This window comes from Planctomycetota bacterium (genome assembly GCA_016872555.1).
GTDB lineage: Bacteria > Planctomycetota > Planctomycetia > Pirellulales > UBA1268 > F1-20-MAGs016.
Window position 1 is genome coordinate 1 of record VGZO01000015.1, and the last position, 85,460, is coordinate 85,460.

Here is an 85,460-nt window from a genome sequence, read left to right on the forward strand (position 1 = left end):
GGCGACCGCCGCAGGCGTGGGACACCTCGGCTGTCCCACCGCCTGCGCAAGCCTGCGGGGGCCATGGAAGGCCCCGCAGGCGCTGAAATCAGTACGTCTTGCCGAGCGCGGCCTGCGCCGCGGCGAGGCGGGCCACCGGCAGCCGGAACGGCGAGCAGCTCACGTAATCGAGCCCGACGTGGTGGCAGAAAACCACCGAGTGGGGATCGCCGCCGTGCTCGCCGCAGATCCCCAGCTTGATGTCCGGACGGGTCTTCTTCCCCTTCTCGACGGCGATCCGCATCAGCTGCCCGACGCCGGTGGCGTCGAGCGAGGCGAAGGGATTGGCCTTCACGATCCCCAGTTCGGTGTAGCGGGGAAGGAACGTCGCCGAGTCGTCGCGGCTCATGCCGAGGCAGGTCTGCGTCAGGTCGTTGGTGCCGAACGAGAAAAACTCGGCACTCTCGGCGATCTCGTCGGCCGTCAGCGCGCCGCGCGGGATCTCGATCATCGTGCCGACGAGGTACTTGATCTTCTGACCCGTCTCCTTCATCACTGCCGCCGCCACCTGATGGACGATCTCGACCTGGTGATCGAGCTCCTTCCGGAAGCCGACCAGCGGGATCATGATCTCCGGCTTCACCTTGATGCCGTCCTTCTGCACCTTGGCAGCCGCCTCGAACACGGCGCGGGCCTGCATCTCGGAGATCTCGGGGTAGCTGATCCCGAGGCGGCAGCCGCGGTGGCCGAGCATCGGGTTGAATTCGTGCAGGGCGTGGACGCGCTGGCGGACCGTCTCGACCGGGAGGCCGAGCTTGCGCGCCAGATCGGCCTGGGCCTTGTCGTCGTGGGGGACGAATTCGTGGAGCGGCGGATCGAGGAAGCGGATCGTCGCCGGCCGCCCCTCGAGGGCCCGGAAGATCCCCTCGAAGTCGTCGCGCTGGTAGGGGAGGAGCTTCGCCAGCGCCTCGCGGCGGGCCGGCTCGCCGTCGGCGAGGATCATCTCGCGCATCGCGTCGATCCGGTCCCCCTCGAAGAACATGTGCTCGGTCCGCGTCAGGCCGATCCCCTCGGCGCCGAAGGCGATCGCGTGGCGCACCTGCTCCGGCGTGTCGGCGTTGGTCCGCAGGCCGAGCTTCCGGTGCTTGTCGGCGAGCCTCATGATGAAGTCGTAGTACTGGAAGACGGCCGAGTCCTCCGGCTTCATCGTCCGCGTGATCAGCACCTGCTTGAGCTCGCTGTCGGCGGTCGCCAGCGCCCCGGCGAGCACCTCGCCGGTGCTGCCGTTGATCGAGATCGCGTCCCCCTCGCGGAGCGTCGTCGTTCCGCAGGTCAGCGTTCCCTTGCCGTAGTCGATGACCAGCGCCCCGGCGCCCGCCACGCAGACCTTCCCCATCTGCCGGGCGACGAGGGCCGCGTGGCTCGAGACGCCCCCGCGGCTGGTGAGGATCCCCTCGGCGGCGATCATCCCGCGCAGGTCCTCGGGGCTCGTCTCGACGCGCGCCAAGACCACCTTTTCCCCTTTGCCGGCGAGCTCCTCGGCGCGGACGGCGGAGAACACGAGCTTCCCGGTGGCCGCCCCCGGGCCGGCCGGCAGGCCGGTGGTGAGGACGCGGCCGGCCTTCTTCGCCGCCTCGTAGCCGTGCCGGTCGAAGATCGGCGCCAGGAGCTGTGACAGGGCATCGGGATCGGCCGACTGGATCGCGTGCTCCGGCGACATCAGCTTCTGCTTGACCATGTCGTGGGCGATCTTCACGTAGGCCAGCGCCGTCCGCTTCCCGTGCCGCGTCTGCAGCATGTAGAGCTTCTTCTTCTCGACGGTGAACTCGAAGTCCTGGACGTCGCCGAACTTCTTCTCGAGCCGCTCCCGGACCTGCTCGAGCTGCTTGTAGGTGCCGGCGAAGCCCGGGTCGTCGGCCATCGCGACCACCGGCTTGGGCGTGCGCACCCCGGCGACGACGTCCTCCCCCTGGGCGTTGACGAGGTATTCGCCGTAGAAGACGTCCTCGCCGGTCGCCGGGTCGCGCGTGAAGGCCACGCCGGTGGCGCAGTCGTCGCCCATGTTGCCGAAGACCATCGTCTGGACGTTGACCGCCGTGCCCCACTCGTCGGGGATCTTGTACTTGCGGCGGTAGAGGATCGCCCGCTCGTTCATCCAGCTGCCGAACACGGCGCCCACGGCACCCATCAGCTGCTCGAACGGGTCCTGCGGAAACGGCTTCTTCGTCCGCTCGTGGATCAGCTTGACGTAGCGGCGGATCAACTCCTGGAGAGCCTCGGCGGAGAGGTCGGTGTCTTCGTGGACGCCGCGCTCGTGCTTGAGTTGCTCCATCACCTCCTCGAACGGATCGTGCTCGTTCTCGTGGCGCTTCTGGACCCCCATCACCACGTCGCCGTACATCTGGATGAAGCGGCGGTAGGAGTCGTAGGCGAAGCGCGGGTTGCCGGTGGCCTTGGCGAGGCCCTCGACGGAGCGGTCGTTGAGGCCGAGGTTGAGGATCGTGTCCATCATCCCCGGCATGCTGTCGCGGGCGCCGGAGCGGACGCTCACCAGCAGCGGATGGACGGGATCGCCGAACTTTTTCCCGCACTCCTTCTCGAGCAGACGGACGTAGGAGTGGACCTCCTCCTCGAGCCCCTTGGGGAACTTCTTGTGGTTGTGGTAATAGTCGATGCAGACGGCGGTGGTGATCGTGAATCCCGGCGGCACCGGCAGCCCGATCTTGGTCATCTGCGCGAGGTTCGCCCCCTTGCCCCCCAGCAGCGGCTTCATCGTGCCGTCGCCGTCGCAGCGCTTCGCCCCGAAGTAGTAGATCATCCGTCCCGGCTTCGCCGCCCGGGCGGTCTTGGCAGCCTTGGGGGAAGGGGTCGCGGACTTCTTCGCGGCGGACTTCTTTCCGGAGGTGGCCATGGGGTGGAAGGGGCCTTTCGCAGGGGAAACAGTGCGGGATTTCGGGAAAAACCGCCCGGAATCTACGGTCGTGGCCACACCCAGTCAACGCGGCGGGCCACGGTGGGGGGCAGCGCCCCGCGGGGGCTACACTGCCCGCGGCGGCGTGGGACGGGGTGCGAGTCCTTCCGGCGAGGGAGCGGGCGGGTTGCCATGACCGACAGGTATCGCGGCACAGTCATCGCGCTGGTGCTCGCGCTGGGGGCGCGGGCCGTTGCGGCCGGTGCTCCCGACTACTCGGCCACCGTCCGGCCGATCCTCGCGCGGAGCTGCTTTCCCTGCCACGGCCCCGACGGGGAAGCGCGGCAGGCGGGCCTCCGCCTCGACGACGTCGGCGCGGCGCGGCGCGTGCTGGCCAGTGGCGCGGTCGCGATCGTTCCCGGCGACGCCGGCGCGAGCGCCTTGGTGACGAGGATCGAAGCCAGCGACCCCGACCTGATGATGCCGCCGCCGGCCGGACCGCATCCTTTGTCGGCCGCCGAGCGGCAGATGCTCCGCGCCTGGGTCGAGGCCGGCGCTCCGGCGGCGGAGCCGTGGGGACTGGTGGCCCCGGTCCGCCCGGGACTGCCGGCCGGGGGTCCGGGATGGATCGACCGGGCACTCGAGGCACGATTCACCGCGGCCGGCCTCGGCGCCGCGCCACCGGCCGATCCCGTCACGCTCGTGCGCCGCGTGCACCTCGATCTCACCGGCATCCCGCCGACGCCCGACGAGGTCACCGCGTACCTCGCCGACGGGCGCCCCGACCGCTGGGAGCGGCTCGTCGACCGTCTCCTCGCCAGTCCTCGGCACGCCGAACGGATGGCGACCTGGTGGCTCGACCAGGTCCGCTACGCCGACACCGTCGGCTACCACGGCGACCAGGACCAGCGCGCCGCGCCGTACCGCGACTGGGTCATCAAGGCGTTCCTCGACGATCTGCCCTTCGACCGGTTCACGATCCTCCAGCTGGCCGGCGATCTCACCGAGCCCGGCCCCGGCGAGCACCCCGACGATCGCGACCTCGCGAGCTGTTACAACCGCCTCCTGCAGACGAGTCACGAAGGGGGGGTCCAGGCGCGCGAGTACCGGGCGATCTACCAGGCCGACCGGGTGCGGAACCTGTCGGTGGTGTGGATGGCGGCGACGATCGGCTGCGCCCAGTGCCACGACCATAAGTTCGATCCGTTCACGGCCCACGACTTCCACGCCCTGGCGGCGTTCTTCGCCGACGTCGACGACGAGGCCCACTTCAAGGACGGCTCCAACGACCTGCCGACGCGGCGCCGTCCGGAGCGGCGCGTCGTGCCCCCCTTCGCGCGCGACGAGGCGGCGGCGATCGACGGGCGTCTCGCCATCCTCGACCGCCGGCTGCCGGCACTGGTGCTGCCGCCGTGGGCCGCGCCCGAGGTTGCCGAGGCCGACGAGACGGTGGCCCTGCGGATCGAGCGCGAGCGGCTCGCGGCCAGGCGCGCGGCGCTCGAAGAAGGGGTGATGGTCACCCGCGCCCTGGCCGAGCCGCGCGAGGTGCGGATCCTCCCCCGCGGCAACTGGCTCGACGACTCCGGGGCGCCGGTGGCCCCGGCCGTTCCCACGCGCCACGGCCGGTTGGATCCCGCCGGCCGCGCCGGCCGGCTCGAACTGGCGCGGTGGCTCGTGACTCCCGTCGCGGCCGGGGGGCAGGGGGAGATGACGGCGCGGGTGATCGCCAACCGCGTCTGGGCGATCTGTTTCGGCACCGGGCTGTGCCGCTCGCCCGGCGACTTCGGCGCCCAGGGGCAGCCCCCCGACCACCCCGAGATCCTCGACGGCGTGGCCCTCGAGCTGCTCGACGGCGGCTGGAGCCTGCGCCGGCTCCTCCGCACGATCCTCACCAGCCGTGCCTACCGGCGCTCGAGCGAGCCGTCGGCAGCGCAGCTCGCCGCCGATCCCGACAACCGGCTCCTCGCCCGCCAGGGGCGCTGGCGGCTGCCCGCCGAGCACGTCCGCGACACGCTCCTGGCGGTCAGTGGCCTCCTCGAGGAGCGCCTCGGCGGCGAAACCTCGCGCCCCTACCAGCCGGCCGGCCATTACCGCCTGCTCAACTTCCCGCAGCGCGAGTACCACGCCGACGGCGACTGGCGGCAATGGCGGCGGGGCGTGTACGTCCACTGGCAGCGGACGTTCCTCCACCCGCAGCTGGCCGCCTTCGACGCGCCGTCGCGCGAGGAGTGCACCGTCGCCCGGCCGCGCTCGAGCACGCCGCGCGCGGCGCTGGTGCTCCTCAACGACCCGAGCTTCGTCGAGGCCGCCCGGCGGCTGGCGGAGGAGGTGCTGCGCCACGCCGGGCCGACCGACCCGGAACGGATCGGATGGCTGTGGTGCCGCGTGCTGTCGCGGCCGCCGCTGCCGGCCGAGGTGGAGCTGCTCGCCGGCCTCGTCGCCCGGCGCCGTGAGGAATACCGGGCCGACGTGCCGGCCGCGGCGGCGCTGGTGGCCGTCGGTGAATCCCCGCGCGACGACGCGCTCCCGCCCGGCGAACACGCCGCCTGGACCGCCGCCGCCCGTGTGGTCCTCAACCTCCACGAAACGACGAGCCGCCAGTGACTCCCGAGCTCCTCGCGATCCACCGCCGCACCTTCCTCCGCGATCAGGGGCTCGCCCTCGGGGCGGCGGCGCTGGGGCTTCTCGGGGCGCGGCCGGCACCGGCGGCCCCGGGGCGCGACCCGCTGCCGGGGCTGCCGCACCACCCGCCCCGCGCCCGGGCGGTGATCTTCGTCTGCCTCGCCGGTGGTCCGAGCCACCTCGAGTCGTTCGACCACAAGCCCACGCTCGCCGCCCGCGACGGCGAACCGATGCCCGAGAGCATCACCGCCGGCCAACCGATCGCGCAGCTCCAGGGGCAGAAGCTCGTCTGCCTCGGGCCGCGCGCGGGTTTCCGGCGCTACGGCGCGTGCGGCGCCGAGATCAGCGACCATTTTCCGCGGCTCGGTGCCCAGGCCGACCGGCTGGCGATCGTGCGCTCGCTGGTCACCGAGCAGATCAACCACGATCCCGCCCACACCTTCATGAACTGCGGCACCGCGCTGTCCGGCCGGCCGAGCATGGGGGCGTGGGTGACCTACGGCCTGGGGAGCGCCGCCGACGACCTGCCCGGATTCGTCGTCCTCACCAGCCGGCTGGGGCGCAATCCCCAGCCGATCGCGGCGCGGCAGTGGCACTCGGGATTCCTCCCCGGCGCCTGCCAGGGGGTGGAGTTCGGCACGGCGGGCCCGCCGGTTCACTACGCGGCCAGCCCGCCGGGAGTCGGCACCGGTCACCAGGCCGACGTGGTCCGCACGGTGCAGGCGCTCGACCGGATCGCCGCCGGCACCGGAACCGACCCCGAGATCGCCACGCGGATCGCGCAGTACGAGCTCGCCTTCCGGATGCAGACCGCCGTGCCGGCCCTCGCCGACCTCGCCGACGAGTCGCCGGAGACGCTGGCCCTCTACGGCGCCGAGCCGGGACGGGCGACGATCGGCACCAACTGCCTGATGGCGCGCCGGTTGGTCGAGCGCGGGGTGCGGTTCGTGCAGCTCTACCATTCCGACTGGGACCACCACGACCGGATCGACGCCTACATGGCCGAGATCTGCCCCCCCACCGACCGCGCCGTCGCCGCGCTGGTGGCCGACCTCGCCCGCCGCGGCCTCCTCGACGAGACGCTCGTCGTCGTCGGCGGCGAGTTCGGCCGGACGCCGATGGCGCAGGCCAACAAGGGGCCGGTCGGGCGCGATCATCACGTGAAGGGGTTCAGCATGGTGCTGGCCGGCGGCGGGATCCGCGGTGGTGTGACCCACGGGGCGACCGACGACTTCGGCTACCGCGCGGTCACCGACGTCGTCCACGTCCGTGACCTGCACGCCACGATGCTGTGGCTGCTGGGCATCGACCATGCCCGGTTCTCCGTGCCCCACGAGGGGCTCGACACCCGGCTCACCGGAGTCGTGCCGGCGACCCCCGTCGTTTCCCTGTTCGGGTGACGGCCGGTCCAGGCTCCCGACCCCCGGGGGGACGGTCGCCGGCGGCGTTCACGGGCGACGGCTACACTCGCCACCACTCCGCCGCCGCAGCTGCCGATGGCCCCATGAGCCGCTCCGCGATCAGCTATGAACCGTCGCTCGACGGTCTCCGCGCCATCGCGGTGCTCGCCGTGCTCGTCTACCACCTTCTCCCGCGCTGGCTGCCGGGAGGGTTCACCGGCGTCGACATCTTTTTCGTGATCTCGGGCTACCTGATCACGAGGATCCTCCTCGAGCAATTCGACCAGGGCAGCTTCCGCCTCTGGAGTTTCTATTACCGGCGCGTCGCCCGGATCGTGCCGGCGCTGACGTTCGTCGGCTTCGCGACGCTCCTGGCCGCGCGCTTCGTCTACGACTCCAAGCACCGCGGTGCGGCCGGTCTGGCGTTCGTGACGAGCATCACGTCACTGATGAACGTCAAGCTCTGCCTGCAGGGAAACTATTTCGAGACCAGCCCGCTGTCGCAGCCGTTCCTCCACTGCTGGTCATTGTCGCTCGAAGAGCAGTTCTACCTCCTCTATCCGCTCGTCCTGCGCCAGGCGTAACGCCGCTCGGCCCGCACCGTGGGCGTCGTCCTCGCGGCGGCGTGCGGGGCGAGCCTCGTCGCCGGCATCGCCGCCACGCCGCGGCTGCCGACGCCGGCCTTCTACCTGCTGCCGTTCCGCGCCTGGGAACTGCTCGCCGGTGGACTGCTCGGAGCATGGGTGTGGCGCGGCATGCCGGGGGCCCGTCCCGGGTGGGCGCGGGGGCTGCGCTGGACGGGCACGGCGGGGCTGGCCGGCTCGATCACCGTGATCGACGAGTCGACGGGGTTCCCCGGCTGGGTCGCTCTCGTGCCGGTCGTGGCGACGGTCGCCCTGATCGCTGCGACGGCGCTCGACCGCGACGCCGGCACGTGGCACTGGCTCGGCCGGGGACCGATGGTCCTCGTCGGCAAGCTCTCCTACTCCCTCTACCTGACCCACTGGCCGGTCTGCTCGCTCGTCGACTACGCCGGGTTTGCCGCGAACGAGTGGTCGCGCCTGCCGGTGAAGATCGTCCTCATCGTGATCGCCACGCTGGTCCTCCACGCGGTCGTCGAAGCCCCGGCCCGATCCCGGCTGCTCGACGCGCGGACCACGCGCAGCGAGGCGACGATGCTCGTGCTGTCGCTGCTGATCGCCATCGGCGTCGGGCTCACGCTCCGCACGCGCCACGCCCCACCGGGAGCATCGCTCGCCGCCGTCGCCTCCGGCGGCCTGGTGCTCAACCGCAGCGGCACGCGCGGGACCGTCGCGCTGGTCGGCGACAGCCTGGCCAACCAGTACCTGGGCACGCTCGAGCGCGTCTGCACCAGGCTCGGTTGCCGGCTGGTCGTCCTCAGTGTCTCGGGCCGGCAGCCGATCCCCAACCGCAGTGATCCGTCACCGGAGCTGTGGGAACGGTCGCTCGCGGCCCTCCACGAGCTGCGGCCGGAAGCGATCGTGTTTTCCTGCTTCTGGGGGCTGCGGGGCCGGATGGAGCGCGAGCCGGTGGCGAGCGCCATCGCCACGATGGGCACGCTGGCGCCGGCGCTGGTGGTCACGACCGACACGCCGTTCGCCCCCGGCACGGCGACGCGCGAGGCGATCTGTGCCGGGAGCCGGCCTCCGTATCGCGAGGAGCCTCCGGCCCGGCAGCGGCGCGAGCGCGTCGACGGCTGGGTGATGGCCGAGCGGTCGACCACCGTCGAGGTGATCGACGTCGGCAGCATGGTCGTCGGCCCGGACGGCGTGCTGCGTGTGGTCGACGACGCAGGGCGCTACATCTACGACGACCGCGGTCACTTCAACGAGCACGGTGCCGCGCTGTTCGAAGGCGAGTTCGAGGCGGCGCTGCGCCGGGCGCTCGGGCGGAGCGGCGAGTGATCGGCCGGTCGCACGCGCTTCAGCGCACCGCGGAGCGGCCTCGATCCCCACGACGCGCCGCGAATCCGACCAACCCCGCCCCGACGGCGACGGCCAGCGCCGCGGCGGCGACGACGGCCGGCGGAAGGCGCGTCGCTCCCCCCGTGGCGATCTCCGCCAGCTGTTCGCCACCCGGGCCACCGGCCATGGCGACGAGCACCAGCGGCACGGCATTGTGGACGGCGTGGAGGACGATCGACGGCAGGATGCTGCCGGTCAGCACCCGCAGCGCGCCGGTCGCCAATCCCAGGGCGAAGGTCGCCGGCATCCGTTCGGGGAGGAGATGGGCCAGCGCGAACACCGCCGCCTGCGCCGCCACCGCCGCCACCGCCCGGCCACGCGACGGGGACACGCCGGCGAACGCGGCGAGCACCCAGCCGCGGTACAGCGTTTCCTCGGCGACGGCGGGGAGCAGCACCATCAGCACCGCGGAAAGCCACCAGGGCGTGTTCCCGAGAAGGTCGAGCAGCCGGCGCGTGAGGTCGCGGACGGCGGGCGAGCCGTCGCCGCCGCCGAGAGCCAAAAGCAGCGCCGCCGACAGGAAGAACAACCCGGCGCCGATCAGCCCCGCGCCCACGAGCGTGACGGCGCCGCGCGGCCCGCGTGCGGGGGAGGAGAGCCCGAGGGTGGTGCGCGTGTCGACCCGTTGCCAGGCGAGCATCGCCACCAACGGCAGGATCACCGCGATCCCCTGGTGCAGCGGGATCGAGAGGCGCAGATCACCCGGCGCGAGCCCCTGGAGATACCACACCAGCGCCAGCCCCGCGACCACCGGAATCGCTCCCTGGGCCACGCTCGGGACCTTCCGCCGGGCCGGCCGCGCCAGTCCGTGCGGTGCCGCGTCGGGACCGCGGAAGAGGATGTCTTCGTCGGCCAGCAGCAGGGCCGTGCCCTGGAGGAGCAGCGCCGTCAGCGCACCCGCCGACGCCAGCGACAGCGCCACCAGCACCGGCACCGGCAGCCCCGGCCCCGGCCCCTCCGGACCGACCAGTGCCAACCGCGAGACGACGATCTGCCCGGCAAACGGCACCGCCGCCAGCCAGGCCTTGCCGCGCAGCCCCGGCAGCAGCGCCGTCCCGGCCAGGGCACTGACCAGGAGGATCACCGGCGTGAGCGTGTTCTGTGCCTCCTTGCCGCTCTTCGAGGCGGTCGTCACCGCCAGGCAGGTCGCCGCGGCGATCGCCGCCAGGCCGACGAAGGCGACGAGGGTCGCCAGGCTGCCGGCCGACGGGTGGGCGATCTCCATGCTCATCCCCGCCGGCAGCATCCGCACCGCCGCGGCACCGGTCGCCGCGATCGAGAGGACGTTGGCCGCCAACGTCGCCAGCGTGATCGCGAACACGGCGAGGAACTTGCCGAGGACGATCTGGAGCGTGCTGCAGGGTGCCATCAGCAACGTCTCGATCGTGCCGCGCTCCTTCTCGCCGGCGATCGCGTCGATCGCCGGATAGAACGCCCCGGTGAGCGTCAGCACCGCCAGCAGCACGAGCACCGATCCGACCAGCGTCGGGCCGATGCTCGGGGCGACGGGGGCGGCCGCCGGCCCGTCGGGGAACGTCACACGGAGCGGTTCGAGGAACGCGCGCGGCAAGCCGGCGCCCCGGGCGCGGCGCGCGAGCGTGTCGGCCGCGACGTTGGCGACCAGCGCCTCCCAGAGCCGGGCGGCTCCGGGTTCGGCGTCGCGCGAGGTCGACAGCCGGGCGGTCACGGTGGCCGTGCCGTCGCCGTCGAGGGCGGCGAGCGTTCCCGCCGGGGCGTCGACGGCCACGTCGGCCGCGCCGCTGGCCAAGGCGCGATTGGCGACCGGATCGGGGAGCGGTTCGATCTCGAAGCCCGCCGGCCAGTCGGCCGCCGCCGGGCCGCCGCGCGGGGGCGACGCTGCCACGGCGCGGAGTCGCTCGGCGAAGGGCAGGGCCTCGGCGCCGGTGACGGCGACGGCGAGGGTCGCGGTCGCCGCCTGCGATTCGATGTCGGCAACCACTGTCCGCAGGCCGAGGGCGCTGGCCAGCGCGACGATCGGGTAGGTGACCATCGGCAACAACAGCGTCACGAACAGCGTCCGGCGGTCGCGGACGAACTCCACCAGGTCGCGGCGCGCGATCGCCAGGGCGGCGGTGAAGCGCCCCGGGGGGGCGGGCGGGGCGGCGGCCGGCGGGATCGGGTCGGTCATCGCGCCTCCGCGCCGGAGACGGCGGCGAAGAACGCCTGTTCGAGGTCGCCCCCCGGGCCGACGAGCTCGTCGCGGGTGCCCGCCGCCACCACCCGGCCGCCGTGGATCACCACGAACCGGTCGCAGCGCCGTTCGATCTCGTGGAGCCGGTGGGTGGAGACGAGGATCGCGTGACCGGCGTCGCGCAGTCCGGTGAGGATGTCGAGCAGGTCGCGGGCCCCGATCACGTCGAGGGCGCTGGTCGGTTCGTCGAGGACCAGGGCCGGCGGGTCGTGGACCAGCGCCCGGCCGACCGAGACACGCTGCCGCTGCCCCGACGACAGCCGGCCGGCCGGCCGATCGGCGCAGGAGCCGAGCCCGAGGGCGGCGACGAGCCGGTCGACCCGGTCGGCCAGCGCCGCACCATCGAGCCCGTGGAGACGGCCGAACGAGCCGAAGATCTCGCGCGGCGAGAGCCGATCCGGGACGCCGGTGGTGGCGGAGACGTAGCCCAGTCGACGGCGCACGGCGACCGGGTCGGCGCTGGCATCGCAGCCGGCGACGGAGGCCGTGCCCGCCGTCGGCGTCAGGAGCGTCGCCAGCACGCGGAGGGTCGTCGTCTTGCCGGCCCCGTTGGCCCCCAGCAGGCCGACCATCTCGCCGGGCTCGACGGCGAACGAGACGCCGTCGACGGCGCGGACGACGCTGCCGTCGCCGGAGCGGTAGTGCTTCACCAGGTCGCGGACCACGATCACGCTACCCCTCCTCGCTCGGCGGAAACTGCCGGCGCTCAAGGATAACGATCGCCACGGTGAGGAGGACGACGGCGAGGACGACCACCGCGCCGCACTGGACCCACGCCGGCTGCGGATCGACGATCAGCTTCAGCTGGGCGGGGATCTTCTTCTGCCAGTCCAACCCCTGGACCAGCAGGCTGCGCAGCCGGAGGCTGACGGTCGCCTGGTTGACGATCGCGGGGAGGAACCCGGCGAGGTACTCGACGACCACCGCCACGCCGACGCTGGCGACCAGCGCCCGGCTGGGCATCACCACCGCCGGCAGCGCGAACAGCGCCCCGCGCCCGACGCTCGAGACCACGACCAACCCGGTGAACACCAGGATCAGCCCGAGCGGCTCGCTCATCCCGCCGACGATGACCGCCACCACCAGCGCCAGCACGCCGATCGTCGAGGTCCACACGACCGAGGCGACAAACGTGCCCAGGACCAGCGCCCGGCGGCCACCGGGACGGGTGGCGACGTGGACCCAGGTGCCGCGCTCCAGCTCGTCGGCGACCGCCGGGCACATCGTCACCAGCAACCCCAGCATGCAGACCGCTTCCGGCACCAACGCATAGAGCAGCACCGCCCAGACGTCGCGGTCGGGATCGACGCGCACCGCGCGGCGGACCGCGAGGACCACCAGCGCCGGAAAGGCCACGCCCAGCGCCGCCAGCGCCAGACGGGGCGCCGTCCGCAGCCGCGCCAGCTGGAAGCCGGCGACGGCGAGCGTGGCATCGAGCGTGTCGCGCCAGCCGTTCATGACGAGGCAGTACCCCGGTGGAGTTGCACGAGGCGCGAGAACAGGCCCTCGAGCGACCTGTCGGCGGGGACGAGCGATGCCACCGCGATCCCGTCGGCGGTGGCGGCGGCGACCGCCGCGCTGACGATGTCGGGGGCCCGCGTGGAGATCGTGATCGCCCCCGAGTCTTCGAGCCGCAGCCCGGAGCAGGCGTCGAGGCCGACGAGCCGCGCGGCGAGTCGCCGGGGGTCGTCGCAATGCACGACCAGCTCGATCGGCAGCGAATCGACCAGCGCCGCGATCTCGGCGACCGATCCGCTGGCCACCATCCTCCCGCCGAGGATCACCGCCAGGCCGGCATGGAGGGCCTCGATCTCGTGGAGCAGGTGGCTGGCCACCAGCAGCGACCGCTCCAGTGCCCAGTCACGGACCAGCGCGACCAGATCGTGGCGGGCGACGGGATCGAGGCCGACGAACGGCTCGTCGAGGACGAGCAGATCGGGCTCGTGGGCGATCGCGCCGGCGAGCTTGGCGCGCTGCCGCATCCCCTTGGAGAGCGTCCCCAGCGGCCGTCCGGCCGCCTCGCGGAGCCCGACCCGCGCCAGTGTCCGCTCCGCGCGGATCGCGGCGTCGGCAACCGAGAACCCGGAGAGCCGGAGAAGGTACCGGACCCACTCCAGTGGCGTCGCCCGGCGCTCGGTGATGTCGGAGGCGGGGCAGTAGCCGATGCGGCGGAGGACCCGGTCGTTGTTGAACGGCGCTTCGCCGAACACCTCGACCCGGCCCATCGACGGCCGGAGTTGGCCGGTCACCAGGCCGATGAACGTGGTTTTCCCCGCGCCGTTGGGCCCGAGGAGGCCGTGGGCCCCCTGGCCGAGGTCGACGGTCACGTCGTTGACGCCGATCACCGTCCCGTAGAGCTTGGTGACGTGGTTGAAGTGGAGCATCGGTCGGGACCGCGGGTGGCTGGGCTTCCGGCGCCGGGCCGGCGATCGCAGTGGGGGTCTGTCAGACGCGCGCCGGAGCCCCGACCCTGTTGACGAGCACCGCGCCGGCGACGAGGGACAGCACCGACAGCGACAGGACCGGGGGAATGATCACGTCCGGCCGGCGTTCGATCCCGAACACCGCCGCCTGGACCACGCCCAGGGCATGGTACGGGGACAGCCACGCCCAGCGGTCGGGCCGGGCGTCGATCCCGCCGGCACGCCGCAACCACTGCAACGGCTCGGGCGGTGGCCGCCGGCGCGGCGGTGCGCGGCCCGGGAAAGACCGCTGTTCCAGGTCGTCGTCGAGGGGCATGGCCGTGGAGTACGCGGACGCTTCCACCCGGTCGACCGCTTCGGCGGCCATCATGTCGGCGGTGGTGAGGGCTCCGTGGGCGACCCAGCAGGCACCCCAGGTGGCGAACCAGGCGAAGCTGGCGATCCGGCTCTCCAGCGTCAGCGACGAGTAGGCCAAGGCCATCAACACCGTCGGCAGCGCGAGGGTCAGCGCCGAGACGACGATCCGCAGCGGCAAGTCCCAGGTCGTCAGCACGACCTGGAGGCTGGGGCTGACGAGGACGCCGAGCACCCACAGCGCCAAGGCCGGCAGCATCGTGATCGCCGCCACGAGCATGGCGAGGACGACGAGTTTTCCGACGATGTAGTCGATCTCCCGGACCGGCCGGGTGAAGTACACCAGCCAGGCCTTGGCACGCAGGTCGCGCGAAACCAACGCCGGGGCCACCAGCCCGACCACGATCGCCAGGAGCAGCGCCTGCGGGGCGCGCATGAACGCCAGCAGCAGCCGCGACCAGACGATGTGGCGGAGCTCGTCGGTCGTGGGGCCGTCGGCCGAGGGGCGGCCGCCGAGGGCGTTGGCGATCACGGTGCCGAGGGCGCCGATGTTGTCGATCGCCTGGTCGAGCCGCAGCCGGGGACGCATCGGCCCGAGGAGGCCGTCCTCGACGGCCTGCTCGAAGGCGAAGAACGCGAACGCGAACACGATGCCGGGCGTCCAGGCGAACAGCACCGCGCGCCTCAGCCAGCGGCTCTTCCAGGCCAGCTTGATGCCCGTCAGGGCGATCACCCCGGCGGCCGAACCGGTCGCCACTCGGCCGCGCCACGGGCGGTAGCCGACGTCATGGAGCGGCATGATCGGCCTCCCGGAGTGCTGCCACGAACACCTCCTCGAGCGGCCGCCGCACCGGCTCGAACTGCCTGACCCGTGTCGCCGCGTCGCGGGCCGCTTCCCAGACCGCTCCGAGGCGCTCCGGGCGCGTCGCGTCGACCCGCAGCTCGATCCCGGTCGGCTCGTCGGCCGTCCGTGCCACGAGCCCGTGCCGGGCGAGGCTCGCCAAGAGCGTCTCCGGGTCGCCGTCGGCGACGAGGCGGTATTCCGGCCGGTCGGTGCCGGTGAGGTCGGCGATCGCCCCGGTCAGGCAGATGCGCCCCTGCGAGAGGACGACGATGTCGTCGCAGATCGACTCGACGTCGGGGAGGACGTGGGTCGAGACGATCACCGTCTTGCCGTGCCGGCGGGCGAGCGAGACGAGGCGGCCGAGCATCGCCCGGCGTTCGATCGGGTCGAGGCCGTTGGTGGGCTCGTCGAGGATCACGAGGTCGGGGTCGTGGACGATCGCCGCGGCGAACGACACCTTCTGCTTCATCCCGACGCTGAGCGTCTCCACCGGCCGGTAGCGCTCCTGGCCGGCGTCGCACCAGTCGAGCACCTCGTGGGCGCGGCGCAGGGCCTCGGTGCCGGGAAGTCCGGAGAGCCGGGCGGCGTAGCAGACCATCTCCACCCCCGACAACCCCGGGATCGAGCACTCGTCCTCCGGCACCACGCCGAGCCGCTGCCGCACGGTGTGCGGCTCGCGATACGGATCGCGCCCGAACACCCGCACCCGCCCCGCCTCGAGCCGGACCAGCCCGAGGATCGCGCGGACGAGCGTGCTCTTGCCGGCGCCGTTGGGGCCCACCAGGCCGGTGATCCCTTGCCGGACCTCGAGCGACACGCTGTCGAGCACCGTCCGCGATCCATACCGCTTCACGAGCCCGTCGACCACCAACGGTGGAAACGGGGTGGGATTGTCACCGGTGCGGGGAACGCTCATCGCGGCCGGTCACTCCTCCATCACTTCCGCTTCCTTCGTCTTCGCCAGGTCGCCGACCCGGGCCTCGAAGCGTTTGGTGAGCTCCTGGACCTGGTCCTTGGCCCCCTTGCAGTCGTCCTCGGTGAGGCCGCCGTCGGCCTGCTCGGTGTCGGCCGCCTTGTTGGCGTCGCGGCGGACGTTGCGGATCGCGACCCGGGCCTCCTCGGCCAATTCCTTGATCCGCGCCCCCATCTTCCGGCGCACGTCGGTCGACAGCGCCGGCACGATGATCCGGATGACGCGGCCGTCGCTCTGCGGATTGAAGCCCAGATCGCTGGCCCGCAGCGCCTTCTCGATGTCCTTGATCGTGCCCGGGTCGAACGGGCGGACGACGATCTGGTTGGGCTCCGGGGCGCCGACGCTCGCCAGCGCCTTGATCGGCGTCGGCGAGCCGTAGACCTCGACGCGCAGCGAGTCGACGAGGCCGGGATTGGCCCGCCCGGTGCGGATCCCGGCCAGGGCGTGGCGGAACACATCCACCGCCTTCTCCATCCGCTCCTCGGCATCCAAAAGGATGTCATCGACCGGCATGCCGTCGTCCCCCGGAGGTGCTCCGTCCGCGATCCACCCGGCGATTGTCGCCCGCCGCCGGAACCCGACGCAAGCGGCCCGCGGTTCCGGGGCCACCGCTGGCCTCCGGACGAGACGCGGAGGCGAAGGCGACGCGCGAGAGCGGCGTGATTCCGTCGAAACGGGCGAAATCACGGTTCTCGGTGAGGAGCGTCGTCGCGCCGTGCTCGGCGGGGCAGACTACCGCGCTCTGGGCACGTTGCGGAACGGGATCGACCAGGGCATGCTCGCAGCCGGCGTGGACTTCGGTCGCTCACTTCCCCCATCGAAAGCCGAACATGATCCGCGCACGTGTGACGTCGGCGCTGGCGCTCGCGCTCGGGCTGCCGCTGGCCGCCGGTGCCGCCGAGACGCCCCCCAACGTCGTCGTGATCCTCGCCGACGACCTCGGCTACGGCGACCTCGGCTGCTACGGCCACCCCACGATCCGCACCCCGCACCTCGACCGGATGGCCGCCGAGGGGATGCGCTTCACCGACTTCTATTCGGCCGCCGAGGTCTGCACGCCGAGCCGGACGGCCCTGCTCACCGGCCGCTATCCGATCCGCAGCGGGATGTGTAACGACCGGTTCCGCGTCCTCCGCACGAAGTCGACCGGCCACCTTCCCGACGACGAGATCACGCTTGCCGAGCTGCTCCGCGGCCGCGGCTACGCGACCGGCTGCTTCGGCAAGTGGCACCTCGGCAACTTCACGCTCAACCCCGCCGGGGCCCCCGCGCGGCACGGGTTCGACGCCTTTGTCGGCCTCCCCCATTCCAACGACATGGACCCTGCCGGCCGGATCCCGCGCGGCGCGTCGGGCTCCCCCGACCCGCAGCCCGAGTGGTGGAAGGCGGGGATCTACCGCGGTGTCGGCGACGCGATCGAGGAGGTCGTCCGCCCCGTCGACCAGACGACGCTCACGCCGCGCACCGTCGACGCCGCCGTCGCCTTCATCGCCGACCAGGCGGCGCGGCCGTTTTTCCTCTACGTGCCGCTGTCGTTTCCCCACGTGCCGCTGTTCGCCTCGGCCGAATTCCGTGGCAGAAGCCCGCGCGGGCTGTATGGCGACGTCGTCGAGGAGCTCGACGCCAACGTCGGCCGGATCCTCGCTGCGCTCCGCGAGCGCGGCCTCGCCGAGCGGACGCTGGTCATCTTCTCGAGCGACAACGGCCCCTGGCTGATCATGAACCAGCAGGGGGGCTCGGCGGGATTGCTCCGCGACGGCAAGGGGAGCACGTGGGAGGGGGGGATGCGCGTGCCGGCGATCGCCTGGTGGCCGGGGACGATTGCCCCGGGGCAGGTCCACCACGGCGTGGCGACGATGCTCGACATCCTCCCCACCGTGGCCGCCCTGGCCGGCGCGCCGCTCCCGGCCGACCGGCCGATCGACGGCGTCGACCTGCGGCAGGCGCTCGTGGCCAACGAGCCGGTCGAGCGCGAGGCTTTTTATTACTACCGCGGCCAGCAGCTGTTCGCCGTCCGCAGCGGCCGCTGGAAAGCCCATCTGGCGACCCAGGGGGCGTATGGCGACCCGACTCCGGTGCGCCACGATCCGCCGCAGCTGTATGACCTCGCCGTCGATCCCGGCGAGCGGTTCGACGTCGCCGCCGCGCATCCGGACGAGGCGGCGCGGCTGGTGAGGCTCGCGCGTGCCCACGAGGCGTCGTTCCAGCCGCCGCCGTCGCAACTCGTGGCCACGACCGACGATCCGGCGACGCCGGCCGCCGTCAAGCCGGGGCAGGGAGCGGCGATCCAGCGCCGGCTGCCGCCGGTGGCGCCGGCGCTCGACGAACTGGTGGCGAAGCTCGACGAACCGGCGCGAGCAGCCTGGCAGGCCGTCCCCGATCGGCTCGCGGCGCTCGGGAAGCGCTTGGCGGCGCTGCCGCCGGGCGATCCGCAGGCGCGGGCCGAGGTCGAGGTGCTGCTCAAGGGGGTGCACTACGCGCGCGACTGTGGTGAGTGGTGGGAGCCGCCGCACCTGGCGCGCGCCACCTGGGCGCTCGATGAGGCGGAGGCCCGGATGGCGGCGTTGGCCGACGGAAAAACCCCGTGGCGCACGCAGACCGGGCCGGTCGCGCTCGGTTTCCGCTCGAAACTCGACGGCTCCGTGCAGCCCTACGGGATCGTCGTCCCCGAGCGGCTCGATCCGGCGCGGCCGGTGCCCGTGTGGATCTGGCTCCACGGCCGCGGCGAGCGCGACACCGACCTCCACTTCCTCTGGCAGAAGAGCCGCAAGAGCGGCGAGTTCTTCCCCACCGACGCGATCGTGCTCATGCCCTTCGGCCGCTACTGCAACGGCTGGAAGGGGCCGGGCACGACCGACGTCTTCGAGGCCCTCGACGCCCTCGCCGCGCTGCGGCCGATCGACCGCGACCGGATCGTCCTCGCCGGATTCTCGATGGGGGGCGCGGGGGCGTGGGGGATCGGCGCCCGGCGCACTGACCGATTCTGCGCGATTCACGGCGGCGCCGGGTTTGTCGACACGGCGCGGTTCATGGGCTTGGCCGCCACCGACGTGCCCCCGTGGGAAGCGCGCCTCTGGCTGCTCACCGACGTGCCGCCGGTGGTCCGCAATCTCCTCAACCTGCCGGCGATCGCCTACTCCGGCGAGGTCGACCGGCAGCGGGCCGCCAGCGAGATCATGGTCGAGTCCCTCGCCGCCGAGGGCAGGGAACTCCCCCACGTGATCGGCGCGGGGATGGCCCACAAATACGACGAGCCGTCGAAGGCGCGGATCGCCGCGTTCCTCGCCCCGGCCGTGGCGGCGGGGCGGCCGCGGAGCCCGGACACCGTCCACTGGGCGGGGACGACGCTCGCCGACGGCGGGGCCTGGTGGGTCGTGCCCGTGGCCCTCGCCGAGCACTGCGCGGCGGCGCGGGTCGACGCCGTCCGTGATCGTTCGGCGCCGCGTGCCGACCTCGACGTGACGACCGCGAACATCACGGCCCTGCGCCTGCGCGAGGTCGACGGCCCCTGTCGGATCGAGATCGACGGCACGGTGCTCGACGGCCGCGGCGATGCCGACGGGGTCGTGCTCGTCCGGGAGGGCCTCCGCCCCGACGGTGCCTGGCGGATCGGCAGCGCCGCGGCGCTCCCGGCGAAACGCAAGCGCCCCGGTCTCACCGGCCCGATCGACGACGCCTTCAATTCCCGGTTCGTCGTCGTCGGTCCGACCGGGCCCGGCTTCCATCCGGCGGTCGACGCCTTCGTGGCCGCGGAACTGGCCCACTTCAAGGCACGCTGGCACGACCTGTTTCGCGGTGAGCTGCCGGTGGTGGCCGCCGGCGACGTGACCCCCGAGCTCCTGGCGACGAAGCATCTGGTGTTGTTCGGCGACCCGCGCTCCAATCCGCTCGTCGCCCAGGTCATCGGCGGCCTGCCGCTGGCCTGGTCGGAGAGCGAGGTGGTGATCGCCCCGCAGTCGCCGCACGCGCGGACGTTTGCCGCGGCCCGGCACGTGCCGGTCTTGATCCAGCCCAACCCGCTCGCCCCGCCCTCCGCCGCCGCTCCCGGTCGGTATGTCGTTCTCAACAGCGGGATCACGTTCCGCGAGGAGGACGACAAGAGCAATGCCCTGCAAAACGCCCGGCTCCCCGACTGGGCGGTGATCGACCTGCTCACGCCCCCCGACGGCCTGGCACCGGGGCGGATCGTCGCCGCGGAGTTCTTCGACGAGGCGTGGCAGGTGCCGGTCCCGCTGCGTTGAGAGTCGGTTGTTGAATCCGGACGCGGTTCAACTCGACGACCGTCAGGGTGCCGGCGGGGCGCGAGTGCCGGCGTCGCCCCGGGAGGAACACGACCTCCTGCCGGGGCGACCGCCCGCACCGCTGCCATCCATGATGCACGGCCATGGCGTGACTCGCCACGAAGCACCCGTGCACGAAGAACCCGTCAGCGGCCGGGCCCATCCGGAATCTTCGTGGGCGACGACAGCAGACGACTTCCCGCCAATTGAGCCGGAGCGGAGACTCGGTTCGTCGCCGGCGTTGCCCCTCGGCAGGAACGCCTGTACACTCCTTCTGGGCACCCCCGGATCCCGCGACCCATGGCCACGATCTCGTCGATCCGCACCAAACTCCTCGAGCAGTTCCCCGAGCCGCAGGCCACGCTCATGGCCACGGTGTTCGTCGAATCGCACGACGAATTGATCCACCGCGCCGAGTTCAACGAGCTCACGGCCGTCGTCAGGGACTTGGCCGAGGCACAGCAGCGCACGGAAGCCCGGGTCGAGGAGTTGGCGGAAGCCCAGAAGGAGTTGGCGGAAGCCCAGAAGCAGACGACGTGGGCCGTCAAGGACCTCGCCAAGCAGGTCGGCGGCTTGGCCGGAGCCCTCGGTGGCAGCCTCGAGGACTTCGCCTGCGATCTCGTGCCCGAGTTGCTCGAGCATCACCAGGGGATGGTGATCGCCTCGGCGGGGCCCGAAGAGCTCGTCGTCGCGGGCGAACCGAAAGAGTTCGACGTCGTGATCCGCGGCACGCTTGCCGCCCGGCCGGTGATCGTCCTCTGCGAGGTCAAGGCGGCGGTGAGTGCCAGCGAGGTCCGCCGGTTTCTCAAGGTCGTCGACGCGGCCCGGGCGTCCACTCCGGGAGCCGAGATCCGTGCCCTGTTCTTCGGTTACCGGGCCGACAGTCAGGCGCGCAGGGCGATCGCCGCCGGCGGCGCCGCGATGGTCTTCACCCGCGGGATCATGATTCCCTGACCGGGGAGAAAACGGGAACTGGCTCCGAGGGCCTGCCAGGTGCCTGTCCCGTATCCGGCACGCTCCTGTCAGCACCCCGGCGATGTGCCTGTCCATTGTCCGGCGAGCGCGTTGTCCGACGCAGTGTCGGCTTCCGGAGCAGCGTAGGATTCCCGCCATGCGGCAACTGCGTGGGTGACCTCCCGGGAGCTGGCCCGGGTCGATTTCCTCCCGGACCCCCGACCATGCCGGACCAACCCACCGCGCCGTGGCACGCCCTCGGCGTCGACGAGATCGTCGCCCGGTTGGCCAGCGATCGTGAGCGGGGGCTGACCGCGGCCGAGGCGGCCGCGCGCCTCGCCCGGCACGGCGAGAACCGCCTCCGCGAACAGCCCCCCGAGCCGCGCTGGTGGAAGCTCGTCCGCCAGTTTCGGGAAGTGGTGGTGTGGATCCTGCTGGTGGCGGCGGTGATCGCCGCGGCGACGGGCGACTATGCCGACGCGGCGGTGATCGTCGCGATCGTGCTGGTCAACGCGCTGATCGGGTTTTTCCAGGAGGAGCGGGCGCAGACGGCGCTGCAGCGGATGGCGGCGCCCGTCGCCACGGTCGTGCGCGACGGTGTGCCGGTCGTCGTGCCGGCGCGGGAGATCGTGCCCGGCGACCTGCTCGCCCTCGCCGCCGGCGATGCCGTCGCCGCCGATGCCCGGATCGTCGGCGCGTTCGCGCTGCGCGTCCAGGAGGCGGCCCTGACCGGCGAGAGCGCGCCTGTCGACAAGGAGGCCGGGGTCGTTCCGGCGGCGACGCCCCTCGCGGAGCGGAAGCGTGACGGTGATCTGCACCGACAAGACCGGCACGCTGACGCGCGACGAGATGACCGTCCGGGCGATCGAGACGGCCACGGCCCGCTATGCCGTGACCGGCAGCGGCTACGCGCCACACGGGGAGTTTCGCGAACGCGGCGCGGACGGCGCGGAGGAGGCGATCGAACGTGACCTGGTTCACCTCGGGGTGGTGGGGATGATCGACCCGCCGCGCGACGAAGCGCGGGCGGCGGTCGCGACCTGCCGCTCCGCCGGGATCCGTCCGGTGATGATCACCGGCGACCACCCCGCGACGGCCCTGGCGATCGGCCGCGAGCTCGGGCTCGCCGACGGCGACTCGCACGCGGTCACCGGGGTGGAGGTCGCACGGCTGACCGACGACGCGCTCGCCGCCGCCGTCGGGGAGATCGCCGTCTACGCCCGCGTGACCGCCGAGGACAAGCTGCGGATCGTCCGCGCCTGGCAGCGGCGCGGCGAGGTCGTGGCGATGACCGGCGACGGCGTCAACGACGCGCCGGCGATCCGCGAGGCCGACATCGGCATCGCGATGGGGAAGAGCGGGACGTTCGTCACCCGCGAGGCGGCCGACATGGTGCTCACCGACGACGACTTCGCGTCGATCGTCGGTGCCGTCGAGGAAGGGCGCGGGATCTACGACAACATCCGGAAATTCATCCACTACCTCCTCGCCTGCAACGCCGGCGAGGTGATGGTGATGCTCGTGGCGGCGCTGGCCGGCTGGCCGGCACCGCTGGCGGCGATCCAGATCCTCTGGCTGAACCTCGTGACCGATGGTCTCCCCGCCCTGGCCCTCGGGCTGGAGCCTCCCGAGCCGGACCTCATGCATCGGCCGCCGCGGCTGCCGCAGGAGGCGGTGATCACGCGCTCCCGGGGGCTCGTGATCCTCGCCCATGGCGCGCTGGTGGCGGCGGTGATCGTGGCGGCGTTTTGGCTTTCATGGCGGGGCAGCGACGACCCGGCGGTGGTCGAGCGCGCGCGGACGACGACGTTCTGCGTCGCGGCATTCGCGCAACTGTTTTTCGCGGTGGCGTGCCGAAGCGACCGCTCGACGGCGCCCGGGATCGGCTTCTTCCGCAATCCGGCGCTGGTCGCGGCGATCGTGATCTCGGGGCTGCTCTAGGCGGTGGTGGTCACTCTGCCGGTGGCGCGCCCGTGGTTCGACGTCGCCGGCGACCTCGGGCAAGCCTGGGCAGCCGTGCTCGGCTTGGCGCTGGTGCCGGTGACGGTGATCGAGATCGGGAAATGGGCACTGCGTGGGCACCAGCCGGCCCGTGCGTGACCTGTCATCCCACCAAGACGGTCGGCCGGCGGGCCGCGTCGGGAACGGCCTTCTCCAACAGGTCGAAGACGACGTTGGGGATGTCGCCCTGTCCGAAGAGGAGGAACTCGAGCGCGAGCTTGAGGCTGCTCCCCTGGCTCCACCCGAAGACGATGTCGAGCGGTGCGCCCGACTTGCTCATCTCGATCGCGATCTGGACGACAGTGTGCGACACGCTGGCGACGTCCCGGGCAACGATCACGAACCGCTCCCCCTCCTGCTTGGCGGAGATGATCGGGGCGTTGTGGAATTCGCTCGTGTCGCCGTAGTGCACCTCGAGGAACACCAGCGGCACGTCGGCGGGGATGCGGTGGCGGCGGCGGATCTCCGCCTCCTTCTCGTCGAGGCTGCGGTGGCCGGGGCGGTGTGGCACGAGTACGCGAAACGCCCCCTCGGCGCAGATGTCGGTCCACAGCATCCGGTCGGCGTCGTCGGCGAAGCGGAACTCCTTGAGCCGCAGCTCCTGGCTCCGCCAGATCCGCGACAGGATCGACAGCGCGAGCACCGAGCCGATGAAAATCGAGGCGATGATGATCCCGTCGGGGCGCTCGTAAATGTTGGCGATCGTCGTGTAGATGAACACCAGCGCGATCGCCGTGAAGGCGGCGATCGACCGGCGCCGCGCCCGGGCCGCGGCGGCATCGGCCGGCTCGCGGTGGATCTCGTGGGCCAGCGACGCCAGGCAGGCGCTGGTCATCAGCACCAGCACGCCGGTCGCATAGGCGCCCCCCTGCGCTGAGACGTCGGCGCGGAAGGCGAGCGTGACGAGGAGATTGATGACCGTGAACGCGATTACCAGCGGCCGGTAGGCGGCGGCCCACTCCGGCGCCATGCCGTAGCGCGGCAGGTAGCGCGGCACCATGTTGAGCAAACCGGCCATGGCCGAGGCGCCGGCGAACCAGAGGATGAGGATCGTGGAGATGTCGTAGACCGTGCCGAACACCCGGCCGAACAGCGGGCAGATGGCATGCGGGCTCTCGCCATGGGCGAGGTAGGCCAGCGCCCGGTCCATCGCCTTGCCCTTGACCGGCTCGAGGCGCAGCTCGTCGGCGGGGATCAGCGTGTCGGTGCCGGTGACCAGCGACGAACCGAGGAGGAAGCACGACATGATCAGGGCCGCGGAGAGCAGCAGCCGCTGCGTGTTGGCCACCCGGGCGGCGCTGTCGGCGGGGTCGGCGTCGGTGCCCTTGACCATGTGGATCTGCAGCACGCCCGTCTCGAACCCGCTCATCCCCAGGGCGAGCTTGGGGAACACGAGGAACGCGATCCCCAGGGCGACCCACGGCCCGCCGCCCGACAGGGGCGCGTGCTCGATGTGGAAGTTGCCGGCGGCGAGATCGCCGAGCCAGTGCTGCACCAGCGTCGGATGCGTGACGAGGTGGAACAGGCCCGCCCCGACGATGATCCCGGTCAGCGACAGGTAGGCGGCCACGAGCACGACCGCCAACCCGACCACCTCGCTGAAGCCACGGAGGAACATCGCCCCGAGGGCGACGAGCAACGCCACCGTGATCGCCAGCTGGTTCTGCAGGGCCGGCGGCGCCGCCCCGGCGAAGGCGGCGTTGCTGATGACGTGCGCCGCGGCGTCGGCCGCCGACAGTGTCTGGGTGATGACGAAGTCGGTGGCGGCGAAGCCGACGAGGACAAGCACGGCGAGCTTCGCACCCCAGCCGGAGAACATCCGCTCGATCATGCCGACGCTGCCGACCCCGTCGGGGACCTCGCCGGCGACGTGCCGGTAGACCGGCAGCGCCCCGAAGAGGGTGACGAGCACGAGGATCAGCGTGGCGATCGGGGCCAGCGTTCCGGCCCCCTCGAAAGCGATCGAGGGCTGATACCCGAGGGTGCTGAAGTAGTCGACGCCGCACAGGCACATGATCAGCCACCAGGCGTAATGGTGGTGATCACGGGCGGAATGGCTCACGGAACTCCCCCGGAGAGACGGTTGACAGGGGCTTCATCCTGCCGCGGCAAACGGGCGGCGTGCAACACGCGCGCCCACGGCCCCGAAGGATGCCCTGTTCCGGGCGGCGGCGCCGTCGTCACTGCCACTCCGGCAGGTCGATCTTCCGTTCCTTGGCGCGGTCGCGGACCGCCGCGGAATACTTCTCCGCCAGGGCCCTTCGGGCAGCGGCCGATTCGTCTTCCTCCGCCTTCTGGTCCGGTTTGTCGCGGCCGCGCCGGCGGCTGTCGCCGCGGCGGATCCGGCCGGCGTAGGGGCCCGATGCCTGCGGGTTGAGCCCGAACCGCAGCTGGCGGAAGGCGAGCGTGCGGTCGATCGCCTCGTCGAGGAGCGCGGGGCGGCTGTCCTCCGGGGCGTCGAAGTAGGCGGCGAGCCCCTTGTCGTAGGCGGTTCGCCAATCGCTGTCGAGCGATTCGCGGGCCTGCTTGAGCTCGTCGCGGCTCATCTGATCGACGTTGCGGATGATCGAGTCGACGGCGCGCTTCATGTCCCGGCCGCGGACCTCGCCGGCGAGGACGCGCTGCTGGAGATCGCGAGTGTCATCAACCAGCCCGCTGTCGCGTGTCGCCCACCACCAGCCGGCCGCCGCCAGCAGCGCGAGCCCCAGGACGAGGAGCAGGAGCCAGCCGGCCCGCTTCCGCCGCGGGGCGGCACCGGGCGCGGATGCGGCCACGGCCCGGCTTGGCTTCATGCCGGCGGCCTCCCGGGCGGCTGCGAGCCGCTCGCGTGCCGACGGAGGGGGCGCGGAATGGCCGGCGGCGCTCTCGGCGGAATCGTTCATGGCGTGGTGGGGCGCGGGCGGACCGGCAGCCGATCGTCAGGTGCCGCCGTCGGGGCTGTCGGCCGGCGCGGTCGGATCGTTGCCGTCGCCGATCGTGCTGTACCAACGGAGCACGTCGAGATCGATCTCGTTGGCGATCGCGTCGACGTGACCGTCGAGGAACACGAAGTTGGTGACGCCGGGGTGGAGGCTGCCGAACTTGCGCGCGTTGGTGTCGCGCGACGAGGAGGCGAGTCCGCGGGCGGTGTCACGGAACTGCGTGTTGGGATTGTCGGCGGCGAAGATCGCCAGATCGCCCTGCCAGTACTGGACCATGTCGGAGCGCCACGACGGGTCGCTCGGCGGGATGTGCTTGTCGCCGATCGCGAACGTCTGGCTGAGGCCGTCGGTGACCTGTGCCGCGGTGACCTTGGAAAAGGTGTGGATCGGACCGGCCTGCCGGGCGTCGATGCCGCCGGAGGAATTGGGTGAGTAGTTGAAGTAGGTGCCGGCGTTGGCGGCGTAGTCGCTGCCGGCGGCGCAGCCGGTCACCAGCGGCGGTGAGTTGTCGTTGTCGAAGTTGCGGTCGGCGAGCGGAGGCCGCCGGCTCGGGCAGTAGAACGTGCCGACGGCGGTCCGCATCGCGGCGGCGTTCTCCGGCGCGTCGCAGCGGAACTGCGACCGGTAGGCGTTGGCGACGTTCGACTCCTCCATGTAGGGAAGGATGCGGAACGCCCACGACACGCCGGTGTTGTCGCGGGTGTTGCGCCCCGAGGGAAACGACTTCCGCGCGTCGTGGTGGAGCGTGACGGCCAGCCCGATCTGCTTGAGGTTGTTGGTGCACGACATCCGCCGGGCCGCCTCGCGAGCCGCCTGCACCGCCGGGAGCAGAAGACCGACGAGCGTGCCGATGATCGCGATCACCACGAGCAATTCGACAAGGGTGAAGCCACCGCGACGCGATCCCCTCGGGAGAGTGGACTGGACGGCGGGCCGTGACAAAGCGGTCGGCAGGCGACGGATGACCATGTCGGCGGTCTCCAAGGGGGGAGCCAGAGGCCGGTGCTCATCGGCACCTGTCTGGAACGGCTGACAAAACCGACGGTTCCGCTGAAAAAGTGCGGGAACCGCCCGGTCATCGCAGCGTCCCGGAGCTCCTCGGCGGGCGGCGGATGCTTTTGGGGTGGGACCGGATGGCCTTTGGGGGACAGCCGGCAGTGATCATGAAGAAGTTGGAGTTTCCCCCCGCCCCCGCAGGCAGTCAAGGCGGCGGCAGGGGAGCAAGTCTCCGCGATCCCCCCAGGCCCCCCAAACACCCATCTGGCCAGGACTTGTGGGGGAAATGGGAAACAAATGCGGGGTGTGTGGTCGATCAGTCGCGCCGGCCGCTGACCAGCGTCCCCACCCGCTCGCCGGCGACGGCACGCTCGATGTTGCCCTCACGGCGGTAATTGAAGACGAGGATCGGCATCGCATGCTCCATGCACTGCGAGATCGCCGTCGAGTCCATCACCCGGAGGTTCTGCTCGCGGACCTGCTGGTAGGTGAGGTCGCGGTACAGGAGGGCGTGCGGGTTCTTCTCCGGGTCGTCGGAGTAGACGCCGTCGACCCGGGTCGCCTTGAGGAGGATGTCGGCCTCGAGCTCCAGCGCCCGCTGCGCGGCAGCGGTGTCGGTGGTCACGAACGGGCTTCCCGTGCCGGCGGCGAGGATCACGATCCGCCCCTTCTCGAGGTGGCGCCGCGCACGGCGACGGATGTATGGCTCGGCGACACCGTCCATCCGGATCGCGGTCATGAGGCGTGTCTGCGCGCCGAGGCTCTCCAGCGCGTCCTGCAGTGCCAGGCCGTTGATCACGGTGGCGAGCATCCCCATGTAGTGGGCCGTCGCCTCCTGGATCGCGGTCTGCCCGCCAGAGAAGCTCGCGCCGCGGAGGATGTTGCCGCCGCCGATCACCACCGCCAGCTGCACGCCGCGGTTCGCCGCCCGGAACGTCTGCGTCGCCACCTGGAGGACCTCCTCCATTGCGATCCCGCGCTCGCCGGGGCGGACGAAGCTCTCACCCGACAGCTTGAGGAGGACGCGACGGTGCGCGGGGGGCACGGCGGACCCAGCCATGGCGTCAGCCTCCGAGGCGCCAGTTCTCGATCCGCTTCACCTCCAGGCCGGCCCCCTTCACGAGCTGGCCGACCGACTGCTTGTCGTCCTTCACGAACGGCTGCTCGAGGAGCACGCACTGGCTGTAGAAGTTGCGCAGCCGCCCCTCGATCATCTTGGCGATGATGTTCTCGGGCTTCCCTTCGGCCCGGGCCGCCGCCGAGAGGACCTCGCGCTCCTTGGCGACGACCTCCGGGTCGAGCTCCTCCTTGGTGATGCTCTGCGGGCCCATCGCCACGACGTGCATCGACACGTCCTTGGCGACGGTCGCGGCGCCGGGGTCGGTCGTCTTGCCGGACACGACGACCAGCGCTGCCTTGGAGCCGTCGTGGTGGGCGTAGCCGCCGCACGGCGCATCGATCCGGCAGATCCGCGACAGGTCGAAGACCTCGCGCATCCGGTTGAAGAGGTCGTCCTTGAGCTCACCGAGCGTGCGATCGGGATGCGCGTGGCTCTTCTGCGCGAGCAGCTCGGCCGGCGTCTTCGCGCCCGGTCCCAGCGCCAGCGTCGTCGCGATGTCCTCGGCGAGGGCCTTGAAGTCGGGGCTGCCCGCCACCGGAGCGCTTTCGCACTTCAGCTCGATCATCGCCCCGACGCCGCGCGCCGGGTCGGCGTGGACGGCCAGCCGGCCGGTCGAGGTCTCGCGGTCGGCACGGAGGGCCTGGGTCTTCTGCCCCTGTTTGCGCAGCCACTCCACCGCCCGCGCCTCCTCGCCGCCGCATTCCTGGAGCGCCTTCTTGCACTCCATCATCGGCAGCCCCGTCTTGTCGCGCAGGGCCATGACCGCCGCCGCAGTGATCTCCGCCATGTGAGGCTCCTCCGGTCGTGGGTGTAACGTGTGGCAGTGTGACGAATGGATGGTTTTGGCGTGCCGGTGGGACGCGTCCGGCGGGGCAGCCGGCCCGGGGTTGATCGCCGGTCCGGTCATGCGGCTGGCGGAATCGCGTGCCAACCGGGAAGGAAACCGCCTCCCCGCCCGCCACCACGGCGACCGGGAAAGGGGGGCCGACCGCGGCCCCGGACGGCTCCCTCAGGAGGGCTTCGCCGGCCGTGGGACGGCCCGCTTCGAAACGTTGCCCCGGGCACGCGGCGGCGTCTTCGCGGCGCCATCGGAGAGATCGGCTCCCTCGGCTGCCGCCTGAGCCGTCGTCCCCGCCGCCGACTTCCCTTCGAGGATCGCGTCGGCGAGCCGTGCCGCCACCAGCTCGATCGAGCGGATCGAGTCGTCGTTGCCGGGGATCGGGAGATCGACGAGATCCGGATCGCAGTCGGTGTCGATCAGCGCCACCGTCGTGATGCCCATCTTGCGGGCCTCGTTGACGGCGTTCTTCTCCTTCTTGGGGTCGAACACCACCAGGCATTCCGGGAGCCGGGCGAGCGTGCGGATGCCGCCGAGATTGCGCTCCATCTTGCGGAACTCGCGCCGCAGCGACGACTGCATCTTCTTGGAGTAGGCGCCGAACTCCTCCGACGGCATCAGCTTCTCCAGTTCCTCGAGCCGCGCCAGCCGGTTGCGGATCGTGCGGAAGTTGGTCAGCGTGCCGCCGAGCCAACGGTCGGAGACGTAGGGCATGCCGCACCGGGCGGCCTCGCGGGCGACCGCCTCGGCCCCCTGCCGCTTGGTGCCCACGAAGAGGACGAGGCTGCCGGTTCCGGAGACCTGCTTGAGGTATTTGCGGGCCCGGAGCAGGCCGCGCACGGTCTCGCGGACGTCGATGATGTGGATCAGGTTCTTGCGGCTGTGGATGTAGGGCTTCATCTTCGGGTTCCACCGGCTCGCGCGATGGCCGAAGTGGACTCCCGCTTCGATCAATTCCTGTGCCAGGACGACGTTCGACACGTGGGGACTTTCGATTGCTGGGGAACTGATGGGTGGAGGATTCCCGAAAAGTCTTTCAGGTTAGTTCTGCCGGCCATGGGGTGTCAACGGAATCGGGGGTTTCGCGGGGGAAAACAGGGTGACCGGCCCATGCTGGGGGGTCAGTGGCTTGAAACCCTGGCCGCGGACGAAATACACTCCGGGATTCCCGCCCGCTCGACAGACAGCCCCGATGCGCCACGTCCTCTCGGCCACCGTCCAGAACGTTCCCGGTGTTCTCGCGCACATCTCCGGGATGCTCGCGTCGCGGGGCTACAACATCGACAGCCTCGCGGTCGGCGAGACCGAGGACCCCGGCTTCTCCCGGATGACGTTCGTCCTCCGCGGCGACGACCGGGTGCTCGACCAGGTCCGCCGCCAGCTCGAGAAGATCGTCACGGTCGTCCGCGTCGACGACATCAGCGCCCGGAATTACGTCGAGCGCGATCTGATGCTGATCAAGGTGGCCGCGACGGCCGGGTCGCGCCGCACCGAGGTCAAGGAGCTGGCCGAGGTGTTCCGCGGCAAGATCGTCGACGTCGCCCCCGACAGCGTGATCGTCGAGATCTCGGGGACCGAGGCCAAGATCGAGGGGTTCATCGACTTGATGCGTCCCCTGGGGATCCTCGAGATGGTCCGTTCGGGGAGAATCGCCCTCGTCCGCGGCAGCCCGCCGACCCGCGAATGGACCCATGCCAGCGACGGCGCCCGGCCGGCCGATGCCGCGGCGGGAGCCGAGTCGCTCGCCTGAGCCCCGTCGCCCGTACCGTCGCCTTCCCGTCCGCCCCGTTGACCGTCGCTCGGCGGCGGCGGACCCACCACCGCCCCCGACCGATCCCCACTGTGACCCGCCACGAGAGGTAAGCCTTGGCCGCCACGATGTACTACGACTCCGACGCCGATCTCGGTGTCCTCGCCGGGAAGACGATCGCGATCATCGGCTACGGCTCGCAGGGGCACGCCCAGGCGCAGAACCTCCGCGACAGCGGCCTCGACGTCGTCGTCGCCCAGCGGCCCGGCGGCCCGAACCACGCCCTCGCGGTGAGCCACGGTTTTCAGCCGCTGTCGGTCGAGGAGGCGGTCAAGCGCGCCGATGTCGTCAACATCCTCCTGCCCGACGAGCTCCAGGCCGACGTCTACCGCACGAGCATCCGTCCGCACCTCAAGCCGGGCGCCGTGCTGATGGCCAGCCACGGGTTCAATTTCCACTTCGGCCAGGTGGAGCCGCCACCCGGGCACGGCATCCTCCTCGTCGCCCCCAAGGGGCCCGGGCACCTCGTGCGCAGCGAGTACGTCAAGGGGGGCGGGGTGCCGTGCCTGATCGCGCTCGGGCCCGGCGCCTCCCCCGAGACCAAGAAGATCGGCCTCGCCTACGCCAAGGGAATCGGCGGCACGCGCGGCGGCGTCATCGAGACGACGATCGCCGAGGAGACGGAGACCGACCTGTTCGGCGAGCAAGCGGTGCTCTGCGGCGGTGTTTCCGAGCTGATCAAGGCGGGGTACGACACGCTCGTCGAGGCGGGCTACCAGCCGGAAATGGCCTACTTCGAGTGCCTCCACGAGATGAAGCTGATCGTCGACCTGTTCTACCAGGGGGGGCTGGAGTACATGCGCTACAGCGTCTCCAACACCGCCGAGTACGGCGACTACACGCGCGGCAAGCGGATCATCACCGAGGAGACCCGCCGGGAGATGAAGAAGATCCTCGAGGAGATCCGCTCGGGGCAGTTCGCCCGCGACTGGATCCTCGAGAACCGCGGCGGGGCGGCGATGTTCAAGGCGACCCGCCGGCGCGAGCGGGAGCACCCGATCGGCGAGACCGGCCGCCGGCTGCGGCGGATGATGAAGTGGATCGACTCGAAGGAAGTCTGAGCCGCGGGCGCCGCGGCGCCCCGACCACCGCGGTGCGGGAGGATCCGATGACACCCGACGAGAAGCAGTCGCGCGACCTGTTCGACGCCCTCCAACCCGGCGAGCGGATCGAGGTCGTCCACGGCGTGAGGGTGGGTTCGAGTGCCCGCTGGACGACGACCACCGTCGGCCGGGTGCTGCGCCGCGAACGGCGCCGCCATGGGCTCCATTTCCGCCGCAACACCGACGACAAGGTCTACTCCGACGTCCTCATCGTCGCCCGCGACAGCGGCGAACTGACGACCGTCACGATGGACGAATTCACGCGGCTGAAGCGCGTCTGAACCATGGTTCCGCCGGCGCTCATTCGAGCGCCCAGCCGGCGCGGTACTCGCGCCCGAGGTAGGCCTCGGCCTCCGGGGCGTTGGGGATCCGCAGCGCCGCGGCGTCCCACTCGATCGTCCGGCCGGCGCGGTAGGCGACGTTGCCGAGGTGGTTGGCCTCGGTGAGCTTCGCGGCATAGGCGAAGTTGCAGGTCGTCGGCGCGCCGGTGCGGCAGGCGTGGAGCCACTCGGCGTGCTGGCCGCGCGACGGGGGGATCGATTCCGGGGGGCGCTTGTAGTCGCGGAACCGCTCCTCGGGAAGGAGGAGGTGGCGTTCGTAGTCGGCCAGGAGCATGCCGGAGTCGCCGACGAAGAGGATCCCGCTGCCCCAGCGCGGGATTTCCTGGGCGTGCCAGGCGAGCGGCTTCCGCTCCCCCTGGTACCAGGCGAGGCTCACCGCCGGCCGGTCGCCGCGCGCCGGGAAGCGGTAGCGCGCCACCATCGACGCCGGTGCCAGGTCGGGATGGGGGGGCGGTCCGTCGGCCTCGACCACGGTCGGCGCGTCGAGGTCGAGCGCCCAGAACGGCAGGTCGTTCATGTGGCTGCCGAGGTCCGACATCGTGCCGCTCCCCCAGTCCCACCACCGGTACCACTTGGGACCGGGGAAGTAGAGGTCGTTGAACGGCCTGTAGGGGGCCGGGCCGAGCCACAGCTCCCAGTCGAGGTCGTCGGGAACCGGGGCGGTGTCGTCGGGGCGCGCTTGCGTGGAGACGATGTCGCCGAGGCGCTTGGCGTCATCGGCCGACTGCCAGCCCCAGGCCCGGCCGGTCCAGACGTGGCACTCGCGGACCGGACCGATCGCCCCGGCGCGGATCAGTTCGACGACGCGGCGGTAGTTGCTGCCGGCGTGGATCTGCGTCCCCATCTGCGTGGCGACCCCCGCCTTCTCCGCCGCCCGTGCGATGCTCCGCGCCTCGCGGATCGAGTGGGTCAGCGGCTTCTCGCAATAGACGTGCTTGCGGCGCTCGAGGGCCGGCAGCGTCGCGAAGGCGTGGGTGTGTTCCGGTGTGCTGACGACGACGGCGTCGTAGCCCGCCGGGTCGAGGTCGCGGTACAGCTCGCGGAAGTCGCGGAACGTGCGCGCGGCGGGGTGGGCCGCCGCGGCCCGGGCGAGGGCGCCGCGGTTGACGTCGCAGAGGGCGACGATCGTCCCCCCGGCGGTGGCGACCTCCTGGAGGTTGCCGGCCCCGCGGCCACCACAGCCGATGACGACGACGCGCACGGGGGCAGGTTCGGCGGCGTTGACCCGGCCGACGGCCGTCGTCACCGTGGCGACCGCCGCGGTCCTCGCCGTGGCGGTGAGAAACGAGCGGCGCGGTGCGGATGCGAAGCCGTGCATGGCCGGTCTCCAGGGGGCACCGAGGGGCGATCCCCCGGCGGCGGCAGCATACCGCCGCGCCCCGCGCGGGGGCAGCGACGAAGGGGCGGCACCCTTCCCGATGTTGGCTGCTCTCGGGGCATCGGCCGGGGGACCATCCACGCCGGCAACCGATCACGTCACGCGGATGGTGTCGTTCGTGTTCCCGTTGGTGCGCCGGGGCACGGAAGCCTCAACTCGGGCTCGACAGAGGGGGACGCCCCTCGCGCCTTTGCCCTCGCATCGACCCGCACGAGGTTGCGACGGGCCGATGCGAGGGCGACGGCGGAGGGGCTTCGCGGGTCCTGTGAAATAGAAAGGGAGCCGCAGGCTCCCGGCGTGTGGTCGAAACGCGACAGGATCGTTGGGCCGGTTTTCCTCGATCGGGTCGGCGGTCTCGACGCCGGCACGGTTGTCGTCGAGGATGCCGGGGGTCTTGGGGAGGCCATCATGCAACTGTCGATTCCCGTATTTTTCAGGTCGCTGCTCGTCGCGGCTGCCGCCGCTGTCATCGCCGCGACTCCCGCTGTCACGGCGGCTGTCTTGGTCGCCGTTGCCGCCGGCACCGGCGCTCCTGCCGTGGCGGCCGAGCCGACCCGGCGGGTGCTCACCGCCCGGGCCAGCGCCCTCGATCCCCGCGCCCGGCCCCACCCGGAGATCGATTTCGTCTTCGAGAAGGACGGCAAGCCGGCCGATCTCGAACATGCCAGCGTCGACACGGCCGTCCCGGCGCGCGGGCGGCTGCTCGTCTGGCTGATGGACCACAACGCCGGGTTGTTCGAGCGTGCCAACGCGCTTGGGCTCCACGCCCTCCAGCCGCACTACGCCAACAAGTGGTTCGCGACCGTGAAGCCGACCGACCGGCTCGCCCGTGGCCTGGTCCGCCTCGAGGCGGCGACGGGGCGCGACGTCAGCACCCAGGTGGCGATTCCCGAGGCCGACGGGATGATGGAGCGCGTGCGGATGTTCCTCGCGTGGCTGGCGCGCGAGCAGCCCGCCGCCGGCTGGGAGCAGTTCCTCACCGCCGACGGCACGGCCGTCCGCTGGGACAAGGTGGTCGTCGCCGGCTCGTCGCATGGGGCGACGACGGCGGCCCGGTTCGCGATGGATGTCCCGGTCGATCGCGTCGTCATGCTCTGCGGGCCGCGTGACCAGGACCAGGACTGGCAGGCCGGGCCCTCGGCGACCGCCAAGGAACGGTTCTTCGGGTTCTCGCACGTCCTCGACGGCGGATGGAGCGGCGACCACTACTGCCGGAGTTGGGAGTTGCTCGGCCTGGAGCGCTTCGGACCGATCGTCACGGTCGACGACGCGCGTCCGCCCTTCGGTCATTCACGCCGGCTGGTCTCGGCTGCCGACGTCGGCGGCGACGAGAAGCGCGCCCACTCCGCGGTGCAGCCGGGGAAGGGGTCGCCGCGGAAGGCCGACGGCTCGTTTCTCTACGAACCGGTGTGGGAATACCTGCTCACCCATCCGGTCGAGCAGGTCGGCGCGCCCACCGCCCGCGACCCGGGCTGCCGCCACGACCACCCGCTCGGGCAATGACCGTCAATCGACGTACATGAACTCGGCGCTGTTGAGCAGCGCCCGGCAGACCTCGACCAGCGCGCCGCGCGCGAGCAGATCCCGGCACGCCGCGCGCTCCTCGTCGGCCGGGGGCCGCTGGAGGGCGAGGGCGAACAGGCGATCGAGTCGCGAGTCGGGATCGGCCCCCGCCTCGTGCGCGACCCGGGCCGCGAGGGCCCGGGCCGCGTCGGCCGCCAATCCGCCGTTGAGCAGCGTGAGGGCCTGCGTCGCGGTCGTCGAGACGGTGCGGCGGCCGCAGGGGACGGCGTTGTCGGGAAGGTCGAGGGTCGCCAGCAGCGGCACCGGGGTGTTGCGCTTCTGGACGAGATACAGGCTCCGGCAGCCGAGGGCCTCCGGGGGCGAGGGATACCACCCCTTGGTCTTCTCGGCGTTGTCGTCGAGGAACGCCGGGTTCGAGGCAAGCACCTCGGGGGGCAGCGGTGGCCACACCGGCGGGCCGCCGCGCCGGTCGTCGAGCAGCCCGCTGACGGCGAGCAGGGCGTCGCGGACCTGCTCGGCTGACAGCCGGCGCGGCCGCCGCAGGCCGACGTGGTCGACGTCGCCGCGGGCCGCCTGGCGATAGGTGGCACCGGTGACGAGCTGCCGCACGAGGCGCTTCACGCTCCAGCCGTCGGCCACGAACCGGCAGGCGATGTGGTCGAGAAGGGCGCGGTCGAGCGGCGCCGCACCGGCCGTGCCGAAGTCGTCCGGGGTCGCCACCAGCGCGCGACCGTGGACCCAGAGCCAGATTCGATTGACGATCACCCGCGCCGTGAGCGGGTTGGCCGGCGAGACGATCCACTCCGCCAGCGCCAGGCGCCGGCCGCTGGAGAGGGGATTGGGAGGGGCAGGGATCGCCGTCGGATGCGGGTCGAACAGCGCCGGGATCCCCGGCTCGACCGTATCGCCCGGGTGGCGATGGTCACCCTGGACGAGGACGTGCGTCCGCGGCACGGCGGTTCCATCGGTCATCACCAGGCCGTGGGTGAACGCCCGCGTGTCGGCGCGGAGGGCGTCGATCCGCGCCGCGAGAGCCGCGCGGGCCGGCGTGTCGGACTCTCGGGTCAGCGCCAGCTCCGCCTCGAAACGTGCCAGGTCTTCGGCGACGGCGCGGTTGTGGCCGCGGATCACCTCCTGCTCCGGAGCGAGGTCGAGCGCGAGATCGTCGGCGAAGCGGACCGGGGCGAAGAAGGCGCGGAGCCGGTAGTGGTCGGTCTGTGGGAACGGGTCGTGCTTGTGGTCGTGGCAGCGGCAGCAGGAGAAGGTGAGCCCGAGGAACGCCGTGGCGGTGGTCTCGGTGAGGTTGGCGAGGAGCTCGGCGCGGCTCCGGTCCTGCTCGTCGAACAGCCCGGCGGCGTTGTCGTGGGGCCCGAGCCGGAGGTAGCCGGTGGCCACGAGGGCGTCCTGCTCGGCGCGAGTCCGCGGCGACCCGGCGACGAGCTCGTCGCCGGCGAGCTGCTCGCGGATGAACTGGTCGAACGGCTTGTCGGCGTTGAACGCGCCGACGACGTAATCGCGGTAGCGCCACGCCTGCGGGCGGAACTCGTCCCAGTCGAAGCCGTTGCTGTCGGCGTAGCGAACGACATCGAGCCAGGACCGGGCGAGATGCTCGCCGAATCGCTCGCTGGCGAGCAGTTCGTCGACCAACGCCGCCACGGCGGCGTCGAGACCGACCGCGGCGACGGCGGCGACGAAGCGATCGACGGCCTCGGGTGCGGGGGGTAGGCCGTGGAGGTCGAACGACAGCCGCCGGGCGAGGGCCCGCGGATCGGCGGCCGGCGGCGGGGCCAGCCCGTCGCGGAGCAGGTTGGCAAGGACGAACCGGTCGACGTCGTCGCGAGGCCAGTCGGCCTGGGCCGACGGTTGCGGCACGGCCGGGGGCTCGAGCGCCGCCACCGACCACATGCCGTCGCCGGGAGCCGCGGTGGGCGGTGCCGCCTCGCCGGCCGCGGCAGCCACGGCGGCGACGACGACGAGCCAGTCACGCCCGAGCGCGTATCTCCGGGTCATCCGAGGACTCCGGGGATCACCGTGGCGCTGCCCGCCACGCCGGTAAGCCGCTCGTCACGGCCCGCGGCGCGGAAACTCAGCCGGTCGTTCGACAGGCCGAGTGCCGCGAGGATCGTGGCGTGGAGGTCGGCGAACGGCGTCGGCCGCTCGATCGCCATGTAGCCGAGCTCGTCGGTGGCGCCGATCCGCTGGCCGGGCCGGACCCCCCCGCCGGCGAGCCAGACGGTGAATCCGGCGGCGTTGTGGTTGCGCCCGCCGTTGCCCTGCACCAGCGGCGTACGGCCAAACTCACTGGCCCAGACGACGAGCGTCTCGTCGAGCAGGCCGCGCGCGGCGAGGTCGGAGACCAGCGCGGCGATCGGCTGATCGGTCCAGCGGGCGCGCGGCGTGTGGTTGTCGGCGAGAAGCGCGTGGGCGTCCCAGCCGTCCTTGTCGGGCATGTCGTAGAGCTGCACGAAGCGCACCCCGCGCTCGACGAGGCGCCGGGCGAGGAGGCACTTCCGCCCGAAGGCCCGCGTCCGTTCGTCGGCGTGGTCGAGGCCGTAGGCGCGGAGCGTGGCGGGGGTCTCGGCCTCGACGTCGCCGAGCTCGAGGGCGCTGGACTGCATCCGGTAGGCCAGCTCGTAGGAGGCGAGGCGCGCTTCGAGCTCGGTGAGGCCGGGGCGCTGCCGGGCGTGGCGGATCCCGAGGCGGCGGATCAGGTCGAGCGTGTCGCGCTGCCCGGCGGCGAATTCCTCCGGGGGGGCGAGGTCGGGGAGCGGCGCGCCGGTGTCACGGAGACGCGTCGGCTGGAACGCGGCGGGGAGGAAGCCGTGGGAGTAGTTGGCCGCCCCGCCGAGCGGACCGGCGTCGAAGAGGACGACGTAGCCTGGGAGGTCCGCGCTTTCCGAGCCGAGGCCGTACGTCGTCCAGGCACCGAGGCTCGCCTTGCCGGCGCGGATGTCGCCGGTGTGCGCCTGGTAGCTGGCCGGGGCGTGGTTGTTGGAATCGGCCTGCAGCGAATGGATGAAGCACAACCGGTCGACGTGGCGGGCGACGGCCGGGAACAGCTCGCTGACCCACATGCCCGACTCACCATGGCGCTGCCAGCGGTAGGGGCTGGCCAGCAGCCGGTCGGTGCAGCCGTGGAGCACGTTGGCGAACCGCGAGCCGGCGATCGCCGCGCGCAGCGAGCCGGGGAGCGGCTGGCCGTCGAGCGCTTGCAAGGCGGGCTTGTGGTCGAAGGTGTCGACCTGTGACGGCCCGCCGACCATGAACAGGAAGATCACCCGCGTGGCGCGCGGCGTGAAGTGCGGGCGGCGCGGTGCCAGCGGACGGAGCGGATCGATCGCCGGGCCGTCGTCGCCGCGCCCGTCGGCCGCCGCCAACGCCGCCAGCGCCACCGGCCCGAGGCCCGCGAGCCACCCGCGCCGCGCCGCCGCCGCTCCGCCCATGGTCCGCCGCCCCGTCGCCCGTGTCACTTCGCCGTGAGGCGGTAGATCCCCTGGCCATCACCGCTGACGATGAGGAAATAGCTCTCCCCGGCGCCGTCGGCACCGAACGAGATCACCGGCATCTTCGGGCTCTCGATGGCATGGTTGGCGGCCGCCCGGCCGGTCGCCTCGTCGAGCGACAGGGCGAACAGCTTCCCGGAGACGTAGTCGGCGTAGAGATACTTTCCCAGCAGCGCCGGGACCGACGCGCCACGGTGGACGTGACCGCCGGTGATCGACAGGCCGACGCCGTGGTCGTATTCGTAGACCGGCTCGACCAGCCGCGTGCCGGGCGGCGTCGGCAGGGCACCGAACCCATGGCGCCCCTCGCGCAGGCTCCAGCCGTAGTTGCCGCCGCGCTCGATGAGGTCGATCTCCTCGAACAGGTTCTGGCCGACGTCGGCGCACCACAGCCGGCCGGTCGGCGGGTCGAAGGCGATCCGCCAGGGATTGCGCAGCCCCCACGCCCAGATCTCGCCCCGGGCCCCCGGGACGCCGACGAGGGGATTGTCCGGGGGGATCGCGTAGCCGAGCCCCGGGTCGTGCCGGTCGACGTCGATGCGGAGGATCTTGCCGAGCAGCGTCGCCGGGTTCTGGCCGTGGTGGAGCGGATCGTTGGCCGCGCCGCCGTCGCCGAGGGCGACGTACAGGCAGCCGTCGGGACCGAAGCACAGCGTGCCGCCGTTGTGGTTCCAGAACGGCTGCGGGATCACCATCACCTCCTCCTCGAACGCGGCGTCGAACCGGTCGGGGGCGTCGGGGGAGACGCGGAACCGGGAGATCACCGAGGTGTGTGGTTCCTTCCGCGCCGAGGTGTAGTAGACGAAGAACTGGCCGTTGTCACGGAACCGCGGATGGAACGCCAAGCCGAGGAAGCCCTCCTCGTTCTGGCGATCCTGGTACACGACGCGGTCGGAGAGGTCGGCGAACAACGTGCTCTCCGTCGCCCCTGGACGGACGACGTGGATCTGGCCGTGCTGGGTGGCGACGAAGATCCGCCCCGAGCCGTCGCCGGCATGGGTGAGGACGATCGGCCGGAACGAGTTGGCGCGCCCGTCGGCGGTGAGCGGCTCGTAGCCGGCCCAGCGGATGCCGGGGAACGCCGGCTCGTGGCCCACCGGCAGGACGCCGTCGATGATCGCCGCGGCCGCCTCGGGGCGGGGCAACGCGCGGATCTTGACGTTGCGGTAGGCGACCTCATCGCCATGGTCCTGGAGGCAGATGTGCCCCTGCTCGGCCGTGCCGAAGCCGGGGAACTTCGCGAACTTGCTCGCCGCCACCTTCTTCTGCCAGTCCTCGCTGCCGATTTTGAATTGCGAATAGCGCAGGCCGTTGACGTACACCTCCCCCTGCTCGGGGCCGACGCGGAGGAGGATCGTGTTCCATTCGCCCGCCGGACGCGTCGCGTCGAGGGGAGCGCCGGTCGCCTGGTCCTTGCCGGGGGGGTAGAGCTGGTAGAGCCAGCCGGCGCGCTGCGGGTCCTTGCCGGCGGCGTTGTCGAGCAGCTGGACCTCCGGGCCGCTGTGCCACGGCGCCGGCTGGTCTTCTGTGACGCGGAACATGATGCCGCTGTTGCCCCCCGGGGCGATCTTGTAGTCGAGCGACAGCTCGAAGAATCCGAACGTGTCGGCGGTCACGATGTCGCCGGCCCCCGCGGCGGCGCGGACCAGCGCGCCGTCTTTGACCTGCCAGCCGGCCGAGATCGCCTCCTTGCGGTAGTTGCGCCAGCCGGCGGTCGAACGGCCGTCGAAGAGCAGCTTCCAGCCCCCCCGGGCTTCCTCGGGCGCGAGGACGTTTTCCTCGCCGCGCGCAGCCGCGCCGGCGAGCGCTACGCAGACCGCCAGGGCGGCGCGGAGACCGGCGCGACGGGCGGTCGCCGGCTGCCGGCGCGGCGGCTCATTCGGGTCGCGGACGCCGTCGGGCTGCCAGGTCGGGCTCGTCATCGGTCGGGGTTCCTCTCGGTCGGGGGAAAAGTCGGCGCCACCGGTCAGGCGAGCAGCTCACGGACCACAGCTTGCCGCTCGACGCCCGTGAGGCGCTGGTCGAGCCCCTGGAAACGGAACGTGAACCGCTCGTGGTCGATGCCCAGGAGGTGGAGGATCGTGGCGTTGAAGTCGTTGATGTGGACCGGGTTCTCGACGACGTTGTAGGAGAAATCGTCGGTCTCGCCGAACGACACCCCGCCCCGCGCGCCACCGCCGGCCAGCCACATGCAGTAGTTGCGCGGATGATGGTCGCGGCCGTAGGTGTCCTTCGTGAGCGTGCCCTGCGAGTAGACGGTGCGGCCGAACTCGCCCCCCCAGACGACGAGCGTCTCGTCGAGCATCCCGCGCTGCTTGAGGTCGGTGACCAAGGCCGCGGTCGCCTGGTCGGTGTCGAGGCACTGGGCCTTGAGGTCGGCGGGCAGGTTGCCGTGCTGGTCCCAGCCGCGGTGGAGGATCTGCACGGCGCGCACGCCGCGCTCGACCAGCCTCCGGGCGAGCAGGAGGCTGTGGGTGAACGACCCGGGCTTGCGGACGTCGTCGCCGTAGAGGGCCAGCGTCGCCGCCGATTCCCCCGCCAGGTCGGTCAGTTCCGGCACGCTGGATTGCATCCGGAAGGCCATCTCGTACTGGGCGATCCGCGTCCGGATCTCCGGGTCACGGTAGCGGGCGAAGGCGCGCTCGTTGAGCCGGCCGAGGCCGTCGAGCATCGTGCGGCGGTCGGCGCCGGTGACGCCGTCGGGATTGGGAAGGTAGAGGACCGGATCCCCCGACCCGCGCAGCGCCACCCCCGAGTAGCGGGTCGGCAGGAACCCGCTCGACCACATCCGCGTGAACAGCGCCTGCGAGGGGTTGATGTCGGGCAGTGGTGTGAACACCACGAACGCCGGCAGGTCGTCGTTCTCGCTGCCAAGGCCGTACGCCAGCCAGCTCCCCAGGCTCGCCTTGCCGGGGATCTCGCTGCCGGTCATCACGAACGTGCAGGCGGGATCGTGGTTGATGGCGTTGGTGTGGATCGTCTTCACCAGCGCGATGTCGTCGACGATCCCCGCCGTGTACGGGAGGAGCTCCCTGTTGATCCACCGGCCGCATTGCCCGGCCTGGGTGAAGGCGAACTTCGACGGGGCGACGGGAAATCGCGCCTGGCCGCTGGTCATCGTCGACAACCGCTGCTCGCCGCGCACGCTCGGCGGCAGGTCCTTGTCGAAGTATTCCTGGAGCTTCGGCTTGTGGTCCCAGAGGTCGATCTGCGAGGGGCCGCCGTTGGTGTGGATGTAGATCACGGCCCGGGCGCGCGGGGCGTGGTGGGGCAGACCCGGCAGGGGCGGGTGGACGCGTGCCGTAACGCCGGCCGACGCGGCCGTCGCGCGGCGCTCGAGCAGCGCCAGTGCCGCCGTACCCAGGGCCATCCCCGACGACTGGAAGAACAGCCGGCGCGCGGCGGCGGTGCGGAGTGCTTCGCGCACGGTGGTCGGCATCGTCATCGTGGCGGGTCTCCGTGGGCCGTCAGTTCCGCGACAGCGTCTCGTCGAGATTGAGCAGCAGGTTGGCCAGGAGCGTGTAGGCGGCCAGCTCCTCGACCGCCATTCCCTCCGGCGGTTTCGATTCGCCATGGCTGACCAGCTTCCGCGCCGCCTCCGCGTCGGTGGCGTAGCGGGCCCGGTGGGCCGCCAGCGTGGTCGCCACGACCGCCGCCTCGTCCGACTCGGGATCACGGGCCAGGACCGTGCGGAACAACCAGCCGATCCGGGCGGAGTCGTCGGCTCCCCCCTCGGCCAAGGCGCGGGCCGCCAGCGCCCGGGCTGCCTCGACATGCTGGACGTCGTTGAGCAACTGCAGCGCCTGCAGCGGTGTATTGCTCCGCTCGCGGCGGGCGCAGAATTGCTCGCGGTTGGGCGCGTCGAAATTGACCATGAACGGCGGCGGCGCCGTCCGCTTGAGAAACGTGTACAGGCTGCGCCGGTAGAGCGCGGGCCCGGAGTCGCGCACGTACTTCGCCGTGTTGCTGCCGGCGAACCCGACCGGCTCCCAGATGTTGTCGGGCTGGTAAGGGCGCACGCCGCGGCCGCCGAACGTGCGGTCGAGCAGCCCCGACAGCGCCAGCGCGTTGTCGCGGATCAGCTCGGCGTCGAGGCGGATCCGCGGGCCGCGCGCGAGGAGCCGATTCTCCGGATCGGCCGCGAGCTGGGCCGGCTCGACGACGGCCGAGCGGAGAAACGCCCGGCTGGTCACGATCAGCTGCACCATCCGCCGCGTGTCCCAGCCGCCGTCGCGGTACTCGCACGCCAGCCAGTCGAGCAGTTCGGGGTGGCTGGGCGCCTCGCCCTGGAGGCCGAAGTCCTCGCTCGTCTTTACCAGCCCCGTCCCGAAGAACTGCTGCCACAGCCGGTTGGCGGCGACGCGCGGCGTGAGCGGCTGGCGTGGCGCCATGATCCACTGGGCGAGGTCGAGGCGGTTGGGGACGTCGCCGGTGGCCACCAGCAGCGGCGGGAGGAAGCCGGGCGTCGCACGCTGGACCTTCGCGCCGGGCTTGTCGTAGGCCCCGCGCTGCATGACGAAGCTCTCGCGCATCGTCGGCAGGTCGTTGAACACGAACGTCCGCGCCAGCCCCTTCTCGAGCTCCTCACGCCGCGCCGTCGCCGTGCGGAGGAGGGACACCGCCTCGGCGAGCGCCGCGGTGCGCTCGCCCCACACCTGCGCCAGCCAATGCCGGCGCACGCGCGCCTGCTCCGCCGCGTCGGTCGTCTTCTCGATCCCCTGCTTGACCAGGCCGCGGAGGTCGCCGGGAACGTCGTCGAGCTTGTCCTTGCCGGTGCGCTCCTGCCACCAGGCCGCCAGCGACCGGGCCGGGTCGCGAGCCGGATCGGAGACGGCGACGATGCCGAGGGCATCCCAGCGCACGTGGCCGCCGAATTGCGTCAGCGCGAACCCTTCCAGTTTCGTCCCCGGGGCGAGCCCGACCTGCTCCGGCGCGATCGTGAGTTTCCGCCAGCCCCCCGGCTCCGGCAGGGGCCCGGCATGGAACCGCGACGGCTTCCCCGCCTCCCCCCAGTCGATCGCCGCCGGATCGCCCCACACCGCGCGGTGGTTCCAGCTGCCGGCGTGGAACTGGAGCATCACCGACTTCGGCGGAGCGGCCGGGTCGAGCCAGACATGGGCGACGATCTCGGCACCGACCGGGATCACGAGCGGCTCGGCGCCCGACTGGTAGAAGTCCTGGCCGATGCCGGTGGCGGTCCGGTCGAGGCAGCGCCGGCCGGAGTGGACGGCGCCCGGCTCACTGCCCTCGAACCACGCCAGCGGGGCGCCGGCCGACTGGACAGCCGCTCCGGCAGGAAAGTCGTCGTCGAGCCAGACCGTCTCGGTGCGCACCGGCTCGGGGCGCGGGTCGGCGGTCGCCGGATCGGCGTAGGCCACCGCGTCGAGCGCCGTCTCCAGCCCCTGGCGCAGACCCGGCAAACGGGCGTCGAGATCGGCCAGCTCGCGCTGTTCGTCGGCGGTGGGCAGCGTGATCGTCGGGGCGGTGGTGAGGATGTTGCCGTCGAACCCGGGATCGGCGGCCGAATTGAAGAACGCGTACAGCGAGTAGAACTCGCGCTGCGAGAGGGGATCGAACTTGTGGTCGTGGCACACGGCGCACTGCCCCGTCAGCCCCATCCACGCCTGGACCATCGTCGCCGTGCGGTCGACGGCGTAGCGGAACAGCAACTCGTCGTTGATCGAGCCGCCTTCGCTGGTGGTGACGTTTGAGCGCGAGAACCCGGTGGCCGTCTGCTGGGCCGTCGTCGCCCCGGGCAGGAGGTCGCCGGCGAGCTGCCAGATCGTGAACGTGTCGAAGGGGAGGTTCTGTTTGAAGGCCTCGACGACCCAGTCGCGGTAGGCCCACATCTGCCGCTCGTTGTCGAGGTGGAGACCGTGGGTGTCGGCGTAGCGCGCCGCGTCGAGCCAGTGGCGCGCCATCTCCTCGCCATGGTGGGGGCTGGCGAGGAGCCGCTCGACGAAGCGATCGACGGCGTCCGCGGCCGGATCGGCGACGAACGCTTCGACTTCCGCCGGAGTCGGGGGCAGCCCGACCAGCGCGAACGACAGCCGCCGGGCGAGCACGCGCCGGTCGGCCGGCGGATTGACCGGCAGCCCCTCCTCCGCCAGCCGCGTTTCGAGGAACCGGTCGATCGGGTTGGCCACACCGGCCGGCCCGGCAGGGACCGGCGGGCGCGACAGCGGCCGGAACGACCAATGCGGTTCGAATGCGGCGCCGGCGGCGATCCAGCGCTCGAGGAGGTCCTGCTGGGCGGGGGTGAGCGATTTGTTGGTGTGCGGCGGCGGCATCACCACGTCGGCGTCGGTGGCCCGGATCCGCGCCACCAGGGCGCTGGCCGCCGGCTGGCCGGGGACGACGGCGACGACGCCGCTGGCCAGGGCCGTCGTCGCCGCGGCCCCGTCGTCGAGCCGCAGCCCGGCCTCCTGCTTGGCCGGCCCGTGGCAGGCGTAGCAGGTGTCGGCGAGGAGCGGGCGGATGTCGCGGTCGAAGTGAACGGGTTTTTCCGCCGCCAGGCCGGTGGCCGCGAGGAGGGCCGCGGGGAGCCCGAGAAGACACGCCGTCGCCGTGGCCGACGACGGCCAGCGACGGCTTCGTCCACGGACAATCAGACGCCGTTCGGCCATGGTCGTGCCCCGGGACCCCTGATCTGTCGAAACCGCACCCCGCCGTCGGCCGCGCCTGCCGGCGACCTGGCAGATCGACGACCTCCGCCGATGTCGCGGCGGAGTCCCGAGCTCCGGAGACTTCGTTTGCGGATCGCCCTGCGGGACGGGCGACCGACCCCGACCGGGAAGCTCGAAAGTTTCCCCCCGGGAACGTGGTTTGGCAAGGAATCAAAGACCGTTGCCGTCAGGCGACCACCGCCTCGTGAACCTCGCCGGCTACGTCGGTGAGGCGGAAGTCGCGGCCGCCGTGGCGGTAGGTGAGGCGGAGGTGGTCGACGCCGAGGAGGTGGAGGATCGTGGCGTGGACGTCGTGGATGCTCATCCGCCCGTCGACCGCGTAGTAGCCGTAGTCGTCGGTGGCACCGTAGCGGAACCCGCCGCGCACGCCCCCTCCGGCCATCCAGATCGTGAAGCCCTCGGGATTGTGGTCGCGGCCGTTGGTGCCCTGGGCCACCGGCGTCCGCCCGAACTCCCCCGACCAGACCACCAGCGTGTCGTCGAGCAGCCCGCGGCGGGCGAGGTCCTCGAGCAGCCCGGCGATCGGCTTGTCGACCTCGGCCGCCTTCTCGCCGTGGCCGGCGAGCAGGTCGGCGTGCTGGTCCCACTGCACCTTGCCGTCGCTGTGGGTCACCTGGATGAAGCGCACCCCCGCCTCGGCGAACCGCCGGGCGAGCAGGCACTGGCGGCCGAAGTTGGCGGTGACCGGGTCGTCGAGGCCGTACAGCGCGAGGGTCTCCCGCGTCTCGCCGGAGAGATCCTCGACGGTGGGCATCGCCCGCTGCATGCGGAACGCCAATTCGAAGCTCTCGAGGCGCGATTCGAGGACCGGGTCGGCGGCGGCCTGGTCGCCGAGCCCGCGGATGAAGTCGAGCTGGGCGCGCTGGACGTCCGCCGACCAGCGCGGATTGGCGATGAACTTCATCCGTGCCTCGGTCGCCGGCCGGCTGGCGACGCCGAGCGGCACCCCCTGGTGGCGCGCGGGGAGGAAGGCGCTGCCCCAGTTGTTGGCGCCACCGTGGGCGAGCGTCGGGCAGATCGTGACGAACGCGGGGAGGTCAGTGTTGAGCGTCCCCAGGCCGTAGCTCACCCAAGCCCCCATGCCGGGACGGACGAACGTGTCGCTGCCGGTGTGGAGCTTGAGGACGGCGCCGCCGTGGGCGGCATTGGTCCCGTGGACGCCATGGAGGAAACAGATCCGGTCGACGTGCCGGGCGACGTGCGGAAACAGGTCGCTCACCGGGCTGCCGCACTCGCCATACCGACGGAAGCGCCACGGACTGGCCAGGAGATTGCCGGTGGCGGCGAACTGGACGCGCGGCTTGGCCGCCGGAAACGGCTTGCCATCGTCGGCGCTGAGCTTCGGCTTGGGATCGAAGGTGTCGACGTGCGACGGGCCCCCCTTCATGAACATGAAGATCACGCGCCGGGCGCGCACCGGCAGGCCGTGGTCGACGGTGCCGGCCAGCAGGTTCCGCGCGGCCAGCCAGCCGAAGCCGACGGCGCTGCCGGCCAGGGCACGGCGCCGGCTCGTCGGCAGGGGAATCGATTGCATCGCGGCCTCCGCTCAGCGCACGAAGAGGAGCTCGTCGCCCGCCAGCAGGCCCTGGGCGACGGCGGTCCAGGCCGCTGCCTCGCGCCCGGCGGGGGGCGTTCCCGCCTCCGCCAGCCGCGCGGTGATCCGCGCCACCGCCTCGGCGACGAGCCGCTCCTCGGCGGCTGTCGGGGAGCGGCCGAGGACGCGGCGGAAGAGAAGCAGGGGGCGTGGCGCGCCGTCGCCGGGGGTGGCGGCCAGCACGCTCGTCGCGACGCGTTCGGCCACGTCGAGGACGAGATCGCCGTTGAGCAGCCACAGCGCCTGCGAGGGCACCGTCGACGTGCCGCGGTCGCCGCAGGGGACGGCGCCGTCGGTGCAGTCGAACAGCCACAGGCAGTCCTGGATGTGATTGCGGATCACCGGCATGTAGATGCTGCGCCGCGGGGCGTCGTAGCGCGTGCCGTCGATCGAGGTGTGGTCGAAGAGGAACGCCCGGTTGGCGACGTGGAGCAGCGACCCGCCCATCGAGCGGTCGAGCGTGCCCCCCACGGCAAGCAGCGAATCGCGGATGCTCTCCGCCTCGAGGCGGCGGACGGTGGCGCGCCAAGCGAGGTGGTTGTCGGGGTCGACCTCCAGCGCTCGCGCGGCGGTCGGGCTGTCGGCAGCGGTGCTCGACCGCTGCCAGGCCGCCGAGAGGAGGATCCGCCGGTGGAGCGCCTTCAGCGACCACCCGGAGTCGACCAGTTCCGCCGCCAGCCAGTCGAGGAGCGGCTGGTTGACGGGCCGGTCGCCGAGCCGCCCGAAATTGTCGGTGGTGGCGACGATCCCGCGGCCGAAGTGCCAGCGCCACACCCGGTTGACGATCACCCGGGCGGTGAGCGGATGGCGCGGGTCGGTGAGCCAGTCGGCCAATTCGCGGCGGCCGCTCGCCGCCGGGGGAATCGCCAGCGGGCCGTCGATCTCGAGGACCACCGGCACGCCGCGCGGCACGCGCCGCCCCGGCACGAGGTGGTCGCCGCGGATGGCGATCCGGGCGTCGGCCGGAGTTCCCTCGACCACCCCCATCGCGGTGTCGAGCGGCACGACCGCCCGCTCGGCCTCCGCCACCGCGTCGCGCAGCGCCGTGAGGCGCTGGTGAACCTCCTCGGGGAGCGACTCCTCCGCGACCGTCGCCGGATCGGTGCCGGCGGCGGCGACGGCGCCCCGGGCACTGGCCAGTTCGGCGGCGACCGCCCCCTTCCGCGCCTCGACGGTGGCCGTCGCCTCGGCATGGGCGGCGAGCGCCTCCGGAGTGGCGACGACGTTTTCCTGCCAGCGTGCGATCCGCGCCAGAGACTCCATCGACCGCGTGCTGGTGAAGATCCCTGCCAGTGCCGCGTAGTCGGCCTGGGAGACGGGATCAAACTTGTGGTTGTGGCAGCGGGCGCAGCCGAACGACAGCCCGAGGAACGCGCGCGACAGCGTGTCGACCTGCTCGTCGACGACGTCGGCGGCGAGCTTGGCCTGGTCCCCCTCGGCGAGCACCTTGGGGCCGAGGACGAGGAACCCGGTGGCGACGAAGAGCGCGTTGCGCTCGGCTGCCGGGGTGTCGGGGGTGGCGAGCAGGTCGCCGGCGACCTGGCGGCGGAGGAATCGGTCGTAGGGGAGGTCTTCGTTGAGGCTCGCGATCACCCAGTCGCGGTAGCGCCACGCGGTGCCGTGGGCGACGTTCTCGTCGAGCCCGTTGGAGTCGGCGTAGCGGACGACGTCGAGCCAGTGGCGCGCCCAGTGCTCGCCGTACTGGGGCGAGTCGAGGAGCCGGTCGACGACCCGGGCGAAGGCGTCGGGGGAATCGTCGGCGAGGAATGCCGCGACCTCGTCGGCAGAGGGCGGCAGGCCGGTGAGGTCGAACGTCACGCGGCGCAGGAGCGTCGCCCGATCGGCCGGTCCGGTCGGTTCGACGCCGACGGCGGCGAGGGCCTGGCGCACGAAGGCGTCGATCGGATCGGCGGCCCCGGCGACGACGGGCACGGGCGGGCGGACGACCGGGGTGAACGACCAGTGGGCGCGCTGGGCCACCGGATCGAAGGGCGGCAGCGGCGGCGGTGGCTCGAGCGACCCGCCGGGGTGCGGTGCCCCGGCTTCGATCCAGGCCGTCACGAGTGCCAGCTCGTCGGCGGGCAGCGCCTCCCCCGGCGGCATGAGGAGCGTTTCGTCGCGGCGGAGCACGGCCCGGGCCAGCAGGCTCTCGGCGAGGCTTCCCGGAACGATCGCGGGACCGGAGTCACCACCGGCGACGAGGCCCGCGAACGAGTCGAGCCGCAGCCCTCCCTCCTGGCGCTGGGCGCCATGGCAGTGGCCGCAGCGGCGCTCGAGGACGGGGGCGACCCGCGCCGTGAAGTCGTCGGCGGTCAGGTGCGCTTCGCCGGCTCGGGCCCGGCCCGGAGCCACGGCGCCGGCCAGCAACAGCGACAGGGCGAGGAGGCGACGGAGGGCCATGCGATCGAGCCCACGGGGACTGCCACGAGTCTACCACCGCCACCGCGCCGGTCGTGCCCACGTCACGGCACCCGCGCGATCACGCACGTGAGGTATTCGCCGTCGAGGCAACTGGCACTCACGGGGTGGTCGGGGGCCGCCCCGCGCACCTCGAGGAGCCGGATCGACCGCCGCGCCTGCTGGGCGACGCCGGCGAGCATCGTCAGGAACTCGTCGCGTCCCACGGCCCCGGAACAGCTGCAGGTGACGAGCGTTCCGCCCGGTTCGAGGAGGTCGACGGCGAGGCGGTTGATGCGGTGGTAGGCGCGGAGCGCGTCGGCCACGGTGGCGCGGCTCCGGGCGAACTTCGGCGGATCGAGGACCACCATCCCGTAGCGCTCGCCGGATCCGGCCAGCTCGGCGAGCCGTTCGAAGGCGTCGGCCGTCTCCACCGCCATAGTCGCCAGGCCGTTGAGCCGGGCGTTGGCGGCCGCCAACGCCGTCGCCTTGGCGCTGGAATCGACCGCGAGCACGGCGCTGGCCCCGGCCGCGGCGGCGGTGAGGGCGAAGCCCCCCGAGTAGCAGAACATGTCGAGCACGCGCTTTCCCGGTGCGTGGCGCGCCGCGGCGTGACGATTGTCACGTTGGTCGAGGTAGAAGCCGGTCTTCTGCCCCGCAGCGAGGTCGATCCCGTAGCGGAGATTTCCTTCGCGGACGAACACCGGCCCGTCGGGGGCCTGGCCGCGCACGACCCGGTCGGGGAGGTGGAGCCCCTCGAGGCCGGCGAGCCCGCGCTCGGCGCCGCGGAGGAGGATGCCCCGCGTCGGCGTCAGCGTCCCGAGGATGCCGGACAGCGTCTCCAGCCGGGCCGCCATCGCCAGCGCCGTCACCTGGACGCACAGCCACTCGCCGTAGCGGTCGACGACCAATCCGGAGAGGTCGTCTCCCTCGCTGTTGACGAGGCGCACGGCGCCGTCGGTGGCGTCGAGGCCGAGGTGGCGGCGGAGGGCGACGGCGGCGGCGATCCGCCCTTCCCACAGCGCCCCGTCGAGCGGCTGCGCCGGATCGAAGGCATACAGCCGCACGCGCAGCCGGCTGTGGGGATTGAACAGCCCGCGGGCCACGAACCGCCCCTCGTGGGTCGCCAGATCGACGACGTCACCGGCCGCCGGGTCGCCGTCGAGGCGGGCGATCGCCGAATCGAGCACCCAGGGATGGCGACCGAAGAACGGCCGGGCCCGCTTCGGCTTGAGAACGACGGTGGCCGTGGGCAGCCCGTCGGCGGCGGGCGGCGACGGTGACGGCGGCACAGCGGGGTCCATGGCTCACACCGGCAGGGGGCCGCGGGCGCCACGGCGCGCCGCGGGGCGGAACGGTCGCCGCGCGGATCAGGCGTGGACGACCCGGTCCGCGGGGCCGGGCACGACGTGCGGGGCCGGGAGCGTGTCGCTGCCGGGATCGGTGTGGAGCTCGCGCCGCCCCTCGCGGCGCCGCTTGGCGCGCTCCACCCGCTCCACGCTCCAGGCGAACACGGCGCCGAGCGGACCGGAGAGCATGGCCGGCATGAGCACGAGGTTGCCCACCAGGGCGATGGTCAGCATCGCGAGCATCATGTGGCCAAAGCGCTGCGTCGGGCCGAACGGCGACAGCGAGAACACCGACAGCCCGATGCCGATCACACCCCAGCTCTGGTACATCGCCCGGGCACAGCCCTTGTAGGCGAGCATCACCGCCTCGCGGCGGGAGAGGCCCTCGGCGATCCCGCGGCGGAACCAGAGCATGAAGTGGACGACGTCGTCGACGGTCACGCCGAGGGCGACGCTCGGCGCCATCACCGTGCCGATGTCGATCAGCAGCGTGCCGGCGTCGAGCGACTTGAGGATCGAATTGCCCCAGCCCATGCCGCCGAACACGCAGACCGCCGGGAACGCCGCGGGGAGGAGGAGCACCAGTCCCGCCGAGGCGGCCCGGCAGAGGATCACCATCACGATCACGATGATCGCGAAGTCGGTGATGAATCCGGCGATCAGCCCGTCGAGCAGCGAGTGCTGCGCCTTGTAGACCAACGGCACCAGGCCGGTGTAATCGACGGCGATCCCCTCGACGCCCTCGGTGGCGAGCCGGGCGCGGATCGGGTCGATCGTCTTCTGGAGGTCCTGCTTGAACAGCGCGTAGTCGACTTCCTTGATGGCGCTGACGCGGGCGCTGATCCGCCACAGCTCCTCGGCGTGGCCGTCGTCGTGGACCATCTCGCGGAGGTAATCGCCGGCGAGGAAGTCGTCGCGGTGGGCGACGAGCCGCTTGTTGAGGACGCTGCGCCGCGTCTTCGACGACAGCCCGAACACGCGTCCGGCCGCGCCGCCGACGCCGCCGCCGCCGACGTCGAGCTCACGGCCGAACGTGACCGTCGACAGCGAGCTGCCGACCTCGTCGAGCCGGCCGATCTCGCGTTGGATCTCGCCGACCAGTTCCATCCGCTCGAGGAAGCTCAGCCCGCACTTCGAGTCGTCGATGCGGACGAGGACCTCCATCGGCACCAGCGGCCCGAGCTTGCGTTCCAGCCAGCGGTAGTCCTCGCGGATCTGCGCCCGCGGCGAGAACAAGCGCATCAGCTGGACGCTGCTCTCGACCCGAGTCATCCCGTAGCCGACGCCGGCCATCAGCGCCAGGCAGGCGGTCGTCACCAGGGCATGGTTCCGCGTGATCCACTCGCCGATCCGCCACCAGCGGCTCTCCTCCGCGGGGCGCCAGCCGTCGTCGCTGCCGTCGCCGGCGAGCCGCCCGATCCGCAGCTTCGGCGGAAACAGTTCCAGGGCCGCGGGCATGAAGGTCACGAGAATCAGGAAGCTGACCACGACGCCGATCGCCGAGAAGATGCCGAACATCCGGATCGGCACCAGCTCACTGACCGCCAGCGTCGCCAAGCCGACGGCGGTCGTGCCGGTGGCCAGCGTCAGCGGGAGCATCGCGTGGTGCACGGCGCGGCCGGCAGCGCCCTCCTGCTGGCCCGTCTCGGCGAGCTGGTCGCGGTAGTAGTTGGCGAGGTGGATGGCGCCGCTGGTCGTCGCCACGTAGACCAGCGACGGCATCGTCAGCAGGATCGCGTCGACCGGGTAGCCGCAGTACCAGACCACCGCCAGGCTGGCGAACATGCTGTACACGCCGGAGGCGAGCACGAGGCCGACCAGCAGCTTGCTCTTCAGGCTCCACCAGCTGACGAAGAACCCGACGACCAGCGACAGGCCGAAGAGGATCGTGACGCTCGTCTGCCCCGCCTTGTCGATCGAGACGTTGTCGACCGGGGGACCGCCGAGGTGGAAATCGTCGGCCGGGATCCCGCACTCCTCGGTGGCGACCTGCTTGATGAGGTCGACGGCTCCGTGGAGGTTCGCCCGGGCGAGATCGGAGAGGGTGAGGACGAGGCAGGTCTGCCGCAGGCGCGGGTCGTCTTCGGGGCTTCCCGGCTCGACGCCCTCGGCCGGCGGCCCGATGAGGGCCCCGGTGAGGCGATCGATGGCCGTCGCCTCGTCGAGGTTCAGCGGCTCGGCCGTCATCTGGGCAACGGCCCGCGGCCCGGTCTGGACGGTCTTGTAGTAGAGGGGCCGGTCGATGCGGGCCGCCTCTTCCGGCGGCGGGAGGAGCTTTTGGGCCAACAGCTCCAGCCGCGGGTCGGCCATCGTGCAGCCGTCCCAGCTGGCGAGGATGAACTCCTCCCCCTGGAAACTCTGGCGGAACCGCCGGTAGACCTGGGTCTCCGGGTATTCCAGGGGCAGCCACCCCTTCACGTCGTTGCGGTTGTTTCCCTTCGCATTGATCGCACCGACCACCACCAGCGGCAGCAGGAACATGAGGATCGCCATGATCCCCACGCTGAAACGCTGGTAGAAGTTGCCGGACGCGGTCGACATCGAAGCGTTTTCAGACCTCGTCGGGGATCGAACCGGCGTTGGCGGCCTCGCTGCGGGCTTCCCGTCCGCGGGACGGCGTCACTGTCTCATCGCCCTCTCATCGCCACCGGCGGTCGCCTGGGCTCGCCCCGGGGCCGGCCGCGAATGGCCGGACGGGGCACCGGGAAACCCCGGTTCCGAGCACCGACACCGTACAAGGGATTCAGGTGCCCGTCCATATTGTTTGCCCGTCCGAACCCCGGTTCCCCTCCTGATCGGCGTGGCGCAAGTGTTTTATGAATCACACCTTCCGTTGTACGCAGCCCTTCCTCATCTGGCGCAATCGGCAGGAATCCCCCCGGCCTCCTTTCTTGCCTTTTCCCGGCTTGACGTCGGCCAGCACCGCTGTCGCCCCCGGGGAGGCAGGCGGCGTGTGGCTGGCTCGACGAGCCGGCGGCCGACTCGCGGGGAAGCGCGAAACGACCGCTCAGCCGGCCGCCCCACCGGGATCCGACCGCTCCCCGTCCCCTGCCGAGCGAAACTCGGCCGCGACATGGGAACCGTCGCAGAACGGCCGACGCCGCGACTGCCCGCAGCGGCACAGCGCGAGGGACGGCTTGGTGGTGGGGGGCGGGGGGATTTCGACACCTTCGTGGTCGGTCAGCCGCACCAGGACCCCCTGGGCCGCCAGGTCGGCGGCCAGTTCGACGACCAACGGTCCGTCGAGCCGGCAGCGGATCGAGACGGTTCCCGGGGGTATGCGACGTCCGGGCCGAGACGGTGTGCCCGCCCCGGGAGATTCTGGTGGGGTCATCGGCGATCCTCCCGACCGGCATCCCCCTGCGGTCTCGCCGCGGCCGGGAAAAGCCACAACACCCCCCAGGCCAGCCCCGCGAGCCCGAGGAGGACGAGCGAAATCAGCTGGGAAATCGACAGGCTCGTGCCGAGCGCACCCGGCTCGTCGATCCGGATCATCTCGAGCAGGATCCGCGAGATCGGGTGGAGCGACAGCACGAGGGCGAACACCGCCCCGTCGCGGCGGGCGAAGGGGGTGAACAGGACCGCCAGCCAGGCCAGCAGCGCCGCGTCGATCGCGGCGTAGATCTGGGCGGGGTGCACCGGCAGGCTCCAGGGGGCGGGCGTGTCGCCGGTGGGTGCCGGGAGCAGTCCCCGCGCGACCTGGTCGAGCCATGGCGGGCTGTGCGGCGGAAACCGCACCCCCCAGGGGAGGTCGCAGGGGCCACCGTAACAGCAGCCATTGAGGAAACAGCCGACGCGCCCCAGCGCCAGCCCGACGAGCAACCCGGGGGCGATGCAGTCGGCCAGCCGCGGCAGCGACAGCCCGCGGCGCCGGGCGAACCACCAGGCCGCGAGGGCCGCCGTCGGCAGCGAACCGAAGACCACCAGCCCGCCGGCGGCGAGGTTGAGGATCTCCGGGAGCGCGGCGACGAGGCTCCGCCCCGGCGGGAAGAACTGCGCGTGGTACTCGACGACGTAGAACAACCTGGCACCGACCAACCCGGCGAGGAACACCTCGAGTCCCAGCGCCAGGATCGTGTCGGCGTCGAAACCCATCCGCCGCCCGCGGACGATCGACAGCCAGGTGCCGGCGGCCGCCGCCACCAGGAGCATCACCCCGTAGCCGCGGACCGGCACCCCTGCTCCATCGTCGAGCGCCGGCAAGCCCCAGAGCACGAACGCCCCCGTCAGCGCGATCTGCGGCCCGAGGTGGAGCAGCGCCCGGCTCCAGCCGTCGCGGTGAATCCCCCGTGCCAGGGCGACCACCGCGATCACGCCCCACACCGCCAGCAGCGCCCCCCAGCCGAACAGCGGCACGGCGCCGATCCGGCCGGGGACGTGGAACAGGATCGAGCGCATCGGTCGGTCCCGTTTCAGGCTGCGCCGGCGCGGCCGTCGAGGAGCTGGTTGTCGATGAGGCGCGTCGTGCCGAGGCGCCCGGCCACGAGGGCCACCGCCGGGGCGGCGGGATCGGCGAGCGGTGCGAGCGATTCACGCTCGACCACCGCGGCATAGTCGACGGCGATGCCGTGGTCGTCGATGATCCGGCGCATCGTCCCCTCGATGTCGGCCACCGGGGCGCCCGCCGCCCAGTCGCGCGCCGCTGCCGCCAGCGCGGCCGAGAGCCCCGTCGCCCGGCGGCGCTCGGCTGCCGAGAGATAGGCGTTGCGGGAGCTCAGCGCCAGCCCGTCGGGCTCGCGGATCGTCGGCCGGACGACGATCGTGACCGGGAGGGCGAGGTCGGCGACCATCCGGCGGACGACGAGCGTCTGCTGCCAGTCCTTCTGGCCGAAGTAGGCGCGCTGCGCCGGCACGAACGCGAACAGCCGCTGGACGACCGTCGCCACGCCGGAGAAATGACCGGGCCGCAGGGCGCCCTCGAAGGGCAGCGCCGGCCCGTCGACGACGATCCGCGTCGCATGGCCGGGCGGATAGATCGCCGCCACGTCGGGGGCGAAGACCCAGCGCACGCCACGGGCCGCGAGGAGACGGCGGTCGGCATCGAGGGTCCGCGGGTACCGGGCGAAATCCTCGTGCGGGCCGAACTGCGTCGGGTTGACGAAGATCGAGGCCGCGACGTCGTCGCACTCGGCGGCGGCCGCCTCGGCGAGGCTCGCGTGCCCGGCATGCAACGCGCCCATCGTGGGGACGAAGCCGACGGTCCGGCCGCGGTGGCGCGATTCGCGGACCAGCGTTGCGATCTCCTCCGGGTCGGTGATCACCGCGGCCGGGGCTGTCATGTCATCGCCTCGACGGCGGCGATCCCCTCGGCGATGGCGGTGCCGAGGTCGTCGGCGGGCACCACGACCACGGCTGGCGGCCGGAGGCGGTGGAGGGGATCGTCGGCGGCGCAGCGGCGCTGGACGCGCTCGAGGAGCCGCTGCTGGAGTGCGACGAGCTCCGCCGCCGTCGACTCGGGGGTGCCACCGGCGCCGAAGACATCCGTATCCCGGAACAGGTCGGTGTGGTCCCCGCGCCGCGTGCGGAACGCGATCCGTTCGGCCAGCGTCGTACCGCTGGCCACCGTGACCACCGCGACCCCGGGCGCGAGTGCCGCGGCGGCGCGGGTGGCGAACCGGTCGGCAAACGCGGCGCGGGGGGCGGGAGGGAGCCAGCCCTCGGCCGCGACCAGGAGCGTTCCCAGCCAGCAGTCGGCGACGACGGTCACCGGGCCCGGATCGTTCCCGGCATCGGCGCCGTGCGCCGCGGCCCGTTCGGCCGACAGCACGCGTGCCCAATCCCCGAGCGCGGCGTCCCAGTCGGCCGGATCGGCACCGCGGGGCAGTGGCGTGGGCTGCCGCACCAGGCGTGCCAGCGTGGCATCGGCGATCGCGCCGGCGACCTCGGCCGCGCCGCTCCCCGGCACGCCCACCACGGCGACGTGGACCGCGGGGCGCGAAATGTTGTCGAGCAGTTCGCGGACGGTGCAGCCGGACAGGGGATGGACCGCCTCGGGGGCGATCTCGGCGCACGGCTCAAGGACGAACCGGCGCGTCGCCATCCGTGGATGGGGCACCGTCAGCGCGCCATGGTGACGGCCGGCGATCTCGGTCTCCGGCTCGTCGATGACCAGGTCGTCGTAAAGGAGCAGGTCGAGATCGATCGTCCGCGGACCCCAGCGAACGCTGCGGTCGCGGTGGAGCGTGTTCTCGACGGCCGCCAGCGATTCGAGCAGCTCACGCGGGCCAAGCGCCGTGTCGACCAGGCAGGCGCCGTTGAGAAACGGCGGCTGGCCCGCCGGACCGCCGACCGGTGCGGAACGGCGGGTTCGGCTGACCGCGACCAGGCTGATTCCGGGCATGAACCGCAGGAGCTCCACGGCCCGTTCGAGCTGGTCACGCGGCACGCCGGCATTGGCGCCGCATCCGATCAGGCATCGTGCCATGGTCGTGTCCCGCCGCTCCGTCAGCCGCGGGGATTCCGCGCCGGCCAAAGCAGTTTATCAGGCGGCCGGCACTCGCCTCGGCTCGTTCCGGGCCGCCGGGAGCGAAACCACGGGCGGGGCCAGAGTCCCCTCTCGGGGAGGGGTGGCGTCGGCACGCCGTGTGCCCGATCGACGAGCCATGGCCGGCGAACGGCGAACGAATCGAAAAAACGGGGGTGACATCCAGGCCACGACCCAAGGTCGTCGACAGTCGATCCCTCAGTCGTCGCCCCCCATCGATCGGCATTCCGGAAGGCGCTGCGGCCATCCCTCCGGATCACGGCACGCAGCCGCGGTGTGCTCCAGGGTCGCTTCTCACCGATCGGCGGCGATCGGTATCACGACATGTGGATCGATCGTCCGCGTGCCGAATGGCTCGTTTCGTCGTGCCTCCACGCCAGGTGTGTCGAGCGATCAGTCACGCAGCCACCGTGTCGCAGGTGCCGCGTCCTCCCGCCACGAAGCGCTCCGGCAACGGTGGCCCTCGTGACCGCCGCGTGCCGCGATGGGGTGGCATTCTGTGAACGACGTCGATCTTGTCAAGGCTGCGTCGTCCGCGGCGGGACTCGCGGCAGTCGTGCGGTGGCGCGTCGGTGTCGGCCGCGCAGCGCATGCCAGCATGCAGTCACGCGGGCGCTTGCACGGCCGTCGCCGAGCGGGCACAACACATCCGCGGAGGCAGGGCGCGCCGCGGCGGCGGCCGGCAGGACCGGGTGCTCGATCGATGCAGCCACCGTTCGCAGACGACCCCGAGCCGCTGGATCCGGCGCCCGATGCCGGTGCCGTCGGGGAGTGGGATGGCCCTGGCGCCGATGCGTCGGAGCCCGGCTACTGGGAACTGTCGCGCACGCCGCTCACGAGCCTCGTGTTCACGCTCCCGCTGGTCTTGGCGTACGAGGGGGGCGTGCTCCTCCGCGGCCGCGGCACGCCGCGCAACGGCGCCGACGTCTGGCTGCGCCAGGCCCTCGACGCACTCGGTTTCGGTTCCTATTTCTTCCTCCCCGTGCTCACCGTGCTCGGGCTCCTCGCCTGGCACCACGTCGAGCACGACCGCTGGCGCTTCCGCCCCGCCGTGCTGCTGGGAATGGCCCTCGAATCGCTCCTGTTGGCGGCGGTGCTCGTCGGCGTGGCGCGGCTCCAGGACCGGATCTGGCCCCTCGATGTGGCACTGGTGCGCGAGGGGTTTTTGGCCCGGGTGATCGGCTACTGCGGTGCCGGGCTGTACGAGGAGGTGCTGTTCCGCTTGCTGCTGCTGCCGGCACTGGCATGGCTCGTGGGGCGGGTGTTCGGCGATGGCGCGCCGGCCTACGGCGCGGGGGTGATCCTGTCGAGCCTCCTGTTCAGCCTCGCCCATTACGTCGGCCCGCTCAGCGATGCCTTCTCCGTCTACAGTTTCACGTTCCGGTTTCTCGCCGGGTTGTTCTTCGCCGGCGTGTTGTTGGTGCGTGGTTTCGGCATCGCTGCCGGCACGCACGCGGCCTACGACATGCTCGTCGGCCTGTTCTGACAAGCGCGCCCTGCGGCATGGTGGCTGGCGCATGGAAGACCTATACTCCGCAACGGCTGCGGGATCGTCCGCGGTGCCATCCCGGAGTCGACCCGTGCTCTCGGCCCGTCCCCGCATCTGCGACCTGGTGTTCCAGTTGTACGGACGGGCCCTGCACCCCGAGCTGTTCGTCGTCCTCGCCAGCCGCACGATCGAACGGGGGGCCTACCAGGCGACGGTGGCGATCACCTCCGCCGGGCACCTCGTCTGCTGGCGCCGTGGCGGGCTGACGCTCACCGAGATCGCCGCCAGCGCCGAGCAGCCGTTGCCGCACAAGCGGCGGCTCCTCTCCCATCGCCTCGTCGGCGAACGGAGCGACAGCCTCGAATGCCGCGGTGGGACGGGCTACCAGACGGCGTTCCAACTCGAGACCGTGGCCCCGGAGGTGTTCTGGACGTTCCAGCAGGAACTGGCCACCGAGGGGGAGCGGCACGGGCTGCTCCACCGCTTCGATTCCGCGTCGCGCATCGCGCTGGGCGCGATCAGCTGGTTGAACATCGAGACCCGGACGAAGACGCTGTCGGTGCACGCGTTCCACACCTTCCCGGACGATCGGGCGATCGTGAAGAGCCAGTCGCTGTTCGAGATTCCCTGACGGAGCTCGCCCCGGGCCTGCCTCCCGGGTGCCCTGCCCCTTTCCGGAACGCGGCCGAGCGCCGTGGAGACGCCGCCATGACCCGCTCCGACGCCGCCGTCCCACCGTCCGCAGCACCGGGGGACGGTCCCGCCGACGCACCCAAGCGCCCGCGGAGCCGGGTGCTGATCGCCGACGACAACGAGCCCAATCGCGAGCTCCTCGAGGTGTACCTCGCCGACATCGACTGCGAAATCGCCACCGCGGTCGACGGGGCCGACACGCTGGCCAAGGTCTCCGCCTTCGCGCCCGACGTGATCCTCCTCGACGTGATGATGCCCAAGCTGTCCGGCTTCGAGGTCTGCCAGCGGCTGAAGCGTGATCCCGCCACCAGCCCGATCATGATCCTGATGGTCACGGCCCTCGGCGAATTGGGCGACATCGAGCGCGCCGTCGAGGCGGGGACCGATGATTTCCTCTCCAAGCCCGTCAACAAGGTGGAGCTGGTCAAGCGCGTCGAGAACATGCTCAAGCTGCGGCATGTCAGCGACGAGCTCGAGCGCCTCCGTGCCTACATCGCCACGATGGACGACGAGAAGCCGCCGCGGCCGCGGCCGCGCCCCTGAGCGGCCAGCCGGCGGCGATCGCCGCCGTGGGGGGCTTCGCCCACGGGCGGATGAGACTAGGTTCGACCGACAAGGAATCCCACGGGAGTTGCCGCGTGTCGCCATTCGATGCTTACCGGGAAGGGCGGTTCGGCCTGTCGTTCGAGTTGTTTCCACCGAAGACGGCCGAGTCGGAGGCGATGCTGTGGCGGACGATGGCCGAACTGGCCCGGTTCGAGCCGGCGCTGGTCACCTGCACCTACGGCGCCGGCGGGTCGACGCGTGGCAAGACGCTCGACATCCTCTCCGGAGTCCGGTCGCGGCATCCTGAAATTCCCCTCGCCAGCCACCTGACCTGCGTCGGCAGCACGGTCGACGAGATCCGCGACTACCTCCGCGCCGCCGAAGCCCGGGGAGTCGACGCGATCGTCGCCCTCCGCGGAGACCCGCCGCAGGGGCAGACCGCCTTCGAGGCCGTGGCCGGTGGGCTGCGCTGGGCGTCGGAATTGGTGGAACTGGTGCGCCGGGAGTTTCCCCGGTTCGGGATCCTCGTCGCCGGATACCCCGAGACCCACCAGGAAGCGGTCAGCCCGCAGGCCGATCTGGACAACCTGGCGCGGAAGTGCGCCGCCGGCGGGGACGTCGTCGTCACGCAGCTGTTCTACGACAACGACGATTTCTTCCGCTTCCGCGACCGCTGCGATGCCGTCGGGATCGTCGCCCCGATCGTCCCGGGGATCATGCCGGTGACCAACTACCAGCAGGTGCGGCGGATCGCCAGCCTCTGCAAGGCGAAGCTTCCGGAAACGCTGTCGCGGGCCCTCGAAGCGGCCGGCGACGACGAGGTGGCGCAGTTCGAGGCCGGCGTCGAGTTCGCCAGCCGCCAGGTGCGTGGGCTGCTCGACGGCGGGGTCGCCGGGATCCACTTCTACGTCCTCAACAAGTCGCCGGCCACGGCGCGCGTCCTCGAGCAGGTGGGGCTCGGGTTCGGCGGGGAGCGCCGGTAGGTTTCGTGGACGCGGCGCTCGGCCCACTGGTGCGGCCGACGGCGCCACGGGGAAACCGATGGCGTGTCCCCGGCGGCGCCCTGACGGCTGCGACCGACCATCGGCATTTCCCCCCGACCATGCGGGGTGGGCGTTTGCGTTGCGAATGGTCGTCTCGACAAGTATCGTAGCGACATTTTTTTCCGCCCTTCCTTCGGCGCGGCGATGACGCAGACCGACTGGACGACCCTCTCGCTTCATTTGGCGGCGATGCTGGCCACGGCCCTGGTCCTCGGCGCGGCGGCGCGCCGGCTCGGCATCCCGGCGGTCGTCGGCGAGATCGCCGGCGGCCTGCTCCTCGGCCCGACGGTGCTCGGGCGGGTGGCGCCGGAGGTGTTCGCGTGGCTGTTCCCGCCGTCGGGGCCGGTGGCATCGGCGCGCGGCGCCGTGGCGCGGGTCGGGATGCTGTTCTTCATCGTCACCATCGGCCTCGACATCAGTGTCGCCGAGTTGCGGCGCAGCGGGCGGCGCTCGCTGCTGGTGGGGAGCGTCGGCACGTTCGTGCCGCTGCTGCTCGGGTTCGCGATGTGCTACCTGTTCCCCGACGTGATCGGCGTCACCGCCAAGGACCGGTTCGCGACGGCGCTGTTCATGGGGTCGCTGCTGTCGCTCTCCGCCAACCCGGTGATCGCCCGGATCCTGATGGACATGGGGCTGTTCAGGAGCGACATCGGGCGGACGATCATGTCGGCGACGCTCGTCGACGACCTCGTCGGCTGGGGATTGTTCGCGGTGATCCTCGCCGAGTTCGCCCCGCGCGCCGCCGGCGGTGGATCGGGATCGGGCCTGGCGGTCCTCGGCGCGGCGGCGCTGTTCCTCGTCGGCATCGCCCTGGCGGGCCGGTTCGTCATCCCGGGGCTGTTTTCCTGGGCGCGGCAGCACCTTCCCTACCCCAGTGGTGCGATTTCGCTGGTGCTGGCGCTGGCCCTGGTCGGCGCGGCCGGCTCGGAGCACCTCGGGCTGCATTCGTTCCTCGGCGCGTTCGTGATGGGGATCGCGCTGGCCGGGACGGCGGCGCGGTTCCCGGAGCCGTTCGCCGTCATCGGTGAATTCGCCTACGCCGCGTTCACGCCGGTGTTCTTCGTGTCGATGGCGATCAGCGCCGATTTTCTGGCCGGTTTCGACCCCTGGTTGGTCGGGCTGATCACCGCGGTCGCGTTCCTCGGCAAGATCACCGGCGTCTACACCGGTGGCCGGATCGCCGGCATGGATCACCGCCAGGCGCTGGCGGTGGGCTGCGGCCTCAACGCCCGAGGGATCCTCGGGATCGTGATGGCGGCGGCGGCCTTCGACGCCGGCCTGATCGACCTGCGGCTGTTCGTGGCCTGCGTGCTGATGTGCGTGATCACGACGATGGCCGCCGGCCCCGCGCTCGGAGCCCTCGTCGGCCCGGCGCGGGGCGGCGCCGTCGCGTAGGGGCAGCGCCGCCCCGCGCTGCGGTGTCAGAACGGGATGCCGTCGGTGCCCGACGGCTTCCCGTCGTCGTCAGGAAACGAATCGCCGTCGGAGGTCAGTGGGCCGTCGCCGGGGCGGAAGCGGCGGCGCGGCGGCTTGAGTGGTTTGGGGCGGCGGTCCGCCCCCGGCGGTTCGGCGGCGGCCTCCTTGGCGAGCCGCGCGAGGGCGCCGTGTCCGTACGCCGGCGCGAGGTGCACCTGGAAGGCCGGCGTCGCCCCGTCGCCCGAGACCACCGTCGCGGCCGGGCCGAGGAGCGGATGGGGGCGGGGATTGGCGATCTCGCCGGGGAGGAACACCGGGCGGGCGAACGTCTGCCAGCCGCCGAGGACCGCCAGACCGCCGTCGTCGTCCGGGCCGATCGCCGTCGGCGCGATACAGGTCGCGATCCCCGTGGCGCGGGAGATCAACTCGGCCGTCACCATGTCGAGGCCACCGCCGAGGGCGATCTTCGTCTGGAAGCCCGAGGCGACGGTGTCACCATCGCGGCCGTAGATCGCCGGCAGCTGCGCCAGCGACTGCGTGCCGGCCACGAAGGAGAGCCGCATATCGCGGCAGGTGTGGAGGAGGTTGGGGAGATCGGGCAACGGCCCGGCCGCGGCCAGCTCGTCGATCGCCACGAGCGTCTTGTGGGGGAGGCAGCTCGAGGGGCTGCTCCGCGCCGTCTCCTGGAGGGCATGGAGGAGGTCGCCGAGGAGCAGGGCGATCACGACCCGGAGGTGGACGATGTCCTGCCCGTCGATCTCGACGACGAGGACCCCGCCATTGCGGGCGAAGGCCCCGAAATCGACCTCGTGGGTGCCGAGGAACGGCGCGAGCTCGTCGACGAAGGCAGTCGACTCGGCCACCGTGTTGGCAACGGTCTCGCCGTTGCTGTTGCGCTCCACGTGCCGGGCGAAGCCGCGCAGGAACGGCGACCGCCTGTGCATCCGGGCGAAGTCCTCGTAGAACCCGCCGACGATCACGTCACGGAGGTAGGGGAGCGTGCAGGCCTTCGCCGGGAGATCACGGCCCATCGCCTCGATCGCGAATTTGAGGAAGTCCGCGGCCTGGTTGTAGGCCCACACCCCGCCGTCGTGGCGCGACGGGCCCCCGGCCGCCGACACGAGGAACTCCGCCAGCCGCTTGGCCCGCACGATGTCGGTGCAGGTGGCCAGCGGGTTGTAGCCGAGGGAGCGGTCGGGGGACCGCGGGGCGACGAGCATGAACTCGTCGCCGCGGCCGAAGGCATGGGCGAGGCGGCGGATGACGCGAGTCTGTTTCTGCCCCTTGACGTTGATCACGACCACCGCCCAGCGTTGCTCGAGAGCGTGGACGACCGACGGGAAGGTCACCGACTCGGTCTTCCCCGATCCCGAGCGTCCGATCACCAGCAGGTTCGGCGACTGGCGACCGAGCGGGAGCGGCAGCCCGAGCGAGCCGACGACCCCGGGCTTCGGGTCGTGGGCGATGGCGAACGAGGGCAGCAGGCGGACGTGGTCTTCGGGAGCGGCATCGGCCGCCGCCTCGCGGCGCGCCAGGTCGGCACTGCCGGCCGGCACGCCGTTGCCGTAGGGACCGTCACCGAGGAACGTGACCCCTGGCGTGGTGAGGAATCCCGGCGTGGGGAAAAGAATGCCCTCCCAGAACGCGAGTTCGTCGCGCTTGCCGTGCCGGTCGGGTCGCCGCCAGCGGTTGGGATCGTTCGGCCGACCGCGGTCGGGACGCGGCGGTTCTTCGTCGGGAGAGTGGTCGTGATTGGATCCGGAGTCGAGCAAGGGGCACCTGGCACGCGGGAGGTGGCGGGAGGGAAACCGGCGGGCGGATGAGTGGATAAGCAGAGGGCGTGCCAACCGTGCCGATGACAGAAAAAACGAAAACACCTCAAAAAACGCTCGATGGCGTCATCGGGGGCCAGGGAGTCAGCCGGAAACGCTCCGGACAACCAGGTCAGTTGTCCGGATTCCTCGCGCCGCTTCCGCCCTTCCCGTCACAGCCGGCGCGTACGCGGCAACTCAAACTTGCAGGCGGCCGCGATCTGCCGCAGTGACTCGTCGCTGCGGATGTCGACGCCGGTGAGCAGCAGGATCGCCATCTCGCGCAGCACGCGGCCCGCCTGAGCGTCGATCGAGCCCGGGAGGGTGTGTTTCTCGAGATGCCTCCACAGCGGTTCCCAGGAGACGTCGGCGAGCGGGAAGCGCAGCCTCTTCACCTTGCCCGGATCGACACGCCGCTTCTCCTTGGCGCCGTCCTCCGCCGCCAACGCGACCAGCAGCCACTTGGCAACGAACGGCGCCGAGAACCGGTATGAGCGGACACTGTCCCGGCCGAAGCGCACGATGCCGTCGAGCACCGCGACGGCGAGCCGCTCGGCCTCGTCGGCCGCGACCCGCTCGCCATCGAGGCTCCGGACGAGCCTTTCGGTCTGGGCGGCGGTCGACTGCGCGAGCATCGTCGCCGCGGGCTTGCGAATCGCATGGCCTCCGTCCGGATCGCTTCCCAGCACCACCAGCCGCCGGCACAGTTCGCGCGCGTCGGGGATCGCCGTCAGCTCCCGGATCGCCACCGTGTCCTCGAGCGGCCATTCGATCCGTGGGCGCGGGACCGGTCCGGTGGCCGACCGGTGGCGTACCGGAGACGGCACGGTCGGAACCTCCACCGCCGTCCAGGTGACGTGGACCGCGACGAGCGGCGGGGCGCCGCCGGGGACGGGTTCGTCGGCGCCGATCCCCAGCGCCCGCGCCAGCGCCGCATCGCGGATCGTCGCATCGCCCGCGCGGTCGAGTTCGTGTGCCAGTCGCTCGGCGACCTGCTCGAGCTGGCGGAAATTGCCGGGCCAGGGATGGTGGAGGAGGCGTTCCAGGGCCCGCTGCTCGAAAGCCATGCCGAGCCCGCGCTGATCCGCGGCCGCCGGCCCACGGCGTGCCCGGTCGAACATCCACAGGAACGTCGGCAGGATCTCCAGCGGCCGGGCGCGGAGCGGCGGAAGCTCGCAGCGGTGGCCGAACCGGTCGATGAGATCGGCACGGACCCGGCGTTCGCGCACCAGCGGCCCGATTCCGTCGAGGGTTTCGGCCTCGTTGGTGCTGGCGAGAAGGAACAGGCGGCTGCGGAACGGCTCCACCGCCCCGATGGCCTGCCCGGTGCCGAACTGGAGGAACCGCAGCAACGCCGGCTGGAATTGCTCCTGGAGGACCGCCGAACCGGCGGCGAATTCGTCGAGCACGAGGACACCGCCGTCGCCGACCGTCTCGAACAACCCCTTCCGGTCGGCGCTCGCCCCCGTGAACGATCCCTTGTCGTGGCCGAACAGCGCCGACAGCATCAGCGATTCGGGCAGCCCGGCGACGTTGGCCGGCACGAGTGGCGTCTCGCCGCCGAGCGTCCGTTGCACGATCGCCCCCATGCTCTCCTTGCCACTCCCCGGTGGACCGACGACGAGAAAGCAGTAGCAGCGGTACGTGCCCGTGGCGACGTCGTGACGGTACGACCGCCACGCCTGGCGGACGCGGTCGATGAATTCGTCGTGGATCGAGACCGTCGGTTTGCTGCGGAAGATCAACTGTCCCTGGCGGTCGCCGCCGGGCGGGAGATGGACGCACGATCGGCAGGTGATCGACAGCAGCGGCCGGCCAACGGGGCCCGACACCCGCAACTCGATCTCCGAGTCGCCGCCGACTACCGCCGTGCTGCCTTCGCGGGTATCGAGCGCCCGCCACAGGCCGCCGAAGTGCTCGTCGGCCTTGCAGCTCCGGGTGAACGGCTCGTCGAGATCTGCCTTGTCGAGGAGCTCGACCTCGAGGTCGACCGACGGATGGACCATCGGGAAGCGCGAGCCCTCGGGGGCGTCGCGCTGCTCGACACGGCGGCAGCGGTAGCCGATCTCGACGGACCGACGCCGTCCGTCCACGTACGCCTGGACCAGCCGGTCGATGCCCGGCCGCTGCTCGGCGAACAGCAGCTGGACCCCGGCGAGCGTTCCCAGCCAGTGGTTGCCGGCGATCACGAGGATATCGCGGTCTTCGGGGCCGCGCGTGAGGTAGACGATCCCGACGTCGGTGTCGCGGTCGACTTCGTCCGCACTCGGCACCGCCACGTGCCGCAGGAGCTTGTGGTCGGTCACCAGCGACTGGTCGCCCTCGAGGCCGGCAAGTTCGTACCGGTTGGGGAACCCGATCGCCCCGAGGAGGGTGGCCAGTTGCGGCCGGGCGTCGGCGGTGGCCCCGTCGACCGCGTCGGCACCGAGGAACGCCCGCGGATTGCCGAGGATCAGCAGAGGCCCGCTCGCCGGGAGCCGCGCTCCCTCGTCGACCAGCGCCTTGAACGCCGCCGATCCGCCGTGCCGCGCGGCGAGCACGCGCTGCCAGTGGGCGACGCGCTGCCACCACTCGCCGTCGAGCCCGGCGAGCGTGGCGACGACGCTGCCCGGGGAAGCCCCGAGGGCGAGGACGTCGGCGATCGAGGCGGCGAGCGATGCGTCGTCGGCCGCGGCGCGGCGATGGGGGACGTTTTCCGGCACCGGCACCTCGTGGAGGCCGGGGAGCGCCGCCTCAAGGAGATCCTTGGCCGTCGCATCGTCGCGGCGGTCGACCGGATACGACTTGACCACGACCGACACGCTCCCCCGGCGGGTGAGGTGGTCGGCGAGCAGTCCGGTCCCGAGGCGCCCCGGCGGAGCCGACGGGAGCAGCGGGGTGAACCGGACCTCGGCCTCGCGGATCGTCAGCTCGGACGGCACGGCGACGTCATCGGTGACGACGAAGTCGACGTCGATCGGGGCCGTCGCCGAGAGCGGCGGCTCGTCCGTGCCGTCGACCTGCGGGCGGACGCGGTACAGCAGGGCGACCTCGTGCCGCTTCCCGTCGGCGAACTCGGCGACGAGCTGCTGGAGCCGGTTGCGCGCGTGGTCGCAGCAGATCCGCACCCCGCCGAGCGTGCCGAACGGGTGCGAACTTCCCGACACGACCATCACGGTCCTCCCGGCCGCCGTGCGGCCGAGGTGGATCAGCCCGATGTCGACGAACGGCCGCGAGTCCACCGGCGTGATCGGGTGGTGGCGCCGCACGGGGCGCAGCTCCTCGATCCCGGCGCTGGCGGCGCGCTTGAAGGCGTTGATCGACTGGAAGCGGCGCGCGTAGCCGCTCTCAATCAGCAACGCGCGGAGCTCCGTGTCGTGGGGGTCCGGCTCCGTCGGGTGGTCGAGCGGCGGATACCCGAGGTAGTCCTCAGGCGCCCCGACGACGATCAGCGGACCGGTCTGGGGCACTTGGTAGATGCGCCGGAGCCGTGCGGCGAACTGCGGCGTGCCGTAGTCGCCGAGGTCGAGCTGGGCGATCCATTCGCGGAGCACGCCCCCCGGGTCGAGCCCTTGGGCCCGGAGAAACCGGATCGCGGCGGCATCGGCGTCCGTGGCGGCATCGGCATCGGTGTCGGTGTCGGTGTCGGTGTCGGAAAGCGGCCGGTCGACGACCATCTCGTGGGCCCGGCGAATCGCGGCGACGTCCCGGCGGACGTAATGGGCGTTGGGGACGGGGAGGAAGGCGTAGTGCGGCAGCCGGGCGCGGAGCAGCGCCAGGCTCGTGCCGTCATGGCGGATGTCGAGGCTGCTGGTCTTGCAGAGCACCGTGCCCGGCCCGATCGCCGCGAGGAAGCGCATCAGGAGCGAGGGGCGGTCGGCGGACAGATCGGCGAACGTCGTGGTGGCGCGCACGGGCGAGCCTTGCTGGGAAGGGCGCGGAAGTGGGGACGGCACTGCCGCCTCGGCCGGCGGCGACCCCCACGCGGGCCGGTCCGCGGCGGCACGACCGTCATCTTCCGTTCTACCGCCGCGACGGGGCAGCGGCCGCGCCGGTGAACTAGGCTCTCCTGGCGGACGGCGCGGGGCCGTCGCCCCCCCGGCACCCTCCCGATGAACACGATCGCACTGGCGCTTTCCGGGGGCGGTTTCCGGGCGACGCTCCACCACCTCGGCGTCGTCCGCTACCTCCGCGATGCCGGGATCCTCCGGTCGGTCGGCGACATCGCCGCCGTCTCCGGCGGCAGCATCCTCGCCGCCCACCTGGCCCTCAACTGGTCGCGCTACTGCGGCTCCGACGAGGACTTCGCCGCCGCGGCGGCCGAAGTGATCCGCTTCGTCCAGTTCGACGTCCGCAACCGGATCGTCCGCCGCCTACCGCTGCTGTTTCCCTTCCGGCTCGCCGCCCGGCTCACCGGTCTGCCCGCCGGCCGGCTGGCGCCCAACGCCCTCCTCGAGCGCTACTACCGCAACTTCCTCTACGGCGACCGGCGCCTGTTCGAGCTGCCCGCCAGCCCTGCGGTCCACATCCTCGCCACCAACGTCAGCGACGGTGTGCTCGCCGTCTTCAACCGCGACGGGCTCCACGTCCAGAGCCGCGATCCCGACCATGCCGGCACGTTCCGCCACGTGCCCGGCTGGACGGCACCGATCGCCAAGGTAGTCGGGGCGTCGAGCGCGTTTCCCGGTTTCTTCCCACCGGTGGAGATCACCGCCGCCGACATCGGCGCCCGCGACGGCCAGTTTTCCACCGAGTCGTTCACCGATGGCGGGGTTTACGACAACCTCGGGATCCGCGCGATCCGCTGGCTGAAGGACGCCCGTGCCGGGACGCCGGCGATCGTGCTGGTGAGCGATGCCGGCAAGCCGTTCCAGATCCTCGACGACGCATCGCTCGGGTTCATCGCCCAGTCGATCCGCGCCACCGACATCCTCTGGGACCGTGTCTGGCAACTGGAGCGCGAGAACTTCGGCGAGCGCGACGGCTTCCACTTCATCCCGATCACGCGCGTCGTCGGCGGCGACGAGGATCCCCACGCCCTCCCGCGCGTCGTCCAGGCGGAGGTCGGCTCGATCCGCACCGACCTCGACCGGTTCACCGATCTGGAGATCAACGCCCTGGTGGGGCACGGCTACGAGGTGGCGCGGAGCGTCCACCGCCGGCTCGCCGATCCCGCCACGGGGCCGGTCCACGAGGGGCCGGTGTGGCTGCCACAGCCGGGAGCGGCGGCGCTGCGCGGCGCGCCCGCCGACGGCAGCCCGGCTGCCGGCACGGCGCGGCAGGCGGCGACCAATCCGGTGGCGCGGATCGCCGCCGACCTGCGCCGCTCGGGACGGCGGCGGACGGTGTCGGCGCTGTTCGCCCCGGGGGATTGGCCGAGCTGGGTGTTCCTCGCCCTCGGCCTGGTGGCTTTCGTCGTCCTCCCGCTGCGGTTCTGGCACCTCAATCACCGGGCCCGGATGCTGACCGGCGTGATCGACTCGATCGCCAAGGGGGATCCGGACATCCGCCTCGTCCTCGACCTGGTCGAGAACGACCCGCTCGACGGCTGGAGGCCGATCGCGATCACGCCGGCCGAGACGCTCCGACCCAACGCGGTCGACGGCGTTGAGATCCTCGCGCGCAGCGGAGTCGTCGACCTCCGCCGCGCCTGGGTGGGAGTCGGGGCGCGCGACGGGCTCGGCACCGTGCAGATCCGCGACCGGCTCACGGTGCGCGTGGCGGAGGGGGCCGCCCATCCCGTGATCCGCCTCCGCTCGACCAATGCCCTCGACGAGATCGAATACCGGCAGCCGGCCGGGCAGCCGCCGATCACGGCGCGGCGCGGGGTCGAGGAGGTCGACGGCCGGCCCGTGACGCGCTACGAGTTGACCTGCGACCTGTCCGGCGCGCCGCGCGGCGTGCCGGTGGCAATCGAGGTGGCGCTGCGCGCGGATGCTGCCGGGGCGGATGCCGTTCACCGTCGACCACCCCTGCGACATCCTCACGATGTGGATGCTGTTTCCCGAGGACCACCCCTACCGCACCTACCGCCTGCTGCACCATCCGCGCGGACGCGAGGCCGATGCCGAGCCGCTCGTGGCGCGGTACACGATCGACCATCCCTATGGCACGCTCATCGGCTGGTCGATCGTCAAGCCGGAGCCCGACACCGTCTACGAATGCCGCTGGACCGGCGACTGACGCCGCCGGCGCGCCGCGCTTCCCCCGCCCCGGCACCGCGCCGGCCGTGGACACCCGGGTCCGCTCACTGTCCGTGGACAAAGCCCTCTGAGGCCAGTGTCCACTCGAGCGACCGCGGGAAACGCCGAGGGTTTCCCGGGTCGCCGTCGGCCGCATCCGGCGGCCGGTGATTTTTTCCACGGTCTGCTACGCGATCACCGCGCCGATCGGCTGGGCGGGGAGGACGCCGGTGAGCTTCTCCGCCAGGCCGCCGTGGAAGTAGGTGAGGCGGCGGTGGTCGAGGCCGAGGAGGTGGAGGATCGTGGCGTGGAGGTCGCGGAGGTGGCGCGGGTCCTCGACCGCCCTCTCGCCGAAGTCGTCGGTGGCCCCGTAGGCCGTGCCCCCCTTCACGCCGCCGCCGGCGAGAAAGTAGGTGAATCCGCGTGGGTTGTGGTCGCGGCCCCCCGGCTTGCCGCCGGTGTTGAACGTCTCGGTCACCGGCATCCTCCCGAACTCCCCGCCCCAGACGACGAGCGTCGAGTCGAGGAGGCCGCGCCGCGCCAGGTCGGTGAGCAGGGCGGCGATCGGCCGGTCGACCTCCGGGCAGTGGAGGCGGAGGTTCTCCTCGATGCCGTGGTGGCCGTCCCAGGTGTTCTGGCCGCCCGCCGGGCCGCCGCCGGAGTAGATCTGCACGAAGCGCACGCCGCGTTCCACGAGGCGGCGCGCCAGCAGGCACTGCCGGCCGAACGTCGCCGGGCCCAGCGCCAGCGGATGCCAGTCGGGCTTCGGTTCGTCGACACCGTAGAGGGCGAGTGTCTCGGCCGACTCGCCCGCCAGGTCGAGGGCCTCGGGGGCGGCGAGCTGCATCGCGAAGGCGAGCTCGTAGCTGCGGATCCGCGCCGCCAGCTCGGAGGCGTGCTCGCGGCCGGCGGCGTGGGCGGCGTTGAGCCGGTTGATCAGGTCGATGCCGTCGCGCTGCGCCTGGCGGGAAATCCCCGGCGGTGGCGCGAGATTGCCGATCGCCGCGCCGGTCGGGCGGATGAGCGTGCCCTGGTAGGCGGCGGGCATGTAGCCGGCCGCCCAGTTGGGGGCGCCGCCGGTCGGGCCGCCGCGTGGGTCGAGCATCACGACATAGCCGGGGAGGTCGGCGTTCTCCGTGCCGAGGCCGTAGGTCACCCACGAGCCGACCGAGGGGTGGCCCTGGAGGATCCGGCCGCAGTTGGCCTGGAGGAGGGCGCTGCCGTGGGCGAACGAATCGGTGTACAGCGAGCGGACGACGGCCAGTGTGTCGACGTGGCGGGCGAGGTGGGGGAGGGCGTCGGAGCACCACAGCCCCGACTCGCCGTGGCGCGCGAAGGCGCGGCGGCTGGCCTGGAGCACGGCCTTGGTCGTGGCGCCGATGCGGAACTCGTTGTCCACCGTCTGCCCGTCGCGTGCCGCCAGCTCGGGCTTGAAGTCGAACAGGTCGATCTGCGACGGGCCGCCGAACATGAACAGGAAGATCACCGCCTTCGCCCGGGGCTCGCGCGGCGGCGCGCGCGCTGCCAGCGGGTCGGCGGCGGGTGCCTCGGCCGCGAGGAGCCGCCGCCCCGCCGCCCCGTCGCCGTCGAGGAGCGCCGCCAGCGCCAGCGACCCGAAGCCGGCGCCGGCCGTCGTGCAGAAGTGGCGCCGCGACTCGGGGAGGTGTTGGTGGGGGTCCATGGACGGCTCCGTCAGTCGACGTAGATCGCCTCGCTCGAGCCGAGCAGCGCGTGGCACAGCGCCGCCCACGCGGCATCGTCGCCGCCGTCGGCGCGCCGCGTGGCGAGGAACTCGCGCGCGGCGGCAGCTTCTTCGGCCGTGGGGGAGCGCTGGGAGACGAGGCTCCACAGACGCCCCAGTCGCGCCCCCTCGTCGGCCCCCGCCTCGTGGACAACGCGGTCGCGGAGCCGGGTCGCCTGGGCATGGACCCAGGGATCGTCGAGGAACAGCAGCGCCTGCGGTGCGGTCGTCGTCGTCGGGCGGATCGTCAGCGGCGCCGACCCGGCCGGGGCGTCGAGGACCTCGAGGAGCGGCAGCCGGACGGCGCGGCGCACGCCGAGGTAGACGCTGCGGCAGTCGTGGTCCGCGGGCGGGCTGTCGGGCCACCGGAAGCTCGCCTGGTTGGCTGCCGCGCGGATGTCGTCGGGAAGCGGCGGGTAGACGCCCGGACCGGAGGACTTCGTCCCCAGATGTCCGGCGATGGCGAGAAACGAATCACGGATCGCCTCGGCGTCGAGGCGGCGGAGCGACTGCCGCCAGAAATGACGGGCGTCGGGATCGGCGGCCTGTGCGGCCGGAATCGTCGCCCGCGACGTCATCCGGTAGGTGCGGCTGGCCATGATGATCCGGTGGAGGTGGTGGAGCGACCATCCCGAGGCGACCAGCTCGCCGGCGAGGAAGTCGAGCAGCGGCTGGTTCACCGGAGGAGCGCCGGTGTGCCCGAAGTCGTCGGGCGTGGCGACGATGCCGCTGCCGAAGTGGCGCTGCCAGACGCGGTTGGCGATCACGCGTGCGGTGAGCGGGTGCGCGGGGCTCGTGATCCACCTCGCCAGCGCCAGCCGCCGCCCCGACGAGGTGCCGATCGGCCTGATCGGCGGCGCTGCCCAGCGCCCGGCGAGGATCGCCGGCACGCCCGGCTCGACGCGCTCCCGCGGGGAGCCGGCGTCGCCGCGGTGGAGGACGAACGTCTCCGGCGGCTCGGGGAGCTCGACGACGGCCAGGGCGAGGGCGCCGCCGGCCGTGCCGAGCGGCCGCTGGATCCGCCCACGGCCGCGCGACCCGCCCCCGGTGTGGGGCTTGCCGTACGGCTCGATGCCGCGGAGGGAGGCGAGGAGTGCGTAGTAGTCGCGCTGCGCCAGCGGGTCGTATTTGTGGTCGTGGCAGCGGGCGCAGGAGATCGTGAGGCCGAGGAATGCGCTGCCGATCGTGCCGAGGACGTCGTCGGCGTCGTCGAAGTCGGCCTGGAGGGCGCTGGCCGGCTCGTCGTCCCACTGGTGGAGGCGGAGGAACCCGGTGGCGACCAGCGCCCGGTCGCGGCGCGCGTCGTCGGCGGGGAGCGCCGCCTCGTCGGCCCATTCGTCGCCGGCGAGTTGCTCGACGACGAATCGGTCGTAGGGGAGGTCGGTGGCGAAGGCGTCGATCACGTAGTCGCGGTAGCGCCAGGCGTCGGGCTTGTCGGAGTCGCGCTCGTAGCCGTTGGTCTCGGCGTAGCGCACCCAGTCGAGCCAGTAGCGCCCCCAGCGCTCGCCGTGGCGGCGCGAGGCGAGGAGGTCGTCGACGAGCCGGCGCCAGGCGGCGAGAGACGGATCGGCGGTGAACGCCGCCACCGCCTCCGGCGTCGGCGGCAGGCCGTGGAGATCGAACGTCGCCCGACGGACCAGTTCACGGGGCGTCGCCGGCGGGCTCGGGGCCAGCCCCGGCACCCGCTCCAGCCCCCGGGCCACGAGCCGATCGATCTTCTCCTCCGCCGGCAGCGCCGCTTCGGAACCCTTGAGCACCTGGGCTTCGATCGGTTGGAACGCCCACCAGTCCTCGTCGGCGGCCGTGATCACGAACGGCCGCGGCCGCAGCGCCGGGCCGCCAGGCGGATCCCCGCCCGCCGCGCGCGGGTCGACGGCCCCGGCCGCGATCCAGCGCTCGACGTCGCCGATCTCGGCGGGCGACAAGGGCGCCCCGGCATCGGGCGGGGGCATGCGCTCGAGTGGGTCGGTGCTGCGGACTCTCGCGAGCAGCCGGCTGGCGGCCGGATTACCGGGCACGATCGCGCCGGAATCCTCCCAGCCGGCCCGGTCGGTGAGGCGGAGGCCGGCGGCGGCGTCGGCGCCGGCGTGGCATTCGACGCACACGCGCTCGAGCAGCGGCCGGATCCGGCTCTCGAAGAACGCCTCCGGCTCGGCGCTTCCTGGCGCCGAGCCCGCCGCGACGACGAGCCCGACGGCGAGGGCCGTGGCACCGGACCGGCGATGCGACGGCGCGCGAGGCATGGCCGAGACTCCACGGGCCGTCGTCCGGCCCCGACGCTTCACTCGAGCAGCTTCTCCACCGCCGCCAGCCGCGCCGTCAGATCGGCGACGGTCGCTTCGAGATGGGCGACGCGCTCGGTGAGCTGCTCGACGCGCCCCGGCTGCGGCGCGGGAGTGGGGATCGCGGCGCGCGGCGCGGGGGGTGGGGCGCGATCGTCGTCGTCGGGCGGGCCCGCGGCGGCGGCGGCCGCCATCGCCAGTCCGAGCTGCGCCTTGACCTTCTCGAGCTTCTCCGGCGGCAGCAGGCCGTGGGTCAGCATCCGTCCCCGGCCGGGCGGGGAGAGCCACACCACCAGGCCGCGCGCCGCCAGGGCATCGAGGTGGTTGCGGAGGATCGTCAGGTCGGCGATCGGCTCCATCCGGCTGGCGCGGCCGCGGAGATCCCCCTCGCTCTGCTCACCGCGGAGGAGCAGCTCGGCGAGGATCGCCGCCTGCGGTCCCTCGACGCCGAGCCAGTCCCGGAGGTGGTGGCGGTAGCGCGGCACACGGCCGCTGCCGAACAGCTCGGCGGCGGCACCGATCGTGCGCAGGCTCCCGAGGGCGCGGCCGACCGCCTCCTCGTCGAGGTTCATCACCGGCTCGCGGTTGCTCTTCTGGTTGCAGCCGGAGACCAGCGTTAACAGCGACAGCGGGTATTGGTCGGGGGTCGTCTTCGCCTTCTCGACGAGGACGCCGAGGACGCGCCGCTCGGCGGCGTCCAGCGGCCGCACCTTGCCGAACTGTTTCTCCTCCTGGCCGGTGTCGTTCATGGGGGCTCCGGACCGCGGTGGCGGTGGCGGTCACTTGTCGTGGTGGGGGCAGCCGGCCGGGGAGAACAGGGCGCTCGACTCCTCGCCGCGCGCCGCGACGTAGGCGACCAGGTCGAGGACCTCGTCGCGCGACAGCTTGTCGAGCAGCCCCTTGGGCATGATCGACACCGGCGAAGCCTTCCGCGCCTCGATCGACGCCTTCGGGATCCTCACCGGCTCGGCCCGGGCGACCGGGTTCTCGACGATCGCCAGCTCGGTCGGCGTCTCCGCCACCACCAGGCCGGTGACCGTGCGGCCGTCGTCGGTCTGGACGGTGACGCTGCGGTATTTCTCCTCGATCCGCAGCGACGGCTCGAGGATGTGGCGTGTGATCTCGAGCGGCGTCATCTGGGCGTCGAGCTTGGCCAGCTCGGGCCCGAAGGCGTTGCCGGCGTCGCCGAGCTTGTGGCAGGAGACGCAGCTGGCGGTGCGGAACAGCTCGCGGCCATGGACGAAGCTCCGCCCCTTCTGCAGCCCCGCCACGCTCCCTTCGAGGTCGGCGAGCGTCCATTCGGTGCGCGGGCGGCGGTCCTTGAGCAGGGCGTCCTTGATCTCGAGCGGGTGAGCGGCAAGGTACCCGGCCGGGTCGGCGAGATACCCCTCGAGGTCGTCGACGACATACAGCGCGCCGAACATCCGCCGCCAGTGGCCCGGGTAGGTGCAGACGTAGGGATAGACGCCCGGCGCGGAGGGCACCTCGAACGCGAGCCGCTGCGTCGCCTGCGGCTGCATCAGCGTGCTGGCGGCGAGGACGGCCGGGTGCTCGGGCACGAACTGCCGCTTGGCGAACGCCGGGTCCTGGGCCTGCGCCTCGGCCAGCTCCCCCACCTCCTGCATCGTCCCCGGGCGGGTGACGACGAAGTTGTGCGGCATCACGTCGGCGTTGGCCAGCACGAACAGCACCGGCCGTCCGGCCTGGACGGCGATCGTCTCGACGTCATAGGCCATCCGCTCGTAGACCGTGCCGATCCGGACCACGCGGACGCCGAGGGCGGCCAATTCGGCGCGGCGCGCCTTCCCCTCGGCCGGCGGCAGGAGCGTCGACAGCCGCTCGGCGAACTGCCAGGCGGCGAGGCCCGAGTCGCTCGAGCGCTCCTCGGCGGAGCGCGTGCGCAGCCAGTCGACCAGCGCCCCCACCAGATCCCCCGCGCCGTCGGCGGGCCACGCCGACAGCGGGATCGTCGACAGCGCACGGATCGCCGCGTCGCGGTCGCCGTCGGCCTTGACGTAGCGGGCGACGCGCCGGAAGGCCTCGGCCTCCTTGCCGCGGACGCCGGCGACCGCCGCGAAGGCGGCGCGGCGGATCGCCGCCGCGGTCCGCGCCGAGTCGCTGGCAAGCTGGAGCTCGGCGGCCGGCGCCGGCGCCGGCTGCTTCTCGACCACGAACGCGTCGCCGCGCTGGGCGTCGAGGACCCGGAGCGTGAAGTTCTTGAGCCGCTCGCCGAGGGACCCCTCGCGGTTGTGGATCACGATCCGCTCGATCCGCCGGTCGGCGCCGAGGTCGACCTCCCACCACGGGTTCTCGGTCCCCTCCTGGGAGTGCGTCTGGCCCCCCTTCTCCCAGGCGGGGTGGGAGTTGCCGTCGATGGCGCGGGCGGCGTCGCCGCCGTTGGAGGTGTTTTTCTGCGACGCGGTGCCGCGGCGGGCGACGTTGTCGCCACCGGCAAACACCTCCACCTCGGCGAGCGTCAGCGTGCGCTGCTTGCCCGGCAGCTCGATCCGCACGTAGCGGCCGACAGTCCCCGGGACGCCGTCGCTGCCGCCGGCGTCGACCAGCGGCAGGATCCGCTCGTAGAGCGCCGAGCGGACCGCCGGATCGGCGACCAGCGGCAGGGCCTCGACGAGGTCGACCTGGCGGCGCGGATCGGCTGCGGCCAGCCCCCACGCCTTGGCGCTGGGGTCGGCGTCGCCGGCGGCACGGGCGTCGATCGTCATCAGGCCGACGTACCCGATCCGCCGCAGCACCGGCCGCCGGGCCTGCGTCGCCAGGCGCTCGAGGTCGCCGCGCAGTTCGGCCAGCTCGCCGGCCGGGCGCGCCAGGAGCACGCGGATCAGGTCGAAGACCGTCGGCGAATCAACCTCGCCGTCCTGGCGGTCGAGGCTGTCGAGCGCCGCGGCCGCGACGCGGACGACGCTCGTGCCGTCGGCCTTGGCCAGCGCCTCGACCGCCTCGGTGCGGAGGCGCTCGTCGAGGCCGGGGCGGAGGAGCAATTCCCGGTACAGGGCGGGACTCCGCGGTTCGTGGATCAACTCGTCGGTGGACAGGTTGCGGTACAGCCAGCGCCGGCCGGCGTCGGTGGCTAGCGCCAGCGGCTGCTTGGACTCGCGCGCCCGGCGGAGCTCCGGCTCGAGGACGCGCGCCGCCTCCTTCTTCACGTAGTCCATCTGCCGGTCGGAGGGGAACTCACCGGCGATCGCCAGCGCCTCGACCGCCTCGGGCTGGCGGAGGTAGGTGGCGGTGCGCACCGCCTCGAGGCGGACGCGCGGGCTGGAGTCGGCCGCGGCGCGGCGCACCATGTCGAGGGCGTTCGGCACCCGGTCGGCGACCGCCGCCAGGACGCGCAGTGCCGCCGCACGGGCCCGGGGATCCTGCGAGCCGAGGACCGCCTCGAGCAGTGGCACGTCGACCTGATCGAAGTGCCGCAGCGTCCACAGCGCCTCGAGGCGCCGGTGCTCGAACTCGGGCGCCGCCGCGTCGAGGCCCGCGAGCCAGGCCTTCACCGCGGGCACGACCTCCGCCTCGGGGCGGCCGGCGAGCTCGAGCTTGGCGCGGTAACGGACGCGGTCGATCGGATCGGCGAGCAGCGTGACCAGTTCCTTCACGCTCCTGCCGGCGATCGGCACCGGCGTGGCCGTCGGCTTCCCCGCCATCACCACCCGGTAGACGCGGCCGTGGATCCGGTCGCGGCTCGGGTCGCGGAGGTTGTGCTGCATGTGGCCGATGATCGGGTTTTGCCAGTCGGTGAAGTAGATCGCCCCGTCGGGGCCGACCTCGAGGTCGGCCGGGCGGAAGTTGGGGTCGCTCGACGACACGATCGGCTCGGCCTCGGTCGCCTCGGGGAAGCTCCCGGCGCCGGCGGCCAGCGTGTAGCGGAGGATCCCCTGGAAGCCGATCACGTTGCCGACGAGGAGATTGCCCTGGAGCTCGGCGGGGAAGTGGGCGCTCGAGAGGAACTCGATCCCCGGGCAGGGGCGCGTGCGCTGCTGGTAGACGCTCGGCGCACCCGCGTGCTTGTCGAGCCCCTCCAGCCGCGTCGAGAACACCGACCCCCAGTAGGGGACGGCACCGGTGCCGTCGACGACGATGTCGTCGCCCCAGTGGTCGAAGGCGTGGCCGTGGGGGTTGGCGAACGAATAGGAGGTGTACAGGCCGAACTTGCCGGTCCGCGGCTCGTAGCGGTAGACGGCGCCGTTGGCACAGCGCACGGGCGGGCCCCACGGCGTCTCGCTCTGGGTGTGGTGGAACGTGCCCTCCTGGAAGTAAACAGCCCCCGAGGGGTCGAAGCAGAAGCTGTTGGCGGTGTGGTGGGTGTCGGCGGTGTCGAGGCCGCCGATGATCCGCTGCTTGACGTCGTAGTCGTCGTCGCCGTCGGTGTCTTCGAGGTACAGGATGTCGGGCCCCTGGGCGACGATCACCCCCTTGCCCCAGAACTCGAAGCCCGTCGGGTTGTGGAGATCGCCGGCGAACGTCTTGATCCGGTCGGTGCGCCCGTCGCCATTGGTGTCCTCGAGGATCAGGAGCTTGTCGTTCATCGGCTCGTCGGGGCGCCAGTGCGGGTAGGTGGGCCAGGCGGCGACCCACAGCCGACCCTTCGTGTCGAAGGCCATCTGCACCGGGTTGATCAGCTCGGGGAACATCGCCTCGTCGGCGACGAGCTCGACCTTCATCCCCGAGTGGACGGTCATCTTCGCGATCGCCTCCTGCCCGGAGAGAAACTCGTGTTTGCCCCCCTCGAGCGCCCCGGGCTTGTTGGTCTTCACCGGGACAAGCTCCGGCAGGCCGACATCCTCGACGGCGGGAAGCTTCGCCGTCGGGTCGGCGAGCGTGGCGCACGTCGCCCAGATCCGCCGGTCGCGGTTGGCGGTTTTGACGTCGAGGTATTCGAGCTCGCGCTGGCCGACCTCGTAGTTGGTCTGGCTGTCGACGAATTTCAGCCAGGCCCGGCCGCCGTAGGTGGAGTAGCCGTCGGTGACGCGGTAGCGGTTGAACCAATAGAAGTTCTTGTCGACCACCGCCGCGCGGAGGCGCGCGAGGGACTCCGGCGTACGCACCGGCGGCGCGCCGAACAGCGCCTCGTCGAGGATCCGTGAGATCTCCCGGTCGCCGCTCTCGTTGGGGTGGATGCCGTCGCTGGTGAGGTTCTCGGCCGACTTGGCATACGCCTCGCGCGACGGCGTGAACAGATCGACGAACACCACGCCCGCCTTGTCACACTCCTCGGCAAGCGCCTTGGTGTAGAGGGCGAGGTTGACGTCGTGGGCTTTGCCGTCGGGCCAGTGGGCCCGGCCGATGTCCTCGTGGGCGATCGGCGAGACCATCACGAGCTTCGGCGGGGCAACGCCGTTGTAGTGCTGGGCGAGGGTGTGGCGGATGAAGGCCTGCACCTGGCCGCGAAACGCCTCCAGCCCCGCCGGGCCGGCGTGGGCCTCGTTGGACCCGAAGAAGGCGAGGATCGCGTCGGCCCGGGTGCCGACCAGCTCGAACCGGTTCTCGCGGACGAAGTCCTTCGTGGCCAGCGCCCCGGGATTGGGGATCGGCGCCGAGCCGGCGAGCCACTGGTCGGGGGTGCCGAAGTCGGCACTCCGCATCCGCTTCGCCGGATCGATCTCGTCGCCGTCGTAGGCGAGGTTACGGATCACGAGCCGGTGCTTGGGGAAGCGGCTGTGGAGCAGGGTCTCGAGCCAGCCCGTGTGCTGCATCGCGTCGGCGACGCCGCCGCCGATGATGCACACATGGCTCCCCTCGGCCAGTTCGAGCCGCGCGGCCGACGCCGGTGCGGCGGCCAGAAGCACGCTGACACCGGCCGCGAGCACCACCGACAGACCCGATTGCCGACGCATGAAGCGACTCCCCGAGACGCTTCCCGCCCCCCGTTCATCGGCGGCTCCGGGCGTGAAGCGGCCGGGAAGTATACCGCCGGGAAGGGAGCGCACGGGGGGCCCGCCGGGGCGGCGTAGACTCGTTCCCCTGCCGGAGGAACGACCTGATGCCCGTGCCCCCTCTCCCCGTACTGTCGTCGGCCGACCAGTTTGCCTGGCACGTGGCCGCCCGGATCGACTTCATCGTCAATCTCCTCCTCAACGGCGCGATCGCCTGGTGGTTCTACGGCGCCGCGCCGCGCGTCGCGCTCGCCGGCCCTGGCTCGATGGAGTCGATGCTCGTGCCGATGGCGTTCTTCCTCTGCGCGATCACGACGGTCTTCGGCTGGTGGAACGCCGTCCGCGAGCGCCGTGCCGGCCGGGTGGCGCCGGGGCTCGCCGACGCCGCGGGCTGGTTCGGCCGGGCGCTCGTCGACGGCGTGGCAGCCGGTGCGATCGGCGTGGCGACGATGTGGATGGCGCTGCGCGTGGTGGACCGGACGATTCCCGCCGCAGCGCTGCCGGGGAGCGCCGCGGTGGCGGCGATCGCGCTTGCCGCCGGGGGCCTCGGCTACCTGTTCCACGGCCGCGCGGTGGTGCGCGGCGGCCGCTGGCGTGCCGCGCCGGCGTGAGCGGGGAAGTCGAGCGCACGGCCGAGGGGCACGAATGAATCCTACGCTGGCCAGAGGGGGCGTCAGCCCGGATCGGCGAAGTGATCGACGGGGCCGCAGCCGCCGCCGAGGCCGGGGGCACTGGCGATCGCCGCACGGATGAACCGGCAGGCACCGGCCACCGCCGCGGCGACAGGCTCGCCTGCGGCCAGCCGCGCCGTGATCGCGGCGGAGAGGGTGCAACCCGTGCCGTGGGTGTGGCGGGTGTCGATCCGGGGTGAAGAAAAAGTCGTCACGCGCCCCTCCGACCAGAGCAGATCGACCGCCGCGCCGTCGAGGTGGCCACCTTTGACGAGTACGTGGGGGGGGCCGAGGGCGGCGATCGCCCGCGCGGCGCGCTGCATCTCCGCGACGTCGGCGACGGGAAACCCGGCGAGCCGCTCGGCCTCGGCGAGATTCGGCGTGACGAGCGTGGCGCGTGGAAGGAGGTCGCCCACGAGCGTGCGCACCGCGTCGTCGGTGATCAACGCCGCGCCGTGCTTGCTGACCATCACCGGATCGACGACGAGCGGAAACGCCGTCCCGCGGAGGCGCGCCGCGACGGCGGCGATCACGACGGCGCTGCCGAGGGCGCCGGTCTTGGCGGCGGCCGGGGGGATATCGGTGAGGACGGCGTCGAGCTGGGCGACGACGAGGGCGGGCGCGAGGATCTCGACGGCCGACACGCTCCGCGTGTTCTGAACGGTGACGAGCGTGACCACGCTCATGCCGTAGGCGCCGTGCCGGTGAAACGTCTTCAGGTCGGCCTGAAGGCCGGCCCCGCCGGAGGGGTCGGAGCCGGCGATCGTGAGGGCGACGGGAGGAGCGGGCATGGGGCCGAAAGGGAGGGCAAATCGGGCGAACGGATCGTCAGGACATCGTGCCGCGCGGGGCAGGATACCGCTGCGATCCGGATTGTGGTTCCGCCGGGATCGCTCAGGGACCATCCGCCTCGCGGATCAGCGGCTCCAAACCCCTCAGCCGATAGCGCCGGCACAACCCCCGGATACGATCACGGTCGGCGGCGGGATTCCGACGCAGGAGCTCCACGATATCGGCCTTGGACTTCATCCCGCCCGCATACAACTTCAGCGCGACCAGGTGCTCCAAGGGAATGATCCGGAGGTTTCCGCCCTCCCGCATCTGCAGCGTCGCATCGGCGAGTCCGCTCTCGATCACTCCGGGAAAACGCTCGCCGAAGTTGACGATCTGAACCAGCCCGAACGGCCCGCTGACGTCGATCACGCCACCGAGCGGATCCTCTCCGTCGGGTTCCCGAAGCTCCACGTCAAAGCCCATCGTGCGGAGCGTGGCTGCGGTCGAGGAACACGCGCGGATCGCGATGTTCACGCCCAGATCGATGTCTTCGGTGTGCCGGACGTACCGATGGGCGGCAAGAGCGGCAGCGCCGATGACGATCGCTCCGATGCCCTGCTCCGCGAGTGCCGCGGCGATCTGCTCCGCTGCCTCGAGGAGGTCAGGCTGATGTGCCATCGCGTTGGTCCGATCGAGCATGTTGCAGGAGAGCGGCGAAGCGCGCCTTCAAGCTGAGTGCGAGTCGGATGCGCTCCTCGACCGAAAGCCGTTCGATCCGCTGCTGCTCGAACTCCTTCGAGCGCCTCATGCAGGCACTGGATCGCGGGCGATGGTTCGCAAGCGGTGTTCGTCCCATGTTGCAATCATACCGTTCGCAGCCAGGGCAGGCGGCTGGGCGGCCCCTGCCGAATATCGAGAAGCAGGACTGGAGCCTGTCGATCCCGCTCGACGTCGCCCGGCCGACGACCGCCGCTGCGACCAGCGGAGTCGCGGCCGAGCCCGAGTCACTCGCCGAGGCGTGGGCACAGTGGAAGGCCGACGGCGCGGCCTCCTGGCGGGAGATGGATGACGTCAGCGCGATGCTCGACGGGCTCGTCGCGGAGGAGGTGAGCGATCGCCGATCCCGCCGCCTGTGGACTACGCCGACGCTGCCAGCCGATCGGCCGGCCCGCTGAGGTATTCCCGGACTGCCGCCTGCATCCGATCGACCTCGGCGAGAAACCCCGACGCCGAGAGCCGGTAGGCCTCCGGATCGGTCTCTACCTGCCGGAGCCGCACGAGCTGGCTCACGAAGTGACGGATGCGGTCGAGCGTCGCTTCCAGCTCGGCGTCGGTCGTGATCGGGCTGTCGCCGGTGTTCATGCGGAAGGCTCCACGATTTCCACGATCCCGCGCTGTCCGCCGCCGCGAGTCACCTGCCAATACTCTACCGCGGCCTGCTCACCACCAAGGGCGGCTAGCGCCCGCACCCAGAAAATGCTGGCCCCGAAATGCTCGGCTGCCAGGGTATGGTCGAACACAGCCGTCGCCTCCCCCGCGACCCCCGCCACGGCGAAATCGTCTTCCATCACGAGAAACAGGTCCACGTCGTCCGGGGCCGGCTTGTTGGTGACAAACGACCCGAACACGACGAACCGCCGAACTTTTTCCGTGGACAGAGCCAGCCGATGGATTGCCGCCAGCCGCCGGCCGGTCGCGACCCGTTCGGGTGTTCCGCTCCCGAACCGCGCGAGGATCTCCGCAAGCGTCGCCGCGTGGACGCCGGGAGGCAGGTCGCCGTTGGCGGTTAAGGCGGGTAGCGGCATCGGGACGATCAAGGCGTGCAAACGCTTTCGCTGTAAGTGTACGCGTGTTCATTTTTTCGTGCAACCTGCGCACAGAGGGGCGAAGGCGCGAGATGCACTCGATTCGCATCCCCAAACGGGTAACGACTGCCGACCTCAAGGCGGGCGTGGCGCGAAGAAGGTCGCTCACGAGCGTGCGCACCGCCTCGGCGGCCGGGATGACGCGCGCGCCGCGAATACGCCGAGATCTGAAGGTGTGGCTGGCCTTCCCAACCCCTTTTTCCGGGGGAAATACTTGCTCCGCAGAAGTCGGCCCTCGTTTGTCCACCTGGTTTGGTTCAATGGGTCTGCGTTCGTCCGGGCCGGCGCGGCCCATCGGGAGCGCCCGTCGGCGGAAGCTCCGCAGATCTCGCAAGGGCCGTGATCGTGGCACAAGGAAAACCGAGATCACCGAAGCGAGCGGCCAATCGCAGATCCAGCGCGACCAAGGAATTGCCCTTCGACGACGCCGCTCACAAGGCGCCACCGGAATCCCCCGCGGGCGCCACGCTCACGCTCAACGCCCTCGAGTCCCACCTCTGGGAAGCCGCCAACATCCTCCGTGGCAGCCCGCTCGGCCGCACCGACTGGATGAGCTACATCCTGCCGCTCCTCTTCTTCAAGCGGATCTGCGACGTCTGGGACGAGGAGACCGCAGCCGCCCGCGAGCTCTACGGCGACAGCGAGTTCGAGGATTTTCCCGAGGCGCACCGGTTTCAGGTGCCCGAGGCGTGCCACTGGCAGGACGTCCGCAGCCGCGCCACCAACGTCGGCGCCGCCCTCCAGTCCGCCCTCCGCGGCGTGGAGAAGGCCAACGACAAGCACCTCTACGGCGTGTTCGGCGACGCCACCTGGACGAACAAGGAACAGATCCCCGACGCGCTGCTGAAGGACCTGATCGAGCACTTCTCCTCCATCACGCTCACCAACACAGCCGTCACGAGCGACATCCTCGGCGACGCCTACGAGGTGCTCATCAAGCGGTTCGCCGAGATCACCAACAAGAAGGCGGGCGAGTTCTATACCCCGCGGGCGGTCGTGCGGCTCATGGCCGCGATCCTCGACCCGAAGCCCGGCGAGACGGTCTACGACCCCGCCTGCGGCACCGGGGGCATGCTGCTCGCCGCCGTTGAGCACGTCCGCCAGGCCGGCGGCGACCCGCGGACCTTCTTCGGCCGGCTCTACGGCCAGGAGAAGAACGTCACCACCTCCGCCGTCGCCCGCATGAACCTCCTCCTGCACGGCCTCGAGGATTTCGAGGTTCAGCGGGAGGACACGCTCCGCAACCCCGTGTTCACCGACGCCACCGGCGGGCTCGCGACGTTCGACTGCGTGATCGCGAATCCGCCCTTCTCGCTCGAGAAGTGGGGCGAGGAGAAGTGGGAGAGCGACCCGTTCGGCCGCAACTTCGCCGGCACGCCCCCGTCGTCGAACGCCGACTACGCCTGGGTGCAGCACATGGTGAAGAGCATGGCGGCCCCCGCCGGCCGGCTCGCCGTCGTGCTCCCGCAGGGCACGCTCTTCCGCAAGGCGAGCGAGGGCGAGATCCGCCGGAAGCTGCTCGAGCAGGACCTCTTCGAGGCGGTCATCGGCCTCGCCCCCAACCTCTTCTACGGCGCCGGCCTTGCCGCCTGCATCGTGGTCATGCGGCTCAAGAAGCCCAAGGCCCGGAAGGGGAAGGTGCTCTTCATCGACGCCCAGACACTCTTCCGGAAGGGCCGCGCCCAGAACTTCCTCGAGCCCGAGCACGCCCGCGAGATCTACCGGTGGTATCGGGATTTCGCCGACGTCGAGCACCACGCCCGCGTGGTGAGCGTCGAGGAGATTGCCAAGGAAGAATGGACGCTCAACATCTCCCGCTACGTCAGCCCCAAGTCCACCGACGAGATCCCACCGCTCCCCGAGGCGATAGCCGCGTTCAAGGCCGCGCTCGCCCGCTGCCGCGAAGCCGAGGCCGCGCTCGAGAAGGCGATGGTGGAAGGAGGCTGGCTCGAATGACCGCCCCGCTCTCGCAGCAGGAACTCGAAAGTTACTACTCCGGGCATTAAATAGTTGACTTGCGGGATTTGCCTCGCTATGATCAGTGCATGGCACACAAAGACGCTCGCTCGCTGTCGCCTGAAGCCCAAGAAGACCTTCG

The 85,460-nt window shown here is 71.9% G+C and carries 57 protein-coding genes and 1 pseudogene; 20 read left to right on the forward strand and 38 right to left on the reverse strand.

Annotated elements, in window-relative coordinates:
- Nucleotides 1-88 precede the first annotated feature (88 nt).
- A complete protein-coding gene (locus FJ309_07025) occupies nt 89-2,890 on the reverse strand; it encodes a pyruvate, phosphate dikinase (protein ID MBM3954350.1) in 2,802 nt (933 codons plus the stop codon).
- A 192-nt stretch (nt 2,891-3,082) separates the two neighbouring features.
- Here FJ309_07025 and FJ309_07030 point away from each other — a divergent pair, with 192 nt between their 5' ends.
- The 4 genes from FJ309_07030 to FJ309_07045 all read left to right on the forward strand — a co-directional run bounded on the left by FJ309_07030 (nt 3,083) and on the right by FJ309_07045 (nt 8,837).
- Nucleotides 3,083-5,494: a DUF1553 domain-containing protein gene (locus FJ309_07030; protein MBM3954351.1), complete on the forward strand. Its 2,412-nt coding sequence runs from the start codon at nt 3,083-3,085 to the stop codon at nt 5,492-5,494.
- Nucleotides 5,491-6,912 carry a DUF1501 domain-containing protein gene (locus FJ309_07035; protein ID MBM3954352.1) on the forward strand — a complete coding sequence of 474 codons (1,422 nt, stop codon included), beginning with the start codon at nt 5,491-5,493 and terminating at the stop codon, nt 6,910-6,912. The genes FJ309_07030 and FJ309_07035 overlap by 4 nt, the downstream gene beginning before the upstream one ends.
- 104 nt (nt 6,913-7,016) lie before the next feature.
- Nucleotides 7,017-7,496 (forward strand): acyltransferase, encoded by a 480-nt coding sequence (locus FJ309_07040; protein MBM3954353.1) that lies wholly within the window; start codon nt 7,017-7,019, stop codon nt 7,494-7,496.
- Between the two features lie 18 nt (nt 7,497-7,514).
- A complete protein-coding gene (locus FJ309_07045) occupies nt 7,515-8,837 on the forward strand; it encodes an acyltransferase (GenBank protein MBM3954354.1) in 1,323 nt (440 codons plus the stop codon).
- 19 nt (nt 8,838-8,856) lie between these two features.
- On the opposite strand, the gene FJ309_07050 is transcribed toward FJ309_07045, so the two are convergent.
- The 7 genes from FJ309_07050 to FJ309_07080 form a co-directional block, all read right to left on the reverse strand.
- Nucleotides 8,857-11,046, reverse strand: a complete 2,190-nt coding sequence (locus FJ309_07050; protein MBM3954355.1) for a CPBP family intramembrane metalloprotease — start codon at nt 11,044-11,046, stop codon at nt 8,857-8,859.
- Nucleotides 11,043-11,780 (reverse strand): ABC transporter ATP-binding protein, encoded by a 738-nt coding sequence (locus FJ309_07055; protein ID MBM3954356.1) that lies wholly within the window; start codon nt 11,778-11,780, stop codon nt 11,043-11,045. The genes FJ309_07050 and FJ309_07055 overlap by 4 nt, the downstream gene beginning before the upstream one ends.
- 1 nt (nt 11,781) lies before the next feature.
- Complete coding sequence (locus tag FJ309_07060) at nt 11,782-12,567, reverse strand: hypothetical protein (GenBank protein MBM3954357.1); 786 nt, start codon at nt 12,565-12,567, stop codon at nt 11,782-11,784.
- On the reverse strand, nt 12,564-13,493 hold the full coding sequence (locus FJ309_07065) for an ABC transporter ATP-binding protein (protein MBM3954358.1): 930 nt from the start codon (nt 13,491-13,493) through the stop codon (nt 12,564-12,566). Before FJ309_07065 ends, FJ309_07060 begins: the two co-directional genes overlap by 4 nt.
- A gap of 61 nt (nt 13,494-13,554) precedes the next feature.
- Entirely contained in the window at nt 13,555-14,685 is a 1,131-nt protein-coding gene (locus FJ309_07070; GenBank protein ID MBM3954359.1) for a hypothetical protein, read from the reverse strand.
- Nucleotides 14,672-15,646: an ABC transporter ATP-binding protein gene (locus FJ309_07075; protein ID MBM3954360.1), complete on the reverse strand. Its 975-nt coding sequence runs from the start codon at nt 15,644-15,646 to the stop codon at nt 14,672-14,674. The genes FJ309_07070 and FJ309_07075 overlap by 14 nt, the downstream gene beginning before the upstream one ends.
- A gap of 9 nt (nt 15,647-15,655) precedes the next feature.
- A complete protein-coding gene (locus FJ309_07080; protein MBM3954361.1) occupies nt 15,656-16,216 on the reverse strand; it encodes a ribosome recycling factor in 561 nt (186 codons plus the stop codon).
- A 317-nt stretch (nt 16,217-16,533) separates the two neighbouring features.
- Here FJ309_07080 and FJ309_07085 point away from each other — a divergent pair, with 317 nt between their 5' ends.
- From FJ309_07085 to FJ309_07095, 3 genes and pseudogenes are all read left to right on the forward strand, one after another.
- Nucleotides 16,534-19,944 (forward strand): hypothetical protein, encoded by a 3,411-nt coding sequence (locus FJ309_07085; GenBank protein ID MBM3954362.1) that lies wholly within the window; start codon nt 16,534-16,536, stop codon nt 19,942-19,944.
- 339 nt (nt 19,945-20,283) lie between these two features.
- Entirely contained in the window at nt 20,284-20,937 is a 654-nt protein-coding gene (locus FJ309_07090) for a hypothetical protein (GenBank protein ID MBM3954363.1), read from the forward strand.
- Nucleotides 20,938-21,161: 224 nt separating this feature from the next.
- A pseudogene (locus tag FJ309_07095) lies at nt 21,162-22,878 on the forward strand (cation-translocating P-type ATPase).
- Between the two features lie 163 nt (nt 22,879-23,041).
- On the opposite strand, the gene FJ309_07100 reads toward FJ309_07095, so the two are convergent.
- The 6 genes from FJ309_07100 to rpsB form a co-directional block, all read right to left on the reverse strand.
- Nucleotides 23,042-24,952: an amino acid transporter gene (locus tag FJ309_07100; GenBank protein MBM3954364.1), complete on the reverse strand. Its 1,911-nt coding sequence runs from the start codon at nt 24,950-24,952 to the stop codon at nt 23,042-23,044.
- A 166-nt stretch (nt 24,953-25,118) separates the two neighbouring features.
- Nucleotides 25,119-25,820: a hypothetical protein gene (locus FJ309_07105; protein MBM3954365.1), complete on the reverse strand. Its 702-nt coding sequence runs from the start codon at nt 25,818-25,820 to the stop codon at nt 25,119-25,121.
- Nucleotides 25,821-25,856: 36 nt separating this feature from the next.
- Nucleotides 25,857-26,828 carry a DUF1559 domain-containing protein gene (locus tag FJ309_07110; GenBank protein MBM3954366.1) on the reverse strand — a complete coding sequence of 324 codons (972 nt, stop codon included), beginning with the start codon at nt 26,826-26,828 and terminating at the stop codon, nt 25,857-25,859.
- 343 nt (nt 26,829-27,171) lie between these two features.
- On the reverse strand, nt 27,172-27,915 hold the full coding sequence (locus tag FJ309_07115) for a UMP kinase (protein MBM3954367.1): 744 nt from the start codon (nt 27,913-27,915) through the stop codon (nt 27,172-27,174).
- A gap of 4 nt (nt 27,916-27,919) precedes the next feature.
- On the reverse strand, nt 27,920-28,762 hold the full coding sequence (gene tsf, locus FJ309_07120; GenBank protein MBM3954368.1) for a translation elongation factor Ts: 843 nt from the start codon (nt 28,760-28,762) through the stop codon (nt 27,920-27,922).
- Between the two features lie 222 nt (nt 28,763-28,984).
- Entirely contained in the window at nt 28,985-29,794 is an 810-nt protein-coding gene (gene rpsB / locus FJ309_07125; GenBank protein ID MBM3954369.1) for a 30S ribosomal protein S2, read from the reverse strand.
- Between the two features lie 211 nt (nt 29,795-30,005).
- Here rpsB and ilvN point away from each other — a divergent pair, with 211 nt between their 5' ends.
- The 3 genes from ilvN to FJ309_07140 all read left to right on the forward strand — a co-directional run bounded on the left by ilvN (nt 30,006) and on the right by FJ309_07140 (nt 32,007).
- The gene (ilvN, locus tag FJ309_07130; GenBank protein MBM3954370.1) at nt 30,006-30,563 is read left to right on the forward strand and encodes an acetolactate synthase small subunit; all 558 of its coding nucleotides are present in this window, start codon (nt 30,006-30,008) and stop codon (nt 30,561-30,563) included.
- A gap of 116 nt (nt 30,564-30,679) precedes the next feature.
- The gene (gene ilvC / locus FJ309_07135) at nt 30,680-31,684 is read left to right on the forward strand and encodes a ketol-acid reductoisomerase (GenBank protein MBM3954371.1); all 1,005 of its coding nucleotides are present in this window, start codon (nt 30,680-30,682) and stop codon (nt 31,682-31,684) included.
- A 47-nt stretch (nt 31,685-31,731) separates the two neighbouring features.
- Complete coding sequence (locus tag FJ309_07140) at nt 31,732-32,007, forward strand: hypothetical protein (GenBank protein ID MBM3954372.1); 276 nt, start codon at nt 31,732-31,734, stop codon at nt 32,005-32,007.
- A gap of 19 nt (nt 32,008-32,026) precedes the next feature.
- On the opposite strand, the gene FJ309_07145 is transcribed toward FJ309_07140, so the two are convergent.
- The gene (locus FJ309_07145; GenBank protein MBM3954373.1) at nt 32,027-33,385 is read right to left on the reverse strand and encodes a Gfo/Idh/MocA family oxidoreductase; all 1,359 of its coding nucleotides are present in this window, start codon (nt 33,383-33,385) and stop codon (nt 32,027-32,029) included.
- 468 nt (nt 33,386-33,853) lie between these two features.
- Between FJ309_07145 and FJ309_07150 the strand changes: the two genes are divergently transcribed.
- Nucleotides 33,854-34,948, forward strand: coding sequence for a hypothetical protein (locus FJ309_07150; protein MBM3954374.1), 1,095 nt, complete (start codon nt 33,854-33,856; stop codon nt 34,946-34,948).
- Nucleotides 34,949-34,951: 3 nt separating this feature from the next.
- On the opposite strand, the gene FJ309_07155 is transcribed toward FJ309_07150, so the two are convergent.
- The 13 genes from FJ309_07155 to folK form a co-directional block, all read right to left on the reverse strand.
- Nucleotides 34,952-36,979, reverse strand: a complete 2,028-nt coding sequence (locus tag FJ309_07155; protein MBM3954375.1) for a DUF1549 domain-containing protein — start codon at nt 36,977-36,979, stop codon at nt 34,952-34,954.
- Nucleotides 36,976-38,412 (reverse strand): DUF1501 domain-containing protein, encoded by a 1,437-nt coding sequence (locus FJ309_07160; GenBank protein MBM3954376.1) that lies wholly within the window; start codon nt 38,410-38,412, stop codon nt 36,976-36,978. The genes FJ309_07155 and FJ309_07160 overlap by 4 nt, the downstream gene beginning before the upstream one ends.
- A 23-nt stretch (nt 38,413-38,435) precedes the next feature.
- On the reverse strand, nt 38,436-40,394 hold the full coding sequence (locus FJ309_07165) for a DUF1080 domain-containing protein (protein MBM3954377.1): 1,959 nt from the start codon (nt 40,392-40,394) through the stop codon (nt 38,436-38,438).
- A gap of 44 nt (nt 40,395-40,438) precedes the next feature.
- Complete coding sequence (locus FJ309_07170) at nt 40,439-41,842, reverse strand: DUF1501 domain-containing protein (protein ID MBM3954378.1); 1,404 nt, start codon at nt 41,840-41,842, stop codon at nt 40,439-40,441.
- 97 nt (nt 41,843-41,939) lie between these two features.
- Entirely contained in the window at nt 41,940-45,098 is a 3,159-nt protein-coding gene (locus FJ309_07175; protein MBM3954379.1) for a DUF1553 domain-containing protein, read from the reverse strand.
- A gap of 226 nt (nt 45,099-45,324) precedes the next feature.
- Nucleotides 45,325-46,692, reverse strand: coding sequence for a DUF1501 domain-containing protein (locus tag FJ309_07180; protein ID MBM3954380.1), 1,368 nt, complete (start codon nt 46,690-46,692; stop codon nt 45,325-45,327).
- A 12-nt stretch (nt 46,693-46,704) separates the two neighbouring features.
- Nucleotides 46,705-49,152 carry a DUF1549 domain-containing protein gene (locus tag FJ309_07185; protein MBM3954381.1) on the reverse strand — a complete coding sequence of 816 codons (2,448 nt, stop codon included), beginning with the start codon at nt 49,150-49,152 and terminating at the stop codon, nt 46,705-46,707.
- Nucleotides 49,153-49,214: 62 nt separating this feature from the next.
- Nucleotides 49,215-50,453 carry a class I SAM-dependent rRNA methyltransferase gene (locus FJ309_07190; GenBank protein ID MBM3954382.1) on the reverse strand — a complete coding sequence of 413 codons (1,239 nt, stop codon included), beginning with the start codon at nt 50,451-50,453 and terminating at the stop codon, nt 49,215-49,217.
- 66 nt (nt 50,454-50,519) lie between these two features.
- The gene (locus tag FJ309_07195; protein ID MBM3954383.1) at nt 50,520-53,039 is read right to left on the reverse strand and encodes a hypothetical protein; all 2,520 of its coding nucleotides are present in this window, start codon (nt 53,037-53,039) and stop codon (nt 50,520-50,522) included.
- Between the two features lie 466 nt (nt 53,040-53,505).
- Complete coding sequence (locus FJ309_07200; protein ID MBM3954384.1) at nt 53,506-53,832, reverse strand: CDGSH iron-sulfur domain-containing protein; 327 nt, start codon at nt 53,830-53,832, stop codon at nt 53,506-53,508.
- Nucleotides 53,829-54,896: a prolipoprotein diacylglyceryl transferase gene (locus FJ309_07205; GenBank protein MBM3954385.1), complete on the reverse strand. Its 1,068-nt coding sequence runs from the start codon at nt 54,894-54,896 to the stop codon at nt 53,829-53,831. The genes FJ309_07200 and FJ309_07205 overlap by 4 nt, the downstream gene beginning before the upstream one ends.
- Nucleotides 54,897-54,910: 14 nt before the next feature.
- Complete coding sequence (locus tag FJ309_07210) at nt 54,911-55,777, reverse strand: pantoate--beta-alanine ligase (protein MBM3954386.1); 867 nt, start codon at nt 55,775-55,777, stop codon at nt 54,911-54,913.
- Nucleotides 55,774-56,922 carry a 2-amino-4-hydroxy-6-hydroxymethyldihydropteridine diphosphokinase gene (folK, locus tag FJ309_07215; protein MBM3954387.1) on the reverse strand — a complete coding sequence of 383 codons (1,149 nt, stop codon included), beginning with the start codon at nt 56,920-56,922 and terminating at the stop codon, nt 55,774-55,776. The genes FJ309_07210 and folK overlap by 4 nt, the downstream gene beginning before the upstream one ends.
- 763 nt (nt 56,923-57,685) lie before the next feature.
- Here folK and FJ309_07220 point away from each other — a divergent pair.
- From FJ309_07220 to FJ309_07240, 5 genes are all read left to right on the forward strand, one after another.
- The gene (locus FJ309_07220; protein ID MBM3954388.1) at nt 57,686-58,468 is read left to right on the forward strand and encodes a CPBP family intramembrane metalloprotease; all 783 of its coding nucleotides are present in this window, start codon (nt 57,686-57,688) and stop codon (nt 58,466-58,468) included.
- Nucleotides 58,469-58,562: 94 nt separating this feature from the next.
- Nucleotides 58,563-59,102: a DUF2617 family protein gene (locus tag FJ309_07225; GenBank protein MBM3954389.1), complete on the forward strand. Its 540-nt coding sequence runs from the start codon at nt 58,563-58,565 to the stop codon at nt 59,100-59,102.
- A 77-nt stretch (nt 59,103-59,179) separates the two neighbouring features.
- Nucleotides 59,180-59,707 (forward strand): response regulator, encoded by a 528-nt coding sequence (locus tag FJ309_07230; GenBank protein MBM3954390.1) that lies wholly within the window; start codon nt 59,180-59,182, stop codon nt 59,705-59,707.
- 50 nt (nt 59,708-59,757) lie between these two features.
- Nucleotides 59,758-60,693 (forward strand): methylenetetrahydrofolate reductase [NAD(P)H], encoded by a 936-nt coding sequence (metF, locus tag FJ309_07235; protein MBM3954391.1) that lies wholly within the window; start codon nt 59,758-59,760, stop codon nt 60,691-60,693.
- Between the two features lie 204 nt (nt 60,694-60,897).
- Complete coding sequence (locus FJ309_07240; GenBank protein ID MBM3954392.1) at nt 60,898-62,148, forward strand: cation:proton antiporter; 1,251 nt, start codon at nt 60,898-60,900, stop codon at nt 62,146-62,148.
- A gap of 26 nt (nt 62,149-62,174) precedes the next feature.
- On the opposite strand, the gene FJ309_07245 is transcribed toward FJ309_07240, so the two are convergent.
- Nucleotides 62,175-64,046, reverse strand: coding sequence for a hypothetical protein (locus FJ309_07245; GenBank protein ID MBM3954393.1), 1,872 nt, complete (start codon nt 64,044-64,046; stop codon nt 62,175-62,177).
- Nucleotides 64,047-64,153: 107 nt separating this feature from the next.
- Nucleotides 64,154-67,873, reverse strand: coding sequence for a hypothetical protein (locus FJ309_07250; GenBank protein MBM3954394.1), 3,720 nt, complete (start codon nt 67,871-67,873; stop codon nt 64,154-64,156).
- 198 nt (nt 67,874-68,071) lie between these two features.
- Here FJ309_07250 and FJ309_07255 point away from each other — a divergent pair, with 198 nt between their 5' ends.
- Nucleotides 68,072-70,312 carry a patatin-like phospholipase family protein gene (locus FJ309_07255; protein MBM3954395.1) on the forward strand — a complete coding sequence of 747 codons (2,241 nt, stop codon included), beginning with the start codon at nt 68,072-68,074 and terminating at the stop codon, nt 70,310-70,312.
- 16 nt (nt 70,313-70,328) lie between these two features.
- Here FJ309_07255 and FJ309_07260 read toward each other — a convergent pair whose 3' ends face one another.
- The 4 genes from FJ309_07260 to FJ309_07275 are packed head-to-tail and all read right to left on the reverse strand — an operon-like array spanning nt 70,329 to nt 80,013.
- A complete protein-coding gene (locus FJ309_07260) occupies nt 70,329-71,822 on the reverse strand; it encodes a DUF1501 domain-containing protein (GenBank protein ID MBM3954396.1) in 1,494 nt (497 codons plus the stop codon).
- Between the two features lie 11 nt (nt 71,823-71,833).
- Nucleotides 71,834-74,125 (reverse strand): DUF1553 domain-containing protein, encoded by a 2,292-nt coding sequence (locus tag FJ309_07265; GenBank protein MBM3954397.1) that lies wholly within the window; start codon nt 74,123-74,125, stop codon nt 71,834-71,836.
- Between the two features lie 38 nt (nt 74,126-74,163).
- Nucleotides 74,164-74,913, reverse strand: a complete 750-nt coding sequence (locus FJ309_07270) for a DUF480 domain-containing protein (GenBank protein MBM3954398.1) — start codon at nt 74,911-74,913, stop codon at nt 74,164-74,166.
- A gap of 30 nt (nt 74,914-74,943) precedes the next feature.
- The gene (locus tag FJ309_07275) at nt 74,944-80,013 is read right to left on the reverse strand and encodes a c-type cytochrome (protein MBM3954399.1); all 5,070 of its coding nucleotides are present in this window, start codon (nt 80,011-80,013) and stop codon (nt 74,944-74,946) included.
- A gap of 146 nt (nt 80,014-80,159) precedes the next feature.
- Here FJ309_07275 and FJ309_07280 point away from each other — a divergent pair, with 146 nt between their 5' ends.
- On the forward strand, nt 80,160-80,663 hold the full coding sequence (locus FJ309_07280) for a hypothetical protein (protein MBM3954400.1): 504 nt from the start codon (nt 80,160-80,162) through the stop codon (nt 80,661-80,663).
- A 62-nt stretch (nt 80,664-80,725) separates the two neighbouring features.
- Here FJ309_07280 and thiD read toward each other — a convergent pair whose 3' ends face one another.
- Complete coding sequence (gene thiD / locus FJ309_07285) at nt 80,726-81,514, reverse strand: bifunctional hydroxymethylpyrimidine kinase/phosphomethylpyrimidine kinase (protein MBM3954401.1); 789 nt, start codon at nt 81,512-81,514, stop codon at nt 80,726-80,728.
- Between the two features lie 103 nt (nt 81,515-81,617).
- The gene (locus FJ309_07290) at nt 81,618-82,175 is read right to left on the reverse strand and encodes a hypothetical protein (GenBank protein MBM3954402.1); all 558 of its coding nucleotides are present in this window, start codon (nt 82,173-82,175) and stop codon (nt 81,618-81,620) included.
- A 68-nt stretch (nt 82,176-82,243) separates the two neighbouring features.
- Here FJ309_07290 and FJ309_07295 point away from each other — a divergent pair, with 68 nt between their 5' ends.
- Complete coding sequence (locus FJ309_07295; GenBank protein ID MBM3954403.1) at nt 82,244-82,672, forward strand: hypothetical protein; 429 nt, start codon at nt 82,244-82,246, stop codon at nt 82,670-82,672.
- On the opposite strand, the gene FJ309_07300 is transcribed toward FJ309_07295, so the two are convergent.
- A complete protein-coding gene (locus tag FJ309_07300; GenBank protein ID MBM3954404.1) occupies nt 82,635-82,859 on the reverse strand; it encodes a hypothetical protein in 225 nt (74 codons plus the stop codon). The genes FJ309_07295 and FJ309_07300 overlap by 38 nt on opposite strands.
- Nucleotides 82,856-83,302: a hypothetical protein gene (locus FJ309_07305; protein ID MBM3954405.1), complete on the reverse strand. Its 447-nt coding sequence runs from the start codon at nt 83,300-83,302 to the stop codon at nt 82,856-82,858. The genes FJ309_07300 and FJ309_07305 overlap by 4 nt, the downstream gene beginning before the upstream one ends.
- Before the next feature lie 471 nt (nt 83,303-83,773).
- On the opposite strand from FJ309_07305, the gene FJ309_07310 reads away from it, so the two are divergent.
- Complete coding sequence (locus tag FJ309_07310) at nt 83,774-85,318, forward strand: SAM-dependent DNA methyltransferase (GenBank protein MBM3954406.1); 1,545 nt, start codon at nt 83,774-83,776, stop codon at nt 85,316-85,318.
- The last annotated feature ends 142 nt before the right edge of the window (nt 85,319-85,460 follow it).

What these genes read in the sequence shown, in the direction of transcription:
- FJ309_07025 (MBM3954350.1), bottom strand. Translation starts at nt 2,890, where the DNA reads ATGGCCACCTCCGGAAAGAAGTCCGCCGCGAAGAAGTCCGCGACCCCT.
- FJ309_07030 (MBM3954351.1), top strand. Translation starts at nt 3,083, where the DNA reads ATGACCGACAGGTATCGCGGCACAGTCATCGCGCTGGTGCTCGCGCTG.
- FJ309_07040 (MBM3954353.1), top strand. Translation starts at nt 7,017, where the DNA reads ATGAGCCGCTCCGCGATCAGCTATGAACCGTCGCTCGACGGTCTCCGC.
- FJ309_07050 (MBM3954355.1), bottom strand. Translation starts at nt 11,046, where the DNA reads ATGACCGACCCGATCCCGCCGGCCGCCGCCCCGCCCGCCCCCCCGGGG.
- FJ309_07060 (MBM3954357.1), bottom strand. Translation starts at nt 12,567, where the DNA reads ATGAACGGCTGGCGCGACACGCTCGATGCCACGCTCGCCGTCGCCGGC.
- FJ309_07065 (MBM3954358.1), bottom strand. Translation starts at nt 13,493, where the DNA reads ATGCTCCACTTCAACCACGTCACCAAGCTCTACGGGACGGTGATCGGC.
- FJ309_07070 (MBM3954359.1), bottom strand. Translation starts at nt 14,685, where the DNA reads ATGCCGCTCCATGACGTCGGCTACCGCCCGTGGCGCGGCCGAGTGGCG.
- FJ309_07075 (MBM3954360.1), bottom strand. Translation starts at nt 15,646, where the DNA reads ATGAGCGTTCCCCGCACCGGTGACAATCCCACCCCGTTTCCACCGTTG.
- FJ309_07080 (MBM3954361.1), bottom strand. Translation starts at nt 16,216, where the DNA reads ATGCCGGTCGATGACATCCTTTTGGATGCCGAGGAGCGGATGGAGAAG.
- FJ309_07085 (MBM3954362.1), top strand. Translation starts at nt 16,534, where the DNA reads ATGATCCGCGCACGTGTGACGTCGGCGCTGGCGCTCGCGCTCGGGCTG.
- FJ309_07090 (MBM3954363.1), top strand. Translation starts at nt 20,284, where the DNA reads ATGGCCACGATCTCGTCGATCCGCACCAAACTCCTCGAGCAGTTCCCC.
- FJ309_07100 (MBM3954364.1), bottom strand. Translation starts at nt 24,952, where the DNA reads ATGTGCCTGTGCGGCGTCGACTACTTCAGCACCCTCGGGTATCAGCCC.
- FJ309_07105 (MBM3954365.1), bottom strand. Translation starts at nt 25,820, where the DNA reads ATGAACGATTCCGCCGAGAGCGCCGCCGGCCATTCCGCGCCCCCTCCG.
- FJ309_07110 (MBM3954366.1), bottom strand. Translation starts at nt 26,828, where the DNA reads ATGGTCATCCGTCGCCTGCCGACCGCTTTGTCACGGCCCGCCGTCCAG.
- FJ309_07115 (MBM3954367.1), bottom strand. Translation starts at nt 27,915, where the DNA reads ATGGCTGGGTCCGCCGTGCCCCCCGCGCACCGTCGCGTCCTCCTCAAG.
- tsf (MBM3954368.1), bottom strand. Translation starts at nt 28,762, where the DNA reads ATGGCGGAGATCACTGCGGCGGCGGTCATGGCCCTGCGCGACAAGACG.
- ilvN (MBM3954370.1), top strand. Translation starts at nt 30,006, where the DNA reads ATGCGCCACGTCCTCTCGGCCACCGTCCAGAACGTTCCCGGTGTTCTC.
- FJ309_07140 (MBM3954372.1), top strand. Translation starts at nt 31,732, where the DNA reads ATGACACCCGACGAGAAGCAGTCGCGCGACCTGTTCGACGCCCTCCAA.
- FJ309_07145 (MBM3954373.1), bottom strand. Translation starts at nt 33,385, where the DNA reads ATGCACGGCTTCGCATCCGCACCGCGCCGCTCGTTTCTCACCGCCACG.
- FJ309_07150 (MBM3954374.1), top strand. Translation starts at nt 33,854, where the DNA reads ATGCAACTGTCGATTCCCGTATTTTTCAGGTCGCTGCTCGTCGCGGCT.
- FJ309_07155 (MBM3954375.1), bottom strand. Translation starts at nt 36,979, where the DNA reads ATGACCCGGAGATACGCGCTCGGGCGTGACTGGCTCGTCGTCGTCGCC.
- FJ309_07160 (MBM3954376.1), bottom strand. Translation starts at nt 38,412, where the DNA reads ATGGGCGGAGCGGCGGCGGCGCGGCGCGGGTGGCTCGCGGGCCTCGGG.
- FJ309_07165 (MBM3954377.1), bottom strand. Translation starts at nt 40,394, where the DNA reads ATGACGAGCCCGACCTGGCAGCCCGACGGCGTCCGCGACCCGAATGAG.
- FJ309_07170 (MBM3954378.1), bottom strand. Translation starts at nt 41,842, where the DNA reads ATGGCCCTGGGTACGGCGGCACTGGCGCTGCTCGAGCGCCGCGCGACG.
- FJ309_07175 (MBM3954379.1), bottom strand. Translation starts at nt 45,098, where the DNA reads ATGGCCGAACGGCGTCTGATTGTCCGTGGACGAAGCCGTCGCTGGCCG.
- FJ309_07180 (MBM3954380.1), bottom strand. Translation starts at nt 46,692, where the DNA reads ATGCAATCGATTCCCCTGCCGACGAGCCGGCGCCGTGCCCTGGCCGGC.
- FJ309_07185 (MBM3954381.1), bottom strand. Translation starts at nt 49,152, where the DNA reads ATGGCCCTCCGTCGCCTCCTCGCCCTGTCGCTGTTGCTGGCCGGCGCC.
- FJ309_07190 (MBM3954382.1), bottom strand. Translation starts at nt 50,453, where the DNA reads ATGGACCCCGCTGTGCCGCCGTCACCGTCGCCGCCCGCCGCCGACGGG.
- FJ309_07195 (MBM3954383.1), bottom strand. Translation starts at nt 53,039, where the DNA reads ATGTCGACCGCGTCCGGCAACTTCTACCAGCGTTTCAGCGTGGGGATC.
- FJ309_07200 (MBM3954384.1), bottom strand. Translation starts at nt 53,832, where the DNA reads ATGACCCCACCAGAATCTCCCGGGGCGGGCACACCGTCTCGGCCCGGA.
- FJ309_07205 (MBM3954385.1), bottom strand. Translation starts at nt 54,896, where the DNA reads ATGCGCTCGATCCTGTTCCACGTCCCCGGCCGGATCGGCGCCGTGCCG.
- FJ309_07210 (MBM3954386.1), bottom strand. Translation starts at nt 55,777, where the DNA reads ATGACAGCCCCGGCCGCGGTGATCACCGACCCGGAGGAGATCGCAACG.
- folK (MBM3954387.1), bottom strand. Translation starts at nt 56,922, where the DNA reads ATGGCACGATGCCTGATCGGATGCGGCGCCAATGCCGGCGTGCCGCGT.
- FJ309_07220 (MBM3954388.1), top strand. Translation starts at nt 57,686, where the DNA reads ATGCAGCCACCGTTCGCAGACGACCCCGAGCCGCTGGATCCGGCGCCC.
- FJ309_07230 (MBM3954390.1), top strand. Translation starts at nt 59,180, where the DNA reads ATGACCCGCTCCGACGCCGCCGTCCCACCGTCCGCAGCACCGGGGGAC.
- metF (MBM3954391.1), top strand. Translation starts at nt 59,758, where the DNA reads ATGAGACTAGGTTCGACCGACAAGGAATCCCACGGGAGTTGCCGCGTG.
- FJ309_07240 (MBM3954392.1), top strand. Translation starts at nt 60,898, where the DNA reads ATGACGCAGACCGACTGGACGACCCTCTCGCTTCATTTGGCGGCGATG.
- FJ309_07255 (MBM3954395.1), top strand. Translation starts at nt 68,072, where the DNA reads ATGAACACGATCGCACTGGCGCTTTCCGGGGGCGGTTTCCGGGCGACG.
- FJ309_07260 (MBM3954396.1), bottom strand. Translation starts at nt 71,822, where the DNA reads ATGGACCCCCACCAACACCTCCCCGAGTCGCGGCGCCACTTCTGCACG.
- FJ309_07265 (MBM3954397.1), bottom strand. Translation starts at nt 74,125, where the DNA reads ATGCCTCGCGCGCCGTCGCATCGCCGGTCCGGTGCCACGGCCCTCGCC.
- FJ309_07270 (MBM3954398.1), bottom strand. Translation starts at nt 74,913, where the DNA reads ATGAACGACACCGGCCAGGAGGAGAAACAGTTCGGCAAGGTGCGGCCG.
- FJ309_07275 (MBM3954399.1), bottom strand. Translation starts at nt 80,013, where the DNA reads ATGCGTCGGCAATCGGGTCTGTCGGTGGTGCTCGCGGCCGGTGTCAGC.
- FJ309_07280 (MBM3954400.1), top strand. Translation starts at nt 80,160, where the DNA reads ATGCCCGTGCCCCCTCTCCCCGTACTGTCGTCGGCCGACCAGTTTGCC.
- thiD (MBM3954401.1), bottom strand. Translation starts at nt 81,514, where the DNA reads ATGCCCGCTCCTCCCGTCGCCCTCACGATCGCCGGCTCCGACCCCTCC.
- FJ309_07290 (MBM3954402.1), bottom strand. Translation starts at nt 82,175, where the DNA reads ATGGCACATCAGCCTGACCTCCTCGAGGCAGCGGAGCAGATCGCCGCG.
- FJ309_07295 (MBM3954403.1), top strand. Translation starts at nt 82,244, where the DNA reads ATGCGCTCCTCGACCGAAAGCCGTTCGATCCGCTGCTGCTCGAACTCC.
- FJ309_07300 (MBM3954404.1), bottom strand. Translation starts at nt 82,859, where the DNA reads ATGAACACCGGCGACAGCCCGATCACGACCGACGCCGAGCTGGAAGCG.
- FJ309_07305 (MBM3954405.1), bottom strand. Translation starts at nt 83,302, where the DNA reads ATGCCGCTACCCGCCTTAACCGCCAACGGCGACCTGCCTCCCGGCGTC.